Genomic DNA, 114,395 nt, shown 5'->3' with positions numbered 1-114,395 from the left:
GCGGCCTCCGTGATGAACGGGACCGCACTCTTGGTGGCCTCGAGCAAGCCTTCCTCGACAGCCGCCAATCCGGCCTGGACATCGGCTTCCAGAGCCTGGTCCCGCACGCTCAGCCCGAACGGCCCGACGACGGTCACGAGGGGTCTCCTGTCTGCTGGTGTCTACTGGCGATTACGCGGTTTGTCGATAGGTCTCTGCCATCACTCAAGTCAGCGTATCCGGTCACGTTTCGATCACCGATAGCCCCCACGTCCCGCGGGCTCGAATGGACTCGCCCGGGAGGCCCCCGCAGGCCAGGCGGTATCGGATCACGCCCGATATGGTTTTGATCAGCTCATATGAGCGGACATGGAGCGAGTTTCCGGGAACCGGGGATTCATGTCCCGGACCGGGGCTCCTGTCTGACCGACGGGCCCGCCCGGCCCCCTCTCCACGTGACGACGATCACGCGTTTCCTTCGCCCTTCCCCCGCGACGCGTCGGACGCAAGGCGAAGCGACTCCCCTCCGCTCCCGTTCTCCCCCCATTGCCGGTGCTTTAACAATGAGTTGGGACTAATGCCCGATTCGCCGCTCTTGTGAACGCTGGTGAGTTGGCTCACTCCCCATGGAGATCCGGTTCGAGCTCACCGTTCACCGATTCTCCGCACCCCTCAAGCAAGTTGAAGCTTTGCACCCACAAAGGATCAAGCACCCCATAGGCCACAGACCAAGGTCAATAGGGGTGATCTGTGAATCCGGTACTTGTTTCGGACATGTGCTCTCGCATACGTTCCCGGCCTGTCGGGCGGAACGCCGAATCCTGCCGCCGCCCGCACACCCATCGATAACGCTCGGCAGGAGCGGGGGAACCAGGTAAATCGCCGAAACGGAATTTCCGGACGTCTTGGATAGGCAAGACGTTTCGGACAGGCCGTACGGCTTGGGGTAAAGCCGCGACCGTCAGGACGCGACCGGGCAGCTCCCGCCCGAACCCGACAGCTCACCTCGCAGGCGCCGGAGAGGAAATTCGACATGCCCGCTGCCGCTCAGCCGCGCCGCAACCGTTTCATCCGCACGCTCGCCGTCGCCGCCACCGGCGCGGCCGTGCTCGCTCTCCCCGTCCTCGGGGCGACCACCGCCTCCGCGGCGACCCCGGCCGTCTCCACGGCCACCAGCCTCGGCTACGCCAACAACCTCGACGGCTGGATCCGCGCCTCCCTCCAGGTCATGGGGCAGCACGGCATCCCGGGGACGTACAACGGCATCTACCGCAACGTCATCCGCGAGTCCTCCGGCAACCCCAACGCCATCAACCTCTGGGACTCCAACGCGGCCGCGGGCATCCCGTCCAAGGGACTGCTCCAGGTCATCGACCCGACCTTCCGCGCCTACCACGTCAACGGCACGTCGTGGGACTCGTACGACCCGGTCGCGAACATCACCGCCGCCTGCAACTACGCGGCCGCGCGCTACGGCTCGATCGACAACGTGTTCGGCGCGTACTGACCATCCCGCCGACCGGTCAGCGGTGTCGGCCGCCGGTGCCAGCCACCGGTGTCGGCCGCCGGTGCCCGACAACCGGTCGCCGGTCGCCGGTAGCTGGCCGCCGGAAGCCGGTGACCAGTAACCGGCCGCCAGTAGCCGGTAGCGGTTACGGAAACAGACGTTCGAGGACGACGGCCACGCCGTCGTCCTCGTTCGACGTCGTCACCTCGTCGGCGACCGCCTTGAGCTCCGGATGCGCGTTGGCCATGGCGATGCCCCGGGCCGCCCAGTCAAACATCGGAATGTCGTTGGGCATGTCCCCGAAGGCGACGGTGTCCTCGGGCCGCAGTCCCAGGTGCTCGGCCGCCAGGGCCAGACCCGTCGCCTTGGTGATCCCGCAGGGCTGGAGTTCGACCGTGCCCGGTCCCGACATGGTGACCGTGGCCAGCGAGCCGACCACCGAGCGGGCCGTCGACGCCAACTCGTCGTCGGACAGCGTCGGATGGCGCAGCAGCACCTTGCTGATCGGCTCGCACCACAGGTCGTCGCGCCGGCCCACGCGCAGGGCGGGCAGCGTCGGGTGCGGCATCCGGTAGCCCGGCTCGATGAGCGTCAGCCCGTCGACACCGTCCTGGTCGACGGCCGCGTACAACTGCCCGACCTCCGCCTCGATCTTGCCGAGCGCGGTCTCGGCCAGTTCCCGGTCCAGGGTGACCGACCAGAGCAGACGGTCCGCGCCGGCGTCGTACAACTGCGCGCCCTGCCCGCACACCGCGAGCCCCCTGCTGTGCAGCCGGTCGAGCAGCGGGCGCACCCGGGGCGCGGGCCGTCCCGTCACCACCAGGTGGCGTGCGCCGGCGGCCGCCACCCGCGCGAGCGCGTCGAGCGACCGGTCGGAGAAGGTGTCGTCGCCGCGGAGCAGCGTCCCGTCCAGGTCGGTGGCGATGAGGGAGTACGCGGTGCGCGCGGCATATGCGGTGGGTGCGGCCATGATCAGAGAATACGGATCCCAGGCCCCCCGGGTTCGACGCGAACCGGCCGACGTCCAAGTCCTGTCCGGTTCTGCCAACTCCCCTTGTGCGCCTGGCGCACGCCTGGCTGCCGACCGACTCAATGAAACGGCTTTCTGGCACATCGTCGGGTAGCGGACGGTTAAAGGCCTCTGCACCGGTTGGCAACAACATGGGACGCTACCTACCGCGATGCCCAGGCGGACCGGTACCGTCCAGGTTTCCAGGGGGACTTGATCGGGGGGTCAGGTTGAGCAGTGGGCGTATTCGTGTGCTGAGGCCGCAGGACCTCGGCGAGGGGGAGCGGGAGCGGTGGCGCGCGCTGCGTGCCGAGTCGACGCTGCCGCGAAACCCCTTCATGGAACCGGAGTTCACCGACGCCGTGGGCCAGGTACGGCCACGCTCGCGGGTGGCGGTGGTCTACGAGGGGCGTGAGCCGGTCGGCTTCCTGCCCCACGAGCGGGGCCGGCTCGGACAGGGCCAGGCCCTCGCGTACGGCGTCTCGGACGTGCAGGGCGCGGTGCTGGCCCCGGGTCTGGGGCTGAACGCCGACGAACTGATGCGGGCGTGTGGGCTGTCGAGCTTCGCCTTCGACAACCTGGAGGCGGAGCAGGCGCTGTTCGTCCCGCAGGCGGCCGAGGAGTACGCGTCCTATGTCATCGACGTCGAAAAGGGTTACGAGACCTATGAGTCCGTGCTGCGCGCCCAGTCGCCGAAGTTCCTGAAGACGACGCTGGCCAAGGAGCGCAGGCTCGGCCGCCAGGTCGGGGAGGTGCGGTTCGTGTTCGACGAGCGCGATCCGGCCGCGCTGCGCACGCTCATGGCGTGGAAGTCCGCGCAGTACCGCAGGACCGGTCGCCGGGACCGGTTCGCACAGGAGTGGATCACCCGGCTCGTGGACGCGCTCTCCGAGACCCGCGCGCCGGAGTGCTCCGGCACGCTCTCCGTCCTCTACGCCGGTGACCAACCGATCGCCGCCCACTTCGGACTGCGGTCGTCGACCGTCCTTGCCTGCTGGTTCCCCGCGTACGAACCGGAGTTGGCGAAGTTCTCGCCGGGCCTGGTGCTGCATCTGCGGATGGCCGAGTCGGCCGCCGCCGAGGGCATCGGCCTGCTCGACCTGGGGCGGGGCGCGGCCGAGTACAAGGACTCGCTGAAGACCGGGGAGCTCCCCGTGTACGAGGGGGCGTGGTCGCGTCCGGGGGTGGGCTCCGCGCTCTACTGGCTCAGCCGTGAGCCGTCCCGCCGGGCGCATCACTTCGTGCGCAGCCGGCCGAGGCTCGCCGCGGCGGCCGCACGGACCTTGAAGGGCGCGGGCCGACTGCGCCGACCGTGACGGGCGGCACCGACCGGCCGGCGCGACGGGCCTGACGGACGCGACGGGCCTGACGGACGTGACGGGCGTGACGGACGTGAGACAAGGGGGGTTCATGTACCGCGCTGTACGTGCACAGCAGGAGATACAGAGGTTCCTGGACATCGAGCCGGTGCAGGTCGCCGAGCTGGAGCTGGACCACGGGGGTGTCCTCAGACCGGGGCCGGGAAGTCCGCCCGTCACGCACGGCGAGGTGTTCGTGCTGGTCAGAAGGGGCGGGCGGCCGATCGGGACGCTGCTCGGGTCGGTGCCGCAGGGCGCGGACCCGAAGACCGTCCTCATGGACCTGGCCACGCGCGAGCAGGCTCCCGGGCCGCCTTCGGCGGGGCCCACGGAAGGGGCTGCCCCGACCGCCACGACTGCCCAGCCCGCCACCGTCCCCTTCACCAGCGTCGTCGTCGCCACCCGTGAGCGCGCGGAGAAGCTCGCGCACGCCCTCGACTCGCTGCTCGCCCAGGATCATCCGGACTTCGAGATCGTCGTCGTCGACAACGCGCCCGTGACGAACGCGACCCGGGACCTGGTCGAACGCAAGTACGCCGAGCGCGTGCGGTACGTCACCGAACCGGCGCCCGGTCTCGCCGTCGCGCACAACAAGGGCGTCGAGACGGCCCACGGCGAGGTGATCGCGTTCACCGACGACGATGTCGTGGCGGACCCGCGCTGGCTCACGGAACTCACCGCACCCTTCACCGCCGACCCGGGCCTCGGCTGCGCCACCGGCCTGATCCTGCCGGCCCGGCTGCGGACCCCCGCCCAGGTCCTCCTGGAGAGCCACGGCGGCTTCGCCAAGGGCTTCACGGCCCGCATGTACGACCCACAGGACCCGCCCGCCGACGAACCGCTGTTCCCGTTCACCGCGGGCCGCTTCGGCTCCGGCGCCAACATGGCCTTCCGTACGGAGGTGCTGCGGGCGGCCGGTGGCTTCGACCCGGCGACCGGGGCGGGGACGCTCGCGCGGGGCGGCGACGACCTCTACGGGTTCGTCCGGGTCCTCGCCGGGGGCCACCGGCTCCACTACACCCCGCTGGCCCTGGTCTGGCACCACCACCGGGAGACCTGGCGGGACCTGGAGACCCAGGCGTACGGCTACGGCGCCGGCCTCACCGCCTACCTCACGGCGATCCTCGTCAACCGGCCCGGCCTGCTGCCCGCGTTCCTGGCCCGGCTGCCCCGGGGGCTCGCCCACGCGCGGACGCTGACGGCGAGCCGGGAGGCGGAGCCCGCGGCGGACGGCGCGCCCGGCGGTCACGACGCCCGGACCCATGCCTGGCCCGCCCGGCTCTCCCGGCTCCAGCGGCGCGGCATGCTCTACGGGCCGGTGGGCTATCTGCGGGCCCGGCGCGCGCTGCGAGGTGCTGCGCGATGACGGCGTCCGCACACAGAGCCGGCGGAAACAGCGACGGCAACGGCGGCAACGGCGGCAACGGCGGCAACGGCGGCAACGGGAGTATCCCGGTGTTTCTGTATCACGCGGTGATGGAGGAACCGCCGGGCTGGATCGCCGAGTTCACCGTCAGCCCCAAGCAGTTCGGCGAGCACCTGGACGCCGTCGTGGACAGCGGCCGCACGCCCGTCACGATCAGCGCGCTCGCCGACCACCTCGCGGGGCGGGCGCCGCTGCCGCCCCGGCCGGTGCTGCTCACCTTCGACGACGGCTTCGCCGATCTGCCCGGTCCGACCGCCGAGGCGCTGGCCGGTCGCGGACTGTCCGCGACCGCCTACCTCACCACCGGAGCGATCACCCGTGGCGGACGCAGCCTGCTGCCGCCCGCGCCGATGATGACGCTGGAGCAGGCGGCGCAACTCGAGCGGTACGGCATGGAGATCGGCAGCCACACCGTCACCCACGCCCAGCTGGACACCCTCGCCCCACAGGCGCTCGCGCACGAACTGCGGGTGTCCCGCTCGGTGTTGGAGGACGCCCTCGGCCACCAGGTCCGTCATCTCGCCTATCCGCACGGCTACAGCAGCGGGCGGGTACGGCGCACGGCGGCGGCCGCGGGCTACGAGACGGCCACCGCCGTACGGCACGCGCTCAGTTCGGACCGCGACGAGCACTACCGCATCGCCCGGCTCATCGTGCGCCGCGGTCACACCGTCGCCGATGTCCGGGGCTGGCTGGCGGGATCCGGCGCCCGTGTCGCCCCGTACCGCGACGGGCCGAAGACGGTCGGCTGGCGCTGGTACCGCCGCGCCCGCGCCGCCGTGCGGGGGCCGGTGTTCGCAGGTTGAGCCGAGTTCGACGATTTTGGTGTGAAAAGAAGAGAAAATTCCTATAGTTGACTTGAGGGAGGGGGGCCTCGACGTGCAACACCATGTGCCCGTACCGAGCACCGAGAGCAGCGAGCTGCCCACCCCTGACCTCTCCACCGGACCGGGCAGCCCCGGTAGACCGGGGAGCCCGGGCGGTCCGAGTAGCCCTGGCAGTCCGGGCGGTCCGAGTAGTCCGGGTAGTCCGGGCCCGACCACCGGCGGTGACCGCGGACCCTGGCGGATCCCACGCCGCCGACCGGACGCCGGCCTGCTGACGCTGCTGCTCGCCGCCGGACTGTGGGTGTACGCACTGCCCCGCATCGGCTTCCGCGAGATGGGCGACTACGGCCTGCTGGACCGGCTGCCGGTCGCCTACTACCTGTCGTTGCTGGTCCTCACCGCGGGCTTCGTCCTCAGTCTGCGGCGTGCGGGCACCGCACCCTGGTGGCCGGCCGCGCACTGCGCCGCGCTGCTCCTCGCGCTGAAGGCGCCGCCGGCGGTGCTGTACGACGCGGTGCGCTACCCGTGGGCCTCCAAGCACGACGCCATCGTCAACACACTGCTCGCCAACGGTGAGCTGCGACCGGGTGCGGCACTGTCGGGCAACATGTCCGCGTACGACCAGTGGCCGGGCTTCTTCACCCTCAACGCGGGCCTGGTGCGCGCCTTCGGCGCGGAGAACGCCGCCGTGTACGCCAACTGGGCGCCGATCGTCGTCGGCCTGCTCATGATGCCGGTGCTGGTCCTGATCTACCGCACCTTCTGCGAGGACTGGCGGCTGATCTGGACCGCCGTGTGGATCTTCCAGCTCGCCAACTGGGTGGGCCAGGACTACTTCGCCCCGCAGGCGCTCGCGTACCTGCTGCACCTGACGGTCCTCGCGGTGGTGCTGCGGCACTTCGTGCGGCCCGGGTCCGCCGGACGGCTGCGCGACCGCACCTTCCTCGACCCGGTGGCCGCGCCCGTCCCGCCACCGACGGGACGGAGACAGCGCGCGGTGTGCGTGGTGATCCTGGCTCCGCTGATCGCCGCCATCAACGCCACACACCAGCTCACCCCGGTGATGCTCACCATCTGTCTGGTCGCGCTCAGCCTCACCCGCCGCTACCGCAACTACGGGCTGCTGGTCGTCGCCGCGCTGCTGATGCTCACCTGGGACCTGACCATGGGGCGTCCGCTGTTCGTCGAGACGCTCTCCACCATCAGGAAGTCGATCGGCGAACTGACGGAGAACTCCCGCGCGGGCTACGCGGGGCAGCTCACCGGGCCCGGGCCGGAACTCGCGGGCACCGCCAACGTGGCGATGGTGCTCGCGGTCGCCGTCCTCGCCGGGACCGCCGTCGTACTGCGGCGCCGGCTGACCCGCAGCGCGTTGCCCCTGCTGCTGGTGTCCGTCGCCCCGGTACCGCTGTTCGCCGTCAACGACTACGGCGGCGAGATGCTCTTCCGTGTCTATCTGTTCGCCCTGCCCGGCGCGGCCTTCTTCGCCGCCGCCGCGCTGGTGCCGGCCGTCGCGGGGACCCACCGCAGCAGGGCGAAGGCACTGCGGCGCAGGACGGCGTCCATCGCCCTGCCGGTCGTCCTGCTGGTGCTGCTGGCCGGCTTCCTGCCGTCGTACTACGGCAAGGAGAAGATGTTCTACACGCCGCCGGACGAGACCGCCCTGGTCACCAGGGCCCTCGACAACGCTCCCGACGGCTCGCTGATCCTCGCCACCAGCGGCTCCTTCCCGCAGGCACTGCACCGCTACGACCGTCTCGAACACTGGTTCTTCGCCGAACAGGCGCTGCCCGAGAACGAGAAGATGCTGAAGGATCCGGCCGGCTATCTCGCGGACGGGATCCCACCGGGCGCGAAGGCGTACGTCGTCCTCACTCGCACCCAGGACATCTACACCGCCGGCGAGGGCCTGCTGCCGCCCGGTGGCTTCGAGACCCTGCGTTCGAAGCTGTCCGCCTCGCCCCTCTTCCGGACCGTCGAGAGCCATCCGTACGGCGTCGTCCTGGAGTACCGCCCGGCCACCCGATGAATGACCACAAGGTGATCGAAGTGACGACCACAGGCTCCGAGGACATCGACGACATCGACAACGAGAACACCTCCGACAGGGGCCACGGAGACCTCGGCCGCGGCGAACCGGGCCACGGGGGCCTCCGCCACGGGGAGCCGGGTCGCTGGGACCTCGGCCACGGAGAACTGGGCCAGGGGCAACTGGGCCACGGGGACGGGGGCCACGGGGAACTGGGCACGGGGGGCGTGGATGTGGGCGCCGGGGACATGGGCGTGGGGGGTGTGGGCGCCGGGATCACGGGCGAGGCCGAAAGGGCCGAGGGCAGCAGGTTCACCTCGACGCACCTGAGAGTCCTCGTCGCGGCCTCGGGCTGGTCGGCGCTGGCCGCCACCGCCGTACCCGGCCCCTCTCCGCTGCGCTGGATCCCGGTGCTGCTGTTCGTCCTGTTCGGTCCTGGCTGCGCGGCGCTGTATCCGCAGCCAGGTCGCCTGGCCTCCGGCGCCAGGCTGGAGGCGGTCGCGCTCGCCGCGCCCATCAGCCTCTCGCTCTGCGTGCTCACCGCCACCTCGCTGTTCCTGGTGAAGGCCTTCTCGATGACCGCCTTCCTGGTCTCGCTCGCCTGCTTCACCACGGTCACCGCGGCCCTGCCGGGGCTACCGCTGCCCGCCGCTCGGCGCGGCGCGGTCGAGCGCGCCAAGGTCAGGCGCAGGCCTTCCGGCGGCAGTGACACATGACGGGGCGGCATCGGCTACGCGGACCACGCAAGCCGACCGAACCGGACGGGGTGAGGGGCGTGGAGAACCACACGGGGGACGGGTTGAGGGACGACTTGGGGGACGGCTTGGGGAACGGGTTGAGGGACGGGCTAGGCGACGGGTTAGGGGATGGCTTGGGCCACAGCTCGGGGGACGGTCCGGGGAACGGTCCGGAGAGCTCCCCGGCAGGCGACCCGGCAGGCGACCCGACGAGCGGCCCGAGGAACGCGCCAGGCACCCCGAGGAAATCGTCGGCGGACGCACCGCCGCGCGCCCCGAGAAGCGCGAGGCGCACCTGCACCGCTGTCGCGATGGTGGCGGTGGCCGCGCTGCTCGCCGGGCTCGGCATCTGGGCCGGCCGCTCCGAGGACCCGGATTCCGCGGCGGACGCCCTGCCCGACAACGCGGCCTCGGGTGAGCTGCCGAGCGGACCCTGCGCCCCCACCGACACGCTGGTCCCGCCCTGCGGCGCCTGGTGGGGCGCCGCCGTCCCGTACGCCGAGGACGGCTCGCTCAAGGACGCCGTGCACGGCTTCGAGAAGAGGATCGGCCGCAAGCTGGACCTCGTCTACAACTACCACGACATGTCGGGCACCCGGCTGGACGGGGAACTGCTCACCCCCGACGAACAGGAACTCGGCAAGGACCGGCTGCTCATGCTGGCCTGGGAGTCCACGGTCTGGACCGAGCCGCATCACGAGAACTGGACGGAGACCCAGCTCGGCTGGAAGAACATCGCCTCCGGCAAGCTCGACGAGGAGATCCTCGATCCGCAGATCCGGCGTATCAAGGCCTACGGCAAACGCGTCTTCCTCTCCTTCGACCAGGAGACCGACGCCCGCATCAAGGAAGGCGCGGGCACCCCGGCGGAGTTCGTCGCCGCGTACCGCCATGTCCGTGACCGGTTCCGCGCACTGGGTGCCGACAACGTGGTGTGGGTGTGGACCGTCTCCGGCTACCTCGGCGGCGCGGCCGACATGAAGGCGCTCTACCCCGGTGACGAGTACGTCGACTGGATCGCCATGGACCAGTACAACTACTACCAGTGCCACGGCACCACGGACTGGAAGGACTTCCTGCACAGTCAGCGGCCCAGCTACGAGTGGCTGCGCGAGAACATCAGCGACGAAAAGCCGGTGATGCTGGCGGAGTTCGCCACCGCACCGGACGCCGACGCCCCGCAACGCCAGCGCGACTGGTACACCCAGATCCCCGCCGCCGTGAAGAAGCTCCCGGAGGTGAAGGCGCTGGTGCACTGGAACCGGCCGACCTCCGAGAAACCCGCGTGCGACCTGACCGTCAACGAGGGTCCGGGCCTCGAGGGCTACCGGGAGGCGGGTAGGAACGGCTACTTCCACCAGCCCGTGCCGCCCCGCTGACCGCGCCGCGCGGCGGTCCGGCCCCCGCCCGGCCACGGGTGACGAGCGGCAGGAACGCGGCGGCTAGGACGAGCACGACGAACAGGGGCACGGCCGCCGGCGCGAGCTCCTGCCGCCACACCCAGCCGCCCACCGCGACGAGATACAGGACGCCCCAGCGCCCCGGCCACGTCAACCACCGGTCCGCGCCGCCGAGCAGCAGCCACACAGGCACGAGGCCCAGCAGCTGGGCGGCCGGCGGTGCCCAGCGCAGCAGCGGTTCGGGCCCGTCGAGCCGCATCCCCTCCGCGAGGAAACCGGCCGCCTTCGCGTACCACGCCCCACCGACCGGCGACGGCTCCCGGCCGAAGGCGAAAGGTACGGCGTACAGGGCGAGCAGCACCGAACCCAGCGCCGCCCCCGGCAGCAGCGCGCCACGCGCCGCGCGCAGTGTCACCGCGCCGACGAACACCACGAGCAGCAGGCCGCCCGCGACGAGCGCCGTGAGCGGCAGCGCCGCCAGCAGCTGACGTCCGGTCAGTACGTGCCCGGACGGGCCGTCGAGCCACGGCAGCTCGTTCAGCGCGGTCGTCCAGAAGGCCGCGGTGGCCACGCCGAGCAGGCCCCACAGTCCGCCCGCGACCCACCTCTCCCGGCCCCCGGCCTGAGCGGACCGGCCCCTCGCGACCTCACGAGCCGACTCGTCCCGCCCGCCGGTCCCCCCGGCCCCCTCGGCCCCCTCGGCTCCCTTACTTCTCCTGCCGACGTCGGACCGGCGCGGGGGCCGCTTTATCAGCGCCAGCGTGTCCGCCTGCAGCGCCTCGCGTTCGTATCCGGGGCGTCCTATGAACAGGGTGACCGTGTCCTCGTCGATGCCGTCGCGTTCGTACGCCGCCCGGCGCGCCCAGTTCGTGCCGTATCCGGCGGTGGCGTTCAGCCGTGCCCAATGGGTGCCGTAGGCCGGGGCGGTGGAGGAACGGCCGACGGGCGGACGGTCGTTGCGGCGCAGCGCGGACCGCAGGCCGACGGCGGAGACGGCGGCGATCAGCGTCATGCTGATCAGCACCGCCCAGCCCGCGCCGGCGATCCCGGCCGGGGCGAACAGCAGGGCGGCGCTGCCCAGCACCATCGTGCACATGGCGCCTTGGAGCGCGGCGAGCACCCCGGTGCGGCCCTGCACCCGCAGCACCCCGATGTACAGCTCGACCACGACCCGGGGCAGCGCCCCGGCGGCCAGCAGCCGCAGCACGGTGGTGCCGTGCTCGGCGTAGTCCTCGTGGAACGGCAGCAGGATCTGCGGGGCGAACACCACCAGGACCAGCACCACCGGCACCAGCAGCAGCGTCATCCGGCGCAGCGCCCCGCGCACACCCTCGGCGAGCTGGCGCGGATCGTGCGAGGCGTGCGCGGTGAGGGAGGAGGCCATGTTGATGGCCATGAACTCCATCGTGCCGCCGACGGTGTACGCGACGTAGAAGTAGCCGTTCTCCGCCGCGCTGAACCGGACCGCGACCATCACCGGCAGCAGGTTGATCATCGCCAGGCTGAACAGCGCGCCCAGCGAGTCCCCGGCCAGGAAGCGGCCCATCTCACGCAGTTGGGGAGGCTCCAGGTCGCGGTCGGCGGCGGCCTGGCGCGGGATCAGCCGACGGAAGATCAGCCAGCCCAGCGGCAGCGTCGAGAACGCGATCGCGACGGCCCAGGACACGAAGATCCCGAGCGCCGGCAGCGCGGTCGCGCACACGGCCAGCAGGATCAGCTTGCCGACGGAGAACACCGCGTTTCCGACGGGCACCCAGCCCGACCTGCGCAGACCGGTGAGCACCCCGTCCTGGAGCGTGAGCAGCGCCCACGCCACGCACGCGATGACGAACGCCGTTCCCGCGGCGGCCGTGCCGAGCGGCGCGTACGTCGCCCCCCACAAGTCCAGGGTGAGCAGGAAGACGAAGGCGGCGACGGCGACGACCACCGAGCTGGCCGCGTACGCCCGCCACACCAGCGAGCCCGTGGCCCGCCCCGCGCGCGGCACGAAGCGGACAACGGCCCCGATCATCGTCGTCGCCGTGATGCTGGCGAGCAGCCGCATCGCCGCGATCGCGGCCGAACCCTGGCCGACGGCCTCCTCCGAGTAGTAGCGCGCGGCCACCAGCCAGAAGCCCAGGCCCAGCACGGCGGAGACGCCCGTGCTGAGCATCAGGAAGTAGGCGTTCTTGAACAGGGATCCGGAACCGCGAGTGTCGTCGGCCGGTGCCGTGCCCGCCGCCTCCTTGCCGACGGGCGGCGCCGAGGGTTCGGGTACCTGGATCTCGGCCTGCGTCTCAGCCACGGGTCGGCTCCAGCCCTCCCGGAGCCTCGGCCGGCCGTACGCCGGACTCCTGGAGCACCTCGACGACCTGTCGGGCCCGCAGCGGGTCCACGGGCAACGCGTGCCGGGCGAACCAGCGGGCCCCGGCGGGATCGGGCGACGGGTCGGTGAAGGCGGCACCCGCGTAGTCGTCCAGAGGCGGGTCATAGAGGTAGCCGACGACGATGCCCCGCCGCGCGAGCGCCGCCCTCGCGGCGTCCCGGTCGGCGACGAACAGGGGGACGCGGAAAAGGGGTTGGACCCGGTCGGCGCGGGCCGCGCCGGGCCGCGCCCACGGTGTGGACAGGAGCAGCTCCGTGCCTGCCCGGCAGGCCGCCAGCGTCTCGTCCAGCTGGTCGAGCCTGCGGCCGATGCGGCCCGCTCTCAGCGGCCCCGAACGCAGCCGGTAGTCGTGCATGTCGACGCGGACCCAGGAGTCGTGCGCGGTGAGGTCCGGCGCCGCGGCGACGGCGCGGGCCAGCTCGGCCGGCCGCAGCGGCATCCGGATCTCCTCCCGCTCCATCAGCCCGAGCAGCCGCATCGTGGCCCAGGCGGCCCGCCGCAGCCGCAGCCCCCGCACGGTCGCCTCCGCGTACGGCCGGACGGTGTAGGCGAGTTCCGCCGTGAGCCGTCCCGGCAGCAGCAGGTCCTCGCAGGTCTTCGCCAGGGCCTCGCGCAGTCCCGGGTCGGCGCAGGCCAGGAAGCCGCCGGCCTTGGCACCGACATGCTTGGAAAGGCTGAAGACGGAGGCGTCCCCCCAGGCCCCGACCGGTCTGCCCCCCACTTCGCTGCCGATGGCGTGCGCCCCGTCCTCGAACAACGGGATGCCCAGCGCGTCGCACTTCTCCCGCAGGCGCGGTGTGTCGTCCGGGTTGCCGTACAGATTCGTCGTGAGGACGCCGGAGAGCGAGCCCCACACCTCGTCGGGCACGGCATCGACGTCGATCGACGCGTCCAGCGGGTTCAACGGCGCCTGCACGGGCCGCAGTCCCGCCGCGAGCAGCACAAAGAAGATCACGTCGTCGTTGACCGGCGACATCAGTACCCGTCCGCCGGGCGGGCACCAGTGGCGCAAGGCCACGTACAGCCCGAATCTGCACGACGGTACGTACACGCATTCCCGGCCGAGTCTGTCGCGCATGGTCGCTTCCAGCCGTTTCGGCCGTGAGCCACGCCGCGCCGACCCGAGGCCGGCCTCCCCAATGGCCATCCGCCCCCCAGTTGTGCCAGGGGAAGGCCCCCTCCCCGAGGCCTTCCAGCACCCGCCCAGAGTCTCCCGTTTCGCACCGCTCCGTCAAGATTGCGGACCGGCCGGTGGACGACTTCGGGTGAGCAACCGGAAGCGGAGAGCTGCCGGCCGACGGGCCTCGCCGGCCCGGCCCCCGTGTCACTTCCACGACGTCGGCCGTAACGTGTGGCGCGGCTCGGCGCACCCGCGCGACACCCGTTCGAGGTCCGGCGAGCCCGACATGGCGAGCACCAAAGAGCGCACGAAAGAGAGGCAGTACCCGATGCCCCCCTTCGACCTTCCCGAGGGCGACCCCTTCGGTCCGCACAACCTCCCGTACGGCGTCTTCTCCCTCCCCGGCTCCTCGGAGCGGACCGTCGGCGTCCGGCTCGGCGACCATGTCCTCGACGCGGGCGCGGCGGCCCGCGCGCTCGGCTCGCCGCACGCCGGCCTCCTCGCCTCGCCGACGCTCGACCCGCTGCTGGCTGCGGGTCGCACGACCTGGTCGCAGGTGCGCCGCGCCCTGACGGAGTGGGTGACCGACCCCGCCCACCGGCCCACCGTCGAGCCGCTCTTCCATCCCCTCTCCGGCGTGACCCTGCACCTTCCCTTCCAGGTCGCCGACTACGTCGACTTCTACTCGTCCGAGCACCACGCCCGGAACGCGGGAGCGATCTTCCGTCCGGACGCCGGTGACGTCCTCCTGCCCAACTGGAAGCACCTGCCGATCGGCTATCACGGCCGGGCCGGCACGGTCGTGGTCTCCGGCACGGACGTCGTCCGCCCGTCCGGCCAGCGCAAGGCTCCCGACGAGCCGGCGCCCGTCTTCGGCCCTTCCGTGCGGCTCGACATCGAGGCCGAGGTCGGCTTCGTGGTCGGCGTGCCCTCGCGGCAGGGCAGCCCGGTCGCGCTGGCCGACTTCCGCGAGCACGTCTTCGGTCTGTGCCTGCTCAACGACTGGTCCGCCCGCGACCTCCAGGCCTGGGAGTACGTCCCTCTCGGCCCGTTCCTCGCCAAGTCGTTCGCCACGTCGGTGTCCGCGTGGATCACCCCGCTGGAGGCCCTGGAGAACGCACGGGTGACGCCCCCGGAGCGGACCCATCCCCTCCTCCCCTACCTGGACGACGCGGCCGCCGAGCCCGGCGGCTACGACCTGCGGATCTCCGTCGCGCTCAATGGTCAGGTGATCTCCGATCCGCCCTTCTCCACCATGTACTGGACGGCCGCCCAGCAACTCGCCCACCTCACGGTCAACGGCGCCTCCCTGCGCACGGGCGACCTGTACGGCTCGGGCACGGTGAGCGGCCCCCACCCGCACGAGCGCGGCTCCCTGCTGGAACTGACCTGGAACGGCCGTGACCCGCTGGAACTCCCCGACGGCAAGCGCACGTTCCTGGAGGACGGCGACGTGGTGACCCTGTCCGCCTGGGCTCCCGGCCCCGACGGCACCCGAGTGGGCCTGGGAGAGGTGAGCGGACAGGTGACCGCCGGGTGAGACGACCGGAGGCTGGTCAGGCGCCGGGCGCGGCCATGGTGTCGGGCCCTGTGTCGGGCGCGGGCACGGTGCCGGGGGCGGGCACGGTGCCGGTGACCGACCCGGTGGTGGGGTGGCTGACCGTGGCGAGGCCGTCGCGTCGGGGCGGACGGGGCTGAATCGGGTCCTCGTCGTGGGCTGACTCCCGGAGGAACCGCCGTCATACTGGCGGCGGGCACGGTCCTCGTGCCGAGCCCGCCGCCCATGGCAGGCCGCGCGCACGCGGGTACGGCGTACGCACCCCGCGCGCACGTGGCCCACGCCCCCTTCCCGACCAGGATCCGGAGCCCATGGCATGACTCTCTGCCTGCTCCTGCTGAGCGTCGTCGCCCTGTCCGCCGCGGTGCCGGCTCCGCGCGCACTCACCCGGTCCGCCTGGCCCGAGCGGGAGCCGGTGATCGGGCTGTTGGTGTGGCAGTGCCTGGTCGCCACGGTCCTGCTGTGCTGCCTGACCGCCCTGACCCTGGGCGCCGCCGCCGTGTTCCACACCGTGCGCGCCCGGGTCTTCGCCCCCGCACCGCCCGGGGTCTCCGAGGCGTACGACCTCTCCGCCGCCCCCTTGTGGGCCGCCGCCCTGACCTTGCTGCTGGCCTGCGGAGCCGCCTGGACCACCGCGATGCTGGCCCGCGAACTCGTCGAGGCGCGCCGGCGCCGCGGCCGGGCCAGGGCCCACCTGCGTGAACGCGCCCCCGACCTGCCCGCGGGCCTGCCGTCCGGGCGGGGCCCGCTGCTGGTGCTGGAGGACGAGTACCCGGACGCCTGGTGGATGCCGGGCAACCCACCCCAGTTGATCGTGACGACCGGCGCCCTGCACCGCCTCACCTCCCACCAGCTGGACGCCGTCCTCACCCATGAGCGTGGCCATGCCCGCGCCCACCACGACTGGCTGCTCCACCTGTCGACCGCCCTTGCCACCGGCTTCCCCCGCATTCCGCTCTTCTCCCACTTCTGCGACCAGACCCACCGCCTGGTCGAACTCGCCGCCGACGACACGGCGTCGCGCCGCTGCGGTCACCTGACCACGGCGCTGGCCCTGATCGAGCTGAACCAGCACCGGGGCGTCCTGTCCTGCGCGTCGAGCAACCGTCTCCTCGGCGAGCGGGTCGACCGCCTGCTCCAGCCGCCCCCGCGCCTGCTCCGCAGACAGCGGGCGCTGACGACGACGGTGGCCACGCTGGTGCCGCTGCTGCCCCTGCTGATCACCTTCGCCCCGGGACTGACGGCGTTGTCCTGACCACGTCGGCCTGATGGCGTCACCCGACGCCTTGTCCTGACCGCGTCGGCCTGACCACACTGCCCCGACGGCGTTGTCCCGACCTGGCAGATCTTGTGTAAGACGGTCCTGTTTCCCCAGGTCAACGCATTCCCTGACGCCCCCGCAGGTGGCGCAACACTCCGGCAACACCGCTTTTCCTACTGGCTCGCTATGGTTCGAAACATGCCACCCACCGACCGCATCCGAGACCACGCCGGCCAGGGCGCGACCACCGTCGCCGCCCACCGTGCGCGGCGTCGGCTGCGCGCGGACCAGGCCCGGCAGCTCGCGGACCTCCTGCGCCGCCAGCTGCTCACCGACGGCTTTCCGGACGGCACGCTCCCCCACGAGTCGACCCTCGCGGCCGACTACCGCGCCTCCCGCAACACCGTCCGCCAGGCTCTCGACCTGCTCCGGGCGGAGGGACTGGTGGAGCGCCTGCCGGGCGTCGGCACGGTCGTCGTGGCGCAGAAGTACCCGCACGGCCTGGACCGTCTGATGGGCCTCGCGGAGACCCTGCACGAGCACGGCCACGTCACCAACGAGGTCCGCACGATGGGCCCCGTCGCCGCGCCCGCCCCGGTGGCCGACCGCCTCCACGTCCCGCCCGGCACCGACGTGCTCTACATCGAACGCCTGCGCCGTCTGGGTGGCCTCCCCCTCTCTCTCGACCTCACCTACATCCCGCTCGACATCGGCACCGCCCTGCTCGGCGCCGACCTGGAGAACACCGACGTGTTCCGGCTCCTGGAGGCCGTCACCGGGCAGCGACTCGGCCACGCCGAGATCACTCTCGAGGCGGTGACCGCGGACGCCCACTCCGCCGCCGTACTGGAGGCGCCGCGTGGCGCTGCCGTCCTCATGCTCGAACGCCTCACCCACCTCGCCGACGGCCGCCCGGTGGACCTGGAGTTCATCCGCTTCCGCGGAGACCGCATCTCGATGAGCGGCCTGCTGCACCGCTCCCTCTGATCTCTCCCACCGACCTCTCCCGCCGGCATCGCTTCCGCCCCCTTCTCCGCCCTCATGCCCGCGCTCTCCTGCTCGTCCTCTTCTCCGCTCTCTTCTCCGCCCTCAACCCTTCATCGCTCGGCACGGCCTCATCGGTTCATCGCCGAGCGGGATTTCTCAGAATTTCTCGGGACTTTTCTGGAGACAGCCATGACCCTGGCACCCCAGCGGGCCGACGTGCCCGTGACCATCGACGAGTCGAAGTGCATCGACGGCTGCACGCTCTGTGTGGACATGTGCCCGCTGGACTCCCTCGCCATCGACGAGAGCAACGGCAAGGCCTACATGCACGTCGACGAGTGCTGGTACTGCGGCCCGTGCGCGGCTCGCTGTCCCACCGGTGCCGTCACGGTCAACATGCCCTACCTGCTCCGGTGAAAGGCCCGAACCTCCATGAAACCCCAAGCGACAGCCGCGTCCGCCGCCCTTCTCCTGCTCCCCCTCACCGGATGCGGCAGCGCCGAGGCCGGCAGCGGCTCCACGGTCACCGTCACCGTCGGCTACCAGTCCAAGACCATCAACACCGTCACGGCCGGCACCCTCCTGCGCTCACTCGGCTACTTCGAGAAGGAGCTGAACGCCCTCGGCGACGGCACGACCTACAAGGTGGACTGGCAGGACTACGCCACCGGCGCCCCCATCACCGCGCAGATGACCGCCGGGAAGATCGACATCGGCTCGATGGGCGACTTCCCGCTCCTCATCAACGCGGCCCGCGGCAAACAGCTCGGCAAGCCCACCCACCTGGTCTCGGTCACCGGCTACAACCTCCGCGGCGGCCTCAACACCATCGTCACGGCACCCGACTCCAAGCTCGCCTCCATCGAGGACCTCAAGGGCAAGAAGGTCTCCACCAGCATCGGTTCCGCCGCCGACGGCACCCTCGTACGGGCCTTGCAGCGCGCCGGCATCGACCCGGCCAAGGGCATCGAGAAGCTCAACCAGCAGCCTGCGGTCGGGGCGTCGGCCCTCTCCGCGGGCAGTGCCGACGCGCTCTCGCAGTTCGTCGCCTGGCCCGGCCTGCTCACCTACCAGGGCAAAGCGAAGGCCCTGTACGACGGCGCCCAGCTGGACCTGCCGACCTTCCACGGCGTCACCGCCCGCGAGGACTTCGCGAAGAAGCGCCCGGCCGTGCTGGAGGCGTTCCTGAAAGCGCAGTCGGAAGCCACCGGCTACCTCGACACGCACCCGGTGGCCGCCGCCGAGAAGGTCGCCGAGGCCACCGGCCTGCCCGCCGAGGTCGTCTACCTCTACAACGGCGCCCACGGCATCTCCACCTTCGACCCGGCCGTCAAGCCGCAGCTCGTCGCCGCGCTCAAGGAGGACGTCTCGATCCTGAAGGCGGCCAAGCTGACCGGAGACGTCGACGTGGACTCCTTCGTCGACGACCAGTACGTGAAGAAGGCGCTCGGCCCGTCCTACGCGAAGCAGCTCGCCGCCGCCCCCGCACCGGCCGCGAGCGAGGTCTGGCCGAAGGGCGCCACGGAGACCCGTACCTTCAAGACGCCCGCCGAGCTGCTGGCCTACGTCGCGCAGCACAAGGACGGCATCCGCGCCGCCTACGTCCCCGACGCCACCACGGGCACCCTGTGGTTCGCCGACCGGGCCGTCTGGGTGGCCGACGGCACGACGCTTGTGCCGTTCGTCGCCCCGGCGACCGCGCAGGCCTACGTCGACGCCCACGGCGGCGCCCGCGTCGTCACGTACGCCGACGCGCTGGGGCGGGCATCGTGACCCGCTATGCGCTGCGGGTGGCCTCGGTGGGGGCCGCCCTCGGCCTGTGGCAGCTGCTCACCAGCCTGGACATCGACCTGTGGTTGCGTTTCTCGCAGTTCCCCACGGTCGCCGACGTGGCCCGCGCCTTCGCCGACCGCCTGGCCGGCGACGACTACTGGACCGACCTCACCGACAGCCTCACCCGCATCGTCACCGGGTTCCTTCTGGCCGCCGTCCTGGGTGTGGCCACGGGCGTGCTCGTGGCGCGCTCGCGTCTCGCCGAGGACCTGCTCGGACCGATCCTCGAAGTCGTCCGCCCGATTCCGGCGATCGCCCTGGTGCCCGTCGCGATCCTGCTCTTCCCCTCCAACGAGCAGGGCATCGTCTTCATCACCTTCACCGCCGCCTTCTTCCCGGTCCTGGTCTCCACCCGGCACGCCGTCCGCGCGCTGCCACCCGGCTGGGAGGAGGCGGTCCGCACGATGGGCGGTGGCCGGTGGCGGGTCCTCGGCTCGGTCGTCCTGCCCGGGGCTCTGCCGGGCATCTTCGGCGGCCTGTCGGTCGGCATCGGGGTGTCGTGGATCTGTGTGATCTCCGCCGAGATGATCTCCGGTCAGTACGGCGTCGGCTACCGCACCTGGCAGGACTACACGGTCGTCGACTACCCGGGGGTGTTCGTCGGCATGGTCACGATCGGCGTGCTCGGCTGGGCCACCTCCACGGCCGTGGAACTCCTCGGCCGCCGCCTCACCCGCTGGCTGCCCCGCACGTCGTACGTCCCCACCGGCCGGGCCCGGCCCAGGAGTCCCCGACCGGCCGCTCCGGCACCGGCCGCCTCGGCCGCCGTCCCCACCGGACCCGAACCCGAGGAGGCCCGCGATGAGCACCTCGTCTGAGACCCGCCAGACCACCCGTACGGACACCGACGGCGCGACCACCGACCCGACCACCACCACCGCGACCGGTACGGCCGTACGCGGTACCCGGCTCACCCTCCGCGCGGCCACCCTCGGCCGCCCCGACGCCGCCGCCCTGGCCGATGTCGACCTGGACGTCCCGCCGGGGGAGATCCTCACCGTCGTCGGCCCCTCGGGCTGCGGCAAGTCGACGCTGCTGCGCACGCTGGCCGGACTGCTGCCCGCGCTGACCGGATCCGTCGAGCAGGACGGTCGGCCGATCGGCGGGCCGGCGGCGGACCGCGCGCTGGTCTTCCAGGAGGACGCGCTGCTCCCGTGGCGCAGCCTGCTGGCCAACGTCGAACTGCCCCTCGCCATCCAGGGCGCACCGCGCTCGGAGCGCAGGAGGCAGGCCGCGGCCTGGCTCGAGCGGGTCGGACTCGCCGACCGCGCCCGGCAGCTGCCGCACCGGGTCTCCGGCGGACAGCGCCAGCGGGCGCAACTGGCCCGGGCGCTTGCCGCGGGCCCGCGCGCCGTCCTCATGGACGAACCCTTCGGCGCCCTCGACGCCCAGACCCGCGCCGGCATGCAGGACCTGCTGGTGGAGGTGCTGCACGGCACGGGCGCGACCGTCGTCTTCGTCACCCACGACGTGGACGAGGCCCTGCTCCTCGGCGACCGCGTGGCCCTCCTCGGCGCGGGCCGCCTCCTCGCCGTACGGGACGTGCCGCGTCCACGCGACCGCGCCGCCCGTGACGACCCCGCGCGCGTGGCCCTGCGACGCGATGTCCTGACCTCACTGAGCACCTGAAAGGCACCCCGGTGGACACCCTCCAGATCCCCGCGCTCGGCGATGCCGAGGAGCTGACCTGCGACGTCCTCGTCATCGGTGGCGGTACCGCCGGCACCATGGCGGCCCTGACCGCCGCCGAGCACGGCGCGGACGTCCTGCTCCTGGAGAAGGCCCATGTCCGGCACTCCGGGGCCCTCGCGATGGGCATGGACGGCGTCAACAACGCGGTCATCCCCGGCCGCGCCGAGCCCGACGACTACGTCGCCGAGATCACCCGCGCCAATGACGGCATCGTCGACCAGTCCACCGTCCGCCAGACCGCCACCCGGGGCTTCGCCATGGTGCAGCGCCTGGAGTCGTACGGCGTGAAGTTCGAGAAGGACGAGCACGGCGACTACGCGGTCCGCCAGGTCCATCGTTCCGGCTCCTATGTGCTGCCCATGCCGGAGGGCAAGGACGTCAAGAAGGTGCTGTACCGGCAGCTGCGGCGGCGCGAGATGCGGGAGCGGATCCGCATCGAGAACCGGGTGATGCCGGTGCGCGTGCTGACCTCTCCCGAGGACGGGCGCGCCATCGGGGCGGTCGGCTTCAACACCCGCACGGGGCAGTTCGTCACCGTCCGCGCGGGCGGGGTCGTCCTCGCGACCGGTGCCTGCGGCCGCCTCGGCCTGCCCGCCTCCGGCTACCTGTACGGCACCTACGAGAACCCCACCAACGCGGGCGACGGCTACGCCATGGCCTACCACGCGGGCGCCGAACTGACCGGCATCGAGTGCTTCCAGATCAACCCGCTGATCAAGGACTACAACGGTCCGGCCTGCGCCTACGTCGCCAACCCCTTCGGCGGCTACCAGGTCAACCGGCACGGCGAACGCTTCGTCGACTCCGACTACTGGTCGGGCCAGATGATGGCCGAGTTCGCGGCGGAGGTCGCCAGCGACCGGGGCCCGGTGTACCTGAAGCTGAGCCACCTCCCCGAGGAGTCGATCTCGGCCCTGGAATCGATCCTGCACTCCACCGAGCGTCCGACCCGGGGCACCTTCCACTCGGGACGCGGTCACGACTACCGCACCCACGACATCGAGATGCACATCTCGGAAATCGGCCTGTGCGGCGGTCATTCGGCCTCGGGCGTACGGGTCGACGAGCACGCCCGCACGACCGTCCCCCGCCTGTACGCCGCCGGTGACCTGGCCTGCGTCCCGCACAACTACATGATCGGCGCGTTCGTCTTCGGCGACCTGGCCGGCTCGGACGCGGCCCGGTACAAGGCCTACGACGGTGAGCTTCCCGCCGACCAGCTGCGTGAGGCGCACGAGTTGATCTACCGCCCGTTGCGCAACCCGGAGGGCCCGCCGCAGCCCCAGGTCGAGTACAAGCTGCGCCGTTTCGTGAACGACTACGTGGCCCCGCCGAAGTCGGGCGCGCGGCTGTCGCTGGCCCTGGAGTCCTTCGAGCGGATGCGCGACGACATCGCCGAGATGGGCGCCCGCACCCCGCACGAGCTGATGCGGTGCGCCGAGGTGTCCTTCATCCGTGACTGCGCGGAGATGGCCGCGCGCGCCTCCCTGGCCCGTACCGAGTCCCGCTGGGGCCTCTACCACGACCGCCTCGACCACCCTCGCCGCGACGACGACTCCTGGTTCCATCACCTCGATCTGCACAAGTCCCCCTCTGGTGCGATGGAGTTCACGGCCCGTCCCGTGGCTCCCTATCTGGTTCCGGTCGACGAGTTCGCTCCCGTCGGCGGCCCCTCCCGGCCGCTCGGCGAAGTCCACCCCGAGGACGTGGCCACGGCCGGTTCACGGGACGTGGCACCCGTCGCCGCCGGGGCCGAGGCAGCCGCCCCGCAGGTCACGGACGGCTCGGCGCCTCCGACGCCCGAACACGCCCTCGATCGGTCCTCCCCCCAGTCGGCTGTTCGTCTTCTCGAACTCGTCGCCCTCGCCGAGGACGAACCCGAACTCGACTCGCTGCTGCCCTACTTGACCGACGCGGCGGCCGCTGTCCGGCGCGAGGCCGTCGCCGTCCTCACCGAGACGGTGCCGTCGGGCACCGGTCCGGCTCTCGCCGAGGCGCTGCGCGACCCCTCCGCGGAGGTGCGTGCCGTCGCGGCGGCCTCACTGCGCGAACTCGTCGAGACCCTGCCGGCGGAACCGGCCCTGCGCGACGGCCTCGCCGCCGCCCTGGCCGAGCCTGACCCCGTCGTCCGCGCCGCGGCCCTGGACGTGCTGCGCGCCCTGCGCCTCGGTGACGCCGCCCTGTTCGCCGGCTCTCTCACCGACGCCGACATCGCCGTCCGTATCGAGGCCGTCCGTGCCCTGGTCTCCGTCGACGCCGCCGAGGAGCTGGCCCGCGCGGCGACCGCCGACCCGTCCCGCGAGGTCCGTGTCACGATCGCCAAGTCCCTGGCCACGGTCGCGGCCGGACGCCTGAGCGAACCCTCATCGTCCGACACCGACCCCAGCACCACCCCCACCCCCCACGCCGGCTCCGGCTCCGGCTCCGGCTCCGATGCGGGTGTCGCCGGCGAGCACGACGCCGTCCACGCGGCCCTCGTCGGGCTCGTCGACGATCCCGATGCCCTGGTGCGTGCCGCCGCCTACGGGGCCTTGGGCACCACCGGCTGCCCGGTGCCACTCGCCGCGCGGGCCGTGACCGCCCTGGCCGACCCCGCCTGGCAGGTCCGCGCCGGCGCCGCCACCGCGCTGTCGGTGGCCCACCCCGACACCGCCCTGCCCGTCCTCGCCAAGACCCTGGCCGACCCGAACGCCGACGTCCGCAAGGCCGCCGTCCTGGCCCTGACCCGACACCGAGCCTCGGAAGCCGCCCGCGCGGCCCTCGCCACGGCGACGACGGACTCCGACGCGGACGTCAGGGCGTACGCGACGCGCGCTCTATGACCAGCTCACGCGCCGCTTCCGTGCCGCCCCCGGCCGACTTCCAGGGGCGCCCTCGCCCAGCCCCCGGCGCCCTAGTGAATCCAGTCCCCTACATCCAGTCCTCGGGCTCCGGCTCCTGGTCCATCTCGGGCCAGTAGTCCGCACCACCCGGATCCGTGGCGGCACCCCGAGCGGTGGCAGGAGCCGGGCTCTCGGCGGGCCCCGAAGCGGCGGTGCCCGGCGCCCCGCCCAGTGCGGCCAGCACCGCGATCACGCCCTCCCCGTACGTCACCAGCTTCTTCTCGCCGACCCCGCTGATGCCGCCGAGCTGCTGCGCCGAGGTCGGCCAGGCCGTGGCGATCTCCCGGAGCGTGGCGTCGTGGAAGATGACGTACGCCGGGACGCCCTGCTCACGGGCCTGCTCGGCACGCCAGGCCCGCAGGGCCTCGAAGGCCGGCACCAGTTCCTCCGGCAGCTCGGCCACGGCGGCCTTGGACTTGCTCCTGCCGGAGGAGGAAGAGCCCGACGCCTTCGACGTCGCCGACTTCTTCGGCTCCTTGCGCAACGGCACGTCCCGCTCGCGGCGGAGCACCGACCCGCTGGCCTCCGTCAGCACCAGCGTGCCGTACTCGCCCTCGACCGCGAGCAGCCCCTGCGCCAGCAACTGCCGCACGACGCCCCGCCATTCACCCTCGGAGAGGTCCTCTCCGATGCCGAACACCGACAGCTGGTCATGGTCGAACTGGATCACCTTGGCCGAGCGCTTGCCCGTCAGGATGTCGACGATCTGCACCGCGCCGAACTTCTGCCCGCGCTCCCGCTGGAGCCGCACCACGGTCGACAGCACCTTCTGGGCCGCGACGGTGCCGTCCCAGGTCTCCGGGGGTGTGAGGCAGGTGTCACAGTTGCCGCAGCCCGCCGGCTCCGGTTCCTGGCCGAAGTAGGCGAGGAGCTGTCCGCGGCGGCACTGGACGGTCTCGCACAGCCCCAGCATCGAGTCCAGGTGCGCGGCGGCCCGCCGACGGAAGGCCTCGTCACCCTCACCGGACTGGATCAGCTTGCGCTGCTGTATGACGTCGTTGAGGCCGTACGCCATCCATGCGGTGGAGGGCAGTCCGTCACGGCCGCCACGCCCCGTCTCCTGGTAGTAGCCCTCGATCGACTTGGGCAGGTCGAGGTGGGCGACGAATCGTACGTCCGGCTTGTCGATGCCCATGCCGAAGGCGATGGTCGCGCACACGACCAGGCCGTCCTCCCGCAGGAACCGGGACTGGTGCGCCGCGCGCGTGCCCGCGTCCAGACCCGCGTGGTAGGGCACCGCCTCGACGCCGTTGCGGGAGAGGAACTCGGCCGTCTTCTCGACGGAGTTGCGCGAGAGGCAGTACACGATGCCCGCGTCGCCCGCGTGCTCCTCGCGCAGGAAGCTCAGCAGCTGCTTCTTCGGGTCGGCCTTCGGCACGATCCGGTACTGGATGTTGGGCCGGTCGAAGCTCGCCACGAAGTGCCGGGCCGACGGCATGTTCAGCCGCTGGGTGATCTCCTCGTGCGTCGCGCGGGTGGCCGTCGCCGTGAGGGCGAGCCGCGGGACGTCCGGCCAGCGCTCGCCGAGCAGCGAGAGGGACAGGTAATCGGGGCGGAAGTCGTGGCCCCACTGGGAGACACAGTGCGCCTCGTCGATCGCGAAGACCGCGATCTTGCCGCGGGAAAGGAGGTTCAGGGTGGAGTCCAGGCGCAGTCGCTCCGGCGCCAGGTAGAGCAGGTCCAGCTCGCCGGCCAGGAACTCCGCCTCGACCACACGCCGCTCGTCGAAGTCCTGCGTGGAGTTCATGAACCCGGCGTTCACGCCGAGGGCACGCAGCGCGTCCACCTGGTCCTGCATCAGCGCGATCAGCGGCGAGACGACAATGCCTGTACCCGGTCTGACCAGGGCAGGGATCTGGTAGCACAGCGATTTTCCACCGCCGGTGGGCATGAGGACGACCGCGTCCCCGCCGGCCACCACGTGCTCGATGACCGCTTCCTGCTCGCCGCGGAAGGCGTCGTATCCGAAGACCCGGTGCAGCGTGGCCAGTGCCTCGCTGTCGGTCCGCTCCGGTGTCCCGGTGATCGCTGTCATCGCGCTGATCCCACCCGTCCCGCCCATCGTCTGGTCCCCCGTACGTCGTCTCTCGACCACTGCCTCCACGATAGGGGTCCGGACTGACAGCGCCGGAGTTATCCACAGGTTCGGTGCGGTGACTCCGGGTGACTGGCGGAGGAAGATCCCCGAACTCGATCGCCTGTACGACGCCGGCGGGCCCGGTCCCCACCTGGGGAACCGGGCCCGCCGTCAAGCCACACGCAGGCGGCTCACCTGCTCGGAGCGGCTCAGCGAACGAAGACTCCCGCCTGGTTCGCCAGGTCCAGGAAGTACTGCGGCGCCACGCCGAGCACCAGCGTGACCGCCACGCCGACCGCGATCGCCGTCATCGTCAGCGGTGACGGAACGGCGACGGTCGGGCCCTCGGGCTTCGGCTCGCTGAAGAACATCAGCACGATCACGCGGATGTAGAAGAACGCCGCGATCGCCGACGAGATCACGCCGACCACGACCAGCGGGGCCGCGCCGCCCTCCGCCGCCGCCTTGAACACGGCGAACTTACCTGCGAACCCGGAGGTCAGCGGGATACCGGCGAAGGCCAGCAGGAACACCGCGAACACGGCCGCCACCAGGGGTGACCTGCGCCCGAGCCCGGCCCACTTGGACAGGTGGGTCGCCTCGCCACCGGCGTCGCGCACGAGGGTGACCACCGCGAACGCGCCGATCGTCACGAACGAGTACGCCGCCAGGTAGAAGAGAACCGACGAGACGCCGTCCGGAGTGGTCGCGATGACACCCGCGAGGATGAATCCGGCGTGCGCGATGGACGAGTACGCCAGCAGCCGCTTGATGTCGGTCTGTGTGATCGCGACGATCGCGCCGCCCAGCATGGTGACGATCGCGACGCCCCACATGACCGGCCGCCAGTCCCAGCGCAGGCCGGGCAGGACGACATAGAGGAGACGCAGCAGCGCGCCGAAGGCGGCCACCTTGGTCGCCGCGGCCATGAAGCCGGTGACCGGGGTCGGCGCGCCCTGGTAGACGTCGGGCGTCCACATGTGGAACGGCACCGCGCCCACCTTGAACAGCAGCCCCATGACGATCATCGCGGCGCCGACGAGGAGCAGCGCGTCGTTGCCCATGGTGTCGGCGAGCGCCGGGTTCACGTTCTGGACGGTGCCGTCGACGACCTGCGCGATCGTGCCGTACGACACCGAGCCCGCGTACCCGTACAGCAGGGCGATGCCGAAGAGGGTGAACGCGGAGGCGAACGCGCCGAGGAGGAAGTACTTGACCGCGGCCTCCTGCGACATGAGCCGCTTGCGGCGGGCCAGTGCGCACAGGAGGTACAGCGGCAGCGAGAAGACCTCCAGGGCGATGAACAGGGTCAGCAGGTCGTTGGCCGAGGGGAAGACCAGCATGCCGGCGACCGCGAACAGCAGCAGCGGGAAGACCTCGGTCGTCGTGAACCCGGCCTTGACGGCGGCCTGTTCACTGTCGCTGCCGGGCACGGAGGCGGCCTGGGCGGCGAAGGAGTCGACCCGGTTGCCGTGCACCTCGGGGTCGAGGCGCCGTTCGGCGAACGTGAACAGGCCGACGAGGGAGGCCAGCAGGATCGTGCCCTGAAGGAAGAGGGCCGGTCCGTCGACCGCGATCGCGCCCATGGCCGCGATGCGTGCCTTCGTGGTGCCGTATCCGCCCTCCGCCAGCGCGACCACCGCGGCGAAGGCGGCGACCAGCGCCACGACGGATACGAACAACTGTGCGTAGTAGCGGTGCTTGCGCGGCACGAAGGCCTCGACCAGCACTCCGATGATCGCCGCGCCCAGGACGATCAAGGTGGGCGACAATTGCCCGTACTCGATCTTCGGCGTGTCGATCTTCGAGATCGGTTCGGCCGCGGTTGCCGCCGTTGTCCACAGGCTGTGGACGGCTGATGCGCTCACTTGGCCGCCTCCACCTCGGGCTGGGGGTCCTTCTTGTGTACGTCGGACAAGGTCTGCTTGACCGCCGGATTCACGATGTCCGTGACGGGCTTCGGGTAGACGCCCAGGAAGATCAACAACACGATCAGCGGGGCGACCACCACGAGCTCACGCGCGCGCAGGTCGGGCATCTCCGAGACCTCGGGCTTCACCGGCCCCGTCATCGTCCGCTGGTACAGGACGAGTGTGTAGAGCGCGGCGAGGACGATGCCGAAGGTGGCGATGATGCCGATCGCCGGGTAGCGCGCGAACGTGCCGACCAGGACCAGGAACTCACTCACGAAGGGCGCGAGTCCCGGTAGCGAGAGCGTCGCCAGACCGCCGATCAGGAAGGTGCCGGCGAGCACCGGGGCGACCTTCTGCACCCCGCCGTAGTCGGCGATGAGCCGCGAGCCGCGCCGGGAGATCAGGAAGCCCGCGACCAGCATCAGGGCGGCTGTCGAGATGCCGTGGTTGACCATGTACAGCGTCGCCCCGGACTGACCCTGGCTGGTCATCGCGAAGATGCCCAGGATGATGAACCCGAAGTGCGAGATCGACGCGTACGCCACCAGCCGCTTGATGTCCCGCTGGCCCACGGCCAGCAGCGCCCCGTAGATGATGCTGATCACCGCGAGGACGAGGATGGCGGGCGTCGCCCACTTGCTCGCCTCCGGGAACAGCTGGAGGCAGAACCGGAGCATCGCGAAGGTGCCGACCTTGTCGACGACCGCCGTGATGAGCACGGCGACCGGGGTGGTCGCCTCACCCATGGCGTTGGGCAGCCAGGTGTGCAGCGGCCACAGGGGGGCCTTCACGGCGAAGGCGAAGAAGAAGCCCAGGAACAGCCAGCGTTCGGTGTTCGTCGCCATGTCGAGCGTTCCGTTGGCGCGGGCCTCGGCGATCTCCGTGAGCGAGAAGTTCCCGGCGACCACATAGAGGCCGATCACCGCGGCCAGCATGATCAGACCGCCGACCAGGTTGTACAGGAGGAACTTCACGGCCGCGTACGACCGTTGCGTGGACGCCACCTCCTCGCCGTGCTCGTGGGCCCGGTCCCCGAAGCCGCCGATGAGGAAGTACATCGGGATCAGCATGGCTTCGAAGAAGATGTAGAAGAGGAAGACGTCGGTCGCCTCGAAGGAGATGATCACCATCGCCTCGACGGCCAGGATCAGGGCGAAGAAGCCCTGCGTCGGCCGCCAGCGCTTGTTGCCCGTCTCCAGCGGGTCGGCGTCGTGCCAGCCCGCGAGAATGATGAACGGGATCAGCAGCGCGGTGAGCGCGACGAGCGCGACCCCGATGCCGTCCACGCCCAGCTCGTACCTGACCCCGAAGTCCTTGATCCAGGAGTGGGATTCGGTGAGCTGGTAGCGGCCGCCGTCCGGGTCGAAGCGGACCAGGACGACGATCGCCAGGGCGAGTGTCGCCAGAGAGAACACCAGGGCCAGCGATTTGGCGGCGTTGCGCCGGGCAGCCGGTACGGCGGCCGTGACGACCGCCCCGATCGCCGGGAGCGCCGCCGTCGCTGTCAGCAGAGGAAAGGACATCGGTATCAGACCGCCCTCATCAGCAGGGTCGCGGCGATGAGGACCGCCGCACCGCCGAACATCGAGACCGCGTACGACCGCGCGAAGCCGTTCTGGAGCCGGCGCAGGCGCCCGGAGAGGCCGCCGACCGAGGCCGCCGTGCCGTTGACGACTCCGTCGACCAGGGTGTGGTCGACGTAGACCAGGGAGCGCGTGAGGTGCTCGCCGCCGCGGACCAGGACGACGTGGTTGAAGTCGTCCTGGAGGAGGTCGCGCCGCGCGGCCCGGGTGAGCAGCGACCCGCGCGGGGCGACGACCGGGACGGGGCGGCGGCCGTACTGGGCATAGGCGATCGCCACGCCGATGACGAGGACCACCATGGTCGCGAGGGTGACCGTCAGGGCGCTGACCGGGGAGTCGCCGTGGCTGTGGCCCGTGACAGGCTCCAGCCAGTGCAGGAAGCGGTCGCCGATGCTGAAGAACCCACCGGCGAAGACCGATCCGAACGCCAGCACGATCATCGGGATCGTCATGGACTTCGGGGACTCGTGCGGGTGCGGCTCGTGGCCGTCCGCGTCGGGCTGCCAGCGCTTCTCGCCGAAGAACGTCATCAGCATCACGCGCGTCATGTAGTACGCGGTGATGGCCGCGCCGAGCAGGGCGCAGCCGCCGAGGATCCAGCCCTCGGTGCCGCCCTTGGCGAACGCCGCCTCGATGATCTTGTCCTTGGAGAAGAAGCCGGACAGGCCCGGGAAGCCGATGATCGCGAGGTAGCCGAGTCCGAAGGTGACGAAGGTGATCGGCATGTACGTGCGCAGGCCGCCGTACTTGCGCATGTCGACCTCGTCGTTCATGCCGTGCATGACGGAGCCCGCGCCGAGGAACAGCCCGGCCTTGAAGAAGCCGTGCGTCACCAGGTGCATGATCGCGAAGACATAGCCGATGGGGCCGAGGCCCGCGGCCAGCACCATGTAGCCGATCTGCGACATGGTCGAGCCGGCCAGCGCCTTCTTGATGTCGTCCTTCGCGCAACCGACGATCGCACCGAACAGCAGCGTGACGGCACCGACGACGGTGACGACCAGCTGCGCGTCGGGGGCGCCGTTGAAGATGGCCGCCGAGCGGACGATCAGGTACACACCCGCCGTCACCATCGTCGCCGCGTGGATGAGGGCCGAGACCGGGGTCGGGCCCTCCATCGCATCCCCGAGCCAGGACTGGAGCGGCACCTGGGCGGACTTGCCGCAGGCGGCGAGCAGCAGCATCAGGGCGATGGCGGTCAGCTTGCCCTCGCTCGCGTCACCCGCGACGCCGGGCTCGCCCTCCGCCCCCAGCAGCGGGCCGAAGGCGAAGGTCCCGAAGGTGGTGAACATCAGCATGATGGCGATCGACAGGCCGATGTCGCCGACGCGGTTGACCAGGAAGGCCTTCTTCGCGGCGGTGGCGGCACTGGGCTTGTGCTGCCAGAAGCCGATGAGCAGGTAGGACGCGAGCCCGACGCCCTCCCAGCCGACGTACAGCAGCAGGTAGTTGTCGGCAAGGACGAGCAGCAGCATCGCCGCCAGGAACAGGTTCAGATAGCCGAAGAAGCGGCGGCGCCGCTCGTCGTGCTCCATGTACCCGATCGAGTACAGGTGGATCAGCGAGCCGACGCCCGTGATCAGCAGCACGAACGTCATCGACAGCTGGTCGAGGCGGAAGGCGACGTCCGCCTGGAAGCCCTCGACCGGGATCCAGCTGAACAGGTGCTGCGTCAGCGTCCGGTCCTCGGCGTCCTTGCTCAGCAGGGCGCTGAAGAGGATGACACCGAACACGAAGGAGGCGGACGACAGGAGCGTGCCGATCCAATGGCCGACGGCGTCGAGCCGGCGGCCGCCGACCAGAAGGACGGCCGCTCCGAGCAGGGGCGCCGCGATCAGCAGCGCAATCAGGTTCTCCACGATTCTTCCGACCCCTTACAGCTTCATCAGGCTGGCGTCGTCGACCGAGGCCGAGTGGCGGGAACGGAACAGCGACACGATGATCGCGAGTCCGACCACGACCTCCGCGGCGGCGACGACCATCGTGAAGAAGGCGATGATCTGGCCGTCGAGATTGCCGTGCATCCGGGAGAAGGTGACGAACGCGAGGTTGCAGGCGTTGAGCATGAGCTCGATACACATGAAGACGACGATCGCGTTGCGCCTGATCAGCACGCCCGTCGCACCGATCGTGAACAACAGGGCCGCGAGATAGAGGTAGTTGACGGGGTTCACTTCGACGCCTCCTCCGTCCGCTTCAGGTGTGGCGGCTCGATCGCGGCCCGCTCAAGGCGCTCCTCGGCGCGCTGCTCCAGGGCCTTGAGGTCGTTCAGCGCCTCGGCGGACACGTCCCGGATCTGACCGCGGTCGCGCAGCGTCTTGCTGACCGTGAGCTCCGAGGGGGTGCCGTCGGGCAGCAGACCCTGGATGTCCACGCCGTTGTGCCGCGCGTACACACCGGGCGCGGGAAGCGGCGGTACGTGCTTGCCCTCACGGACACGCTCTTCGGCCAGCTCCCGCTGGGTCTTGGCCCGCTCGGTGCGCTCGCGGTGGGTGAGCACCATGGCCCCGACCGTGGCCGTGATGAGCAGGGCGCCGGTGATTTCGAAGGCGAAGACGTACTTGGTGAAGATGAGGGCGGCGAGGCCCTCCACATTGCCGTTCGCGTTCGCCTCGGCGAGGCCGTTGAACTCCGTCAGGGAGGCGTTGCCGATGCCGGCGATCAGCAGGATGCCGAAGCCGAGGCCACTGACGAGGGCCAGCCAGCGCTGCCCCTTGATGGTCTCCTTCAGCGAGTCCGCCGCGGTGACGCCGACGAGCATCACCACGAACAGGAACAGCATCATGATCGCGCCGGTGTAGACGACGATCTGCACGATGCCGAGGAAGTAGGCGCCGTTGGCGAGGTAGAACACCGCCAGGACGATCATGGTGCCGGCGAGGCAGAGCGCGCTGTGCACGGCCTTCTTCATGAAGACGGTGCACAGGGCGCCGATCACCGCGACGGTGCCGAGCACCCAGAACTGGAAGGCCTCGCCGGTCGAGGTGGAGTAGGCGGCGAGTTGTGCGCTCATCGGCCGACCACCTCCTGCGACGTCGGCTCGTCCGTGCCGGACGTGGCGGCGGCCTCCTGCGGGGCCTCGCCCTTGGAGACGGCCGGCTGCTGTTCCGTGCCGGGCGCCGCCTCCGTCACCAGACCCCGGTAGTAGTCCTGTTCGTCCGTACCCGGGTAGATCGCGTGGGGCGAGTCGACCATGCCCTCCTCGAGGCCGGCGAGCAGTTGTTCCTTGGTGTAGATCAGGTTGGCGCGGCTGGAGTCGGCGAGCTCGAACTCGTTGGTCATCGTCAACGCGCGCGTGGGGCATGCCTCGATGCACAGGCCGCACAGGATGCAGCGGGCGTAGTTGATCTGGTAGACCCGCCCGTACCGCTCGCCCGGGGAGTAGCGCTCCTCGTCGGTGTTGTCCGCGCCCTCGACATAGATGGCGTCGGCGGGGCAGGCCCAGGCGCACAGCTCGCAGCCGACGCACTTCTCCAGGCCGTCCGGATGGCGGTTGAGCTGGTGCCGTCCGTGGAACCGGGGAGCTGTGGTCTTCTGTTCCTCCGGGTACTGCTCGGTCAGCCGCTTCTTGAACATGGCCTTGAAGGTCACGGCGAAGCCGGCCACGGGGTTCTGGAAGCCAGGCGTCGTCTGCCCGGCCTCCTTGGGCTCCTCAGCCATCGGACGTCTCCTTTCCATCCAGCGATCCGTCACTCACAGTGTCCACTCCACCACTGACAATGAGCTCTCGCTCCTGGTGGGGGCGGCGTCGGGGCACCGGCGGCAACTCCTGCCCCGGCAGTGGTGGTACGGGGAATCCGCCCGCCATCGGGTCGAAGCCGGCAGGCTCGGCGGGGGCCTGTGTCTCCTTGCCCGCGTTGCGGAACATGTCCGCGATGAAGGACAGCAGCAACAGGGTCAGGACGCCGCCGCAGACGTAGAGAGCGATCTCGGAGAAGTCGTAGTTCTCGTTGCGCAGGGTCCGTACGGTCGCGACGAGCATCAGCCACGTCACCGAGACGGGGATCAGGACCTTCCAGCCGAGCTTCATCAGCTGGTCGTAGCGGACACGGGGAAGCGTGCCGCGCAGCCAGATGAAGAAGAACAACAGCAGCTGCACCTTGACGACGAACCAGAGCATCGGCCACCAGCCGTGGTTCGCGCCCTCCCAGAAGGTGCTGATCGGCCAGGGAGCCCGCCAGCCGCCGAGGAAGAGCGTGGTCGCCACCGCGGAGACCGTCACCATGTTCACGTACTCGGCGAGCATGAACAGCGCGAACTTGATCGACGAGTACTCGGTGTTGAAGCCGCCGACCAGGTCGCCCTCGGACTCCGGCATGTCGAAGGGGGCGCGGTTGGTCTCGCCGACCATCGTGACGATGTAGAGGATGAAGGAGACCGGCAGCAGCAGGATGTACCAGCGGTCCTGCTGCTGCTCGACGATCGTCGACGTCGACATGGACCCCGAGTAGAGGAACACCGAGGCGAACGCGGCGCCCATCGCGATCTCGTAGGAGATCATCTGCGCGCAGGACCGCAGTCCGCCCAGCAGCGGGTAGGTGGAGCCGGAACTCCAGCCCGCCAGCACGATCCCGTAGATGCCGATCGAGGCGACCGCGAGGATGTAGAGCATCGCGATCGGCAGGTCGGTCAGCTGCATCGTGGTGCGCTGGCCGAAGATCGAGACCTCGTTGCCGGCCGGACCGAAGGGGATCACCGCGATCGCCATGAAGGCCGGGATGGCCGCGATGATCGGCGCGAGGATGTACACCGCCGTGTCCGCGCGCTTGACGATGAGGTCTTCCTTCAGCATCAGCTTGATGCCGTCGGCGAGGGACTGGAGCATGCCCCAGGGGCCGTGCCGGTTGGGTCCGACGCGCAGCTGCATCCAGGCGACGACCTTGCGCTCCCAGACGATGGAGAACAGCACGGTCACCATCAGGAAGGCGAAGCAGAAGACGGCCTTGACGACGACCAGCCACCAGGGGTCGCGGCCGAACATCGACAGGTCTTCAGCGGCGAGGTACGGGATCATGCCTCCACCTCCTCGGGGGCGTCGGCGAGGAGCGTCGCCGGGCCGATGCGGACAAGGGCGCCGGGGGTCGCCCCGGAGTCGGAGGCGACGCCTGCGCCCGTGGAGTTCAGCGGGAGCCAGACCACCCGATCGGGCATCTGCGTGATCAGCAGCGGGAGTTCGACCGACCCCGCGGGCCCGGTCACGGCGAGGACGTCGCCGTCCTTGACGCCCACTTCGGCGGCCGTGGCGGGCGACACACGCGCGCGTGCGGCGTGCCGCGTCCCGGCGAGCGCCTCGTCCCCCTGCTGGAGGACACCCTGGTCGAGCAGCAGGCGGTGTCCGGCGAGGACGGCCTCCCCCGCGGCGGGGCGCGGCAGCTGGGCGGCGGTCTCCAGGGACTCGGAGGCCCGAGGCCCGTCCCACGCGCCGAGCCGGTCGAGCTCCGCACGCGCGGTGCGCAGATCCGGCAGGCCGAGGTGGACGTCCATGGCGTCGGCGAGCATCTGGAGCACGCGCGCGTCGGCGGGCGCCGGTCGGCGTGTCATCTGGTCGGGCTTCAGTGCCGCCTCGAAGAAACGGACCCGGCCTTCCCAGTTCAGGAAGGCGCCGGCCTTCTCGGCGACCGCGGCCACCGGGAGGACGACATCGGCGTGCTCGGTGACCTCGCCGGGCCGCAGCTCCAGCGACACGACGAAGCCCGCCTCGGCAAGTGCCGCACGCGCGCGTGCCGGGTCGGGCAGGTCCGCGATCTCGACGCCCGCGACGAGCAGCGCCTGAAGTTCGCCGGACGCGGCGGCCTCGATGATCTGTCCGGTGTCCCGGCCGAAGCGGTGCGGAAGGTCGGCGAGGCCCCAGGCCGCGGCGACCTCCTCACGCGCGCGTGGGTCGGTGGCCGGACGGCCGCCCGGAAGCAGCGACGGCAGGGCGCCCGCCTCGATCGCGCCTCGCTCGCCCGCCCGGCGTGGGATCCACACCAGTCGGGCGCCGGTCGCCGCGGCGGCCCGTACGGCGGCGGTGAGGCCGCCGGCCACTCCGGCCAGCCGCTCGCCGACGACGATCACCGCGCCTTCGGCCCGCAGCGCCTCGGCCGCCTTGCCGCCCGCGTCCTCCAGGCCGACGCCGCCCGCGAGCGCGTCCAGCCATTCGGTCTCGGTGCCCGGGGCGGCCGACAGCAGCGTGCCGCCAGCCTTCTCCAGGCCCCGGGTGACGTGTGTGGCCAGCGAGAACACCCGCTGCCCGTGCTTGCGCCAGGCCTTGCGCAGCCTCAGGAAGACGCCGGGCGCCTCCTCCTCCGACTCGAACCCGACCAGCAGGACAGCGGGCGCCTTCTCCAGGAAGGTGTACGTGACGCCCGTACCGTCGAGGTCACGGCCCCGGCCGGCGATGTGGGCGGCCAGGAAGTCGGCCTCCTCGCTGCTGTGCACGCGCGCGCGGAAGTCGATGTCGTTGGTGTCGAGCGCCACGCGCGTGAACTTGCTGTACGCGTAGGCGTCCTCGATGGTGAGGCGGCCGCCGGTCAGGACCCCGGTCCTGCCACGCGACGCCAGCAGGCCCTGGGCCGCGATCTGCAACGCCTCCGGCCAGGAAGCCGGTACGAGGTCTCCCTCGGCGTCGCGCACCAGAGGCGTTTCGAGCCGGTCCCGCTGCTGGGGGTACCGGAACGCGAACCGCCCCTTGTCGCAGATCCACTCCTCGTTGACCTCGGGGTCGTTGGCGGCCAGGCGCCGCATGACCTTGCCACGCCGGTGGTCGGTGCGCGTGGCGCAGCCGCCGGAGCAGTGCTCGCAGACCGACGGTGAGGAGACCAGGTCGAAGGGCCGGGAGCGGAATCGGTACGCCGCCGAGGTCAGCGCGCCGACCGGGCAGATCTGGATGGTGTTGCCGGAGAAGTACGACTCGAAGGGGTCGCCCTCGCCGGTGCCGACCTGCTGGAGCGCGCCCCGCTCGATCAGCTCGATCATCGGGTCGCCCGCCACCTGGTTGGAGAACCGGGTGCAGCGCGCGCACAGCACGCATCGCTCACGGTCGAGCAGCACCTGTGTGGAGATCGGCAGGGGCTTCTCGTACGTCCGTTTCCTGCCCTCGAAGCGGGACTCGGCCTGGCCGTGCGACACGGCCTGGTTCTGGAGAGGGCACTCGCCGCCCTTGTCGCAGACCGGGCAGTCCAGCGGGTGGTTGATGAGGAGCAGCTCCATCACACCGTGCTGTGCCTTCTCGGCCACCGGCGAGCTGAGCTGGGTCTTCACCACCATGCCGTCGGTACACGTGATCGTGCAGGACGCCATCGGCTTGCGCTGGCCCTCGACCTCGACGATGCACTGCCGGCACGCGCCGACGGGATCGAGGAGGGGATGGTCGCAGAAGCGCGGGATCTCGATGCCGAGTTGCTCGGCGGCCCGGATGACCAGGGTGCCCTTGGGCACGCTGATCTCGGCGCCGTCGATCGTCAGCGTCACGAGATCTTCCGGCGGGACCGCCGCCTCGCCGCCTCCGGAGGGAGCGCTGGTGGTCACCGTCATGCGTTCACCTCCGTGTGCTTGTCGGCCCAGACCGTCGACTTGGCCGGGTCGAAGGGGCAGCCGCGGCCCGTGATGTGCTGCTCGTATTCCTCGCGGAAGTACTTGAGCGAGGAGAAGATCGGCGAGGCTGCGCCGTCGCCGAGGGCGCAGAAGGACTTGCCGTTGATGTTGTCGGCGATGTCGTTGAGCTTGTCGAGGTCGGTGAGGGCTCCCTTGCCGGCCTCGATGTCCCGCAGCAGCTGCACGAGCCAGTACGTTCCTTCACGGCACGGGGTGCACTTGCCGCAGGACTCGTGGGCGTAGAACTCGGTCCACCGGGTGACGGCCCGCACGACGCAGGTCGTCTCGTCGAAACACTGGAGAGCTTTGGTGCCGAGCATGGAACCCGCGGCACCCACTCCTTCGTAGTCAAGAGGGACGTCGAGGTGCTCCTCGGTGAACATCGGCGTCGAGGAGCCGCCCGGTGTCCAGAACTTGAGCCGGTGCCCGGGTCGCATGCCGCCGCTCATCTCGAGGAGCTGGCGGAGCGTGATGCCGAGCGGGGCCTCGTACTGGCCGGGGCCGGCGACATGGCCGCTGAGCGAGTAGAGCGTGAAGCCCGGGGACTTCTCGCTCCCCATCGACCTGAACCATTCTTTGCCGTTCTGCAGAATCGCGGGAACTGACGCGATCGATTCGACGTTATTCACCACAGTCGGGCACGCATAGAGGCCCGCGACAGCAGGGAAAGGAGGGCGCAGCCGCGGTTGACCACGGCGGCCTTCGAGCGAGTCGAGCAGCGCGGTCTCCTCACCGCAGATGTACGCGCCGGCGCCGGCGTGCACGGTGAGTTCGAGGTCGAGTCCGCTGCCCAGGATGTTCTCGCCGAGGTAGCCCGCCGCGTAGGCCTCGCGCACGGCCTCGTGCAACCGCCGCAGAACGGGAACGACTTCGCCCCGCAGATAGATGAAGGCATGAGACGACCTGATGGCATAACACGCGATCACAATGCCCTCGATGAGGCTATGCGGGTTCGCGAAGAGGAGCGGGATGTCCTTGCAGGTCCCGGGCTCCGATTCGTCGGCGTTGACAACTAGATAGTGCGGCTTTCCATCACCCTGCGGAATGAACTGCCATTTCATTCCCGTCGGGAATCCCGCGCCGCCCCGCCCTCGCAGACCGGAGTCCTTGACGTACGCGATCAGGTCGTCCGGTGACATGGCGAGCGCCTTGCGGAGGCCCTCGTACCCTTCGTGCCTTCGGTAGACATCCAGACTCCAGGACCGGTCCTCGTCCCAGAAGGCCGACAGCACGGGTGCGAGCAGCTTCTCGGGGCTGCTGCCTTTCAACTCGGGTGCCAAGGTCATCACTCCCCCTCCTCGGCGGTAGGCCCTGCCGGGTGAGCCGGGTCGGATGCCGACGTGTCCTGTGGCGCGTCGTGCGAACTCCGGTGCTCCGCGGGCGACGGCTCGTGCTCCGCCCGGTCCTGCGGTTCGTCGTGCGGCCCGCCGTCCCGCGGGTGGACCACACGCGCGGGTGCGGTCTCTCCCCTTGCCAGGCGAAGACCCACCAGCGACGCCGGTCCCGCGCTGCCGCTCGCCTCGACGGCCCCGTCCCGCTCGTCGGGGAAGCCCGCCAGGATCCGGGCGGTCTCCTTGAAGGTGCACAGTGGCGCACCGCGCGTCGGCGAGACGGTGTGACCGATCCGCAGGTCGTCCACCAGGCGCTTCGCGCTCTGCACGGTCTGGTTGTCGAAGAACTCCCAGTTGACCATCACGACCGGCGCGAAGTCACAGGCCGCGTTGCACTCGATGTGCTCCAGGGTGATCTTGCCGTCGTCGGTGGTCTCGCCGTTGCCGATGCCCAGGTGCTCCTGGAGCTGTTCGAAGATCGCGTCGCCGCCCATCACCGCGCACAGCGTGTTGGTGCAGACGCCCACCTGGTAGTCGCCGCTGGGGCGGCGCCGGTACATCGTGTAGAAGGTGGCGACCGCGGTGACCTCGGCCGTGGTCAGTTTCAGCACGTCCGCGCAGAACTGCATCCCGGTGCGCGTGACGTGTCCCTCCTCCGACTGCACGAGATGCAGCAACGGCAGGAGCGCGGACCTGGAGTCGGGATAGCGGGCGATGATCTCGCGCGCATCCGCCTCCAGCCGGGCCCGGACGTCGTCCGGGTAGGCGGGCGCGGGCAGTTCGGGCATACCCAGGCTGACGCCCCGCTCGGAAGAAGAGGTGGTCACCGGTCGACGCCTCCCATAACGGGGTCGATGGAGGCGACGGCGACGATGACGTCGGCGACCTGGCCGCCCTCGCACATCGCTGCCATGGCCTGAAGGTTGGTGAAGGACGGGTCCCGGAAGTGGACCCGGTACGGGCGGGTGCCTCCGTCGGAGACGGCGTGCACCCCTAGTTCGCCCTTGGGTGACTCGACGGCCGCGTACGCCTGTCCCGGCGGGACGCGGAAGCCCTCGGTCACCAGCTTGAAGTGGTGGATCAGGGCCTCCATGGAGGTGCCCATGATCTTCTTGATGTGGTCCAGGGAGTTGCCCAGACCGTCGGGGCCCAGGGCGAGCTGGGCGGGCCAGGCGATCTTCCGGTCGGCGACCATGACGGGGCCGGGCTGGAGCCGGTCCAGGCACTGCTCGACGATCCGGAGCGACTGGCGCATCTCCTCCAGGCGGACCAGGAAGCGGCCGTAGGAGTCGCAGGAGTCCGCGGTCGGGACATCGAAGTCGTATGTCTCGTAGTCGCAGTACGGCTGCGCCTTGCGCAGGTCGTGCGGGAGGCCGGTGGACCGCAGGATCGGGCCGGTGGCGCCGAGGGCCATGCAGCCGGCCAGGTCGAGATATCCGACGTCCTGCATACGGGCCTTGAAGATGGGGTTCCCGGTGGCGAGCTTGTCGTACTCGGGGAGGTTCTTCTTCATCTTCTTCACGAACTCGCGGATCTGGTCCACCGCGCCGGGCGGCAGGTCCTGGGCGAGTCCGCCGGGGCGGATGTACGCGTGGTTCATCCGCAGGCCCGTGATGAGCTCGTAGATGTCGAGAATCATTTCACGATCACGGAATCCGTAGATCATGATCGTGGTGGCACCGAGCTCCATGCCACCGGTGGCGATGCACACCAGGTGGGAGGACATCCGGTTCAGCTCCATCAGGAGCACCCGGATGATCTTGGCTCGCTCGGTGATCTGGTCCTCGATACCGAGGAGCTTCTCGACGGCGAGACAGTAGGCGGTCTCGTTGAAGAAGGACGTCAGGTAGTCCATGCGCGTCACGAACGTGGTGCCCTGGGTCCACGTGCGGTACTCGAGGTTCTTCTCGATACCGGTGTGGAGGTAGCCGATGCCGCAGCGGGCCTCGGTGACCGTCTCGCCCTCGATCTCCAGGATCAGGCGGAGCACCCCGTGAGTGGAGGGGTGCTGGGGACCCATGTTGACGATGATGCGCTCGTCGTCGGCGCGGTTCGCGGACTGGACGACCTCGTCCCAGTCGCCACCGGTGACCGTGTATACGGTGCCCTCGGTGGTCTCACGGGCGGATGCTGACTGCGTGCTCATGAGTACGACCTCCGCTGGTCCGGAGCCGGGATCTGGGCGCCCTTGTACTCGACGGGGATGCCGCCGAGGGGGTAGTCCTTGCGCTGCGGGTGGCCCTGCCAGTCGTCCGGCATCATGATCCGCGTCAGGGCCGGGTGACCGTCGAAGACGATCCCGAAGAAGTCGTAGGTCTCGCGTTCGTGCCAGTCGTTCGTGGGATACACGGAGACCAGCGACGGGATGTGCGGGTCCTCGTCCGGGGCGCTGACCTCCAGGCGGATCAACCGGTTGTGGGTGATCGAGCGCAGGTGGTAGACGGCGTGCAGCTCGCGCCCCTTGTCGTTCGGGTAGTGCACTGCGCTGACCCCGGTACAGAGCTCGAAGCGCAGGGCCGGGTCGTCGCGCAGGGTGCGGGCCACACGGAGCAGGTGCTCGCGCTCGATGTGGAACGTGAGCTCGTCGCGGTCGACGACCGTCTTCTCGATCGCGTTGGCGGGGAGCAGACCCTGCTCCTCCAGTGCGCCCTCGAGTTCGTCGGCGACCTCGTCGAACCAGCCGCCGTAGGGCCGGGTCGCCGCTCCCGGAAGCCGGACGGAGCGGACCAGGCCGCCGTATCCGGAGGTGTCGCCGCCGTTGTTGGCGCCGAACATGCCGCGCTGGACGCGGACCTCCTCGCCGCCCTGGCCGCGCTGACCTGGCAGGTTGGAGGCGGAAAGATCCTTCTCGGGGTTCACCCCGTTCGAGGGGCCGTTCGCGCCGTGGGTGCCGTTTGCGTCGCTCACCGCAGCAGCCCCTTCATCTCGATCATGGGCAGGGCCTTGAGCGCCGCTTCCTCCGCCTCGCGGGCCGCCTCCTCGGCGTTCACGCCGAGCTTGCTGTTCTGGATCTTGTGGTGGAGCTTGAGGATCGCGTCCATCAGCATCTCGGGGCGCGGCGGGCAACCCGGGAGGTAGATGTCGACCGGCACGATGTGGTCGACGCCCTGGACGATCGCGTAGTTGTTGAACATGCCGCCGGAGGAGGCGCACACGCCCATGGAGATGACCCACTTGGGGTTCGGCATCTGGTCGTAGACCTGCCGGAGCACCGGCGCCATCTTCTGGCTCACCCGGCCCGCGACGATCATCAGGTCCGCCTGGCGGGGCGAACCCCGGAAGACCTCCATACCGAAGCGCGCCAGGTCGTAGCGGCCGGCGCCGGTGGTCATCATCTCGATGGCGCAGCAGGCGAGGCCGAACGTGGCGGGGAAGACGGACGCCTTGCGCACCCAGCCCGCGGCCTGCTCGACGGTGGTCAGCAGGAATCCGCTCGGCAGCTTTTCTTCGAGTCCCATGGCTAAAGGCCCCTCAGTCCCATTCCAGGCCGCCGCGCCGCCATACGTACGCGTACGCGACGAAGACGGTGAGCACGAAGAGCAACATCTCCACGAGCCCGAAAACACCCAGGGCGTCGAAGGTGACGGCCCAGGGGTAGAGGAAGACGATCTCGATGTCGAAGACGATGAAGAGCATCGCCGTCAGGTAGTACTTGATGGGGAAGCGCCCGCCGCCGGCCGGCGTGGGGGTCGGCTCGATACCGCACTCGTAGGCCTCGAGCTTGGCGCGGTTGTACCGCTTCGGCCCGATCAGCGTGGCCATGACCACGGAGAAGATCGCAAAGCCTGCCCCGAGGGCTCCCAGTACGAGGATGGGCGCATACGCGTTCACCGCTCCTCGCTCCTCTCAGTCGGCACTGACTGCTGGCGATGACGTCGGACTCTGCGGCCCCAGGCACCCGAACCCCGCCCGTCCCGGCGAAGATCGCGAACATGTGAAGCAGGTCACAAGCCCAACTGCCTCGCATCTTATGCCCGCCGCTCTGTGATCTGCGACACGGGGTATTACACAAGCTTTGTGATCTCCACCACCTGACGAAGGATCATGAAGTCATATCGACGGTGATCTTCATACGTGAAGCGTCAGAGTGATCACAAGAAGTGACATTTGCGCTCGTCACCACAGGAATCGCGGGTCGTCTCCATATCAAGAGGCTTCCCTTGCATGCAAATTGGTGGTGGACGCAGGGCCCTGATAGAGGCGCGCATTCACACATCAGGGGGAGGCGGGGCCGGGGTGTGGACGTGTGTACGCGTTCACAAGTGGAGGCGGCCGTGCCGGACGCGCGAGACGCGGCCGCTGCGGTAACCGTTCCGTGACCTCCGCCACATCCGTGAGGGGCACCTAAGAACCGGGCTTGGCCAACGGTCTCAACCGGTGGTAGGTGGCGGGCAATCCGGGCGTAACGACGAAAGTCCATGATCACAGGCTTGATCACCTGCGTCCGCAATGTCCGTTACGGCGTCAATAAGGAACCCGGGCCAGGGAATTTGGGGCGCCCATTGAACAACTGTGGCGCAGCACACGTTTCTTGAAGGTATGGAGGAGCCCCTGATACCGGTTGTACCCATGTCCCACACCGCTCACATACGCAGCCACCGGAAACCCCGCCGCAGCGCGTCGACGATCGCGATGCGGGCCGGAGTCGCCAGTGGTGTCCTCGGCACGCTGGCCGTCGCCACAGCAGCTGGCTCGGCCAACGCCGCCGAGCCGGTGACGCAGACGCTCGAACTGCCCGTCCTCACGGGCGACCTGGCCGCCCAGGTCGCGCAGTCCGCTCAGGCCACGCAGCAGGCCGCGGCGAACTACCAGCTTCAGGCAGAGCGCGACGCGGCCGCCACCGCAGCCGCCAAGGAGGCCAAGAAGGACCTCGCCGACGCCAAGGCCGAGGCGAAGAAGAAGTCCGAGGCCGCCCGCAAGGCCGCCGCCGAGCGGGCCACGCGCGCCGCCGAGCGGACCACGCTCAGCACGACGTCGAGCAGCAGCAGCTCCGACAGCACGAGCAGCTCCACGGCGACGGGTTCGGCCGCGGCCGTCATCGCCTTCGTGAAGGCACAGATCGGCGACGCCTACGTCTCCGGCGGCACCGGCCCGAACTCCTGGGACTGCTCGGGTCTCATGCAGACCGCCTTCAAGCAGGTCGGCGTCGACCTGCCGCGCGTCTCGCAGGACCAGTCGACCTTCGGCACCCAGGTGTCGCTGGACAACCTGCTGCCGGGCGACATCCTCTACTGGGGCGGCGCGGGCAGCGCGTACCACGTGGCGGTGTACGTCGGCGACGGCATGTTCGTCGGCGCGCAGAACCCGTCCACCGGTGTGGCCGAGAAGCCGATGTCGTACGACCCGCCGACCGGCGCGGTACGGGTGCTCTGACACCCACGGGTGCCCCTCTGAGGGCACCTCACGCACGCAAGGGCCGCAGCCGCTCGGGGGCAGCGGCCCTTCGGGCACTGCCGACGCGCGCGGCCGATACGAGCGGCTCCGCGCGGCGCGGCCGCTCTCCTTGAGGCGCGCGCGGGCCCAGCAGCCGCTTCGAGGACGCGCGTAGAGGCCCCCAGCCGCCTCCGGTTGCCTCCAGGAGGCCTGGGGGCGTCACCCCGTTCCGGGGCCGCGCACGGGCGCGCCGGCCGGTCTCGTGGGCACGCCCGCCACCCTCCGCGCCTCCGGCAGGGCCGGGATGGCGCCGCATCGGGCATGTTGTCCCGACATGTCGGACACACCGTCAATCCCGGCTCCGGGTCGACCCGGTCCGGCCAGGCCCGGTCCGGTCGGGCTGTCGCCGTGGCTGCGGGTGCGGGTGAAGGTGCGGCTATGGCTGTGGCTGTGCCTGTTCGACGTGTGCGAGGAACTCGATCGAGTCGTGAGCGGATCCGGGCCGGCGCGGGACTCGGTCGGGAGCAGCTCCGGATCGGATGCCCGACAGGAGCCGAAAGGGCGGCGCACCGTCACGGGCGGCCGGGCGAGGGCAGGCCGGTGGGCGGCCCGCCGACGTGGCGGCCAGAGGGCGGCATGCCGAACCGGCCGACCGGCGGGCGGGAGGCCGACGTGGCGGGCCGGCGGGAAGAAGGCTTCGCGCCGGGCCGCCGGTGCTCCGCTTCCGGAGGGGCGCCGCCGTGGTCAGGCCTTCGGGGCCACCTTGCTCAGGCCGTTGATGATGCGGTCCATCGCGTCGCCGCCCGTGGGGTCCGTCAGGTTGGCGAGCATCTTCAGCGTGAACTTCATCAGCAAGGGGTGGGTCAGACCGCGCTGGGTCGCGATCTTCATGACCTTCGGGTTGCCGATGAGCTTCACGAAGGCACGGCCCAGCGAGTAGTAGCCGCCGTAGGTGTCCGCGAGGACCTGCGGGTAGCGCTGAAGGGCCAGTTCGCGCTGGGCGGGGGTGGCGCGGGCGTGAGCCTGCACGATGACGTCGGCGACGATCTGACCCGACTCCATGGCGTAGGCGATGCCCTCGCCGTTGAAGGGGTTCACCAGGCCACCGGCGTCGCCGACCAGCAGCAGGCCCTTGGTGTAGTGGGGCTTGCGGTTGAAGGCCATGGGCAGGGCGGCGCCGCGGATCGGGCCGGTCATGTTTTCGGGGGTGTAACCCCAGTCCTCCGGCATGGACGCGCACCAGGCCTTGAGCACCTCGCGCCAGTCGAGCTCCTTGAAGGAATTGGAGGTGTTCAGCACACCCAGGCCGACGTTCGACGTCCCGTCGCCCATGCCGAAGATCCAGCCGTAGCCGGGCAGCAGACGGTCCTCGCCCGGCCCCCGGCGGTCCCACAGCTCCAGCCAGGACTCCAGGTAGTCGTCCTCGTGGCGCGGGGAGGTGAAGTAGGTGCGGACCGCGACGCCCATCGGGCGGTCCTCGCGGCGGTGCAGGCCCATCGCCAGCGAGAGCCGGCTGGAGTTTCCGTCGGCGGCCACCACGAGCGGGGCGCGGAAGGTGACTTCGCGCTTCTCCTCACCCAGCTTGGCGTGCACGCCGACGATGTGGCCGGTGCGGTCGTCGACGATCGGGGCGCCGACGTTGCAGCGCTCGTAGAGGCGGGCACCCGCCTTCTGGGCCTGGCGGGCGAGCTGCTCGTCGAAGTCGTCGCGCTTGCGGACGAGTCCGTAGTCGGGGAAGGAGGCGAGATCCGGCCAGTCCAGCTGGAGGCGGACCCCGCCGCCGATGATGCGCAGGCCCTTGTTGCGCAGCCAGCCGGCCTCCTCGGAGATGTCGATGCCCATGGCCACGAGCTGCTTGGTGGCTCGCGGGGTGAGGCCGTCGCCGCACACCTTCTCGCGCGGGAACTCGGTCTTCTCCAGGAGGAGTACGTCGAGTCCGGCCTTGGCGAGGTAGTACGCGGTCGTGGAGCCGCTCGGCCCCGCGCCGACGACGATCACATCGGCGGTACTTTCGGAGAGGAGCTCGTTCACGGCGGTCACGGCGGGATCTCCCCAAGTTCGGAATCTTCGTGCCGACCGGCACTGGACATGGGCAGTCTATTCAGCAGAATTGATCACCCGGCTGAAGGGCTGCCCCGTGAACCGAGCTCTCCCCGTAGTACGGCTGCGTGTCCCCACGGACGAGGACGCGGTCGCCTGGCACCGGGTCTTCGACGACCCGGACGTGATGGAGTTCCACGGCGGCAGATCCGCGGAACTGTCCGCCTACGAGGAGCTCACCGCTCGCCAGCGGCGGCACGACGCCGAGCACGGCTTCTGTCTCTGGACGATGCTGGACCGGGAGGACCGCGTCATCGGGTTCACGGGTGCCCAGCCGTGGCCGCAGCAGTGGGGCCCCAAGGGTGAGATCGAGATCGGGTGGCGGCTCGGGCGGGAGCACTGGGGGCAGGGGTATGCGACGACGGCCGCGCAGATGACGTTGGAGCGGGTGCGGGCGGCCGGGGTGCCGGGGGTGGTGGCCATGGTCGACGCGCGCAACGCGCGGTCCATCGCCGTCACCGAGCGGCTGGGCATGCGGCTCGCGGAGGTCTTCACGACGCCGGAGCCGAAGCGGGAGGGACGCTGCTACCGCCTCGCCTGGTGACCTCCGCCACCCGACCGGGAACGTGACTCTCCGTAGTCGTTGGCTACAGAAAGACACTCAACCCTTCCGGACGACACCCCCGTGCGGTTACCCTTCCAGTACCGCTGGGGGTGACATTTGTGCTCATACCACCCAAGACGCCCGACGTGTGTGTGCCGAGATTCGTCGGCCTGATGGCCGTGGACGCGCGCGAGGCGGCCGCGGCGCAAGGTGTGCTGCTGGCCGCACCGGACCGGCCCGAGTTCCACCGCGCGGTCGTGGACTACGTCGTACGGCAGTACCCGCCACCCGGTGTCGAGGTGCCGCGCGGCGCCGTTGTCACCGTGTGGTTCGAGTTCGGCGAAGGAGAGGGCGGCGGAGGCGCGGGCGTGCGCGAGCCCCGGGTGCCCAGACCGGGCGGGGGCGGGCTGCAGCGCGAGCTGGACCGTCCCGGACTTCCCTTCGAGGCGATCACCGGATAGCACCGTCGCGGCCGTGCCGTGCCGAGCCTTGCCGAGCCGAGCCGAGCTTTGCCGGAGGCCCGGGCCCCATGAAGCCCGAGCCCGTGAGGCCCGAGCCCGTGAGGCCCGAGCCCGTGAGGCCCGAGCGTCTTGAAGCCCGAGCGTCTTGAAGCCCGAGCGCCCGGAGGCCCCGTGCAGCCCGAGCCGTGGCTGCGATCCGTGCCTCAGGCTTCCTTGAAGCCTCGGTGCAGGGTCACGACGCCGCCCGTCAGGTTGCGCCAGGCGACCTTCGACCAGCCGGCCTTGCGCAGGTGCTCGGCGAGGGCTGGCTGGTCCGGCCAGGCGCGGATGGACTCGGCGAGGTAGACGTAGGCGTCCGGGTTGGAGGACATCGCGCGGGCGACCGGGGGCAGCGCGCGCATCAGGTACTCGGTGTAGACGGTCCGGAACGGCGCCCAGGTCGGGTGCGAGAACTCGCAGATCACGACGCGTCCGCCGGGCCGGGTCACCCGGTACATCTCGCGCAGGGCCGCGTCGAAGTCCTGCACGTTGCGCAGGCCGAAGGAGATGGTGACGGCGTCGAAGACGTCGTCCTTGAAGGGCAGTCGCGTGGCGTCCCCGGCGGTGAACGGCAGCCAGGTGTGGTTCCTCTTCCCGACCTGGAGCATGCCGAGGGAGAAGTCGCACGGGACGACATAGGCGCCGGTCCGCGCGAAGGGGAGAGAGGACGTCGCCGTACCTGCGGCGAGGTCCAGGACCTTCTGGGCGGGGCGGGCGTCGACCGCCTTCGCGACCTCCTTGCGCCACCTCCGGTCCTGGCCGAGCGACAGGACGTCGTTGGTCAGGTCGTACCGTTCCGCCACGCGGTCGAACATCGAGGCGACTTCGTGGGGCTGCTTGTTCAGGGAAGCACGGGTCACCCGCCCATTGTGGCAGCCCCCTCCTCACCGGCTCACGGCAGGAGCCTCGGCTTCTTCCGTGCCGCGACGTCCTCGACCCACCCGCAGAGCAGCACGAACAGGGCGATCAGCAACCAGCCCACGCCGAACATGAACCACTGGCTCTCCAGCGGCAGGTACTTCTCGAACGCGGGGACGTTCCAGAACCGGTCGATCAGCGGCACGGCCAGGATCAGGGCTATCTCGTGCCAGAGGTAGATCGTCACCGCGCGCGCGTTGAAGACGGTGACGATCCGGTTCGTACGCCGGAAGCGGGTGAGCCAGGCGAAGTCGATCCCGAAGTGCGCCTTCGCCCACATCAGCAGCATGACGAAGCCCGCCGACCAGAACGCCTGCGCGAGGGGGTCCTCGTCGAGGTCGTAGGTGCCGAACTCGGCCTGGTGCGTGAGGGCGTACCAGCCGCCGAACCCGATCGCCGCGAGCGACATCACGACCACCAGGGCCGGCTTCATGCGCTGGAGGACGCCGTCGCGGTGCGCGAAGCCGAGCATCCAGCAGAAGAGGTACGTCGACAGGTCCCACATCGCGGTGCCGACGCGGTTGTCCGGGCCCGCCCAGACGAAGGTGAGCGCCAGGATCGGCCCGAGGGAGAGCGCCAGCACGGGGACCGGAGCCAGCCGGAAGAGCCGAAGGAGCAGCGGGGAGAGCAGGACGAACCAGAGATACGTCCGCAGGTACCAGAGGATCTCCCAGGCCTGCTCGCCCCAGGCGTTGCCCGGCGGGTCGCCCAGCGGCACGACCCAGTAGACGATCTCCCAGCCCGGCATCCAGTCGTGGATCAGCATCGCCAGGACGACGAAGACGCCCCAGAACCAGAAGGGGGGAAGAAGCCGGCGGAAGCGGCTCTTCACCACCTTCAGCGCCGGACGCTCCAGGGATTTCGCCATCAGGGTGCCGGCCAGGCCGAACATGATCCCCATGGAGGGGAAGACCATGCCCGCCCAGGCCCAGCCGAAGGTGTGATAGGCGACGACACGAATGAGGGCGAGGGCGCGGAGCGTGTCGAAGTAGCGGTCGCGTTGGGGAGCAGCGGGCTTGGACGGGGGCGGGGGCTCCTGCGTCCCCTCACCGGTGACGGTGACGGTGCCGGTGCCGGTCGTCGTCGACGCCTCGGGCTCCCGAGCGGGATCCGGGCCCAGGTCCGCGTTCGGGTCCGCGCTCGGGTCCGCGCTCGGGTCCGCGTCCACCGCCGGCAGGGGAGCCGTCTCCTCGACGGCGACACCCTGCCCGTACTCCGCGTTCTGCGCGTACTCCGCGTTCTGCCCGTACTCCTGCGGGTAGGGCTGCTGCGGATACGGCTGCTGTGGATACGGCTGCCGGCCGTACTGCTGTGGGTTGGGCTGCTGTGGATACGGCTGCTGCCCGTACCCGTCGTACCCGTACGGGTACCACGACGGCTGCCCGTACTCGTGGCCGTACTGCTGCCCCGGCCCGTGCCCTTGCCCGTACCCCTGCCCCTGCCCCTGCCCCTGCCCTTGGCCCTGGCCGAAGCCCTGCTGCTCCCAGCTCATCAGCTCACCCCGGCCGGGGTGCCGACCTCGCCGGTGCGCTTCAGCTTCTGCCAGCGCAGGCGGCCGCCGGTGAGGGCGGTGATGCAGGAGTGGATGAGAACGAGGTACATCATCTGGCGGTAGGCCAGTTGCTGGAGCGGCATCATCAGCAGGTACCGGTACTTCTCCCGGTCCAGGCGGAACGCGTAGGCCGCGCAGCCCAGTTGGACACCGAGGACCGCCAGCCAGGCCAGCAGGGCCGCCTGGAAGTCGACGAAGATCATCGAATAGATCGTGAACACGTCGATGAGCGGGGCGAAGACCGGCGTGATGATCTGGAAGAGGACCACGAGCGGCATGCCCACCCGGCCGAAGCGACCCGAAGGGCCCTTGTCCGTCAGGGACTTGCGGTGCTTCCAGAGCGCCTGCATGGTGCCGTAGGACCAGCGGTAGCGCTGGGACCACAGCTGCTTCAGCGAGCCGGGCGCCTCCGTCCAGGCCTTGGCGTGCTCCTGGTAGACGACCTGCCAGCCGCCGCGGTGCATCGCGATGGTGATGTCGGTGTCCTCGGCGAGGGTGTCCTCGCTCATGCCGCCGACCTCGAGCACGGCCTCGCGGCGGAACGCGCCGATCGCGCCGGGGATGGTCGGCATGCACCGCAGCAGGTCGTACATGCGGCGGTCGAGGTTGAAGCCCATCACGTACTCGATGTGCTGCCAGGCGCCGATGATCGTGTCGCGGTTGCCGACCTTGGCGTTGCCGGCGACCGCGCCGACGTTCGGGTCGGCGAAGGGCTGCACCAGATGGAACACGGCGTCCGGCTCGAAGACCGTGTCGCCGTCCATCATCACGACGATGTCGTAACTGGCGCTGCGGACACCGTTGTTGAGAGCGGCGGGCTTGCCCGCGTTCTCCTGCCGGATGACACGGACGTTCGTCATGCCGAGGGCCCTGGCCGCCTCGCGCGAGATCTCGGACGTGTTGTCGTCCGAACCGTCGTCCACGATGATGATCTCGATCGGATGGGTGCTCTTCGCCAGCGACTTCAGGGTGTTGGCGATGCACTCCTTCTCGTTGTACGCCGGGACGATCACACTGACCGGCCGGGTGACGGTCGGCCCCCAGCTGAAGCGGCGCTTGTTGCGCTTTCTGTAGTGCCGGCGGGCCAGGATCAGCATCATCCCGAACCGGCCCATGACCGCCACGCCGACGACCATCAGCCCCACCGACAGTGTCGGGACGGTCCACTCGGCGAGGGTGACCGCCGCGATGAGGGCCTTGCCCTCGTAGAGCGTCACGCCGGTGGCCTCGCGGTGGGCCGCCTGGAGCCGGTTGATGGTCTGGCCGGTCCCACCGGTGCCACCGTTCGCGCCGGTGCCGCCTTCGCCGTTGGGCACGTTGCCGGGCTGCTCGCCGGTGGTCCCCTCGGTTCCGGTCGCTCCCTCGGTTCCCGCCGTCCCCTCGGTCGCCGTCGCCGCGCCGGCGCCGGCCGCACCCGCGGCCTGCTGCCGACCCGTGCCGGAGGCCTGCCGGGCCGCGGTGTTCTGCTCCTGCATCACACCGCTGATGGTGGTGAAGGTGTAGCCCGCGGCCTTCATCTTCTTGATGTACGTCGGCAGCGCCTTGATCGTCTGCGAGCGCTCGCCACCCGCGTCGTGGAAGAGCACCGACGCGCCCTTGCCGTCCTCCGGCGTGGCCCACTTGATGATCTTCGAGACGCCCGGCTTCTTCCAGTCGTCACTGTCCGTGTCGACGAAGACGCTGGTGTAGCCGTCCTCGCCCAGCTTCTCGTAGATGGGCCAGCTGTAGTTGTCGATGGCGTCCGTCTCGGAGGAGTACGGGGCGCGGAAGAGCGTCGTCGTGATGCCGGCCGCGCCCGCCAGCGCGAGCTGGGTCTGCTCCATCTCACGGTCGACGCGGGCGTCGGACTGGTAGGAGAGATCGACGTGGGTGAACGTGTGGATACCCACCTCGTTGCCCTCCTCGACCATGTCCTTCACGATGCTCGGGTAGCGCGAGACCATCGAACCGACCAGGAAGAACGTGCCGGGCACGTCGTACTCCTGGAGGATCTTCAGCACCTGGGGCGTCCAGGTCGGGTTCGGCCCGTCGTCGAAGGTCAGCGCGATCGTCTTGTCCGGCACCGAGAGGGTGGTGGCCTGGCCGCCCTGGAAGGTCAGGATCGGTCCGCCGTCGAGGACCTTGTCGGGCACCTTGCCGGCGCTGGCCCCGGTACGCACGCGCTGGTCCCCGCCGACCTCGGCGCGCAGATAGCCGTCGAGGAGCATCACGCTGGTCAGCGCGAGCAGAAGCAGCAGGGCGAGGATGACACGCGGTTTCTGCAGCGCCGCGGCCCTGCCCGCCGCCCGCGACATGCGGGTCGGGGCACGGCGGCGGCCGCGAGAGGAAGTGGTCGTCATGGGAGTGGCTGAACTCCGGTCAGTTGGCGGCCGCGGAGGCGGTCGCGGTCGGGGCGGAGCTCGGCGGCTCGCCGGTGGCGACGCCCGTGGGCGGAGTGCCGGTGGGCATCGCGGGCGGGGTGCCGGTTCCGCCCTGCGGCTGGGCGCCGCCGGGGCCGGAGTTCTGGGCGCCGCGCGGGCCTCCATTGCCGAACGGCAGCAGGGAGGACGGGGCCAGGGAGGTACCCCAGCCCATGAAGGCGGCGCCGAGGACGACGGCGTACGCAAGACAGCCGACCCCCATGAGGAGGCCGATCCGGCGCAGCAGCTTGGACCTGCGGCCGGAGTTGTCAACGAACACGGGCCCCTCGGCGGAGGCGTCGTCACGTTTGCGGCTGCGACGGCTGCCGCGAGCAGCGGCACGGCTTTCGATGGCAGGCTCGGATTGCATTCCACGGATATTAGAGAGCCTTTATGTGGCACAAACTCTGTGCCGCTTGTGAGACACCCATGAGAAACGGGTGAACCTGTCTCTTCCCTGAGAGATCCCCGAATCTCCTGCGCGGCACCTGCCCGTCATGGGAGGGTTGATTATCCCTTTTGGGCGGGTGAATGTCACCTTTTGCGCGATTATCTTCATGAACTGTCTGCGTGTCCACCGTTCCCGCGCGCTCCGCCCACTTGTGAGACATTTCCATTTGGGAAACGCGCTTTGTTTCCATGCTGAGACAGAAATCACGAGAGCGGGTGCATACGCAATGAGGAGTTTCCTGATGCCGATGGCCGGGGTCACCTGCCTGTTTGCCCTGGCCGTTACAGGATGCTCCGCGGGGTCCGACAGCACGTCGGACGCGGCATCACCCGCGGAGAGCGAACAGGCGAACAGTCCCTCACCATCGCCCAGCGCCACATCGTCGAGTACCGGCACCTCCTACGCGCCCTACGTGAGCGCGGTGGAGGCCAATGACAACGACTCGGCCGGCTCGCCGACGTCGTACAACCTGGCATTCGTCATCTCGAGCGGCAGTGGCTGTACACCGAAATGGAACGGTACGGACGCCATCGACGACTCCGCCGTGAAGTCCCGTATCTCGGCGCTGACCGAGTCGGGCGCCACGGCACGCGTGTCCTTCGGCGGCGAATCCGGCAAGGAGTTGGCGGCCACCTGTGACAGCGTGTCCGAACTCGCGGAGGCGTACGGCGAGGCACTCGACGCGGCCGGCTCCACCCAGGCCGACTTCGACATCGAGGGCGACGAACTGACCGACTCCGACTCGGTCGCCCTGCGCTCCCAGGCGATCGCGGCTCTCCAGGAGGAGCGCCCGGACCTCGAAGTGTCCTTCACCCTCCCGGTGATGCCCTCCGGGCTGGACGCCGACAGCCTGGCGCTGCTGGCGTCCGCGAACAAGTACGACGTCCAGGTCTCCACCGTCAACCTCATGACGATGAACTACGGCGAGTCGTACGCCGGTGACATGGGCGGGTACGCGATCACGTCGGCGACGGCCGCACAGGGACAGCTCAAGGAGGCGTTCGGAACGACGGACGCCGCCGCGTGGAAGGGGATGGCGCTCACCTCGATGATCGGCACCAACGACGTCGACAACGAGACGTTCTCGCTCTCGGACGCGGCACAGGTGCGGACGTTCGCCGAGGAGAAGGGCATCTCCTGGGTGTCCATGTGGTCGACGTTCCGCGACCAGCAGTGCGAGGACGGCTCCGCCACGGACGACGCGTTGAACAACTGCAGTGGGGTCGAGCAGAGCGCGGGAGCGTTCGCGGAGGCGTTCACGGGCTGAGAGACCGGGGGTTCCCCGCTCAGCGCCGTCGGTACACCAGGCGGCCCTCGATCACCGTGGCCACGCAGGTCGCGGCGCCCCGGTCGGCCAGGGCCGCCTCGTCGGGCACGTCGAAGACGGCGAAGCGGGCGGCTGAGCCGCGTTCCCGGGGCGGGGCGAACTCCACCGGCAGGCCGCAGGCGTACGGATCCAGCGAGGGGACCCCGCCGGGGCGCGACGCGGGCCGGCCCACGACCGCCAGGCCGGAGCGGGCCACGGCGTCCCGCACCGCGCGCCGGCGCAGTTCCTCGCAGGCCACCGCGACCGTGCCGTGGGCCAGCATGCGCTGCACCCCGCGCCGGGCGCTGGCGCCCCAGCGGGCGTCGTCCGGGGCCAGGGCCGCGAGCGCGTCCCCGGTCAGCGGCTCGGTGCCCAGCTCGTCGGCCTCGCGCGGGTCGGGGTGGTAGGCCCCCTCCAGCAACTCCGTGCCGTGCGGGTTGACGAGACCGGGCGTCAGGATGCCGGGCCACCGGCGCACCCGCGCCGACGGATACGCGGCGACGAGCTGCTCCAGCGGACCGGCCTCGGCGATCCCGGCTCCCTCGACGGCCAGGGCGCGGCCCCGGGAGTCGGCGTGAATCGTCAGCAAGAGGGCCCTAGTTGGAAGCGAGGAGCTTCAGTTCGGGGTGCGCGGTACCGCCGGCGATCGCGGTCGACGAGATGTGGGACATGACCCGCTCGTCCACCGGGTCGTTCGCCGGGTCGTCGTGCACCAGGAGGTGCTCGTAGGTCGTCGCGCGTTGGGCCGGGACACGGCCCGCCTTCCGGATCAGGTCGATGATCTCGAGGCGGTTGGAGCGGTGCTTGGCGCCGGCCGAGGAGACGACGTTCTCCTCCAGCATGATCGAGCCGAGGTCGTCGGCGCCATAGTGCAGGGAGAGTTGGCCGACCTCCTTGCCCGTCGTCAGCCACGAGCCCTGGATGTGCCGGATGTTGTCGAAGAACAGCCGGGCGATCGCGATCATCCGCAGGTACTCGAAGAGGGTCGTCTGGGTGCGGCCCTTCAGGTGGTTGTTCTCGGGCTGGTACGTGTACGGGATGAAGGCCCGGAAGCCGCCCGTCCGGTCCTGCACGTCACGGATCATCCGCAGGTGCTCGATGCGCTCGGCGTTGGTCTCGCCGGTGCCCATCAGCATGGTGGACGTCGACTCGACGCCCAGCCCGTGCGCGGTCTCCATGATCTCCAGCCAGCGCTCGCCGGACTCCTTGAGCGGAGCGATGGCCTTGCGCGGACGGGCGGGGAGCAGCTCGGCGCCGGCGCCGGCGAAGGAGTCGAGGCCGGCGGCGTGGATACGGGTGATGGCCTCCTCGACCGACACCTTCGAGATCCGCGCCATGTGCTCGACCTCGGACGCTCCCAGCGAGTGGATCACCAGCTGCGGGAACGCCTCCTTGATGGCCGCGAAGTGCTTCTCGTAGTACTCCACCCCGTAGTCCGGGTGGTGCCCGCCCTGGAACATGATCTGCGTGCCGCCGAGCTCGACGGTCTCGGCGCACCGCCGCAGGATGTCGTCGAGGTCGCGCGTCCAGCCCTTGGCGGTGTCCTTGGGGGCCGCGTAGAAGGCACAGAACTTGCACGCCGTCACGCAGACGTTCGTGTAGTTGATGTTCCGCTCGATGATGTACGTGGCGATGTGCTCGGTACCCGCGTACATCCGGCGGCGTACGGCGTCGGCGGCGGCGCCGAGCGCGTGCAGGGGGGCGTCACGGTAGAGGTCGAGAGCCTCTTCCGGGGTGATCCGCCCGCCGTCCGCGGCACGGTCGAGCACAGACTGGAGGTCGGCCTTCTCGGGCACCGGAGCGTCCCTTTCGTCAAGGGTTGTGGGCGGACCGAACCAGCCTACGCCAGCGCTCCCGGCACCCGGACGTCAGGCCGCGTACCCACCGATCACCAGCCCCACGAAAGTCCCGACGAGCATGAACGGCCCGAAGGCGATCATCGTCTTGCGGCCGGCCCGTCCCACGAGGGCGAGCGCACCGCCGTACAGCGCTCCGAGCAGGAACGCGGCGAACGTGCCCAGCATGACCGTCGCCCAGCCGTACCAGCCGAGGACGGCGCCCATCGACAGCGCCAGCTTCACGTCGCCGTACGCCATGCCGCCGGGGTTGACGAGATGCAGCGCGAGATATCCGGCGCCGAGGGCGAGCGCGCCCAGCAGGGCCGTCGTCCAGTCACCGGCGTGCTCGGGCAGCAGCGCGGCCGGGCCCAGCAGGACGAGGGCGGCGGCCGCGAGCGGCAGAGTGAGCGGATCGGGCAGCCGCCGCACCCGCAGGTCGACGGCGGCCAGCAGCACCCCGACCGGCGCGAGCAGCAGCCAGACGCCGAGTTCGGGCCGGAGACCGGTCGCTGCGGCGAGCGCGGCACACACGACGGCGGTGAGCAGGGGAAGACGGACGGTCCCGGGCGCGTAGGTGGCGGCAGAGGCAGCGGGAGCGGAGGAGGCGGAGGGCTCGGAGGAGGAGGCGGGGGCCGAGGAGGAAGCGGGGGCGGAGGAGGAGGCGGGATTCCCATCCGCCGTGAACTCCGGCTCCGGCACCAACTCCGGCGCCCTCTCCGGCTCTGGCTCCGGCACCGACTCCCTCTCCGGCTCCGCCGACTCCGGCTCCGGCTCCGGCTCCGGCAGCCGCTCGGCGCACTGCTCGCACCTGGCCCGCCCGAGCCACCCCCGGATCGGGTGGCCGCCGGGGCAGGTCGCCCGCCAGCCGCCGTCCCGTTCCTCCCACGGTACGGAGAACCGGTGGACGGCCCGTGGCAGCAGCGCACCCGCGACGGCGCCCCAGAGGGCGGCGACGGTCATCAGCGCCAGGTCGCTGGGAGGTGTGGTCATCGGCAGAGATCCTAGGGACCCTGAGGCGGCCTCATGAAGAGCGCGCGGCTCGGCTCTTGCCCTTGCCCTTCTTGCGCAGTCTCCTCAGCCGGGCCCGCTCCTCCGCGCGGCGCGCCGCGGTCACCGTGCCGCGTCGGCGGTACCAGAGCCCGCCGAGCAGGGCGGCCGTGGCCGCGTAGGAGAGGAACGCGCTGCCCGTGCCCGGGATGTACGCGCACATCGTGGCGCCCGAGCGGCAGTTGCGGCCGGGCAGGGCGCCGAGGACGTACATCAGCGCGCCGAAGGCCACCGTCCAGCAGACCGCTCCCCCCGTCGCGAGCCCGAGCCGCGCCGGGCCCGTACGGCCTCGGTCCCGGTCCCGGTTCCGTTCCGGGGAGGAGAACCATGTGCCACCGACCCAGCCGGCCACCGACAGCAGCCCGAGCACCGCGCCGGCCGTCCATCCGCCGCCGGGCAGATCCACCAGCGCCGGTGCCGTGAGGCGCACGAACCATCTCCACAGGCCCATGACGAACAGCAGGACGGCGAGGAGGCCCGCGAGAAAGAGGACGCCGGCGGCGACGCCCCAGCCGGCCCGGGATCGGAACCGGCCCCGGAACCAGGTCACTGGGCGAGCGAACCGGGTCACTGGGCGAGCGAACCGGGTCACTGGGCGACCTTCGACATGCGGGCCACCGGGTTGCCCTCCGCCGCGCTGTCCGAGGCGTACGTCAGGTCGTCGCCGGTCGGGGTGAGCCGGATCGTGTGGGGCGTGGGATTGCAGCCGCTGTGGTTGCTCTTCGACCCGACCGAGGTGGCGACGACCTCCTTCGCTGTCACCTGTTTCAGCGTCAGGACGTCGAGACAGCTGCCGCCGAGCACATCGGTCTGCCGCAGCTCCCCCAACTTGTCGCCCACGTCCGCCTGTTGGACCGTCACCCGGAAGGTGCCCATCGGCAGCGTGCCGCCGAGGCCGCTGCCCTCGCCCTCCCAGGTGCCGACATAGCGGGCCGGGAGCGCGGTGGGCGCCTGCGAGGCGGCCGGACCGGAACTCGTACCGCCCGGCGGTGTCGAGGAACCGAGCGTGGGTGCCGAGGAACCGGCCGGCGGCGCCGAGGAGTAGGCGTCGCTGCCGGAGGCGTCGTTGTGGTCGTCGTCGCCGGGCAGCAGGTCGAACAGGAACACCGACCCGACAGTGACCGCCGCCATCGCCCCCGCGAACGCCAGTGCGACGGTGCAGCTCAGCCGCCGCCCGCGCCCGCCCTCCCCGGGAGTCGCGGTGGCGGCGACGGTGACGGAGACCTTGCCCGGCCGGTCCGCGCCGGTGGCCGCCGGCGCGACGTCCCTCGGCTCGGGAACGAGACGCGGCTGGTCGGCAGGCGTGACGGCACCCCCGCCCATCACCGGCGGCGGCCCGAACTCGCCCAACGACAACGCAGGCGACACCGTCGGCTTCCCCGAGGTCACCGCCGGGCTGCTGAACCCCACCGGTCCGGACGCGACCGGTTCCACCCCGGCCCCCGTCCCCTCCAGGTTCAGCAGCTGTACGGCGCTGCGCCCCAGTTGCTCCACCAGCGCACCCGGCAGCCATCCGCCCGCCACCAGCCGGGCCGCGCCCTCGGGGGCGAGCCGCCGGGCCACCTCGGCGGGGGCCGGCCGGGCGGTCGGGTCCTTGGACAGACAGGCCTCGACCACCGCCCGGAGTTCGCCCCGCAGCCCGCTGTCCGGCTCGCCCAGCTCGGGCTGTTCGTGGACGACCTTGTAGAGGAGGGCGGCCGACGAGTCCCCGGGGAACGGGGGCCGTCCGGTCGCCGCGTACGCCAGTACCGCGCCGAGGGAGAAGACGTCGGCCGCGCCGGACGCCACCTTGCCGAGGATCTGCTCGGGGGCCATGTAGCCGGGCGAGCCGACCGAGACTCCGGTCGAGGTGAGCGACGCCGTGCCGTCGGTGGCCCGGGCGATGCCGAAGTCGATGAGCAACGGGCCGTCCACCGTCAGCAGGACGTTGGACGGCTTCACGTCCCGGTGCACCAGGCCCAGTTCGTGCACGGCTCCCAGCGCCTCCGCGAGGCCGGCGCCCAGCACCCGTACGGAGTGCTCGGGCAGCGGACCGCCGCCGGAGGCGACCGCCGCGGCCAGGGACGGGCCGGCCGCGAAGCCCGTGGCGACCCAGGGCACCGGCGCCTCCGGGTCGGCGTCCAGGACCGGCGCGGTCCACGCGCCGCCGACCCGCCGCGCGGCATCGACCTCGCGCCGGAAGCGGGCGCGGAACTCCTCGTCGAGCGCGAGGTGCGGGTGCACGATCTTGACGGCTACCGTGCGGCCGCCGGCGCTGCGGCCCAGATAGACGCGGCCCATCCCGCCGGCGCCGAGGCGGCCGAGCAGCCGGTAGGGACCCACGGTCGTGGGTTCGTCGGCTCCGAGCTGCTGCATGGGACGTCCACCTCTCCCCCGAAAGGCGCCCCCGCGGGGCCCCGTAGGACTCGGCAGCAGCGTAGTGCCGCGGCTACGGCCGGAGCAGCTCGACCTTCACGTCCGCCGGGAAGCCCGTGGTCGGGCCGACCCGGCGGGCGAACTCGGTCACGGCCTCCAGCTGGGGCGCGCCGAAGCGGAAGTCGAGGGTGGTGAAGTACTGCTCGAGCACCCGCTCGTCGAACTCCTCCCAGCGGGCCGCCTGCTCGGCGACCTTGCCGACCTCGTCGAGGGAGAGGTTGCGGGACTCGATGAAGGCCTCGTGGACCTGACGGGTGATGACCGGCTCGCGCTCCAGGTACTCCCGGCGGGCCGCCCACACCGCGAAGACGAACGGCAGGCCGGTCCACTCCTTCCAGAGCGCCCCGAGGTCGTGCACCTCCAGGCCGAACTTCGGTCCGTCCAGCAGGTTGGCCCGCAGCGCCGCGTCCCCGATGAGTACGGCCGCCTCGGCGTCCTGCATCATCAGGCTGAGGTCGGGCGGGCAGGTGTAGTAGTCCGGCCGGACGCCGAAACGGTCCGCCAGCAGCAGCTGGGCGAGGCGCACGGAGGTGCGGGAGGTCGAGCCGAGCGCGACCCTGGCACCGTCCAGCTCGTCCAGCGGGACCTGGGAGACGATCACGCAGGACATCACCGGGCCGTCGCAGCCGACGGCGATGTCGGGGAAGGCGACCAGGTCGTCGGCGTTCTTGAGGAACTCGACGAGGGTGATGGGCCCGATGTCGAGGTCGCCCGACACCAGTCGCTCGCTGAGCTTCTCCGGGGTGTCCTTCGTCAGCTCGAAGTCGAGGAGGGTGCCGGTTCTCGCGAGCCCCCAGTAGAGGGGCAGGCAGTTGAGGAACTGGATGTGGCCGACGCGCGGCCGGGTGCGAGAATTGTCCACATCGCGAGGCTAGACCCCATCGGATAGCGTGGGCACTCCACCCCCTCGGTCAACCTCTTCCGGGGATCTTCAAACATCCGGGTGACGTGATCTTGACCTCTATTGCTTTCGGCTGCCTGCATGCTAGGCTCGCCGCAAGTTGCAGTTTGGTTTCCCTTGCAGTACAGAGCCTGCGGAGCATGTAACCGCGGGCTCTCGTCGTTTTCAGACGTATGCAGTTGTGCGGCACTTGCTTTCACGCTTGCAGGGTTCTGGAGCAGGGCAACCCTTTGGGCCCAAGGAGGGCTTATGGCTACCGGAACCGTGAAGTGGTTCAACGCCGAAAAGGGCTTTGGCTTCATCGCCCAAGAAGGCGGCGGCCCCGACGTCTTCGTCCACTACTCCGCGATCAACGCGCAGGGTTTCCGCTCGCTCGAGGAGAACCAGCAGGTCTCCTTCGACGTGACGCAGGGCCCGAAGGGTCCCCAGGCGGAGAACGTCACCCCCGTCTGATTTTCAGAACCCTGAGATCGCAAGTCTGAGAGCAGTACCCAAGGAGCCCTGTGCCGGTCGGCACGGGGCTCCTGCCTTTGCCCGCCGGCCGTCACCCGGCGGCCCCCCGCAGCACCTCCTCCCGTCGGCCCCTCCGGCCGGCTCACACGTGCTGCATCACCAGGACGAACGTCGTGCCCGGCGCCAGCGCCTCGTACGAGTGCGGCACATCCCCGCGGTAGGTCATGTAGTCCCCCGGTTCCAGTTCCACCGTCTCCCCGTCCGGCCCCGCCTTCACCCGCCCCGTGCTCACCACCAGATGCTCGACCGTGCCCGGAATGTGCGGCTCCGAGGTCCGCGCCGCGCCGGGCTCGGCCCGCAGGTGGTAGATGTCCCGCCGCGCGCCCGGCGGGCTGGCCGACAGCAGAGTGGCCACGTAGGGCGCCTGCTCCGAGGCGACCGTGGGCCCCTCCCCCGCCCGGATCACCCGGACCGCCGACGCCGGCGGCTCGACGAGCGCGGCGAACGGCACGCCCAGAGCCACGCCCAGAGCCCAGATCGTCTCCATGCTCGGATTGCCGCTCGCCGCCTCCAGCTGCGACAGCGTGGACTTCGCGATACCGGCCCGTTTGGCCAGCTCGGAGAGGGAGAGCCCGGCACGGGTGCGTTCGCGGCGCAGGGAGGCGGCGATCCAGTCGAGGGGGAGGCGGGGCGGGGGCGCGGCTTCGGGCATGTCGTTCGCTCCATCGGTACGGGCGTTCGCCTTGACGAACAGTGGCCGGTCTGTTCATTGTAGAAAACATGCGTTCGCCACAACGAACATCAGCTCCTTCGACACCGGCTCCGGCTCCGGCTCCGGCTCCGGCTCCGGCTACGCCGCCGGGGAGAACGACACGGCCCCTGGTCCGCGACAGTTCGCTCGTCTGGCTGGCCGGTGGCGTGGTGGGGGTGTCCTTCGGCGCGATCGCCGTGGCGGGCGGGCTGCCGGTCTGGGTGCCGGTGGTGATGTCCGTGGTGGTGTACGCCGGCTCCGCCCAGTTCAGCGCGGTCGGTGTGCTGCTCGCCGGGGGCGGTCCGCTCGCCGCCGCCGCGACCGGGCTCCTCCTCAACACCCGCAACGCCGCGTTCAGCCTCGCGGTCGCCGACCTCCTCGGCCCCGGCCGAGCGACCCGGCTCCTCGGCGCGCACCTGGTGACTGACGAAACGGTCGCCTTCGCGCTCGCCCAGCCGGATCCCGCCCGCCGCCGCGCCGCGTTCTGGATCTCCGGGATCGGCCTGTTCGCCGCGTGGAACACGGGCGTGCTGGCCGGTGCCTTCGCCGGAAGCGCCCTGGGCGACACGGCGGACTACGGCCTGGACGCGGCGTTCCCCGCCGTCCTCGTCGCCCTGGTCCTGCCCGCCCTCCGTGAGAACGCCCGCCTGCGGCGGCCGGCGGCACTCGGCGTCGTCCTGGCCCTGGCGGCCACGCCCTTCGTACCGGCCGGGGTGCCCGTGCTGCTGGCACTGGCCGGGCTGGGGCTGTACGGGTACGGCCGTAAGGCGGCCGCCTGATGAACGCGACGGTCGCCCTGATCCTGATGCTGGCGGTGGGCACCTACGCCCTCCGGCTGGTGGGCCCCGCGCTGCACGGACGGGTGGAGCTCCCCGCCCGGGTCCAGGAGCTGCTGTCCGCCGGGGCGGTGGTCCTGCTGGTCGCGCTGCTGGCGACGGGCGCGCTGACCGAGGGCGGCGGCTTCGCCGGGTGGGCACGGCCGGCCGGGGTGCTGGCCGGCGGAGCCCTGGCGACGGGGGTTCCCCCACTCGGGCGCGGCCGGAAGTGGGGAAAGGGGGCACCCTTCGCGGTGGTGGTGCTGGGGGCGGCGACGGTGACGGGAGTGCTGCGTGCGATGGGTGTGGCGTAGAACCGCCCCCACCGTCAGTGCCGGCCCCTAGGCTCCCCGCCCATGACCGCCACCCCGGACGCCAACTCCACCCCGCCGGACGCCACCCCCGCCACCCCGCCGGACGCCGGCTTCACCCCGCCGGACACCACCTCCACCACCCCGCCGGGCGTCGGCTCCATCTCGCCGGACCCCACCACCCCGGACCCCGCCGCCGCCACTCCCCGCTTCGTCGCCGCCACCCGGGCCTTCTACGACGTCATCGCCGAGGACTACGCCGAGCGCTTCCGTGACGAGCTGGCGGCGAAGCCGCTGGAGCGGGCCTTGCTCGGCGCGTATGCCGAGTTGGTCGGCGACGGTGGCCGGGTGGCCGATCTGGGGTGTGGTCCCGGCCGGGTGACGGGGTTTCTCGCCGCGCTCGGGCTCGACATCTGCGGGCTCGACCTGTCGGAGTCGATGCTGGCGGTCGCGCGGCGCGAGAACCCGACGATCCGGTTCGAGCGGGGCTCGATGCTGGAGCTGGACTTCGCCGACGGGAGTCTCGCGGGGGTCGTCTCCTTCTACTCCTCCATCCACACCCCTGTGGAGAACCTTCCGGCCCTTTTCACCGAGTTCCACCGCGTGCTCGCCCCCGGCGGTCATCTCCTCCTCGCCTTCCAGGTCGGCGACGAACCGCGTCACTTCGACCGGCCGTGGGGCCACCCGGTCGCCCTCGACTTCGAAAGGCGCCGCCCGGAGCGGATGGCCGCGCTGCTGACGGCGGCCGGATTCGCGGTGCTGTGGCGCACGGTGCGGGAGCCGGTCCTCGGCGAGTCGACCTCGCACGCCTTCCTGATCGCCCGCAGGCCGAGCGCGCCGGACTCCTGAGCTTTGGGCATGGGGTGACGAAAGACGGGTACCGGAGTGGTCAGCGAGGTTTGGGAAACTGTTGGGTATGGACATCGATCGCAGGAACAACGTCACAGTCACCGGTAACCCGCAGGGGCCGACGGTGGTCCTGGCGCACGGATTCGGCTGTGATCAGAACATGTGGCGCCTCACCGTGCCCGCCCTGGCCGAGAAGTACCGGGTGGTGATGTTCGACTACGTGGGGTCGGGCCGCTCGGATCTGTCCGCGTTCTCGGAGGCCCGCTACTCCTCCCTCGACGGTTACGCGCGGGACGTGGTGGAGGTGTGCGAGGCGCTCGATCTGCGCGACGCGGTGTTCGTGGGGCACTCGGTCAGCGCGATGATCGGCGTGCTGGCCGCCGACCTGGCTCCGAAGCGCATCGGGGCGCTGGTGATGGTCGCGCCGTCGCCGCGTTACATCGACGACGAGGACTACCGGGGCGGGTTCAGCGCGCCGGACATCGACGAACTGCTGACGTCACTGGAGTCGAACTACCTGGGCTGGTCGGCGGCGATGGCCCCGGTGATCATGGGGAACCCGGAGCGGCCCGAGCTCGGCGACGAGCTGAAGAACAGCTTCTGCGCCACCGACCCGGACATGGCGCGGGTCTTCGCCCGGACCACGTTCCTGTCGGACTCGCGAGACGACCTGAAGAGCGTGCGGGTGCCGACGCTGGTGCTGGAGTGCACCCACGACGCCATCGCGCCCCGGGAGGTCGGCGCCTTCGTCCACCGGTCGATCCCCGGCTCGACGCTGATCACTCTCGACGCCGTCGGACACTGCCCGCACCTGTCCGCGCCCGAGGCCACCAACGAGGCGATCACCGGCTTCCTGGCCGGGCTGCGGTGATGTGCCGGACCGGCCGGCAACCGGACCCGGCCGATACCGACCCCGACACCGATGCCGACCCCGGCCCCGATGGCAATGCACATGCCGACGACGGGCAGACCTCGGACGCGGCGTTCGCCGCACTGCTGGAGGACAGCGCCGAAGACCTGTACGAGAGCGCGCCGTGCGGATACCTGTCCATGCTGATGGACGGCACCATCGCGAAGATCAACACCACGCTGCTGGACTGGCTCGGCCTCGATCGGCAGGCGGTGGTGGGCCGGATGCGGTTCACCGACCTGCTGACCGTCGGCGGCAAGCTGTACCACGAGACCCATTTCGCGCCGCTGCTGCGCATGCAGGGCAAGATCGGCGGCATCGCGCTCGAGATGAAGCAGGCCGACGGCGCCCGGATGCCGGTGCTGGTCTCCTCCGTGGTCAAGTACGGCGGTGGCGGCGATCCGCTGCTGATCCGCACCACCGTCTTCGACGCCCGGGACCGCCGCGCCTACGAGGAGGAACTCCTGCGCGGCCGGAAGGCGGCCGAAGAGGCGCGCCGGCAGGCGGAGGCCGACCGCGCCAGGTTGCAGGAGGCCCTCGCGGTGCTCCAGCAGTCGCTGCTGCCCGCCGCCCTGCCGCCGGTGCCCGGGATGGAGACGGCCGCCCACTACTACACAGCCTCCCCCGACCGGCTCGGCGGCGACTTCTACGACGTCTTCGCGGTCGACGGCAAACGCTTCGCGTTCTTCCTCGGCGACGTGTGCGGCAAGGGCCCCCAGGCCGCCGCCGTCACCTCGCTGACCCGCTACACCCTGCGGGCCGCGGCTCTGCACGACTCCGACCCGGTCGCGGCCCTGTCGACCCTCAACAAGGTGTTGCACGAGCGGTACTCCGCCGACGGTGATCCGCGCTACTGCACCGCCGTCTTCGGGGTTCTCGAACCCGACCCCGCGACCGGGCAGGTCGTGGTCCGTATCGCCTCGGGCGGCCATCCGCCGGTCCTGGTCCTGCGTGCCGACGGCACGGCCGACTTCCTGCCCACGCCGGGCGGTCTTCTCGTCGGCGTCCTGCCCGACGCGCGCTTCGTCGCCGCCACCACGGTCCTCGCCCCCGGCGACACCCTTCTGCTCTACACCGACGGACTCACCGAGGCCCGTACCGGCGAGGACCGGGACACCCTGTACGGGGACGAGTCCCTGCGCGCCTTCGCCGCCGAGCACGCCGGCCGGCCCCCGCAGGCCGTCGTCCAGGCCCTGACCGAACTGCTGGACGAGTTCGGCGACGGCCTCGACGACGACACCGCCCTGCTCGCGCTCGGCGTCCCCGCCCCCGATGCCGACTCCGATCCCGACTCCGCCCCCGACCCCGACCCGGCGACGAAGAGCACCCGATGAGCCCGCTGAAGATCACCACCCGAGACACGGCGACCGGTCCCGTCCTGGCGATCCTCGGCGACCTCGACTACGCCCACGCCGACGAACTGCGTGACCTGCTCACCACGCTGACCCTCCAGCCGGGCCAGCGCCTCGTCCTGGACCTGGCAGCCATGGACTTCTGCGACTCCAGCGGCATCACCGCGCTGATCGCGGCCCACCACCACGCCCAAGCCGCGCACGCGGACATCGCGCTGGCCGCCGTTCCCGCCAACACCCTGCGCGTCCTGCGCATCGTCGGTCTGGACCAGATCTTCCCCCTCCACCCCGACAGCGAGAGCGCCGCCCGGAACTCACGGCAGAGTCACTGAACGACCACCGCACTGTTGAACACGTTCAAAAAACCTGACAAGGTCTGGGCATGAGATGGCGTCCAGGACGTGTGGCCCTCGCGTCGGCCGTGACGTCGGCGGCCGCGCTGAGCGCGTGCACCGCCGGCCTGGCCGGGCCCGCCCAGTACTACGGCGGCACCGGTCTGCACGACGCCACGGTGGCCGAGGCGTCGGGGACCTGGCGAAGCCTCGAGCAGACACAACTGACGCTGCGGCCCGACGGAACGGCCACGCTCCGCCTGCTCGACGGCCAGGACTTCGACTTCGACGACGCCTGGCGCGTGACCGGCGCGGGGACGTGGAAACTCACCGACGACCCCGACGGCCAGGAGATCCGCCTCTCCCTGACGAGCCGGACGGCGGCCGGGACACGCGTCACCACCCCCGCGCCCACCGCGTCGCCCGTCGCGCCCTCGACGTACACCTGGCGGTTCTACGTCGACCGCGACGCGCACGAGAAGCTGGTGCTGTTCTTCTTCTACGGCGATCCCGACGCCGGCCACACCTACCTGATGACACGCGCCGCCACTCGATGAGCCGTTCGGCCCGTTCGGGCCGGGACCCGGGCCTCCTTGCAGGGCCCCGGCACAATGGGGCCATGATCGAGGTACCGCAGGCCTTCGTGAGCACCACCGTCCAGCGGGAGGGAGAGCGCGGGGCGGGCTGGGTCAAGGGACTCCCCGCGCTGGTGGCCGAGTTGCTCGACCGCTGGGACTGCGCGCCCGACGGTGACATCGTGCACGGCGGCGTCGGGATCGTCGTCCCCGTGCTGCGACGGCCCGACCGGACCCCCGCCGTCATCAAGGTGTCCTTCCCGCACCCGGGCAACGTCCACGAGCCCGACGCCTTCGCCGCCTGGAGCGGAGCGGGCGCCGTACGGCTGTACGAGCGGGACGACGCGCGCTTCGCGATGCTGCTGGAGCGGGTACGGACGTCGTCGCTCGCCGAGGTCGAGGACACCGAGGAGGTCGCCGTCGTCGCCGGGCACATCAGCCGCCGCCTCGCCGTCCCCGCGCCGGAGAACCTGCCCCGGCTGAGCGACATGGCCGACGGGTGGAAGCGGCAACTGCTGCTCGACCAGGCGGAGTTCGCCCAGGCCCTGTCCGCCCGTACCGTCGACGCGGCCCTGGACACCGTACGAGAACTCGGGCGCAGCCAGCCCGAGCTGCTCGTCCACGGTGACCTGCACGCCCGTAACATCCTGCGCGCCGAACGGGAGCCGTGGCTCGCCGTCGATCCCAAGGGGTGGGCCGGGGATCCCGCGTACGACGGCGGCACCCTGCTCAAGCCGCTGATCTTCGGGCATGTCGTGCGGCACGGCCGGGGAAGCGACTCGGACCTGCGCCGGGTCGCCCACCGCATCCTCGACCACTTCGCGGAGGCCGCCGGACTGGACCGCGAACGCACCCGCCGCTGGGCGCAGTTCCACCTCGTCCAGACCGCCTTCCACGGGCGGCACCACGGGTTCCCGGTCGCCCGCGAGGGGCCGCGCCTCGACCTCGTCACCGAGTTCGTGGACCGGCTCGCGGAGACCCTCACCCCGTATCGGCACCCTTCACATCCCTAGAGTCCCCCGGCGAGGTCGAGGGCCGCGATGTAGCCGAAGGTCATCGCGGGCCCGATCGTCGAACCCGCGCCGGCGTAGCTGTGCCCCATGACCGCGGCGCTCGCGTTCCCGGCGGCGTACAGGCCGGGGATCGTCGATCCGTCGGCGCGCAGCACGCGGGCCCGGGTGTCCGTGCGCAGGCCGCCCTTGGTGCCGAGGTCGCCGGGGACGATCCGGAAGGCGTAGTACGGCGGCAGCCACAGGGGCGCGAGGCAGGAGTTGGGGAGGACCGAGGGGTCCGTGTAGTAGTGGTCGTAGGCGCTGTCGCCGCGCTGGAAGTCGGTGTCCTTGCCCCTGAGGGCGAGGGAGTTGAAGCGGTCGACGGTGGAGCGGAGCGCGGCGGCCGGGACGCCGATCGAGGCGGCGAGGGCGTCGAGGGTCCAGGCCTTGCGCGCGGCTCCCGAGGTGTACCAGTCGTCGGGGAGCACGAAGGTCGGGGCGACGTCCTTGAAGAGGTACCGGTTGCGGTAGTTCTGGTCGACGACCAGCCATGCCGGGATGTCGGGGGCGGTGGGGTCGAGGTCGTACATGGTGTGCACGACGTCGCTGTAGGGGCCGGCCTCGTTGACGAAGCGGGCTCCGGCCTGGTTCACCAACAGACCGCCGGGAAGGGTGCGTTCGGCGAGACAGAAGTAGGGCTCGCCGGGGAGCGGGATCGCGGGTCCCCACCAGGCGTCGTCCATCAGCGCCAGCGCCCCGCCCGCGCGTTGACCGGCGCGTATCCCGTCTCCCGTGTTCTCCTTCGCCCCGACCGTCCACGCGGTCCCGATCGGCTGCCGCTGGTACTGCGCCCGCATCGCCGCGTTGTGCTCGAACCCGCCCGAGCCGACGACGACACCCCGCCGGGCCCGCACGAGTCCCGGCACTCCGTCGCGCGTGACGACGGCCCCCTTCACCACTCCCCCCTCGACGTACAGGTCGGTGAGCGGGGTGTTCAGCCACACCGGCACCTGGGCGGCGAGCAGGCCGGCCCGCAGACCTGCGGCCAGCGACTGTCCCATGGTGAGCGGCTTCTGCCCGAGCAGCGCCGCCTTCGTCCCGCGCGCCAGACACTCAGTGGCGACGGCCGCCCCCTTGACGCTCACGGCGGCCAGCGCGAGCCATTTGTAGTCCGCGCTGAACACGACCATGCCCGCCGGTACCGCCATGTACGGCGGGTTGAGGCGGGCGAGTTCGGCGCCGAGGAGGTTGCCGTCCAATTGGCCGGGCTCGACGGAGCGGCCGCCGGGCAGCCCGCCCGGCAGACCCGGGTAGTAGTCGCTGTACCCCTCCATCCAGCGGAAGCGCAGCGGGCTGTTGGCCATGACGAAGGAGAGCATCGCGGGTCCGTGCGCGAGGAAGGCGGCCTGGCGGTCGGCGGGGACGTCCGCCCCGACCACGGCCGATAGATAGGCGGCCGCCTTCGCGGGCGTGTCCGGGACCCCCGCGGACAGGATGACGGAGTTGTTGGGGATCCAGATCCCGGCACCCGACCGGGCGGCGGACCCGCCGAACGTCGGCGCCTTCTCCACCACGACACAGCTGAGCCCGCGCTTCGCGGCCGTCAGCGCGGCGGTCATCCCGGCGGCGCCGGAGCCGATGACGACGACGTCGTAGGTACCGAGGACGGGAAGGTCGGCGGCGGCCGCCTCCCGCCCGACGGCGGCCAGCGCCAGGCCGGCACCGGCGGATGCGGAGGCGCCGAGCACGGCTCTCCGGGAGGGAAGGCCGACATGTCTCGCAGGGTCCGCGCTCGTGGTGGTCATGGCCACTCCAGCCAGCTGGGAACGATGGGAACGAATGGATGGATTCGGGTGCGGAGCCCGGAATGTCGCGCAGGGTTCTTGTGAAGTCAAGGGCCGTGCGGTGGCCGAAACTTCTCCCTCTGGCTCACCTCCGGCTCATCGCGGGTTCACCTCCGGCCGCGGAGCGGCAGCTCGGCCCAGACCGTCTTGCCGACGTCCCGCTCCGCGACACCCCACGTGCGGGCCAGCACCCAGACGAGGATCAGCCCCCGGCCGCCCTCCTCCTCCGGATCCGTGACGATCCGCAGTCGCCGGTCCGCGCGGGCGTCGCTCACCTCGACACGCAGCGTGTCCTCCGGGAGCAGTCGGAGCCGCAGCTCGAAGTCCCGGCCCGGGACCCGTCCGTGCGTGACGGCGTTGGCCGCGAGCTCCGCGACCACCTGCTGCGCGGTGTGGTTGGCGTCGCTGCCGTGCGGATGCCCCCAGGCGGTGAGCTGGTGACCCGTGAGGCGACGGGCCAGCCGGGCGCCGCGCGGCGTCGCGCTGAGGCGCAGGGTCAGTTCACCGAGCGAGGCGTCACCGGCGTCGGTCCCGGTGGCGATCCGGGTGGAGATCTGGGTGGAGATTTCGGAGTTCACCTGACTGAGCGTGGTCGGTTGTCCCTACCCTGACCAGGAGCGGCTCGGCGACTGTGAGTAGTTGTACGGCTGCGGTGGGGCAGGCGTACGGGTCGTCGGCCGTGACCACGGAGGCGGGAGGGTGGTGGCGTACGTGACGGAGGACCGCAGGCCGGAGACACCGGCGGAGGCCGACGGGACGACAGGGCTGTTCACGGCCCTGGGCAAGATGCTGAAGCTGTTGCGGGAGCGCAAGGGGCTCACGCAGAAGGAGTTCGGTGAGCTGGTCGGGTACGGGCCGGACGCGATCTCCGCGATGGAGCGGGGCGTGCGGACGATCCGGCCGGAGGTGCTGGAGAAGGCGGATGAACTGCTGGACGCCGGGGGCCTGTTCAAGGAGGCGATCCCCGAGGTCCGGGAGGCGATGAGTCGGGTGCGGACGCGGCATCCGGAGTGGTACCGGAGTTACGCGGCACTGGAGGCGGAGGCCGTTGAGCTGCACTTCTATGCCAACCAGGGGGTGCCTGGCTTGTTGCAGACCGGGGACTACGCGTGGGCGATGTTCTCCCGCAGACGGCCGCTGCTCGACGAGGAGACGATCGAAAAGCGCGTGGCCGACCGGCTATCACGCCAACAGGTCCTGGATCGCTGGCCTTCGCCAACCGTCAGCTACGTACTCGAAGAGGTTGTGTTGGATCGGCCCATCGGCGGGCGGGTCGTCCGGGAGGAACAGCTGAAGCAGTTGCTGCGCCTAGGAGACCGGCGGAATGTGGAGATCCAGGTGATGCCGACCAGGATCGAGAACCACCCCAACATGGGCGGCGCATTCAACTTGTTGACACCCAAGAAGCACCCGCAGGTGGCATACACGGAAGTGCAGGGATATCCCCGCTTGATCACCGACCTCCAAGAGGTACGGACGATCGCGGACCGCTATGGAATCATGCGGGCAATTGCTCTCTCGCCCGAGGATTCGCGGGCGTTGATCGAGATGAAGCTGGAGGAGCTATGAACAGCGAGAACCTCACCTGGTTCAAGTCCAGCTACAGCGACGGCGAGGGCGGCGAATGCGTCGAAGTCGCTTACGTCTGGCGCAAGTCGACGTACAGCAGTGGCGAAGGCGGCGAGTGTCTCGAAGTCGCCGTCTGCCCTCGGACCATCCACGTCCGTGACTCCAAGAACCCCGACGGTCCCCACCTCTCCCTCGCCACCGGCGCCTGGGCCGAGTTCCTCGCCCACGCCGTGAAGCCGTGAAGTAGTCGCGTCAGCGCAGCACCGCCCCCAGCAGGTCGGACCCCAGTGCCGTCAGCGCGGGCAGGTCGAGCGTGTAGCGGACGTAGCGGCCGTCCCGCCGGGCCGTGAGCAGGCCCGCGCGGCGCAGTACGGCGAGGTGGCGGGAGACCTCCGGGGGTGTGAGGTCCCATGCGTAGGCCAGCTCGCGGTTGGTCTGCGGGCTGCGGGCCAGGGTGCGCAGCAGCCGTAGCCGTACCGGATGGGCGAGCGCCTCCAGCCGCAGGGTGACCGTCTCCAGCGACACCTGCTCCGGCTCCGGCTCCGCCGCACCCGGCTCGGCCACCGGGTACTGCACCACCGGGTGCCACCCGGGCGCGTGGACGGCCACGAGGTGCGGGCGGCCGAAGACGCTGGGGATGAAGGTGACCCCGGTGCCGTGGGCGGTGGTCGCCTTGTCCTGGAGCTTGTCCACGATGATGCAGTCGCCGTCCGGTGCCAGGGTGACCGCGTCGGAGACCGACGCGAGGGCCGCCCCGATGCCCTGGCGCTTCAGCAGGTCGTTCTTCACGCGCAGGTCGGTGGCGAGTCGCACGGCGACGCCCGCCCAGGTGGCGTCGAAGAAGGCCTCGGCGCACTGTTCGAGGGTGTCGCGCACCCGCGCCCGTACCGCGGCCGGGTCCGCGAGAAGCCTTTCCGCGAAGGCCTCTTGCAGTGCCCCACGGGACTGGGCCAGGTCCAGGGCCCGCTCGCGGGCACTCGCGTCGGTGAGCGGCGACCGCGTACCGAAGTGGACCCGGTTGCTGCCGCAGGTGGTGACGAGTGCGGCGGTCACATACCTCTCGTCGTCGATCCGGTCGACGTCGTCCAGTTCCTCGGCGAGGGTCGGGCGGGGCCGGGCGGGGATCAGGAAGTCCGCCTGTGAGGACCGCCAGAGGAACTCCGCCTCCCGCAACCGCTCGGCCAGCTCGGGCCGCAGCCCGGTCCAGACGTCCCCGGCCCAGTCGGCGAGCTGCGGATGGTGCCCGGGTTCGGCCAGCACGTGCAGCATCGCGGTCAGCTCGGCCAGCGGGGAGGCGGCGAACCGCAGTCGCTCCAACGGCAGGCCGCTGATGTCGATCCTCAACGTCATCCCTCATCATCACCGACCGGCCGGCCGACGACGGCGTCGGTTGACGGTCTCCGTCAACCGACGTGCCCGGCCCGGCGGTCGAACCCACCGTTGCCGCCATGGCAATCACCAGCACCGCGAAGATCCGGCCCCGCGCCCTCGTCCGGGCCTCCGGAGGGCCCCGCTATGCCGTCGCCCTGGCCGTGGACGCGCTCGGCACCGGCCTGCTGCGACCCTTTCTGCTGCTCTACGGGGTGACGGTGCTGAGGCTGGCCGCGCCGGTCACCGGTATCGCGATGACGGCCGGCATCGTCGTGGGCCTGGTGTGCATGCCCGCGGTGGGCCGCTGGCTGGACCGGGGCGCACGCAGCACCGTCGTGGCGGCGTCGATGCTGGTACGGGTACTGGGGGTGGCGCTGCTGCTTGCCACCCCGGCGGGGCACGCCTGGCCGTTCGCGACGGCGGCGCTCTTCCTCGGCATCGGCAACCAGGCCTGGCCGGCCGCCCACGCCGCCCTCGTGGCCACGGTCGCCCACGGCCGGGAACGCGACACCGCTCTCGCGGCGGGCCGTGCCCTGCGCAACGCGGGCCTGGGCACGGGCGCGCTGATCGCCACCGCGTGCCTGGCCGGCGGTACCACGGCTCTGCAGGCGCTGGCCGCCGTCACCGGAGTCGCCTATCTCGCGGCGGCGGCCCTGGCGTGGTCGGTCCACCTGCGCGCGGATCCGGCCACGGGCCCGGACGAGGACGGAGCCGCCGACGCAGCTCCCGCTCCCGTCCCCCGGATGCGCGCGCTGCTGGCCGCCAACGTGGTCTACGTGTTCTGCCTCAACGTGCCGGAGATCGCGCTCCCCCTGGTCCTGGTGACCCAGTTGCACGCGTCCCCGGTGTGGTCGGCGGCCATCTTCGTGGCCAACACGGTGCTGGTGGTCACCTTGCAGGTTCCGGTCACGGTCCTGATGTCCCGTTACTCGCGGCGGAGCGTGCTGGCTCTCGCCGGCGTGGTCCTCACCGTGTCCTACCTGGGCTTTCTCGCGGCCACCGCACTGGGGCACGGCTGGGGTGCCCCGGCGGTCGCCGCCGTGTCCGTGGTCTGCACCCTCGGCGAGATCATCTACGCCGGCAGCGCCACCGCGCTCGTCACCGTCCTCGCCCCGGCCCACGCCCTGGGCCGCACGCTCGCCCGCTTCGAGCTCTCCACGGGCTTCGGCCTGGCCGTCTCCCCGGCGGTCATCACCGCTCTCGCACCCCACGGTCCGGCCGCGCTCTGGGGCGGTCTCGCCGGTGCGACGCTCCTGTCCGCCGCCGCCGTCGCCACCGAGAAGGATCAGACAACGCAGCCCAAGGACTCCGGGGCCGGGCCCAGCGGATCCTCCGCCAGCACCGCCGGAGCGCTCAGCGCCGCCTCGTACGCCGTCCGTTCGAACACGAACGGCCCGATCGGCAGCTCGCCCCACTCCTCCCGCTCCGGGTAGTGGAAGCCGGACCAGGTGACCGTCGCGGACGTCACGGCGACGCGGGCCATGAGGGGCCAGCACTGCCAGATGCCACAGGGACAGCCGAGGAGCGGGGTCCGGTCGGCCGTACGCAGAAACGGGTTATCGGTGAAGTCGAGAACGCCCAGCCCGCCGTGCTGCCCCCAGATCACCTCGGCCGACTCCCGCTCCTGATCCTCGAACTGCCCCAGGAGCTCCGGCCGCCACAGCTCCCGCGTCGCCCAGGCGGTCAGCGCCCGCAGATCGACCCCGTCGACGCGCACACCCCAGACCGGGGCGGCGGGACGATCGTCCCAGGGACAGTGGAAGAACTCGATGCCGTTCACCCGCCGCATACTCCCGGGCCGGGGGCCCCTCCCGCGAACTCTTAAGAGGGGGTGAACAGGGCCTGGAGGGTTCGGGTGGCTGTTTCGCGCAGCCAGGCGTGGGCGGGGTCGTTGTCGTGGCGCTGGTGCCAGAGCAGGTAGAGGGGTACTTCGGGCAGGTCGAGCGGCAGCGGCAGTGTGGTCAGGCCGAGTTGGTGGCGGGCGGAGCGGGTGGCCGCGTCGGGGAGGGTGACCACGAGGTCGGTTTCGCGGGCGAGTTGGAGTGCGGTGGCTGTGGTGGGGGCGGAGGCGATGACGCGGCGCTCGTGGCCGAGTGCGGTCAGTGCGTCGTCGATCCGGTCGTGGAGGCGTCCGCGCCGGGAGACGGTGAGGTGATCGGCCGCCGCGTACCTCTCGGCGGTCACGGGCTGTTCGGTGAGGGAGTGGCCCGGGCGGACCGCGAGGACGAGCAGGTCGCGGCCGATGAGGCGGTGGCGGACGTCGGGCAGGGACGGCGGGCCGGCACTGGAGGCGAGGTCGACCTCGCCGCGGCGCAGCTCGGGGGTGTCGTCACCGGGCTCGGCGGTCAGCCGCAGCTGCACCCCGGGGGCCTGGCGGTGCACCGCGGCGATCAGGGCGGTCCCGCAGGTGGTGGCGAGGGCGTCGTGCCAGCGGACGGTGAACACCCGCTCCAGAGTCGCCAGGTCGAGTTCCGTCTGAGCGGACAGCAGGTGGTGGGCCTGCTGCACCAGGGCGTGGACCTGGGTGCGCATGGCCAGGGCGCGGGTGGTGGGAGTCATGTGGCGTCCGGTGCGGACCAGGATCTGGTCACCGGTTGCTTTGCGGATACGGCTCAGGGAGCGGCTCATCGCCGGGGAGGTGACGTGGAGGCGGGCCGCGGCACCCTGGACGCTTCCTTCCTCCAGGAGCGCGTCCAGGGCGGTGAGCAGGTTCAGATCCAGTTGCATGGCAGTAACTGTACAAGTGAAAACCATGCACTTGTTGTTAACAGTCGCGGCTTCTACCTTCGAGATGCGGGGCGGAACACAGCTTCCGGAAACACCCCCGCTTCTACCGAATCCAGGGAGTGCGCCATGACCACAGCCATGCCTTTCGACCTCGACGCCACGCTCCTGTCCGCGGTGACCGCCGCGGTGGAGGACGCCGGAGCCACCCTGCGGCAGCGCTACACGACCCATGCCCGGGGCGTGAGCCTGGAGGAGGTCGTCGGCGAGATCCACGCGAACGACGACGCGGTCCTCGCCGTGATGCGCGAGCCACTGCTGCGGGCGAGGCCGGGGTCGCAGTGGGCGGAGGACGAGCTGGCCGGCGGGGCACTCCCGACCGGCGAGTGGTGGGTCGTCGACCCGGCCGAGGGCAACATCAACCACGTCCACGGCATGCCGGACTGGGGCGTCACCGCCACCCTGGTGCGCGACAACCATCCGGTCCTCACGGTCGTCCACCTCCCGCTGACCGGCGACACCTACACCGCCACCGCCGGCGGCGGCGCCCACCTCAACGGCCGTGCCCTGACCGTGTCGGCGAAGGACGATCTGGGTGCCGCGCTGATCGGCACCGGTCAGGCCCGGCCCGGCGAGAGCACCGACACCTTCCGCCGCATCGGCGCGTCGGTCACCGCCATGCTCACCGCCGGTCTCGTCGTGCGCGTGTCCGTCCCGGCCACGCTGCAGCTCATCCACGTCGCCGCCGGACGCATGGACGCCTTCTGGCAGTTCTCCGACGTCCGCTCCGGCCTCGTCGCCGGCGCCCTGCTGGTCACCGAGGCCGGAGGCACCGTCACCGACCTGGACGGCAAGCCCTGGAACGCGGCCAGCCCCGACTTCCTGGCCGCAGCCCCCCACATCCACACCGCCGCGCTCGACGTCCTCACCTCGATCTGACCCCCCGGCCCGAACCCCCCTGGCCCTCCCACCCCAGACCGCAAGGAACCCCCTATGACCAGCATCGGCATCCTGGGCGCCGGCCGCGTCGGCACCAACCTCGCCCGCACCCTCGACGCGGCGGGACACCACGTCACCCTCGGCCACCGCAGACACGGCGACGAGGGGGGCACGCCGCCCGCGGACGGCACCGCGATCCGCTACGCCGATCACTCCACCACCGCCCGCACCGCGGACATCGTCATCAACGCCACCCCCGGCGACACCGCCCTGGAGCGGCTCACCGCCCTGCGGGCCGAACTCGCCGGCAAGATCCTCATCGATGTCTCCAACGCCACCCACGACGCCGACGACGGCATGCCCGGGGACCTGTGCCACCCGGGCAGCAGCCTCGCCGAACAGCTCCAGGCCGCCCTGCCCGACACCCACGTCGTCAAGACCCTCAACACCATGCTGTTCACGGTCATGACCGCCCCCGGGGAACTGACCGTCCCGCCCACCGCCTACCTCTCCGGAAACGACGAGCAGGCCAAGAAGACCGTCACCACCCTCCTGGGGGACCTGGGCTGGCAGACCGACTGGATCGAAGACCTCGGCGACATCACCACCGCCCGCGCGACAGAAGCCATGATCCTCGTCGTCCCCCACGTCCTGCGCCGCCACGGCTTCACCCCCTTCGCCGTCTCCCTCGCCCGCTGACCCCGCCCCGCTGGGAAAGACGTGCCCCGGCCGCCTCCGCGCGGCCACAACCGAGGGTCGCCGATGGATCGTCGCCGAGACCGGCGTGGAGGGCCCCGGCGAACACAACCCGTCCCTGCGCAACCTGGTCGGGCCGGCTTCGAGCCGACGTACGACCGGGCCGACTGGCTGTGGCTCGCGTAGACCGAAGTCACGGTCCGTAGCGCACCGGAGGACCCAGTCCTTGGCGCACCGGAGGAACAGCCCGGACGGCCGCACACCGCATGTCATCCACGCAGGGCGAGCCCCGTCACAGGCTCCGACTGCTGACCCGTGCCCGAGACGATCCACAGACCAGGACGGCCATGACCACGCTCTCCACAGCCCGAACCACCTCACCGCAACGGCCCCACCGGGCCCGTTGGACCATCCCTGCCCGGCTGCGCAAGAGCATCCTGGTCACCCATGTCGTCTCGGCGGGAGCCTGGATCGGCATCGATGTCCTCTCCGTCGTCCTGGTGGCGATCGGCTGGGTACGCGCGGGCGCCGACCGCACCGCCGTATACCGCGCACTCGCGGACTTCTTCGTCGTCCCCCTCCTGCTGTCGGCCCTCATAGCAGGAACGACCTGCCTGATCACCGGCGTCCTGCTGGGTTTGGCGACCAAGTGGGGACTCGTACGCTTCTGGTGGGTCGCTGTGAAGCTGGTCCTCAACGTCGTCGCCTGCGCGATGATGCTGGCCTTCCTGGGCCCCATCACCGAACTCGCCACGGGCGAGCAGCCGTTGCAGGACATCTGGTTCGTCTCGTTCCTCGGAGCCACCGCCCTGGCGCTCCTGAGCTTCGCCACCGGGCTCTCGGTCTTCAAACCATGGGGCCGAGTCCGCAAGTCCCAGCCCCATGAGATGTGAGGTCCTAGTGCTGGTACAGCCCCTCCACCTGGTCGGCGAAGTCCGCCAGGACCGCCTCGCGGCGGAGTTTCATCGAGGGGGTGAGGTGGCCGGCGTGCTCCGAGAAGTCGGTCGGGAGGATGGCGAAGCGGCGGATCGACTCGGGGCGGGAGACCAGCTTGTTGGCCTCGTCGATCGCTCGCTGGAGCACGGCGTGCAGGTCCGGGTCGTCCATCAGCAGCTCCACCGGGACCGGGTGCTTGCCGTTCATCTGGCGCCAGTGGGTGAGGCCGTCCGGGTCGAGGGTGAGGAGGGCGGAGACGTAGGGGCGGCCGTCGCCGAGGACCATGGCCTGGGAGACCAGGGGGTGGGAGCGCAGCCAGTTCTCCAGGGGCGCGGGGGCTACGCTCTTGCCGCCCGCCGTGATGATCATTTCCTTCTTGCGGCCGGTGATCGTCAGATAGCCCTCGTCGTCCAGTTCGCCGATGTCACCGGTGGGCAGCCAGCCGTCGGGGGCGGCGGGCACCACTCCCCCGGCCGCCGGGTCCCAGTAGCCCCGCAGGACGTGTTCGCCGGCGATCAGGATCTCGCCGTCCGCCGCTATGCGGATCTTCGTCCCCGGCAGGGGCCAGCCGACCGTGCCCAGGCGGGGCTTGAGCGGCGGGGTGACCGTGGACGCTCCGGTCGTCTCCGTCAGGCCGTAGCCCTCGTAGATCTCGATGCCCGCGCCGAGGTAGAAGGCGGAGAGACGTCGGCCGAGGGGCGAGCCGCCGCAGATGGCGTGCCGGACGCGGCCGCCCATGGCGTTGCGGATGCGGCGGTAGACGAGCGGGTCGTACAGGGCGCGGGCCGCGCGGAGGGTGGCCGCGGGGCCGGATCCCCTGCCGGTCTTCTGGGTCTCGATCGCCTCGCCGTAGCGGCGGGCCACGCCGACCGCCCGGTCGAAGGAGGACAGCTTGCCGCCGGCCTCGGCCTTCGCACGGGCGGTGTTGAAGATCTTCTCCAGCATGTACGGGATGGCCAGCAGACAGGTGGGTCTGAAGGCCGCCAGGTCTGGGAGGAGTTCGTCGGCCTTCAGGCTCGGGGCGTGGCCGAGGCGGACCCGGGCGCGGACGCAGGCGATGGCGACCATGCGGCCGAAGACGTGGGACATGGGGAGGAAGAGGAGGACGGAGAGGTCCTCGCCGCTCGACTTGAAGACCGGGTAGAGCAGTTCGATCGCGTTGTCGACCTCGGCGAAGAAGTTGCCGTGGGTGAGCGCGCAGCCCTTGGGGCGGCCCGTGGTTCCGGAGGTGTAGATGAGGGTGGCGAGGGTGTCGGGGACCAGCATCCCCCGGCGGATCTCGACCTCGGCGTCCGGTACGTGCTCGCCCGCCTCGATCAGCCGGTCCACATGCCCCTTCTCCATCACCCACAGGTGGTGCAGATCGGGCAGCCGGTCGAGTTCGGGGCCGAGGGCGGCCGCCTGGGCGGCACTCTCGGTGACCAGGGCGACCGCGCCGGAGTCGTGGAGGATCCAGCGGGTCTGGAAGACGGAGGAGGTCGGGTAGATGGGAACGGTGACCAGGCCGGCCGCCCAGGCCGCGAAGTCGAGCAGCGTCCACTCGTAGGTGGTGCGGGCCATGATGGCGAGCCGGTCGCCGGGCACGAGACCCTCGGCGATCAGCCCTTTGGCCACCGCGTGGACCTGGGCGGCGAAGCGTTCGGCCGTGATGTCCGTCCACTCGCCGTCCTGGCCCTTGCGGCTGAGCACCACCGTCTCGGGGACGGCGGCCGCGTTGTCGTAGGGCAGGTCGGCGAGCGACCCGTACGTCACCGGGCGGGCGAGCGCCGGTACGGACGCCTCCCTGACCACGCCGTCCAGTCGTCGTGTCTCGGGTTCCACCAGGGTGGGGGGAGCGTCGGGGTCGGCGTAGGCCGAGCCTTCGGCTGGATACGGGGTGGACACGGGCGACTCCCTGGGCGTGCAGCGACGAAACTGCTTGCTGCATGACGTACGTGCCTCAACTACCGAGGCGTTCAACCGGGATGCCCCTAAGAAAGGGGTTACCGCCAGTTAGGTAGGGGATCGTACGGCGCTCACGTGTGGGGCTTGTGCGCGTTTCGGGATGTTCCGGGGCTGGGGATGTGCAGTGTCGGGGGTTATGTGAGGAATCTTCACGTTCGTTCCAGAATCGCGGTGACCCCCTGTCCGCCCGCCGCGCAGATCGAGATCAACCCCCTTGCGGGGCCCTCCCGTTCGGCGAGCAGCTTGGCCAGCGTCGCCACGATGCGGGCGCCGGTCGCCGCGAAGGGGTGACCGGTGGCGAGGGAGGAGCCGGCCACGTTCAGCCGGTCGCGGTCCACCGGCGCCAGCCCCTGCTTCTCCCAGGCCGCGAGCGTCGCCAGCACCTGGGAGGCGAAGGCCTCGTGGACCTCGAACAGGTCGAAGTCCTCGATGCCCAGACCGGTCCGCTCCAGCATGCGCGGGACAGCGTACGCGGGCGCCATCAGCAACCCGTCCTCGCCGCCCGCGACATCGCCGCGTACGAAGTCCACGGCCGCCGTCTCGTACGCCGTCAGGTAGGCGAGCGGCTCCAGGCCCCGCGCCTCGGCCCACTCCTCGGAGGCGAGGAGCACCACCGCCGCGCCGTCCGTCAGCGGCGTCGAATTGCCCGCCGTCATGGTCGGGTTCGGCCCGTCGGCGCCGAACACCGGCTTCAGCGCGGCCAGTTTCTCGACCGTGGAGTCCGGCCGCAGGTTGTGGTCGCGGGTCTGGCCCTGGAAGGGGACCACCAGGTCGCCGAAGAAGCCGCGTTCGTAGGCTGCCGCGAGCCGCTGGTGGCTGGTGGCCGCCAGTTCGTCCTGGGCCTCGCGCTCGATGCCCCAGGCGCGGGCGGTGACCGCCGCGTGCTCACCCATGGAGAGACCGGTGCGCGGTTCGGCGTTGCGCGGGATCTCCGGGATCAGATGGGCGGGGCGGATCTGCGCGAGGGCCTTGAGGCGGTCGCCCGTCGACTTCGCCCGGCGGGCCTCGAGGAGGATCCGGCGCAGCCGGTCGTTGACGCCGAGCGGGGCGTCGCTGGCGGTGTCGGCGCCGCCGGCGATCGCGGACTCGGTCTGGCCGAGGGCGATCTTGTTGGCGGCGGCGATCACCGCCTGGAGGCCGGTGCCGCAGGCCTGCTGGATGTCGTAGGCGGGGGTGCGGGCGTCGAGCTTCGAGCCGAGGACGGTCTCCCGGGCGAGGTTGAAGTCGCGGCTGTGCTTGAGCACGGCCCCGGCGACCAACTCGCCGACGACGCCGGGCACATCGAGCGCGTAGCGGTTCGCCAGACCGTTCACGGCGGCCGTCAGCATCTCCTGGTTGGAGGCGGTGGCGTAGGGGCCGTCGGAGCGGGCGAAGGGAATGCGGGTGCCGCCGACGATCGCGACGCGGCGGATCCGCGGCAGTTCCGGCCGGGGCTCGGGCACGCCGCTCTCCGCGACCTTCAGGTGGCTCACCCGCCGGCTCGCCCGTGACGGTTCCGAGGTACTCATCTCGACCTGCTCCTCACCCGTGACCTAGACTTACCCACGGTAACCTTACTCCAGAGTAAGCACCCGGTACGAGGTGTGCGCCGAGCCCGTGGGAGATCATCATGGCCGACCGCTATCTGAGCTTCACCGCCACGGCCCCCGGCCGGTTCCTCACCGCGCGGCTCGGGCTCCCACAGCCGGCCGCGCTCAGCCGCTGGACGGCCGAACGTCCGTCCCTGGACGGCCACTTGCTGCACCTCACGGCCGGCGGACCGTCCGGGCTCGACCTCGCGCCGGTCCTGGCCCGCACCGGACTGCCCACGACCGCGAAAGCCCTGGTCTCCGGTGCCGGCTCCGGCACCGGATCCAGTGCCGGAGCCACCGACCCCGCCACCGCCCACGCCCACGCCCCCGCCGCCGTCGCCGCCGTCGTCCTGGACGCGACCGGGGTCCGGGACGTCGACGCGCTCGCCGAGGTGCACGCGGCCCTGCACCCGGTCGTACGGTCGGTCGCCGCGAGCGGGCGGGTCGTCGTGCTGGGCGCACCCCTGGACGCCCGGGACCACCACCAGGCGGCCGTACAGCAGGCCCTGGAGGGCTTCGTCCGGTCCCTCGGCAAGGAGATCGGACGGGGCAGGACCGTCAACCTCGTCCGGCTGACCGACGCGTCCGCCGCCGAGTCCACGCTGCGCTTCCTGCTCTCCCCCAAGTCGGCGTACGTCAGCGGCCAGGTGATCGGGGTCGCGGCCGAGGGGCCCGACGGCCCTGTCGACTGGGATCTCCCGCTCACCGGACGCACCGCGCTCGTCACCGGCGCCGCCCGCGGCATCGGCGAGGCCGTCGCAGAGACACTGGCCCGGTACGGCGCCCATGTCGTCGTCCTGGACGTGCCGCAGGCCGCGGAGGACGCCCGCCGGGTCGCCGCGCGGCTGGGCGGCAGCGCCCTCACGCTCGACATCACGGCCGCCGACGCGGGCGAGCGGATCGCCGCCGAGCTGCCCGACGGGCTGGACGTGCTGATCCACAACGCGGGGATCACCCGGGACCGGCGGCTGGTCAACATGCCCGCCGAGCGCTGGAGTTCGGTACTCGACGTCAATCTGGCCAGCGTGCTGCGCACCACGGACGCGCTGCTCGCCAAGGGCGCCCTGCGGCAGGGCGGGCGGATCGTGGCCACCGCCTCCATCGCCGGACTCGCGGGCAACGCGGGGCAGACGAACTACGGCGCGAGCAAGGCGGGCGTCGCCGGTCTGGTCCGGTCCCTCGCGCCGCGCGCGCTCGCCGAGCACGGGGTCACGGTGAACGCGGTGGCGCCGGGCTTCATCGAGACGAGGATGACGGCCGCGGTGCCGTTGTTCATCCGCGAGGCGGGGCGCCGGATGAACTCCCTCGCGCAGGGGGGCCTGCCGGTCGACGTGGCCGAGACGACCGCCTGGCTCGCCCATCCGGCGTCCGGCTCGGTGAACGGGCAGGTCGTGCGCGTGTGCGGCCAGAGTCTGCTGGGGGCGTAGTGACCGGCGTGGTGACCAACCTGTCCGGGCCTCCGTCGCTCGGCCCCCTGCTCGCCCTCGGCGCGCTGCGCTCGCCGTTCAAGCGACCCCGGCCGGGCGTCGCGTTCCCCGGCACCGGCGACCGGCTCGTCCTGCCCGACCTGCGGGTGGACCTGGCCCGGCTGGCGGCCTACGAGCGGGTGTGCGGCTTCCCGACCGGCGAGGACTCCCTGCCGCTCACCTATCCCCACGTCCTCGGCTTCCCGCTGGCCATGCGGATCATGAGCGGCCGCGGCTTCCCGCTGCCGCTGCTCGGCCTCGTCCACACGTCGATCGAGATCACCCGCCACACCGCTCTCGCGGCCACCTCCAGCCACGAACTCGCCGTGCACGTCGAGCGGTTGGCCGCGCACCGGCGCGGGACCGAGGCGGTCGTCGTCACGGAGCTGCGGGACGGCGGCGCGGTCGTGTGGGAGTCGACGAGCACGTATCTGGCCCGGCACCGCACCGAGGCCGCGCCCGCTCCACGGGAACCGGAGCCCGACCCGCTCGCCGTGCTCGACGAGTGGCGGCTCGCCGCCGACGTCGGACGCCGCTACGGCGCCGCGTCGGGCGACCGCAACCCCATCCACCTCCACCCGCTCACCGCCCGCCTCTTCGGCTTCCCCCGGGCCATCGCGCACGGCATGTGGACCGTGGCCCGCTGCCTCGCCGCACACGGCACCCCCCAGGCCGTACGGGTACGCGCGGAGTTCCGGGCACCGGTCCTGCTACCGGGAACGGTGACCTTCGCGGCGGACGGCGAACGGTTCGAGCTGCGCGGGCCGGGAGAGTCGGGACGGGTTCATGTGAGCGGCCGGGTGAACCCGCTCACGCCGTGACCGGCCCCGGGTGAAACGGGGTCGGGTGGCCGGGCTCGGGTGGCCTGGCCGGGCCCGGATGACCAGGCTCGGACGACCGGCCCCGGATGACCAAACCCGGATGACCAAGCCCGGGTGGCCGGCGCGTCGGCAGGGCGCCGGTTGCCCGGTCCGTCGTGGCGTGCTTCCGGCGGGTCGCCCGGTGGTCCTGCGCGATCGGCCCCCGAAACTGCCCTTGAGGTCCTTACCCCGGCCGCGTTCCGTCGAGCACAGTGGTGGGTTCAGATGGCTCTGTCGCTGAAGGGAGCGTCCATGCGCGCGCAGGACCAGGAGAAAGACCTGGGTGGCAACCGCCGGTCCAAGGCCGGGAGGGGCTCCGCCCGGTCGTCGCTCCCAGGGCCGGCGGCGGGACTGCTCGCCCTCCAGCGCTCGGCGGGCAACGCGGCGGTGACGCGTGCCATCGAGGAACAGCGGCACGAGCACGGCCCCGGCTGCGGCCACGCGGACCGGTCGGTCCAGCGGGATGCGGAGACCGCCGACGCACAACAGGACGCGGTGCAGCGCCGGGCGTCGCTGGCCGAGGTGACCGGATCCGGCGGCAGCGGTCTGGACCCGCGCATCCAGGCCAAGGCCGAGCAGGCGTACGGAATGTCGCTCGGCCACGTGCGCGTGCACAACGACGCGACCGCCCAGCGCGCGAGCGCCGACTTCCAGGCCCACGCGCTGACCGTCGGCCACCACATCGTGCTCGGCTCGTCCCAGGTGGACGACGAGACGATGTTCCACGAACTCGACCACGTCCGGCAGCAGTCGCAGGGCCCGGTGGCGGGCACCGACAACGGCTCGGGTGTGAAGGTGTCCAACCCGGGCGACGCCTTCGAGCGTCAGTCGGCCGCCAACGGCCGTCTGGTCGCGCAGGGTTCGGCCCCCGACCTCTCGCTGCCCGGCTCGGCGGGCCACGGGGCTCCGGTGCAGCGGGCGGCGGCCGGCGAGCGGCAGAGCGTGCAGCGGATGCCCAAGGAGGCGACCAAGTCCAGGGCCGGCAGGGGCGGCAAGAAGGCGACCGTGGCGCAGGCGATCACCAGGGCGCTCGTGCAGAACCACGGCTGGAAGGAGTACGGCGGGCAGCAGAACAAGACCGTGCACTTCCCGATCGCCTCCGACAACGCCCCCGATCACGCGAAGAGCGAGGGGCTCAAGGGCGCCGCGCTGAGCGCGATGTACCACGGCACCGGCAACATCCGGAAGGAACGCTCCTTCTCGGCGGAACGCCCGGAGCAGGCCCTTCGCTGGATCTCCACCGTCACCTTCAACTACCTCAACGACCTGCGCAAGCAGCCCGAGGAAGTACAGGCGGGCGTGAGCGCCGTCCAGCAGGAGGGGCCGGAGGGCGCCGCCACGCGGTACCAGCTGTACATCTCGTCGAACAAGGACGGCGCCAACAAGGCACTCTCCGACCTGTACGAAGGCAAGGCCAGCGCCGCGGAGTTCCTCACCGCGATCCTGAAGGCCGGCGAGCCGAACCTCTCCAGCCGCACGGCGCTCGAACAACGGCACGCCCAGAAGCTGTCCTCACGTCTGCTGGAGAGCGGGCAGGGCAGGGAGGCGTACAGCACGGTTCTCCAGGCTCTCGGTGGCTCGGTGAGCGTGCCCGCGAAGCGGGAGGACGCCGCTACGGACGGCCTGCACGCCGAGCGCCGCATCGTGGAGAGCGCGCCGGCGGGCAGCGTCTCCGCGATCGCCGGGGTCAAGCGGCCCTGCATGGTCTGCTACATGGAACTCTTCGTCGGCGACGACTCCAAGCGTCCCGGCCCCTACTGGCCGAGCAAGGCCTCCAACATCGGGGAATCCGACTACACCATCGCGAACGCCGACATGCTCGCGCTGCGCATCCACACGGCGGCGGAGAAGGGCGGCGGCACGCACGTCAGCCTCCGGGTGGACTGCGAGGGCCAGGAGCGGGTGGACACCGGCTACGGCTCCGAATCCGACTCCTCGGCCTCGGACAGCGAGCAGGCCCCGGCGCTGATACCGGCGGATGCGATGGACCTGAGCTGAGGCGACACCCGAGGGCCTGACCGCGAAGGGCCCGACCGCGAGGCCCTCAGGCCTCCGGTGGGGTCCAGGGCCGGCCGTCCATGAGGTTTCCCAGGCCGGCCCAGGCGAAGTTCATCAGGGTCGCCGCCGCCTGCCGGGCGGTGGTGCCGTCGGCGGTGTTGGCCCAGGCGGCGAGGGACTCGGCGGCGCCGACCAACGCCTCGGCGAGTCCGGCGACCTCCCGTTCGGCCAGGTCGGGGTCCATGGGGGTCCCCCCGCACGAGCGAAGCCGAGGGTGGGGGAGGGCCTCCCGGGCCGCGACCACGATCAGGTGCGTGACGAACGCGACGATCTCCTCGCGCATCGCCGTGACCTCGGCGGCGAAGGGCTCGCCGTGCGTGCGGGCCTGAAGATGCAGCACGGACCAGGCGTGCGGATGCTCGGCGGTGTGCGCGAAGAACGCCCGCAGACCGTCCCAGAGTTGGCGGTCGGCGGGCAGGTCGGTGCGGACGCCGGTGCGCACCGCCGCGACGAGCGCTGTGGCCTCGCGCCGGATGCAGGCGGTGAAGAGGTCTTCCTTGGAGTTCAGGTACAGGTACACCAACGGCTTGGACACGCCCGCGAGTTCGGCGATCTCGTCCATGGACGCGGCCATGTACCCCCGGCGGCCGAAGGTCTCCACGGCGGCGTCCAGCATCTGCTGCTCACGGACCGCACGCGGCATCCGCTTGGTCTTCACGGTCCCCATGGACACAGCGTAGTTGGGCCCGCTCGGGTCCGGCCCGGCCCGCCCCGCCGTGTGACGCGACTACGAGGTCTGCGCCTGGCCCTGCGGCTGCGTCGCCTCGTCGATCGAGGCGTCCTCCTGGGACTTGTTGGCCTCCAGGTTGGCCTTCATACGGTCCACCCGCTCCACGACGTGCACCGAGGCACGGTCGCGCTCCTTGCGCAGCACCACGAAACTGATCGGCGCGGAGATCACCAGCGACAGCAGCAGGATCCACATGATGTTGGAGTCGCCGAGACCGCGGGGCACGACGCCCGAGTAGACGAGACCCCAGACGACCACGAGGCAGCCGGCGAAGACACCGAGGCGCATCAGTGTGTAGCGGAGCATGTCAATCCACTCTTCCGATTCCAAAAGGGGCCGTCATCCAGTGAAGCACGCCGGGGTGCCGATCTTGCATCGGGGTGCGAACGGTCGGAGCGGTCGCGCCGGTCACGTCAGGGGCAGCAGCATGATGATGTCGTCGCGGTCGTCACCCGGCGCGACCCTGATGGCGCCGGGCACCCGGCCGACCTCCTTGTAGCCGCAGGAGCCGTAGAAGTGCTCCAGGCCGAGGCCGCCCCGGCAGGTGAGCCGGATCGCGTCGATGCCGTCGAAGGCGCGGGCCTCCTCGGCGGCGGCCGCCAGCAGGTCGCGGCCGTAGCCCTTGCCCTGGTGCCGGGGGTGCACCATCACCGTGTAGAGCATCACCCAGTGGGTCTGGAGCCGGTGGGTGTTGAAGCTGAAGAAGGCCGTCGCCGCCACCTCGCCGGCCGCGTCGTGTCCGACGAGCAGCCGGGTACGGCCCTCGACCATCTGGACGAGGTGGCGGACCAGCTCCGGCCGGATCGTCTCGCGCTCCACCGGCGCCACGAAGCCGACGGCTCCGCCCGTGTTGGAGACATCCGTCCACAGGTCGAGGATGCCGTCACGCAGGGCGGGGGTGACGGCGGGATCGAGAGTGAAAGTAAGGGCCACGGAAGGATGCTAATCCTTACGCGGCCCTGACTTCCATGTCCCTGCTCCTACCGCCTCAGACCCGCATCGGCTGCGGCGACTCGCGGAGCGCCGGGTCGGGGCCGTCGTACTCGCGGATGATCTCGTACCGGGTGTTGCGCTCCATCGGGCGGAAGCCGGCGTCCCGGATGAGGTCCAGCAGGTCGTCGCGGGTCAGCTTGTTCGGGGTGCCGTAGTTGTCGGCGTCGTGCGTGATCTTGTACTCGACGACCGAGCCGTCCATGTCGTCGGCGCCGTGCTGGAGCGCGAGCTGCGCGGTCTGGACGCCGTGCATGACCCAGAAGACCTTGACGTGCGGGACGTTGTCGAAGAGCAGCCGGGAGACCGCGAAGGTCTTCAGGGCCTCCGCGCCGGTCGCCATCTGGGTGCGGGCCTGGAGCCGGTTGCGGACCTTGCCGTCCTGCATGTCCACGAAGTCGTGCTGGTAGCGCAGGGGGATGAAGACCTGGAAGCCGTTCGTCTCGTCCTGGAGCTCACGCAGGCGCAGGACGTGGTCGACGCGGTGGCGGGGCTCCTCGATGTGGCCGTACAGCATGGTGCACGGGGTCTTGAGCCCCTTCTCGTGCGCCAGCCGGTGGATACGCGACCAGTCCTCCCAGTGGGTGCGGTGGTCGACGATGTGCTGCCGGACCTCCCAGTCGAAGATCTCGGCGCCGCCGCCGGTCAGCGACTCCAGACCGGCGTCGATCAGCTCGTCGAGGATCTCGGAGGCCGACAGCCCGCTGATCGTCTCGAAGTGGTGGATCTCCGTCGCCGTGAACGCCTTCAGGGAGACGTCCGGGAGCGCGGCCTTCAACTCCCGCAGCGAGCGCGGGTAGTAGCGCCACGGCAGGTTCGGGTGCAGGCCGTTGACGATGTGCAGCTCGGTGAGGTTCTCGCCCTCCATCGCCTTGGCGAGCTTCACCGCCTCCTCGATGCGCATCGTGTACGCGTCCTTCTCGCCCGGCTTGCGCTGGAAGGAGCAGTAGGCGCAGGAGGCCGTGCACACGTTCGTCATGTTGAGGTGCCGGTTGACGTTGAAGTGCACGACGTCGCCGTTCTTGCGGGTCCGCACCTCGTGCGCCAGTCCGCCCAGCCACGCCAGGTCGTCCGACTCGTACAGCGCGATGCCGTCCTCACGGGTCAGCCGCTCACCGGCCCTGACCTTCTGCTCCAGCTCGCGCTTGAGTCCGACATCCATGCCCACACCTCTCTACGACTTCCTACTGCCTGCTACGACGTCCTGCGAGGCACCACCGACCACCAACCGTACGGCTACACCTCTTCGGGAAGCTCCCCGACCCGGTTCTCCCACTTGGTGGAGAGCACGATGGTGGTACGGGTCCGGGACACGCCCTTGGTCCCGCTGAGCCGCCGGATGATCCGCTCAAGACCGTCCACGTCGTTCGCCCGCACCTTGAGCATGAACGAGTCGTCGCCGGCGATGAACCAGCAGTCCTCGATCTCGCTGAGGTCCTTCATCCGGTTCGCCACGTCCTCGTGGTCGGCGGCGTCGGAGAGGGAGATGCCGATGAGGGCGGTGACGCCGAGGCCGAGCTGGGCGGCGTTCACCGTGGCGCGGTAGCCGGTGATGACCCCGGCCGCCTCCAGCCGGTTGATGCGGTCGGTGACGCTGGGTCCCGACAGACCGACGAGGCGTCCCAGCTCCGCGTAGGAGGCCCGGCCGTTCTCCCTCAGGGCCTGGATGAGCTGCCTGTCCACCGCGTCCATGCGATCGAAGCCTTCCGATAAGGAGAGATGAGGAGTGTGGGGGGGAGTTCCTGAAGCGGATGTTTCTGAAGCGGGTTTCCCGAAGCGGGTGTTCCCGCGGCGGTGGTGCGTGCCGTCCGCGCCGTCCGCGTCCGACGCTCAGGCGGGAGGACGGGAGCCGCCGCCGATCTCGCCCTTCCAGCGGCGGTACAGCCCGTGCCCGACGCCCGCCGCGTCGAGGACCCGCCCGGCGACGAAGTCCACCAGGTCCTGGATGTGGGTGGCGCCCGCGTAGAAGGCCGGGGAGGCCGGCACGACGCTCGCGCCCGCCTCGTCCAGGGCGACCAGATGACGCAGGGTCTGCCCGTTCAGCGGGGTCTCCCGGACGGCCACGACCAGCGGGCGCCGCTCCTTGAGCGTCACGCTCGCCGCCCGCTGGAGGAGGTCCTTGGAGAGCCCGAGGGCGACCCCGGCCACACAGGCGGTGGAGGCGGGCACGATCAGCATGCCCTTCGTGGCGTACGAACCGGAGGAGGGCCCGGCGGCCAGGTCCCCGGCCGCCCAGTACCGCACCCGGTCGCCCTCGCGTTCGAGGTCCACGTCGAAGGTGCCCGGCTTTCCGTCGGCCCCACGCGCGAGCCATTCCCGCAGGTCGTCGTGCCAGTGCGCGTCCCGGAAGGAGATCCCCGTCTCGTCGAGCAGGGTGAGCCGCGAGGCCCGGCTGACCACCAGGTCGACGCTCTCTCCCGCGGCGAGCAGCGCCCGCAGCACAGCGGCGGCATAGGGCGTACCGGACGCCCCGGACACCCCCACGATCCAAGGCACGCGCTGCGTTTCTCCTGCGTTCACACCTTGAGCGTACCGGTGGGCGGAGAGGTCTTCAGGACCGGTCGGCCCTGGAGCCCGCGTGCCCCCTTCGCTCCCCGCGCCCGCGCGTTCACCCGGACGGAGTACATGGACCGATCACGCGGACCGACCGGCCCTAGACCGTGAGCCCCCGCACCAGCAGGTCGATCAGCGCGCACCCGAACAGGCTGATGCCGATGAACCCGTTGGTCGAGAAGAACGCCCTGTTCAGGCGGGTCAGGTCGTGCGGCCGCACGATCGTGTGCTCGTAGACGAAGGCACCCGCGACGATCACCAGGCCGAGCCAGAAGAAGGCACCGGCGTCGGTGGTCAGGGCGTACCAGACGAACAGGGCCGTCGTGATCGCGTGGCAGACCCGCGCGCCCCAGACCGCCGCCGGGATGCCGAAGCGGGCCGGGACCGACATGACGCCGACCTCGCGGTCCGTCTCGACGTCCTGGCAGGCGTAGATCAGGTCGAAGCCGCCGATCCAGATGCCCACCGCCAGGCCCAGGATCACCGCGTCCCAGGACCACTCGCCGGTGATCGCCAGCCAGCCGCCGATCGGGCCCATCGCCTGCGCCAGGCCGAGGATGGCCTGCGGGAAGTTCGTGAAGCGTTTGCCGTACGGGTACACGACCATCGGGATCACCGCGATGGGGGCCAGGGCCAGGCAGAGCGGGTTCAGCAGCGCCGCCGCGCCCAGGAAGATCACCAGGGCGATCAGGGCGCCGGTCCAGGCGTGCCGCACCGACATCGCGCCCGTCACCAGCTCGCGGTGCGCCGTGCGGGGGTTACGGGCGTCGATTTCGCGGTCGATGATCCGGTTGACCGCCATGGCGAAGGTGCGCAGCCCCACCATGCAGACGGTGACCAGCAGCAGCTTGCCCCAGTGGATGTTCTCGTCGGTCCGGAACATCGCCGTCAGCGCGGCGATGTAGGCGAAGGGCAGCGCGAAGACCGAGTGCTCGATCATCACCAGCCGCAGGAAGGCCTTGGTGCGTCCTGGCTGCGGCAGCGCCGCGGAAGCGGAACTCACAGTCCGTACTCCTTCCAGCGGCGGTCGACCTTCGCCGCCGTATCCGGGTCGGACAGCACCATCTCCGGCCAGCCGCCGTCCCGCGTGTACCCCTCCTCGGGCCACTTCCGGGTCGCGTCGATGCCGGCCTTGCCGCCCCAGAACTGCTGGTAGGAGGCGTGGTCGAGATGGTCGACCGGTCCTTCGACGACGGACAGGTCGCGGGCGTAGTCGGTGTTGCCGAGTGCCCGCCAGGCGACCTCGTGCAGGTCGTGGACGTCGCAGTCCGCGTCGACGACCACGATCAGCTTGGTCAGGGACATCATGTGGGCGCCCCAGACCGCGTGCATGACCTTCTGCGCGTGCTTGGGGTACTTCTTGTCGATCGAGACGATCGCGCAGTTGTGGAAGCCGCCGGCCTCGGGCAGGTGGTAGTCCACGATGTCCGGGACGATGATCTTCAGCAGCGGGAGGAAGAAGCGTTCCGTGGCGCGGCCCAGCGGGCCGTCCTCCGTCGGCGGCCGGCCGACCACGATCGACTGGAGCAGCGGCCGCTTGCGCATCGTCACGCAGTCGATCTTCAGGGCGGGGAACGGCTCCTGCGGGGTGTAGAAGCCGGTGTGGTCGCCGAACGGGCCCTCCGGCAGCATCTCGCCCGGCTCCAGCCAGCCCTCGATCACGACCTCCGCCTGCGCCGGCACCTGGAGCGGGACCGTCTTGCAGTCGACCATCTCGATCCGCTTGCCCGCGATGAAGCCGGCGAAGAGGTACTCGTCGATGTCGCCGGGGAGCGGGGCGGTGGAGGCGTACGTCACGGCGGGCGGGCAGCCGAAGGCGATCGCGACGGGGAGCTTCTCGCCCTTGCGGGCCGCGACCTGGTAGTGGTTGCGGCTGTCCTTGTGGATCTGCCAGTGCATGCCGATGGTGCGCTTGTCGTGGCGCTGGAGGCGGTACAGGCCGAGGTTGCGGATCCCGCTCTCCGGGTCCTTGGTGTGCGTCAGGCCCAGGTTGAAGAAGGAGCCGCCGTCCTGCGGCCAGGTGAAGAGGGCGGGGAGGGCGTCGAGGTCGACGTCGTCGCCGTGCAGGACGACCTCCTGGACGGGTGCGTCCTGGGGCTTCACCTTCTTCGGCGGGACGTGCGTCATCGCGCCGAGCTTGCCGAACGCCTCGCGCACGCCCACGAACCCGTGCGGCAGCTCGGGCCGCAGCAGTCCGCCGATCTTCTCGCTGATCTCGGCGTACGACTTGAGGCCTAGGGCCTTCAGGAGCCGTCGGTCGGTGCCGAACACGTTCATCGCGAGGGGCATGCTCGACCCCTTCACGTTCTCGAAGAGGAGCGCGGGGCCACCGGACTTCTGGACCCGGTCGACGATCTCCCCGACCTCCAGATACGGATCGACCTCAGCCTTGACGCGCTTGAGGTCGCCTTCGCGTTCCAGTGCCCTGAGCAGGGAACGAAGATCGTCGTAAGCCATGTGTCCCAGTATCGCCGAGGCCCGTCCGGCGCCGACGCGCGCCCCGTACTACGCCCCCCGCACCACGGCGGATCCGGCCCGCCCGCGAGGGAACGTTTTCCGCCACCCGCTACCCTGGCCCGGTCACCGGGGCCGTTCCGCGCCCCCGTCGCCGTCTCCTGGGGGAACCCGCCACCATGCTCAGGTATCTGCCGTTCCTGCTGGTACTGGCGCTGTGGATCTACGCCTTCATCGACTGCCTCAACACCCCCGAGGAGGAGGTGCGGGGGCTGCCGAAGGTGGTCTGGGTCATCATCATCCTGCTCTTCGGCGAGGTGCTCGTCGGTCCGGTCGCGTGGCTGGTGGCAGGCAAGGCGCGCCGCGCGCCCGTGGGCGGTGGCACGCCGGCCGGGTCGCCCCGCGGCCGGCGGGCCGAGTGGGTCGCGCCCGACGACAACCCCGAGTTCCTCAAGTCCCTCAAGGAGAACAAGGGAGAGGACAAGAAGGACGACGAGGCTCTCCTCAAGGACTGGGAGGCCGACCTGCGCCGCCGCGAGGACGAGCTGAAGCGCCGCGAGTCCGGTGAGGACCCCCAGCCTCCGCAGAGCTGAGACACGCCGACGGCGCCCTGCGGTCTCGGTGAGACGCGGGCGCCGGGGCATGCACGCAGGGGCCGCCGGAGCGGGCGGCCCCGGGGCGGGGACGGATCCTAGGCCGCGTCGTGTTCGACGGACCTGGGCGAACACTGGGGACCGTGCTGCCAGTAGCAGCCGATCTGGACGAGGCCGTAGCGGTAGTCCGAGCCGGTGCCTGCGATGGGCCGGGCGTCCCGGCCGAGCGTGCGCAGGATGTCCCGGGCGTTGCCCTTGCAGTGGCCGGAGGTCAGGCACAGTGCGGCGGAGCCGGTGACGAAGGGCGCGGCCATGCTCGTACCGGAGAGGTGGCCGTAGTCCTCGCCCAGCGGCGTGGCGCGGGTGGGGAGAGTGGAGAGGATGTCGGCACCCGGGGCCGCGATGTCCACCCACGACGCTCCGTGGTTGGAGAAGGGCGCCCGCTGGTCGAACACGGTGGTGGCGGCGACGCTGATCGCCTCCGGGTAGGCGGCCGGGTAGTTCAGCGCGGTCGTACCGGCGTTGCCCGCGGAGGCCACCACGGCGACGCCCGCCTGGGTGGCCAGCCGGACGGCCTGGTGCACCAGCGGGCTGTCCACCGAGGTGCCCAGACTCAGGTTGGCGACCCGGATGTTCTTCGCCTTCGCGTTCTGGGCGACCCAGTTCAGGCCCGCGATGAGGTCGGAGAAGAGCCCTGAGCCGCTGTCACCCAGGACCTTGACGTTCCACAGCCGGGTGCCGGGGGCGGTGCCCTCCGCGCCGATGCCGTTGTTGAGCGCCTGGATGATTCCCGCGACGTGCGTCCCGTGGCCGTGGAGGTCGCTCGCGCCGGGCGAGGTGCTGAAGTTGGCGTTCCCCGCCACCCGCAGGTCCGGGTGACCGGCGTCCACACCGGTGTCCAGCACCGCCACCCCGACCCGGGCGGCCGCGGGCACCCGGAATCCGTGCTCGGAGCCCGCCACGGCGCCGATCCGGAACAGGCCCCACTGCCCGGCGAGCAGCGGGTCGCCCTGGTACGCGACACCGCCCCCGTCCGGCTTGCCCGTCCGCTGTCGCGGCGCCTGGAGCGAGGAACCGGCGATCGGTTCGGGCAGGGACACCAGCTGGTCGGGTTCGACCGAGGCGACCTGCGGGTCGGCGCGGATGGCCTCGATCTGGTCCGCGGTCGCCTCCAGGGCGTAGCCCTTGAGGGCCGCCCCGTCCACGGTGGCGTCGAAGACGTGGCGCAGCCGGCTCCCGCCGTCCGACGCCTGTCCCTTCGCCTGCTCCTCGGCGACCTTGCCCGGGTCGGTGACCGTGTCCTTCAACTGCACGATCCACCGCTCCGCCGGAGCGGGTTCGGCGGCCTGCGCGGAGCCGGGCACGACCGCGGCGGCCGCGAGGGCCGACAGCGCGGCACAGGCGACCAAACCATTACGGATCCGGATCTTTCCGAGTCTTCGCACCAAATCCTCCACACCCTGCACACCCTGCACACCGAAGATCGACAAGGTAGGACAATAGGAGCGGCCCCATGGTGCCTGGAGACGACTCACTCGGGACCGGTCGGACCGATCATGAAATCACCTGATCGGACGCGTCGGGCCGGTGCTGGAGGGCCTGCGCCGGGAGGACGATACGGCGGGCCCGCGCGGGCGGCGCTCACGGCCCGCGGGGAGGCGCTGACGGCCCGCACCCACGCGATGCCGGAGGGCGCGGGCGCCCTCCACGGCTACTGCGCCCGCGTCACCGCAGCCGGGACGACGACAGGATCGACAGCAGGTGGGCCGGGACCATCACCCAGGTGATCGCGGCGATGGCCGCCAGCGCCCAGCGGGTGGGCCCGACACCGCCGGTCGCCGCGTCCAGGGCGGCCACGGCCAGCAGGACCAGGGAGGCCTCGATACCGTTGGTGACCCGGTGGATCTTGAAGGCGGCGGCGAGCCGACGCAGCGAGGCGACGCCCTGGGAGCGGGGCGCGGTGGCCTCGTCGTCGGCGACGGCGAGGCCGCGCCGGGCCCGGGCCACGTCCACCAGGTCGGTCGAGGCCTTCAGCAGCACCACACCGAGCGCGGTCGCCAGCCCCAGCGACACCCAGCCGTTGAAGCCCGCCCAGCCGCCGAGTCCGGACTCGGCGGCCCGGAAGCCGAAGCCGATCATGAGTGCCGCGTCAGCCAGATACGCGCCGAGCCGGTCGACGTAGATGCCGGTCGCGCTGTTCTGTCCCTTCCAGCGGGCGACCTCGCCGTCCACGCAGTCGAAGAGCAGGAACAACTGCATCAGGAGCGCGGCGAGCACGGCCCCCGCGAGACCGGGGACGAGCAGCGCGGCACCGGACAGCACCCCGCACACCACCATCGTCCAGGTCAGCTGGTCCGGGGTGACCCGGGTGCGCACCAACTGGCGGGTGAACCGCAGCGAGACGCGCCGCATGTAGAGGCGCCCCGCCCAGTGCTCGCCGTTGCGGCTGGCGAGCTTGGCCTGCGGCTGGCAGACCTCCCGCAGCTCCTCCAGAACAGGAGCAGCAACCATGAACTTTCCTTCCGCCCGGGGCTCAACTGCCGCGCCTGCGGCGGTGATCGGCACAGGTTACTTGACCCGCTCCCGGACATTTCCCGGGGGATCTCGGCATGGTCGGCTGTGCTGTCGGGACCCGCTCGGCGGCCCGGACCAGGTCATCTCACGCCCGCTCACCACCCGGACCACCAGCCGGTTCGCCGGCCGGTGCGCCATCGCCTCACCACACGATCGCGTGAGCGCCCGCGTCGGCACGGCTCCCTCCGGGAACGGATCGGGGTGAAGGCACGCAGCCTGTCGAGGAGTCGAGGAGGACCTGATGGTCCGGATGGATCAGGCGACGGCGCGGTCGTGGCTCGCCACCGCTGTCGAGGAGGCGCGGGCCGGTCTCGCCGAGGGCGGCATCCCGATCGGGGCCGCGCTCTACGGCCCGGACGGCACCCTGCTGGGCCGCGGCCACAACCGGCGCGTCCAGGACGACGACCCCTCCACGCACGCGGAGACGGCCGCCTTCCGCGCCGCGGGACGGCAGCGCTCGTACCGCGGCACGACGATGGTGACCACCCTGTCCCCCTGCTGGTACTGCTCCGGACTGGTCCGCCAGTTCGGCATCTCCCGGGTGCTCGTCGGCGAGGCGAGCACCTTCCACGGCGGCCACGACTGGCTGGCGGAGCACGGCGTCGAGATCGTGCTCCTGGACGACTCCGAGTGCGTCGCCCTGATGCGTGACTTCATCGCGAAGAACCCGGCTCTCTGGAACGAGGACATCGGTGAGTGACTCCCCTGCCGCCCGCACCGCCGCCACCTCCACCTCCTCCAACACCTCCCGCATCCCGACCATCGACCTCGGGCCGTGGCTCTCCGGCGACGCCGACGCCCGCGCCGCGATCGCCCGTACCGTCGACGACGCCCTGCGGACCGCCGGGTTCCTGCTGGTCACCGGGCACGGGGTCGACCCCGCCCTGCGCGACCGCATCCGGAAGGCCGCCCGGACGTTCTTCGTGCTGCCCGCCGACGTCAAACAGGCCTACCGCGCGAAGGTCGGGGGCCGCGGCTGGCTGGGGCCGGGCGCGGAGGCCAACGGGTACTCGGAGGGGACACAGACCCCGCCGGACCTGAAGGAGTCCCTGACCTTCGCGACGCACGAGCCCTTCGACGACCCGGTGGTCAACGCGGAGTGGTACGCCCCGAACGTGTGGCCCGCCGAGGTGCCGGAACTCCGGGGGCCGTGCGAGGAGTACCTGACCCGGATGGGTGAACTGGAGAAGCGGCTGCTCTCCCTGCTCGGAGAGGCCCTCGGTCTCGAACCGGACTTCTTCTCCCGGCACATGGATCACCCGACCTACGGTTTCAACATCAACTGGTACCCGGGGACGGAGGTCGTCGGGGAGCCGCAGCCGGGCCAGTTCCGGATCGGCCCGCACACCGACTTCGGCACCGTCACCATCCTCGACCGGCAGGCCGGCAAGGGCGGGCTCCAGGTCTGGACGGACGAGGGCGGCTGGGAGGACGCGCCCTTCGACCCGGACGCCTTCACCATCAACATCGGTGACCTGATGGCCCGCTGGACCGGTGACCGCTGGCGCTCGGGCAGGCACCGCGTACTGCCGCCCCCGGCCGACGCGCCCGCCGAGGAGCTGATGTCCCTCGTCTACTTCGGCGAGTGCGCCCCGGGGACGCTCGTGGAGTCCGTTCCGGCGCCCGTCGGCCGGGTGGCGTACGAGGCGGTGGACTCTCATGTCTATCTGCGGGAGAAACTCGACTCGATCACGGTGGAATGACGTCCTCATTCCGCTCACGTCCGGAAGTTTCGTGACCCAACGGACACCACACGATCTGGCACTTACCAACTCCCTCTCCTTACCCTTGCGTTGGGAACCGAGCCCTGGGGGAGGTGCGCGGTGCACAGACGGTTGTACGGGCGTGGCGCGCTGTTCGACGTCGAGCCCGTCGGTCTCGTACCGCGACTCGTGGGGATCCGTCCGTACGAGCTCCACGCGGAGAAGCCCGAACACCCCGCGGGACCGCCCCTGCTGGTGCTGGCGGGCGGCCGGGGTCTGGGCAAGAGCGCGGTGCTCGCCGAGTTGTGGGACGCCTACACGGAGCACACCCGCAGGGGCGAGGCCCGCAGACGTACCCCGGTCGCGTTGATCGACTGCGAGGACGAGCAGTTCGCGCGGCCACCGCACGAGGAGAGCCCTGAGTCCTGGTCGCCGGTCTGGCAGGCGCTGCTGGTCGTCGCCGAGCAGTTGACGGAACCGGTGCGGGCGGCCGGGCAGCTCACCTTTCCGCGCCTGACGGCCGGGCTGGTGGCGGTCCGGGCCAGCGACTGGAGCGGCCGGACCGACTCCGACCGCATCCGGCGGGAGCTGGTGCGGATCCTGCTGCTGAACGAGCGCGCCTCCCGGTTCAGCCTGGCCGGGCGGTGGGCGGCCAAGGTCGCGTCGAAGGTGATCGCGGCGGCGAGCGGCGGGGGCCCGTTCGTCGCGGCGACCGTCGAGGCCACCCTGGAGGCCCTCTCCGAGGGCGTCACGCACCGCAAGGAGCAGAAGCCGGCCACCTGGTACCGCTCCTATCCGAACGCGGGCGGCAACGCCAAGCGGGGGCTGCTGCTGCTCGCCGGGAACTTCCGGGCCGGCGGCACCTCGCGCGAACACGCCGAACGCTGGCTGGTGCGGGCGCTGCTCGCCGACCTGGCCGAGGCCTACTCGGGGCTCGGTTCGCATCTGACCCGGCTGGGCCGGCCGCTCGTGCTGCTGGACAACGCGCGCGGCGGCCCGGGCCCCGGGCTGCTGGACGCCGTCCTGCGGGACCGGGCGGACGGGGTCGCCGACCAGGTGGTGTGGGTGGCGACGGTACGCGGCGCGAGCCATCCGGCGCTCGGCGACGCCGTACGCCGTGAACTGCCGGAGGTGGCCCGGGCCACGGACTGGGAGCCGGGCAGTTCGCCCTCCTCGCGGGCACTGCTCGTACCGCTGCCGCCGCTGTCCCCCGACGACACCCTGCACATGGTCGGCGCGGTCTGCGACGACACCGAGCCGCCGCCCCGATTCCCGCACGCCACGCACCGGCTGACGGGTGGAAACCCGCTCGGGATCGTGCTGCTCGCGACCGCCGCTCGGCAACACCCCGACCTGGCGGTCTCGTTGGGGCGGCTGCTCACCGCGAAGGTCAGGCTGGAGGAGGGGCAGGCCGACGACGGCAGGCCCGCCTACGCCGAGTTGCTGGCCCGTCTGGTCCCGGCCGACCGGCTGGACGAGCTGACGGTCCTCGCGGCCGCTCACGACCACGGCTCCGCCGTGGTCCTCGCCGATGCCCGGCTCCCCGACGACTTCGGTTCCTCGGGCGTCCGGTCGCTGCGGGCGCGGCTCGCCGCGGAGGGGCTGCCGGCCGCGCCGGGCCACTTCGTCGGCGACCCCTTCACCCGCACCCTGCTGCTGCTCCGGCTGCACCACCGGCCCGCCGACCACGCCAAGTGGCGCGAGGTGCACGAGACCCTGATCCGGCACTACACCCATGCCGACGGCCGGGACCCGGACGACCAGGACCCCGCCCACGCCCGGTACCGGCTCTACCACGAGCTGGCGCTCGGCGACACGGCCGGCGCGGTGGCCTACCTGCGCGACACGTTCGCCTCCTTACGCACCCGCACCTGGCTGGACACCCTGCGGTTCCTGGCCTCCGCGCCCTACTTCCACGCGCACGACGCGGCAGGCCGCGACTTCGACGGCCAGGACGACCGCCGGTCGGCGATCGCGCTGGGCCGCACGGACGCCGGCCAGGAGCCGCCGGAGGGCGTGAACGCCGCCCTCCACCTGCGGATACGACGGCTGCTGCACGCCGTCTGGCAGGTGACCGACCCGCTGGTGCTGCCGGACCCGAAGGTGTGCGGGCGGCTGGAGTTCGAGCTGCTCCAGCTGTCCGACCAACGGCCCGCCGGGGGCGCGCTGCTGTTCGCGACCTCCCAGACCTGGCCCCGGGACGCCCTCGCGGGCCGCCCGCTGCGCACCCCGGCCGAGGACGAGGACGAGGACGGAGCCGGCGACGGACACGGACCGGACGACGGGGACGGGGTGGCGTGATGGCCGACGGGGACGGGGTGGCGTGATGGCCGACGGAGTCAGAAGCCCGCTGGTGCGGTGGCTGCGGGAGATCTGGGAGATCCGCCTCTACCGCTATCTGGCACTGTTGGTCACGGCCGCCGCGCTGACCGGGCTGGTCTTCGCCGTGCGGGCGGTCACCGACGAGGACCGGTCCTGCGCGCCCGGGGTGGCCCGTCCGGCCGGCAGCGACGAGTGCGTGGGCGTCGCCACGGGCGCCTACGACTTCGGGCATCCCCAACTGCGGGACGCGGTGCGGGCGATCGACCGGGAGAACGACCGGCTCAAGAAAGGCAGTTACGTCACGGTCGCACTGATGCTGCCGTACACCGCCTCCACCCCCTCGACCCTCAGCGACATCCAGCACGAGGTGCAGGGCGCCTACCTGGCGCAGTGGCAGGCCAACCACACCTCCAACGGCCAGGCTCCGGCGATCCGCCTGGCGCTCGCCAACCCGGGTGCCACCAGCGACCACTGGGAGACGATGGTCGACCGGCTGGAGCGGATGGCGAAGGGCGCCGACCGGCTGCGCGCGGTCGCCGGGGTGGGGCAGAGCACCGACAACAACAAGAAGGCCGTGGCGGAACTGACCCGGCGGGGCATCCCGGTGGTCGGCGCCTCCATCACCGCCGACAACCTCGCCAACGGGCAGAACGGCAAGGACCCCTTCCCCGGCCTGGCCCGGGTCTCCCCCACCAACACGGACGAGGCACGCGCCCTGGCCTCGTTCGCCAAGGTCGACGCCGGCCGGGCCCTGCTGGTGTACGACAAGCCGGGCGACCCGTACACGCGGACGCTCCAGACGTCGTTCGCCGCGCTGCTGAAGGGTTCGCCCTACGAGCCGCAGCCGTTCACCCCGCCCGCCGACCGCACCCAGGAGGGGACGACGGCGAACACCTTCCGGCAGATCACCCACCTCGTGTGCGACACCTCCGCGGAGACCGACACGATCCTGTTCGCGGGCCGGCACACGCAGTTGCGGCAGTTCGTCAACGCGCTCGGCACGCGCGGCTGCCAGAACCGGAAGTTCACGGTGCTGACGGGCGACGAGGGCTCGTACCTGTCCGGCGACAAGAAGCTGGACCGCACGGCACTCACCCACAACCTCTCCGTCCGCTACACCTCGCTGGCCCACCCGGACGCCTGGGTGAACGCCCCCGTGACCCTGCGGGGCGGTTCGGCGGCGGACGCGAAGGTCCTCACCGACCTCCTCGCCCGCAGCTCCCGCGAGCCGGTCGGCCCGATCGGTGACATCGCACTGGAGGACGGCCAGCTGATCATCGGTTTCGACGCGATGACGCTGGCCGTGCACGGCATCCGCGAAGCCACGCCCGACGGCGCGACCGTCCCGCCCCTCGCGGACGTCGGCCTCCAGTGGCCGCAGGTCAAGGGCTCGCTGCGGGTGAGCGGGGCGAGCGGCTGGATCTGCCTGGACGTACACGGCAATCCGTACGACAAGGCCGTCCCGATCGTGGAACTCCACCCCGACGGCGGCTCCCGCTTCGTCCGCATCGCCTGGCCGGAGGGCAAGCCTCCGACCACGGAGTGCCTGCCACCGTCCTAGCGGCTCAGGAGCCTGCCAGGATTTCGATCAGCCGTTTGAATCCGGCGCGCCGGCCGGGTTCGGTGCCGGACCGTGTTCCGCACGGTCACGGGCGCTCGCCCGCCTTGTCGACGACGGCGCGGCGCTGGACGGCAGTGTCGCCGAGCACTGTCCCCTTCTTCAGTCCCCGGTAGTCCCGGGTGAGGATCGCCCGCTGCCCGAGAAGTTCGGCCGTCTTCTTGTCGAAGGTCCACTCGAAGCGGATGGGCAGCTGGCTGTCCGTACGCGTGATCCCGACGCCGTGCCGCCCTCGGGCATCGACCGAGTCCTCGATCACCCTCACGCCGGGGACGCGGGCGATCGCCCGGTAGAGCGCGGCGCTCTGCGCCGGCGGCATGATCGAGTCACTCAGCAGTTTGACGGCCAGCTGCAGCACGGCCTGGTGCTTGTCGTAGGTCCCGTACAGCGTGGTCCCGACCCAGGCGGCCTCGTAGAGCCGAACGGATGATGCGACCAAATAGTCGTACATCGCGTCCGGGTCGGCGGGCAGGGACTTCAGGAACCGGTGGCTGAAGGTGTTGCCGTAGATCTCCTGTCCCGGCTGCCCGGCCGAACGGAGCAGCTCGCTGCCGTCCCTCCCGTTGCGCACCATGGTCTGGCGGCTGCCGTCCACGGAGACCCAGACCTCTGTGTGGTGCAGGGGCACGAAGACCAGCTTCTTGTCCAGCCCGGTCTCGAAGAAGGACTTCTCGGTGTCGACGTAGACGAACTGGTCGTCGCGCATCCTGCCGTACCCCTGCTGGTGCTCGGCCGCCAGCGCGACGTCCTCCAGCAGAGCCGCCGCCGACGTGACGCGCGGCCCCGCGTCGGCGCCGCCCGACGACGGCAGCACGGTGAACGTGACGGCTGCGACGGTCGCCACGGCGGCCGCCGCGAGCGCGGGTCGCACCCACCGCTTCCGCGGTTTCGCAACGGCTTCGCCGGTGTGCCGGATCTCGGTCATCAGATGCTCCTTGAGGAGTCGGTGACGGCCCGGCGGAAGGTCCAGTTCCGGCAGCTGGTTCATCGGTTCCCCTCCCTGATGGGCCTGACCGCCGAGGTGCGGTCTTCACCTCTCATCTGTCCGCGCACGGCGGGCGGTTCCCTGTATTTCGCGAGCTTTGCCCGCGCCCGCGAGAGCCGTGATCGCACGGTGCCCACGGGCACCCCCAGCGCTTCGGCCGCCGCTTCGTACCCGAGGCCCGACCACACGCACAGCGCCAGCACCTCACGCTCGGCGCGCCGCAGCCTCGCCAGCGCGGTGCGCACGGCGGCCAGTTGCACGGCGTCGTCCACCCGGTCCGCCACCTCGTCGGCGAAGTCCCGCACCGTCTCCTCGCGCGGCAGCCGCGCCACCGCGGCGGCGTGTCTTCGGGCCGCGCGGCGGACGTTGCGGGTGACGTTGGTGGCGATGCCGAGCAGCCAGGGGCGCGGGGAGCCGCCGTCCTCGTCCAGCCGCTCGCGCAGCCGCCAGGCGTCCAGGAAGGTCAGCGAGACGATCTCCTCGGCGACCGTCCATTCCCCCGTGAGCCGGTAGGCGTGGTTGTAGACGGAGCGGGCGTAGGCGTCGAAAAGCTCACCGAAGGCGTCGTGGTCCCCCGCGCGGATGCGTTTCCTCAAGATGCCCAGATGCGTATCCACACCCCTCTACCTGTCCGTACGCCGAAGGCCGGTTCCTGTGACGTGGGTCACGGGAACCGGCCTTGGTCGGTGCGGGGTTCAGACGCCCGCGTACGAGTGCTTTCCGGAGACGAAGATGTTGACGCCGTAGTAGTTGAACAGCCAGCAGCCGAACGCGAGCAGGGCCAGGTAGGCGGCCTTGCGGCCCTTCCAGCCGGCCGTGGCGCGAGCGTGCAGGTAGCAGGCGTAGGCGACCCAGGTGATGAACGACCAGGTCTCCTTGGGGTCCCAGCCCCAGTAGCGGCCCCAGGCGTCGCCCGCCCAGATGGCGCCCGCGATGATCGTGAACGTCCACAGCGGGAAGACGGCCGCGTTGACGCGGTAGGCGAACTTGTCGAGCGAGGCCGAGGCGGGCAGCCGGTCCAGGACCGAGTTGGCGAACCTGCCGGGCTTGCCGCCGGTCGCCAGCTTGTTCTCGTAGGAGTCCTTGAACAGGTACAGGACCGTGGCGACCGCGCCGACGTAGAACACCGCGCCGCAGAAGATCGCGGTGGAGACGTGGATGTACAGCCAGTACGAGTGCAGCGCCGGGACCAGCTGGTCGCTCGCCGTGTAGAGCACGGTGACCGCGAGGCCCAGGTCCAGCAGGACCGAGGTGATCAGGAACAGGCCGAGCCAGCGCACGTTCTTCTTCAGCGCCAGCAGCCCGAGGTACACGCCGACGGCCACCGTGGAGAAGGTGATGTTGAACTCGTACATGTTGCCCCACGGCGCCCGCTCCACCGAGGCCGCGCGGGCGATCACGCCGCCCAGCTCGACCAGGAACGCGAGCACTGTGAGGGAGATGGCGATCCGGCCGTACATGTCGCCCTGCTCGTCACCGCCGTGCGCGCCGGGCCCGTCGGGCACATCGCGCGCGCCGGCCGCGGAGCGCACGACGACCTGCGGCCGCTCCAGGACGGCCGTGCCGCCCTTCTTCTCGGCGACGACGGCCGGGCCCTTGGCCGCGGGGGTGGCGGTGAGCGCGGCGGCGGTACGGCCGACCTTGCTGCGACTGCCGAGGAGCCATTCGGCGATGTACGCGAAGAAGGCCAGGGTGTAGACGGCCATCGCGGAGTAGATCAGCGTGTTGCTGATGCTCGCGAGGTTCTCGTTGGTGGCGGCGGCAAGCTCCGTGGTGGCGGCGAGAGTCACTTCTCAGCCCCTTCGGCAGGTACGACTTCGGGTTCGGGGGATGCGGAGGATGCGGACGGCCCGGGAGTGTCGGGGTCCGGGGTCGAGGGAGCCTGGTCGTACAGGATCCCGGCGAGGTCGCCGAGTTCCTCGGGCACCTTGGCCGACTCGCTGCGGCCGAGCCCGGCCATCTCGACGACCGTCACCCCGTCGTCCCCCTTCACCGCGCGCACCCACACCCGGCGGCGCTGGAGGAACAGGGAACCGGCGAGACCGAAGATCGCGGCGATGGCCCCGCCCAGCGCCCAGCCGCTCGCGGGCTGCTGGGTGACCTGGAAGTTCGCCCACTCCTTGGTGCCCTCGTAGGTCACCGAGCCGGCGCCGTTCGGGAGGGTCATGGTCTCGCCGGGCTTGAGGTTGTCCCGCAGCTGGAGCTTCTTGGAGTCCTTGAAGCCCTTCATATGGGCCGTGTCGAGCTGGTACACGCTCTGCGGGATGCCCGAGTTGACGCCGAGGTCGCCGTGGTACGGCGTCAGGTTCAGCATCGGGTTGCGCAGCGCCGGGAACGCCGAGGCCGCCTCGCTGCCCGGCGTGTACGTCGGCAGGAGGGTGGCCCTGATGCCGAGCTGTTCGCTGACACCCTGGGCGTTCTTGTAGCCGTCGTAGACCTTGATCACGCCGGAGGAGGTGACGTTGGAGTCCAACGGCAGCAGCGGTACGGCGTCGTGGTAGACGACGTTGCCCTTGCCGTCGCGGACGGTCACGACGGGGGCGTAGCCGTGGGCGGTGAGGTAGACCTTGGAGTCACCGATCTCCAGCGGGTGGTTGACCTTGACGAGGGTCTTCCGGTCCTTGCCGTAGGCGCCCACGCTGTAGGTGATGGCGCCCTGGTAGGTGCGCGGGGTGCCCTTGTTGGGGCCGCTCTCCTCGTACGTGCCGGTGAACTTGTCCAGGACGAAGCTGAACGGCGTCAGGTCGCCGGTGTCGAAGAGGGTGCCGGACTTGAAGTCGTCGTAGGAGATGAGGGTGTTGGAGAAGCCGTCGCCCTCGACGACCAGTTTGTTGCCCTCGGTCTTGAAGAGCTGGCCCCAGGCGAAGGCGGTCAGCATCACGATCAGCGCGATGTGGAAGGCGAGGTTGCCGACCTCGCGGAGGTAGCCCTTCTCGGCGGCGACGGCGTCGCCGGCCAGATGGGCGCGGAAGCGGCGCCTCTTGAGGAGGGCGAGCGCGGCCTCGCGGACCTGCTCCGGCTCGGCGTCCGTACGCCACGTCGTGTACGCGGGCAGCCGGGTCAGACGCTTGGGCGCGCCCGGCGGGCGGCTGCGCAGCTGGCCCACGAACTGCCAGGTGCGCGGCACGATACAGCCGATGAGAGAGACGAACAGCAGGATGTAGATCGCGGAGAACCACACCGAGCTGTAGACGTGGAAGAGGCCCAGCCTCTCGTAGACCGGCGCGAGAACGGTGTGCCGCTGCTCGAAGTCGGCGACCTTCGTCGCGTCGTTCCCGGTCTGCGGGATCAGCGAGCCGGGGATAGCACCGAGTGCCAGCAGCAGGAGCAGGAGCAGCGCGACCCGCATGGAGGTGAGCTGACGCCAGTACCAGCGGGCCCAGCCGACCACGCCCAGACCGGGCACGGAGGAGAGCGACTCCACGGGCGCGGTGGACAGCTGGGAGCCGGCGGCGCCGAGATCCTGCTCGTCGGAGGCGGCCGGGGTCTCGCCCGGGGCGGAGCCGACGGTGCTCTTGCTCATGAATCAGATCCCTACGGTGAAGCCGGCGGACCAGGACTGGATGTCCTGCACGAGGCGGTCCCACGCACCGGTCAGCAGCAGCAGACCGGTCACGATCATCATCGTGCCGCCGATCCGCATCACCCAGACGTAGTGACGCTTGACCCAGCCGAAGGCGCCGAGCGCCTTACGGAAGGCGACCGCCGCGAGAACGAAGGGCACGCCGAGGCCGAGGCAGTAGGCGACGGTCAGTATGGCACCGCGGCCCGCGCTCCCCTGCTGGGAGGAGAGGGCGATCACGGAGGCGAGGGTGGGCCCGATGCAGGGGGTCCAGCCGATGCCGAACAGGGCGCCGAGCAGCGGGGCGCCGGCCAGTCCGGCGACGGGCCGCTTGTGGAAACGGAACTCCCGTTGGGTCATCCAGGGCATCAGGCCCATGAAGAAGACGCCCATGAGGATCATGAGCACGCCCAGCACCTTGGACAGAACGCTCTGGCTCGCCTGGAGGTTCTCGCCGAAGTAGCCGAACAGGGCGCCGCTGGAGACGAACACGGCGGTGAAGCCGAGGACGAAGAGGGAGGCACCGGCGACCATCCGCCCGCGGCGGGCCTCGGCCAGGTCGGTGCCGGCGACCCCGGTCACGTACGAGAGATAGCCGGGGACGAGCGGCAGGACGCAGGGCGAGAAGAAGGAGACGAGACCGCCGAGCAGCGCGATGGGCAGGGCGACGAGCAGGGCGCCGTTGAGCACCGTGTCGTTGTAGCCCGTCGCGGCGAGCGTGGTGACTGCGCTCACGTCACTTCTCCGCGAGGACCGAGGAGATCATCTTGCGCAGCTTCTCCTCGCTGAGCGCGGCCAGTGACCGGGCGGCGATCTTGCCGTCCCGGTCGATGACGAGCGTGGAGGGGATGGCCTGCGGGTTGAGGGTGCCCTTCTTGAAGCGAAGCATCAGCTTGCCCGTCGGGTCGTACAGGCTGGGGTAGCCGATGCCGTACTGCTTGTCGAAGGCCACGGCGTTGGCAGCCTTGGTGTCCCGGGTGTTGATGCCGACGAACTGCACACCGTCGGCCTGGAGGTCCTGGTAGACCTTCTGGAAGCCGGGGGCCTCGGCGCGGCACGGGGAGCACCAGGAGCCCCACACGTTGAGGACGACGACCTTGCCCTTGTAGGCGGCGACGTCGAGTTGCTTGCCGTCGATCGTCTTGCCGGACAGGTCGGGGACCGCGACACGGTCCCCCTTCTTCGCGGTGGAGATGCCGTCCTTGCCCATCACGAAGTTGGTGTCACCGCCTCCTCCGGCGGTTCCTCCGGAGGTGCAGGCGGACAGCAGCAGTGCGGCGACGGCTCCGCCGGCGGCCGCGGTCAGGGCGGCACGGCGCGAACGGTTCCGGCTGGTCGAGCACAGGGGGGCGCGGCTGGCGGCACTCATGTGAAAAGTTTCGCATGCCCGTTCTGGGGATCTTGCGCACCCCCCTTGCGGGGAGAAAACCCCATTTCAGGCAGCGTCGGCAGCGGTACCCGCCGAGGTCGAGGCAGCGGTGGACGCGGACGGGGCGCTCGCGCCCAGGAACGTCTTCCAGCCCCCGGCGGGCTGCTGCCCGACATCGAGGGTGCGCAGCTTCTCCAGGATCTCCGGCTTCTGGACGTCGATCCAGTCCACGAACTGCCGGAAGGAGACCAGCCGTACGTCGGCGCCCTTCTCCTTCTCGCGTGCGATGTGCTTGAAGGCCTCCTCGACGGCGTCCATGTAGATGCCGCCGTTCCACTGCTCGAAGTGGTTACCGACGAAGAAGGGCGCGCGGTTCGTCTCGAATGCCCGCTTGAATCCTTGTATGTACGCCTGCGAGGACTGCTGCCGCCAGCCCGGGTAGTTGTGGCTGGGCGCCTTGGTCGAGTTGACCGACTGGTTGGCGAGCATGTTGTAGTCCATCGAGAGGACCTCGAAACCGCGGCCGGGGAAAGGTATCTGCTGCAACGGCAGATCCCAGAGCCCGTCCTTCTTCTGCGGCCACACCTGACGCCCGCCCGGCGAGGAGGCGTCGTAGCGCCAGCCGAGGGCGCGGGCGGTGGGCAGCAGATTGTCCTGGCCGAGCAGACAGGGCGTCCGGCCGCCGACGAGTTCCTTGTCGTAGTCGAAGGGCAGCGCGGGCAGGTCGCTCCAGCCGGTGTTGGTCCGCCACTCCTTCACGAACGACTTCGCCTGGTCTATCTCGCTGCGCCACTGCTTGGACGTCCAGTTGCCGACGGTCCCGCTCCCGGAGCAGAAGTGCCCGTTGAAGTGGGTGCCTATCTCGTGCCCCTCGAGCCAGGCGCGGCGGACGCCGTCGAGCGTCATCCTGACGTGCTCGTCGGTGAGGTAGCCGATGTCGGAGGCGCCGCGCGGGTTGTTCGGCGGGTCGTAGAGCCGCTTCTTCGACTCGGGCAGCAGATAGAGCCCGGAGAGGAAGAAGGTCATGCTCGCGCCGTGCTCCTTGGCGAGGTCGAGGAAGCGCGTGAAGAGCCCGTTGCCGACCTCGCCGGCTCCGTCCCAGGAGAAGACGACGAACTGCGGCGGTTCCTCGCCGGGCTGGAGCGGCACGGGCTTGGCCGGCTGGTGGAGCTGCTTGCCGGTGAAGGAGGTGGAGCCGTCGCCGATGGGGCGGGCGGTGACCTTCGGGCTGGGGCTGCCGGAGGGCTTGCCGGAGCCACTGGAACCGCCGGGGGTGCTCGGCCCGTCCGAGTTCGTGAGGCTCCCGCAGCCCACGAGCCCGGCAGCGGCGGCGGCCCCGGCGCCGAGTCCGAGTGCTCCCCTTCGGGTGATGGCGCGCATGGCAACCCCGTTCGTCACATTTTCCGATGGTCACCCATTCAGAGGACGCGACGAACGAGGAGGTTCCGCCGATAGTTCCGGATTCCGTAACAGAGGGGCTTGTTTCAGCCACAGCAGCCCAACAGCCGAGCGCGTGTGCCGGAGGACTCGGACGGCGGACCCGGAGGCCGGACCCGGTGGCCGGACCCGGAGGGCGGACCCGGCCGGGCGGTGGGCCTACGCCCCGGCCGGACCCGGAGGGGCGGATCCGGCCGGGCGGTGGGCCTACGCCCCGAAGGCCTTGCCCTTCCCCTGCACCGGCTTGGCGCCGGCCCGGAGATGGGCGGGCACCAGGTCGATGGCGGGCTCGCTGTAGCCGACGGAGACGATCCGGTCGCCCTGGTACGTGAACGTCGTGAGCGAGGCGAGCGTGCACTGCCGCTTGCGCGGGTCGTGCCACAGCCGCCGCCGCTCGACGTAGGACCGCACGATCCAGATCGGCAGCTGGTGGCTGACGAGCACCGCCTCACGCCCGCGGGCCGCGTCCTTCGCCGCGTCCAGCGCACCCATCATCCGGACGACCTGGTCGACGTACGGCTCGCCCCAGGACGGCCTGAACGGGTTGACGAGGTGCTTCCAGTTCTCGGGCCGACGCAGCGCCCCGTCCCCGACCCCGAAGGTCTTGCCCTGGAAGACGTTCTCCGCCTCCAGGAGCCGCTCGTCGGTGGCCAGGTCGAGCCCGTGCGCCTTGGCGATCGGCGTAGCCGTCTCCTGCGCCCGCTCCAGCGGGGAGGCCACGACGTGGGTGACGTCGCGGGAGGCGAGGTGCTCGGCGACCCGGTCGGCCATCCGCCGGCCCAGCTCGGAGAGGTGGTAGCCGTCGAGACGGCCGTAGAGCACCCCGTCGGGGTTGTCGACCTCACCGTGCCGCATGAGGTGGACGACGGTGAGGTCCTTGTTGCCCGAGGTGTTCTCCAGAGCGTCTTCGAGGGCGTCCTCGAAGGCCTTCTCGGGCGTGTTCTCGGGGGCGTTTTCCGGGGTGGTCATGCCGCTGTGGCCTCCGCAGCCGCTCGGGCCGCCGCCGGGAGGGCGTCGGCGATTCTCTGGACGGCCTGGTCGTCGTGGGCCGTGGACACGAACCAGGACTCGAAGGACGACGGCGGCAGGTACACGCCGTTCGCCAGCAGGGAGTGGAAGAAGGCGGTGTAGCGGAAGGACTCCTGCGCCTTGGCGTCGTCATAGTCACGGACCGGCCGGTCCGTGAAGAAGACGGAGAACATGTTGGAGGCGCTCTGGAGCGTGTGCGCGACACCCTCCTTGGCCAGCGCCTCCGACACCAGGGACTGGATCCGGGTGGAGACGTCGTCGATCCTGGCGTAGGCGGCGTCGTCGAGGAGCCGTAGCTGGGCGAGCCCGGCGGCGGTCGCCACGGGGTTCCCGGAGAGGGTGCCCGCCTGGTAGACGGGCCCGGCGGGGGCGAGGTGCGCCATGATGTCCGCCCGCCCGCCGAAGGCCGCGGCGGGGAAGCCACCGCCCATGACCTTCCCGAAGGTCATCAGGTCGGGCCGCACGCCGTCGATCCCGTACCAACCGGCCCGGCTGGTCCGGAACCCGGTCATGACCTCGTCGGAGATGAAGAGCGCGCCGTTGTTCTGGCAGGCGTCCTTGAGCCCCTGGTTGAAGCCGGGAAGGGGCGGCACGACCCCCATGTTGCCCGGCGAGGCCTCGGTGATCACACAGGCGATCTCGCCGGGGTGCCGGTGGAAGGCCTCCTGCACGGCCTCGAGGTCGTTGTAGGGCAGGACGATGGTGTCGCCGGCCTGCGCGCCGGTGACGCCGGGGGTGTCGGGCAGCGCGAAGGTCGCGACCCCCGAGCCGGCCGCCGCGAGAAGCGAGTCGACGTGCCCGTGGTAGCAGCCGGCGAACTTGATCACCTTGGTGCGCCGGGTGAACCCGCGGGCCAGCCGGATCGCCGACATGGTGGCCTCGGTGCCGCTGGAGACGAGCCGTACCTCCTCCAGGGGCTCGATGCGGGCGACCATCTCCTCGGCGAGCGCGACCTCGCCCTCACCGGGCGTACCGAAGGAGGTACCGCGCGAGACGGCCTCCTGCACGGCGGCGATCACCTCGGGATGCGCGTGCCCGAGGATCATGGGCCCCCAGGAACAGACCAGGTCGACGTACTCCCGGCCGTCGGCGTCCGTCAGGTACGGGCCGGTGCCGGACACCATGAACCGGGGCGTGCCGCCCACGGCGCGGAACGCGCGCACCGGCGAGTTCACACCCCCCGGCGTGACGGCGGACGCACGGTCGAACAGCGCCTGCGATACAGGCGCATCGTATGAATAGGGCAGTTCGCTCATGACCTGCGACTTCTCCGACCTTCTCCGACTTGCTGGACTCCGGTTGTCAGTGACCTCCCAGGGTAGGCCAGCGACGGTCGGGGCCGGCGGGGCCGTCATCCGCTTCACCATCTGCGAAACTGAGTCGGAACGGGCCTGATAGACGTAGCTCACACAGACCGTGTGTCCAGTGGCTGCGAAGATCCTGCGGACAGGTGTTTCAACGCACGTTTCGGCGGGCGGCCGTGGGGGAGGTCACTGACACGATGATCGGGTTGCGCGGCGGGGGCCACGCGTCCTAGAAAAGCAGTCGGGTGGAGATATGCATCGCGGTGGTGGACTGGGCGAGGGGACTGACGACCTGGGTCCTCGACGTGCCCGGCGGGGAAGGCACCGGCGCGACGCTGAGGAAGCCAACGAAGCACGTCAGACGCAGGCACAAGGTGTACCGAGTGAGCCCGAGCGGATCGACCGGATCGATCAGATCGACCGAATCGACCAGATCGAGCGGCTGGACCAGGTCGAGCGGTTCGAGCAGGTCGATCGGCGAGTCGACCAGCGGATCGATCCCCTCCGGGCCGCGAGCAGGAATGGTGGTCGGGTGGGGGTGACGTACAAGTACTTCGGCGCGCCCGACGGCGCGACCGCGGCCCGCGTCCCGATCTCGATGCGCCCCGAGGAACTCGGCGGCGACGAGCTCGGCATGAACGGCATGTTCACCAAGATCAAGCCGGAGACGATGGCCGCGATGGTGCTGACCGGCATCGAAGGCGTCCCCCTCAGCAAGGTGCCCCCGCTGGAACTGGTCGTCCTCCATCCCGACTACGCCGTGGTGAAGCTCCCCATGACGGTCGTGGACCCGCTGCGGGACATAGGCGAGGAAGCGGTGGGCGCGGCGGCCTTCATCTGGTCGACGGTCCCGGACCGGGGCGGCCCCCGGGACGCGTTCAACGTGTACCAGCTGCTCCACGAGTGGCAGGACTTCAGCCACCGCCTGCACGAGGCGGGGCATCAGCCGTACTGCTTGGTGTGGCCGTGAGCTGAGATCTCCACGGTGGCGGGCGAGGTCCTCGGACCTCGCCCTTTTCGTTTTCCGGCCCCCCTTTCCCGGCGCCCTCGAAGCGACGGGAACTCCCGCTGTGGGTCCGGTCGTTCGGGTTCACGGAACGTGTCGACCGCCACGGGGACGGGGCTGGTCTTCGAGCGACCCCGCATGGTGAATGATGATCCGACAGTCACTCACGGCGGTTCATCCGGTGGTGGGACGCGAGTCCAGGACGGAGCCAGGCAGCATGACCTCTCCCCTCAGCGGCAGCAGCGACGCCGGTAGCGGCGGGACCGGCAGCCCCTTCTTGAAGATAGACACGAGCAAGCCCCACCCCGCCCGGATGTACGACTACTTCCTCGGCGGGAAGGACAACTACGAGGTCGACCGGGACGCCGCCGAGCAGTTCATCAAGGTGGCACCCGAGGTGCGGGACGGGGTCCGCGCCAACCGGCACTTCATGCACCGCGCCGTCCGGCACGTCGTCGCTGAGGGCGGTGTCCGGCAGATCCTCGACATCGGTACCGGCCTGCCCACCGAGCCCAACGTGCACCAGATCGCGCACTCCATCGCCCCCGAGACCCGGGTCGCGTACGTCGACAACGATCCGATCGTCAGCACCCACTCGATGGCCCTCATGGCCGACGCCGACACCGGCACCGACGGCCACACCTCGGTCGTCCTGGCCGACCTGAGGGATCCGCGTGCCGTCCTCGACCACCCCGAGGTCCGCAAGATCATCGACTTCGACGAGCCCGTGGCGCTGCTGCTGGTGGCCGTCGTGCACTTCCTCGCCGACGCGGACGACCCGGACGCCGTCGTCGCGACACTCCGCGACGCACTGCCCACCGGTTCCTACCTCGTGCTGTCGCACGCCACGGGCGACGTCCACGAGGACCGGCGCGAGGACGCGGCCTCCGTCTACAACAAGGCCAGCGCCTCCCTGAACCTGCGCCCCCACGCCCGCGTCCTGGACCTCTTCGGCGACTTCACCCTCCTCGACCCGGGCCTGGTCCCGGTCCCGGACTGGCGCCCCGAAGAGCCCCCGAAGCACAACGCCCCACCGATCGGCATCTACGGCGGAGTGGCCCGCAAGAACCACTGACCCACGGGCGTGGAACGGCGGAACGGCCGGTCAGCGTAGGGCGGTTGTCTGGAGGAGGTGGTGGGCCTCCTGGTGGGCCGGGGTTTCGGTTTGTCGGGCGACTTGGCGGAAGGTGTCCTGGGCGGGGCGGGCCGGCCAGTCCTGGGGGAGGTGGCGGGACGGGAGCCGGGGGTCCGTGCGGATCGTCCAGAGCCATTCGCTGACGAGGCGCAGGCGGGTGCCGATCGGGTCCTCGCCCGGTCCCGCGTTCAGGTGGGCCGTCCAGCGCTTGTCGAAGGAGACATAGCGGGCGGCGACGCTCTCCAGGTCCCAGGTGTCGCGGATCATGAGGCCGATGTCGGTGGCCTCGTCGGCGGAGGCGTGGAAGATCTTGACGTGGGCGGTGAGGCCGAGTTCGGCGACGACGGGGGCTACGTCGACCCTCCCCGGCGCGATCCACAGCCCGCTGTACAGCGCGCCGAACCCGGACCAGGCGAGCCGTGAGCGCAGGTCGTGGCGCTCGCGCTGGCGGGACTCGGGGAGCGAGAAGCCGAGCAGCGTCCAGTCGCCGTCCCAGTCGTCGTTGACCGCGCCCTCGCGCCAGATGCGGGTGCGGCCGTCCCGCAGTACACGGGTCGCCTGCTCGGTGAGGCCGAAGTACATCTTGCGGCCCTCCCGCTGCCGCCGCAGCAGGCCCCGGCTGACCATGCGGGTCAGTGTGGACCGTACGGCCTGTTCACCGACGCCGACCCGGCCGAGTACGTCGATGATGCTGCCTGAGTAGACGCACAGGTCGCCCTCTTCCAGGACGTGGTTGCCGAAGAAGGCGAGCATGAGCGACTGCGGGCGCAGCTGCGGGGTGCCGCCGTCCGAGGTGTCCGGCACCTCGTGTGGCATGTCGTGCTGCATGGTGTCCGGGATGTCGTCGTCCTCCACGGGGGAAAGGGTACGACCGCCCGCCGGACGGTGCGGCGGGCGGTCGTGGGGGGCTAGCGGCGGTCGGCCGGGTGGGCGAGGTCGTACGGGCGCAGGTAGGGCGTGGGGCGGTACGCGACGTAGCGGGTGGGGGTCGTCGGATCGGCCGCCGTGGCACGGGAGTTGAGGGCGGCCGGATCGGTGCCCCGCCAGTGCCCGGTGGTGAGGCGGTCCTCCAGGGTGTGCAGGGCGGCGAGCTGCTCGGCGGGGCTGAAGGTGCAGTGGCCCGCGTTGTCGACGTACGCCTGCCGCAGCAGGGCCGAGGACCCGGCGGCGGTCACGGCCCGGTGCAGGGCGTTCTCGGTCTGGACCGGGACGAGGGCGTCACCGATGGTGTGGACGGAGAGCTGCGGCTTGGTGAGCTTCCCGGTGAAGGAGCTGGTACCGCTCATCCATGCCACCGCTGCCGGGTCGGCGGCGATGCGCGGGGCCCGGTTCAGGGTGGCCAGGTCGGCCGTCAGGGACAGTCCGGCCTTCCGGTACAGCTCGGTGACCTCCTTGCGGACGGAGGACCGGCCGAGCAGCTTCGCGTAGTCGACGCCGGTGTTCCAGGACATGTTGCCGCCGGCCCGCACTTCGGCCTCCTGCCGCCGGTTGAAGGCGGCGATCTTCAGCAGCCCCTTGACGGCGTCGTACTGGTTGGCCTGCTGCGCGTCCCAGTCGGTCGCGGCGGGCCGGGGCTGCGTCGGCTGGTTCCAGACCGGGATGTTGTGCAGGGCGGCGGCGAGGGCGATCCGGGCCCGGCCGACGGCTGTCGTCTGCGCCGAGTCGACCGCGGCCGTCAGGGTGTTCGCCGCCTCGGTGGCGGCCGTCTGGTCCGCGAGGTCCACCAGCGGGACGTCGGAGCCGGGCGCGAGGAGGGTCTTGACGGCGAAGGCCGGGTCGAGGGTGTTGTTCCAGTTGGCGACACCGCCCTGGACCAGGCCGCACAGCGCGACGGAGCCGTCGATGCGGTCCGGATGGCGTTCGGCGATGGCCGTGGTGACGAGCCCGCCGTAGGACCGCCCCCAGGCGATCGTCCGGCCG

102 protein-coding genes and 1 riboswitch (2 of these 103 only partly in view) are annotated in these 114,395 nt (G+C 70.9%); of the genes, 44 read left to right on the top strand and 58 right to left on the bottom strand.

Features of this window, described 5'->3' with window-relative positions; translation table 11 throughout:
* Positions 1–137: the start of a polyprenyl synthetase family protein gene (locus tag ACFVYS_RS07500; protein WP_389499752.1), read on the bottom strand. The gene continues 874 nt to the left of window position 1, outside the view; 137 of the gene's 1,011 nt are visible here — the first part of the coding sequence; its start codon is at positions 135–137; the stop codon falls past the left edge of the window.
* A gap of 644 nt (positions 138–781) precedes the next feature.
* A riboswitch (cyclic di-AMP (ydaO/yuaA leader) is annotated at positions 782–1,009 on the top strand.
* A gap of 3 nt (positions 1,010–1,012) precedes the next feature.
* Here ACFVYS_RS07500 and ACFVYS_RS07495 point away from each other — a divergent pair.
* The gene (locus tag ACFVYS_RS07495) at positions 1,013–1,486 is read left to right on the top strand and encodes a transglycosylase SLT domain-containing protein (protein WP_020130168.1); all 474 of its coding nucleotides are present in this window, start codon (positions 1,013–1,015) and stop codon (positions 1,484–1,486) included.
* A gap of 145 nt (positions 1,487–1,631) precedes the next feature.
* Here the strand turns inward: ACFVYS_RS07495 and ACFVYS_RS07490 are convergent, their stop codons facing one another.
* Positions 1,632–2,456 (bottom strand): HAD family hydrolase, encoded by an 825-nt coding sequence (locus tag ACFVYS_RS07490; RefSeq protein ID WP_389499750.1) that lies wholly within the window; start codon positions 2,454–2,456, stop codon positions 1,632–1,634.
* A gap of 290 nt (positions 2,457–2,746) precedes the next feature.
* Here ACFVYS_RS07490 and ACFVYS_RS07485 point away from each other — a divergent pair, with 290 nt between their 5' ends.
* From ACFVYS_RS07485 to ACFVYS_RS07460, 6 genes are all read left to right on the top strand, one after another.
* Positions 2,747–3,811, top strand: a complete 1,065-nt coding sequence (locus ACFVYS_RS07485; RefSeq protein WP_389499748.1) for a GNAT family N-acetyltransferase — start codon at positions 2,747–2,749, stop codon at positions 3,809–3,811.
* 94 nt (positions 3,812–3,905) lie between these two features.
* Positions 3,906–5,219 carry a glycosyltransferase gene (locus ACFVYS_RS07480; RefSeq protein WP_389499747.1) on the top strand — a complete coding sequence of 438 codons (1,314 nt, stop codon included), beginning with the start codon at positions 3,906–3,908 and terminating at the stop codon, positions 5,217–5,219.
* Positions 5,220–5,329: 110 nt separating this feature from the next.
* Entirely contained in the window at positions 5,330–6,085 is a 756-nt protein-coding gene (locus ACFVYS_RS07475; protein ID WP_389499927.1) for a polysaccharide deacetylase family protein, read from the top strand.
* Between the two features lie 85 nt (positions 6,086–6,170).
* Entirely contained in the window at positions 6,171–8,135 is a 1,965-nt protein-coding gene (locus ACFVYS_RS07470) for a hypothetical protein (protein WP_389499925.1), read from the top strand.
* A gap of 20 nt (positions 8,136–8,155) precedes the next feature.
* Complete coding sequence (locus ACFVYS_RS07465) at positions 8,156–8,851, top strand: hypothetical protein (protein WP_389499745.1); 696 nt, start codon at positions 8,156–8,158, stop codon at positions 8,849–8,851.
* A gap of 332 nt (positions 8,852–9,183) precedes the next feature.
* Entirely contained in the window at positions 9,184–10,251 is a 1,068-nt protein-coding gene (locus ACFVYS_RS07460) for a glycoside hydrolase family 26 protein (protein WP_389499743.1), read from the top strand.
* Here ACFVYS_RS07460 and ACFVYS_RS07455 read toward each other — a convergent pair.
* Both ACFVYS_RS07455 and ACFVYS_RS07450 read right to left on the bottom strand, forming a co-directional pair.
* A complete protein-coding gene (locus tag ACFVYS_RS07455) occupies positions 10,172–12,556 on the bottom strand; it encodes a lipopolysaccharide biosynthesis protein (RefSeq protein ID WP_389499741.1) in 2,385 nt (794 codons plus the stop codon). The two genes, ACFVYS_RS07460 and ACFVYS_RS07455, sit on opposite strands and share 80 nt — an antisense overlap.
* Positions 12,549–13,784, bottom strand: coding sequence for a DegT/DnrJ/EryC1/StrS family aminotransferase (locus ACFVYS_RS07450; RefSeq protein ID WP_389499740.1), 1,236 nt, complete (start codon positions 13,782–13,784; stop codon positions 12,549–12,551). Before ACFVYS_RS07450 ends, ACFVYS_RS07455 begins: the two co-directional genes overlap by 8 nt.
* A gap of 301 nt (positions 13,785–14,085) precedes the next feature.
* Between ACFVYS_RS07450 and fahA the strand changes: the two genes are divergently transcribed.
* From fahA to ACFVYS_RS07410, 8 genes are all read left to right on the top strand, one after another.
* Entirely contained in the window at positions 14,086–15,297 is a 1,212-nt protein-coding gene (fahA, locus tag ACFVYS_RS07445; RefSeq protein WP_389499923.1) for a fumarylacetoacetase, read from the top strand.
* Positions 15,298–15,631: 334 nt separating this feature from the next.
* The gene (locus tag ACFVYS_RS07440; protein WP_389499738.1) at positions 15,632–16,570 is read left to right on the top strand and encodes a M56 family metallopeptidase; all 939 of its coding nucleotides are present in this window, start codon (positions 15,632–15,634) and stop codon (positions 16,568–16,570) included.
* Positions 16,571–16,774: 204 nt separating this feature from the next.
* Positions 16,775–17,563, top strand: coding sequence for a GntR family transcriptional regulator (locus ACFVYS_RS07435; RefSeq protein ID WP_389499737.1), 789 nt, complete (start codon positions 16,775–16,777; stop codon positions 17,561–17,563).
* A 189-nt stretch (positions 17,564–17,752) separates the two neighbouring features.
* Complete coding sequence (locus ACFVYS_RS07430) at positions 17,753–17,980, top strand: ferredoxin family protein (RefSeq protein ID WP_020130156.1); 228 nt, start codon at positions 17,753–17,755, stop codon at positions 17,978–17,980.
* A gap of 15 nt (positions 17,981–17,995) precedes the next feature.
* Positions 17,996–19,336 (top strand): ABC transporter substrate-binding protein, encoded by a 1,341-nt coding sequence (locus tag ACFVYS_RS07425; protein WP_389499735.1) that lies wholly within the window; start codon positions 17,996–17,998, stop codon positions 19,334–19,336.
* Positions 19,333–20,214: an ABC transporter permease gene (locus ACFVYS_RS07420; protein WP_389499733.1), complete on the top strand. Its 882-nt coding sequence runs from the start codon at positions 19,333–19,335 to the stop codon at positions 20,212–20,214. Before ACFVYS_RS07425 ends, ACFVYS_RS07420 begins: the two co-directional genes overlap by 4 nt.
* Complete coding sequence (locus ACFVYS_RS07415) at positions 20,198–21,025, top strand: ABC transporter ATP-binding protein (RefSeq protein ID WP_389499731.1); 828 nt, start codon at positions 20,198–20,200, stop codon at positions 21,023–21,025. Before ACFVYS_RS07420 ends, ACFVYS_RS07415 begins: the two co-directional genes overlap by 17 nt.
* 11 nt (positions 21,026–21,036) lie before the next feature.
* Complete coding sequence (locus ACFVYS_RS07410; protein WP_389499729.1) at positions 21,037–23,910, top strand: fumarate reductase/succinate dehydrogenase flavoprotein subunit; 2,874 nt, start codon at positions 21,037–21,039, stop codon at positions 23,908–23,910.
* Positions 23,911–23,998: 88 nt separating this feature from the next.
* Here the strand turns inward: ACFVYS_RS07410 and recQ are convergent, their stop codons facing one another.
* The 15 genes from recQ to ACFVYS_RS07335 form a co-directional block, all read right to left on the bottom strand.
* Positions 23,999–26,032, bottom strand: a complete 2,034-nt coding sequence (recQ, locus tag ACFVYS_RS07405) for a DNA helicase RecQ (RefSeq protein ID WP_389499921.1) — start codon at positions 26,030–26,032, stop codon at positions 23,999–24,001.
* A 224-nt stretch (positions 26,033–26,256) separates the two neighbouring features.
* Positions 26,257–27,915, bottom strand: a complete 1,659-nt coding sequence (gene nuoN / locus ACFVYS_RS07400) for an NADH-quinone oxidoreductase subunit NuoN (protein ID WP_389499727.1) — start codon at positions 27,913–27,915, stop codon at positions 26,257–26,259.
* Positions 27,912–29,483, bottom strand: a complete 1,572-nt coding sequence (locus ACFVYS_RS07395) for an NADH-quinone oxidoreductase subunit M (protein ID WP_389499725.1) — start codon at positions 29,481–29,483, stop codon at positions 27,912–27,914. The genes nuoN and ACFVYS_RS07395 overlap by 4 nt, the downstream gene beginning before the upstream one ends.
* A 5-nt stretch (positions 29,484–29,488) precedes the next feature.
* Positions 29,489–31,402 carry an NADH-quinone oxidoreductase subunit L gene (nuoL, locus tag ACFVYS_RS07390; protein WP_389499723.1) on the bottom strand — a complete coding sequence of 638 codons (1,914 nt, stop codon included), beginning with the start codon at positions 31,400–31,402 and terminating at the stop codon, positions 29,489–29,491.
* 15 nt (positions 31,403–31,417) lie between these two features.
* Positions 31,418–31,717: an NADH-quinone oxidoreductase subunit NuoK gene (gene nuoK / locus ACFVYS_RS07385; protein ID WP_020130147.1), complete on the bottom strand. Its 300-nt coding sequence runs from the start codon at positions 31,715–31,717 to the stop codon at positions 31,418–31,420.
* Positions 31,714–32,556 (bottom strand): NADH-quinone oxidoreductase subunit J, encoded by an 843-nt coding sequence (locus ACFVYS_RS07380; RefSeq protein ID WP_054238705.1) that lies wholly within the window; start codon positions 32,554–32,556, stop codon positions 31,714–31,716. Before ACFVYS_RS07380 ends, nuoK begins: the two co-directional genes overlap by 4 nt.
* Positions 32,553–33,203, bottom strand: a complete 651-nt coding sequence (nuoI, locus tag ACFVYS_RS07375) for an NADH-quinone oxidoreductase subunit NuoI (RefSeq protein ID WP_389499721.1) — start codon at positions 33,201–33,203, stop codon at positions 32,553–32,555. The genes ACFVYS_RS07380 and nuoI overlap by 4 nt, the downstream gene beginning before the upstream one ends.
* Complete coding sequence (nuoH, locus tag ACFVYS_RS07370) at positions 33,196–34,557, bottom strand: NADH-quinone oxidoreductase subunit NuoH (RefSeq protein ID WP_389499719.1); 1,362 nt, start codon at positions 34,555–34,557, stop codon at positions 33,196–33,198. The genes nuoI and nuoH overlap by 8 nt, the downstream gene beginning before the upstream one ends.
* Positions 34,554–37,058: an NADH-quinone oxidoreductase subunit G gene (locus ACFVYS_RS07365; RefSeq protein WP_389499717.1), complete on the bottom strand. Its 2,505-nt coding sequence runs from the start codon at positions 37,056–37,058 to the stop codon at positions 34,554–34,556. Before ACFVYS_RS07365 ends, nuoH begins: the two co-directional genes overlap by 4 nt.
* On the bottom strand, positions 37,055–38,407 hold the full coding sequence (gene nuoF, locus ACFVYS_RS07360; RefSeq protein WP_389499715.1) for an NADH-quinone oxidoreductase subunit NuoF: 1,353 nt from the start codon (positions 38,405–38,407) through the stop codon (positions 37,055–37,057). Before nuoF ends, ACFVYS_RS07365 begins: the two co-directional genes overlap by 4 nt.
* Positions 38,404–39,276, bottom strand: coding sequence for an NADH-quinone oxidoreductase subunit NuoE (gene nuoE / locus ACFVYS_RS07355; protein ID WP_389499713.1), 873 nt, complete (start codon positions 39,274–39,276; stop codon positions 38,404–38,406). The genes nuoF and nuoE overlap by 4 nt, the downstream gene beginning before the upstream one ends.
* Positions 39,273–40,595, bottom strand: coding sequence for an NADH-quinone oxidoreductase subunit D (locus tag ACFVYS_RS07350; RefSeq protein WP_389499711.1), 1,323 nt, complete (start codon positions 40,593–40,595; stop codon positions 39,273–39,275). Before ACFVYS_RS07350 ends, nuoE begins: the two co-directional genes overlap by 4 nt.
* On the bottom strand, positions 40,592–41,356 hold the full coding sequence (locus ACFVYS_RS07345) for an NADH-quinone oxidoreductase subunit C (protein ID WP_389499709.1): 765 nt from the start codon (positions 41,354–41,356) through the stop codon (positions 40,592–40,594). Before ACFVYS_RS07345 ends, ACFVYS_RS07350 begins: the two co-directional genes overlap by 4 nt.
* The gene (locus ACFVYS_RS07340) at positions 41,353–41,907 is read right to left on the bottom strand and encodes an NADH-quinone oxidoreductase subunit B family protein (protein ID WP_057602796.1); all 555 of its coding nucleotides are present in this window, start codon (positions 41,905–41,907) and stop codon (positions 41,353–41,355) included. The genes ACFVYS_RS07345 and ACFVYS_RS07340 overlap by 4 nt, the downstream gene beginning before the upstream one ends.
* Before the next feature lie 13 nt (positions 41,908–41,920).
* Complete coding sequence (locus tag ACFVYS_RS07335) at positions 41,921–42,280, bottom strand: NADH-quinone oxidoreductase subunit A (protein ID WP_007383963.1); 360 nt, start codon at positions 42,278–42,280, stop codon at positions 41,921–41,923.
* 738 nt (positions 42,281–43,018) lie between these two features.
* Between ACFVYS_RS07335 and ACFVYS_RS07330 the strand changes: the two genes are divergently transcribed.
* Positions 43,019–43,822 carry a C40 family peptidase gene (locus ACFVYS_RS07330; RefSeq protein ID WP_389499707.1) on the top strand — a complete coding sequence of 268 codons (804 nt, stop codon included), beginning with the start codon at positions 43,019–43,021 and terminating at the stop codon, positions 43,820–43,822.
* A gap of 744 nt (positions 43,823–44,566) precedes the next feature.
* Here the strand turns inward: ACFVYS_RS07330 and ACFVYS_RS07325 are convergent.
* Positions 44,567–45,853, bottom strand: a complete 1,287-nt coding sequence (locus ACFVYS_RS07325) for a geranylgeranyl reductase family protein (RefSeq protein ID WP_314223512.1) — start codon at positions 45,851–45,853, stop codon at positions 44,567–44,569.
* A gap of 106 nt (positions 45,854–45,959) precedes the next feature.
* Here ACFVYS_RS07325 and ACFVYS_RS07320 point away from each other — a divergent pair, with 106 nt between their 5' ends.
* Entirely contained in the window at positions 45,960–46,466 is a 507-nt protein-coding gene (locus ACFVYS_RS07320; RefSeq protein ID WP_389499705.1) for a GNAT family N-acetyltransferase, read from the top strand.
* A gap of 119 nt (positions 46,467–46,585) precedes the next feature.
* A complete protein-coding gene (locus ACFVYS_RS07315; RefSeq protein ID WP_389499703.1) occupies positions 46,586–46,927 on the top strand; it encodes a PASTA domain-containing protein in 342 nt (113 codons plus the stop codon).
* Between the two features lie 203 nt (positions 46,928–47,130).
* On the opposite strand, the gene ACFVYS_RS07310 is transcribed toward ACFVYS_RS07315, so the two are convergent.
* From ACFVYS_RS07310 to ACFVYS_RS07295, 4 genes are read right to left on the bottom strand one after another with little or no spacing between them, the layout of a single operon-like run.
* Positions 47,131–47,826, bottom strand: a complete 696-nt coding sequence (locus ACFVYS_RS07310; RefSeq protein WP_389499701.1) for a demethylmenaquinone methyltransferase — start codon at positions 47,824–47,826, stop codon at positions 47,131–47,133.
* A gap of 32 nt (positions 47,827–47,858) precedes the next feature.
* Positions 47,859–49,376 (bottom strand): acyltransferase, encoded by a 1,518-nt coding sequence (locus ACFVYS_RS07305; protein ID WP_389499699.1) that lies wholly within the window; start codon positions 49,374–49,376, stop codon positions 47,859–47,861.
* The gene (locus ACFVYS_RS07300) at positions 49,376–51,775 is read right to left on the bottom strand and encodes a bifunctional polysaccharide deacetylase/glycosyltransferase family 2 protein (RefSeq protein WP_389499697.1); all 2,400 of its coding nucleotides are present in this window, start codon (positions 51,773–51,775) and stop codon (positions 49,376–49,378) included. The genes ACFVYS_RS07305 and ACFVYS_RS07300 overlap by 1 nt, the downstream gene beginning before the upstream one ends.
* 19 nt (positions 51,776–51,794) lie before the next feature.
* A complete protein-coding gene (locus tag ACFVYS_RS07295) occupies positions 51,795–52,205 on the bottom strand; it encodes a hypothetical protein (RefSeq protein ID WP_389499695.1) in 411 nt (136 codons plus the stop codon).
* A 307-nt stretch (positions 52,206–52,512) separates the two neighbouring features.
* Between ACFVYS_RS07295 and ACFVYS_RS07290 the strand changes: the two genes are divergently transcribed.
* Positions 52,513–53,553, top strand: a complete 1,041-nt coding sequence (locus ACFVYS_RS07290; protein ID WP_389499693.1) for a chitinase — start codon at positions 52,513–52,515, stop codon at positions 53,551–53,553.
* A 19-nt stretch (positions 53,554–53,572) separates the two neighbouring features.
* On the opposite strand, the gene ACFVYS_RS07285 is transcribed toward ACFVYS_RS07290, so the two are convergent.
* The 6 genes from ACFVYS_RS07285 to ACFVYS_RS07260 all read right to left on the bottom strand — a co-directional run bounded on the left by ACFVYS_RS07285 (position 53,573) and on the right by ACFVYS_RS07260 (position 59,754).
* Entirely contained in the window at positions 53,573–54,181 is a 609-nt protein-coding gene (locus ACFVYS_RS07285; protein WP_389499691.1) for a hypothetical protein, read from the bottom strand.
* Positions 54,182–54,188: 7 nt separating this feature from the next.
* Positions 54,189–55,388: a cyclic dehypoxanthinyl futalosine synthase gene (mqnC, locus tag ACFVYS_RS07280; RefSeq protein ID WP_389499689.1), complete on the bottom strand. Its 1,200-nt coding sequence runs from the start codon at positions 55,386–55,388 to the stop codon at positions 54,189–54,191.
* A gap of 72 nt (positions 55,389–55,460) precedes the next feature.
* Positions 55,461–56,420 (bottom strand): prepilin peptidase, encoded by a 960-nt coding sequence (locus tag ACFVYS_RS07275; protein WP_389499687.1) that lies wholly within the window; start codon positions 56,418–56,420, stop codon positions 55,461–55,463.
* A gap of 31 nt (positions 56,421–56,451) precedes the next feature.
* Positions 56,452–57,027 (bottom strand): hypothetical protein, encoded by a 576-nt coding sequence (locus ACFVYS_RS07270; protein ID WP_389499685.1) that lies wholly within the window; start codon positions 57,025–57,027, stop codon positions 56,452–56,454.
* Between the two features lie 38 nt (positions 57,028–57,065).
* Complete coding sequence (locus ACFVYS_RS07265) at positions 57,066–58,832, bottom strand: serine/threonine-protein kinase (RefSeq protein ID WP_389499683.1); 1,767 nt, start codon at positions 58,830–58,832, stop codon at positions 57,066–57,068.
* A gap of 73 nt (positions 58,833–58,905) precedes the next feature.
* Positions 58,906–59,754 (bottom strand): menaquinone biosynthetic enzyme MqnA/MqnD family protein, encoded by an 849-nt coding sequence (locus ACFVYS_RS07260; protein ID WP_389499681.1) that lies wholly within the window; start codon positions 59,752–59,754, stop codon positions 58,906–58,908.
* Positions 59,755–60,042: 288 nt separating this feature from the next.
* On the opposite strand from ACFVYS_RS07260, the gene ACFVYS_RS07255 reads away from it, so the two are divergent.
* Positions 60,043–60,246, top strand: coding sequence for a cold-shock protein (locus tag ACFVYS_RS07255; RefSeq protein WP_003974443.1), 204 nt, complete (start codon positions 60,043–60,045; stop codon positions 60,244–60,246).
* A gap of 142 nt (positions 60,247–60,388) precedes the next feature.
* On the opposite strand, the gene ACFVYS_RS07250 is transcribed toward ACFVYS_RS07255, so the two are convergent.
* Positions 60,389–60,958, bottom strand: coding sequence for a helix-turn-helix domain-containing protein (locus ACFVYS_RS07250; RefSeq protein WP_389499680.1), 570 nt, complete (start codon positions 60,956–60,958; stop codon positions 60,389–60,391).
* Between the two features lie 68 nt (positions 60,959–61,026).
* Here ACFVYS_RS07250 and ACFVYS_RS07245 point away from each other — a divergent pair, with 68 nt between their 5' ends.
* The 8 genes from ACFVYS_RS07245 (at position 61,027) to ACFVYS_RS07210 (ending at position 67,154) form a co-directional block, all read left to right on the top strand.
* Positions 61,027–61,776, top strand: coding sequence for an AzlC family ABC transporter permease (locus ACFVYS_RS07245; protein ID WP_389499678.1), 750 nt, complete (start codon positions 61,027–61,029; stop codon positions 61,774–61,776).
* On the top strand, positions 61,776–62,126 hold the full coding sequence (locus tag ACFVYS_RS07240; RefSeq protein WP_389499677.1) for an AzlD domain-containing protein: 351 nt from the start codon (positions 61,776–61,778) through the stop codon (positions 62,124–62,126). The genes ACFVYS_RS07245 and ACFVYS_RS07240 overlap by 1 nt, the downstream gene beginning before the upstream one ends.
* A 42-nt stretch (positions 62,127–62,168) precedes the next feature.
* Positions 62,169–62,972, top strand: coding sequence for a class I SAM-dependent DNA methyltransferase (locus ACFVYS_RS07235; protein ID WP_389499675.1), 804 nt, complete (start codon positions 62,169–62,171; stop codon positions 62,970–62,972).
* Positions 62,973–63,039: 67 nt separating this feature from the next.
* Positions 63,040–63,843, top strand: coding sequence for an alpha/beta fold hydrolase (locus ACFVYS_RS07230; protein ID WP_389499673.1), 804 nt, complete (start codon positions 63,040–63,042; stop codon positions 63,841–63,843).
* Positions 63,843–65,216: a PP2C family protein-serine/threonine phosphatase gene (locus ACFVYS_RS07225; protein ID WP_389499671.1), complete on the top strand. Its 1,374-nt coding sequence runs from the start codon at positions 63,843–63,845 to the stop codon at positions 65,214–65,216. The genes ACFVYS_RS07230 and ACFVYS_RS07225 overlap by 1 nt, the downstream gene beginning before the upstream one ends.
* Positions 65,213–65,566, top strand: a complete 354-nt coding sequence (locus tag ACFVYS_RS07220; protein ID WP_389499669.1) for an STAS domain-containing protein — start codon at positions 65,213–65,215, stop codon at positions 65,564–65,566. The genes ACFVYS_RS07225 and ACFVYS_RS07220 overlap by 4 nt, the downstream gene beginning before the upstream one ends.
* Positions 65,567–65,616: 50 nt before the next feature.
* Positions 65,617–66,123 (top strand): hypothetical protein, encoded by a 507-nt coding sequence (locus ACFVYS_RS07215; RefSeq protein ID WP_389499667.1) that lies wholly within the window; start codon positions 65,617–65,619, stop codon positions 66,121–66,123.
* Between the two features lie 62 nt (positions 66,124–66,185).
* Entirely contained in the window at positions 66,186–67,154 is a 969-nt protein-coding gene (locus ACFVYS_RS07210; RefSeq protein WP_389499665.1) for an aminoglycoside phosphotransferase family protein, read from the top strand.
* Here ACFVYS_RS07210 and kstD read toward each other — a convergent pair.
* Positions 67,151–68,938, bottom strand: a complete 1,788-nt coding sequence (gene kstD, locus ACFVYS_RS07205) for a 3-oxosteroid 1-dehydrogenase (protein WP_389499663.1) — start codon at positions 68,936–68,938, stop codon at positions 67,151–67,153. The two genes, ACFVYS_RS07210 and kstD, sit on opposite strands and share 4 nt — an antisense overlap.
* 146 nt (positions 68,939–69,084) lie before the next feature.
* Positions 69,085–69,531, bottom strand: a complete 447-nt coding sequence (locus ACFVYS_RS07200) for an ATP-binding protein (protein WP_389499919.1) — start codon at positions 69,529–69,531, stop codon at positions 69,085–69,087.
* Positions 69,532–69,676: 145 nt separating this feature from the next.
* On the opposite strand from ACFVYS_RS07200, the gene ACFVYS_RS07195 reads away from it, so the two are divergent.
* Entirely contained in the window at positions 69,677–70,546 is an 870-nt protein-coding gene (locus tag ACFVYS_RS07195) for a helix-turn-helix domain-containing protein (protein WP_389499662.1), read from the top strand.
* Positions 70,543–70,788, top strand: a complete 246-nt coding sequence (locus ACFVYS_RS07190) for a DUF397 domain-containing protein (RefSeq protein ID WP_389499660.1) — start codon at positions 70,543–70,545, stop codon at positions 70,786–70,788. The genes ACFVYS_RS07195 and ACFVYS_RS07190 overlap by 4 nt, the downstream gene beginning before the upstream one ends.
* Before the next feature lie 10 nt (positions 70,789–70,798).
* On the opposite strand, the gene ACFVYS_RS07185 is transcribed toward ACFVYS_RS07190, so the two are convergent.
* Positions 70,799–71,896 carry a DUF5937 family protein gene (locus ACFVYS_RS07185; protein WP_389499659.1) on the bottom strand — a complete coding sequence of 366 codons (1,098 nt, stop codon included), beginning with the start codon at positions 71,894–71,896 and terminating at the stop codon, positions 70,799–70,801.
* Positions 71,897–71,994: 98 nt separating this feature from the next.
* On the opposite strand from ACFVYS_RS07185, the gene ACFVYS_RS07180 reads away from it, so the two are divergent.
* Positions 71,995–73,350 carry an MFS transporter gene (locus ACFVYS_RS07180; protein ID WP_389499658.1) on the top strand — a complete coding sequence of 452 codons (1,356 nt, stop codon included), beginning with the start codon at positions 71,995–71,997 and terminating at the stop codon, positions 73,348–73,350.
* Between the two features lie 388 nt (positions 73,351–73,738).
* Here the strand turns inward: ACFVYS_RS07180 and ACFVYS_RS07175 are convergent, their stop codons facing one another.
* Complete coding sequence (locus ACFVYS_RS07175; RefSeq protein ID WP_389499656.1) at positions 73,739–74,644, bottom strand: LysR family transcriptional regulator; 906 nt, start codon at positions 74,642–74,644, stop codon at positions 73,739–73,741.
* Positions 74,645–74,770: 126 nt separating this feature from the next.
* Here ACFVYS_RS07175 and ACFVYS_RS07170 point away from each other — a divergent pair, with 126 nt between their 5' ends.
* The 3 genes from ACFVYS_RS07170 to ACFVYS_RS07160 all read left to right on the top strand — a co-directional run bounded on the left by ACFVYS_RS07170 (position 74,771) and on the right by ACFVYS_RS07160 (position 77,169).
* Entirely contained in the window at positions 74,771–75,580 is an 810-nt protein-coding gene (locus tag ACFVYS_RS07170; protein ID WP_389499654.1) for an inositol monophosphatase family protein, read from the top strand.
* A 54-nt stretch (positions 75,581–75,634) separates the two neighbouring features.
* Positions 75,635–76,279: an NADPH-dependent F420 reductase gene (locus ACFVYS_RS07165; protein WP_389499652.1), complete on the top strand. Its 645-nt coding sequence runs from the start codon at positions 75,635–75,637 to the stop codon at positions 76,277–76,279.
* 344 nt (positions 76,280–76,623) lie between these two features.
* The gene (locus ACFVYS_RS07160; protein WP_389499650.1) at positions 76,624–77,169 is read left to right on the top strand and encodes a hypothetical protein; all 546 of its coding nucleotides are present in this window, start codon (positions 76,624–76,626) and stop codon (positions 77,167–77,169) included.
* A 4-nt stretch (positions 77,170–77,173) separates the two neighbouring features.
* Here ACFVYS_RS07160 and ACFVYS_RS07155 read toward each other — a convergent pair whose 3' ends face one another.
* Positions 77,174–79,096 carry an AMP-dependent synthetase/ligase gene (locus ACFVYS_RS07155; RefSeq protein WP_389499648.1) on the bottom strand — a complete coding sequence of 641 codons (1,923 nt, stop codon included), beginning with the start codon at positions 79,094–79,096 and terminating at the stop codon, positions 77,174–77,176.
* A gap of 209 nt (positions 79,097–79,305) precedes the next feature.
* The gene (locus ACFVYS_RS07150; protein WP_389499646.1) at positions 79,306–80,664 is read right to left on the bottom strand and encodes an acetyl-CoA C-acetyltransferase; all 1,359 of its coding nucleotides are present in this window, start codon (positions 80,662–80,664) and stop codon (positions 79,306–79,308) included.
* A 101-nt stretch (positions 80,665–80,765) separates the two neighbouring features.
* On the opposite strand from ACFVYS_RS07150, the gene ACFVYS_RS07145 reads away from it, so the two are divergent.
* The 3 genes from ACFVYS_RS07145 to ACFVYS_RS07135 all read left to right on the top strand — a co-directional run bounded on the left by ACFVYS_RS07145 (position 80,766) and on the right by ACFVYS_RS07135 (position 85,051).
* Positions 80,766–82,154, top strand: a complete 1,389-nt coding sequence (locus ACFVYS_RS07145) for a 3-oxoacyl-ACP reductase (protein ID WP_389499644.1) — start codon at positions 80,766–80,768, stop codon at positions 82,152–82,154.
* Positions 82,154–83,014, top strand: a complete 861-nt coding sequence (locus tag ACFVYS_RS07140; RefSeq protein WP_389499642.1) for a MaoC family dehydratase — start codon at positions 82,154–82,156, stop codon at positions 83,012–83,014. Before ACFVYS_RS07145 ends, ACFVYS_RS07140 begins: the two co-directional genes overlap by 1 nt.
* 291 nt (positions 83,015–83,305) lie before the next feature.
* Positions 83,306–85,051, top strand: a complete 1,746-nt coding sequence (locus tag ACFVYS_RS07135) for a DUF4157 domain-containing protein (RefSeq protein ID WP_389499640.1) — start codon at positions 83,306–83,308, stop codon at positions 85,049–85,051.
* Between the two features lie 46 nt (positions 85,052–85,097).
* Here ACFVYS_RS07135 and ACFVYS_RS07130 read toward each other — a convergent pair whose 3' ends face one another.
* The 8 genes from ACFVYS_RS07130 to ACFVYS_RS07095 all read right to left on the bottom strand — a co-directional run bounded on the left by ACFVYS_RS07130 (position 85,098) and on the right by ACFVYS_RS07095 (position 91,841).
* Entirely contained in the window at positions 85,098–85,778 is a 681-nt protein-coding gene (locus tag ACFVYS_RS07130; RefSeq protein WP_389499638.1) for a TetR/AcrR family transcriptional regulator, read from the bottom strand.
* A 60-nt stretch (positions 85,779–85,838) separates the two neighbouring features.
* On the bottom strand, positions 85,839–86,147 hold the full coding sequence (locus ACFVYS_RS07125) for a DUF4229 domain-containing protein (RefSeq protein WP_389499636.1): 309 nt from the start codon (positions 86,145–86,147) through the stop codon (positions 85,839–85,841).
* A gap of 102 nt (positions 86,148–86,249) precedes the next feature.
* Entirely contained in the window at positions 86,250–86,774 is a 525-nt protein-coding gene (locus ACFVYS_RS07120) for a GNAT family N-acetyltransferase (protein ID WP_389499634.1), read from the bottom strand.
* A gap of 55 nt (positions 86,775–86,829) precedes the next feature.
* Positions 86,830–87,993, bottom strand: coding sequence for an aminofutalosine synthase MqnE (gene mqnE / locus ACFVYS_RS07115; protein ID WP_389499632.1), 1,164 nt, complete (start codon positions 87,991–87,993; stop codon positions 86,830–86,832).
* A gap of 74 nt (positions 87,994–88,067) precedes the next feature.
* Positions 88,068–88,523, bottom strand: a complete 456-nt coding sequence (locus ACFVYS_RS07110) for an Lrp/AsnC family transcriptional regulator (protein WP_054238669.1) — start codon at positions 88,521–88,523, stop codon at positions 88,068–88,070.
* 138 nt (positions 88,524–88,661) lie between these two features.
* On the bottom strand, positions 88,662–89,327 hold the full coding sequence (locus tag ACFVYS_RS07105; RefSeq protein WP_389499917.1) for a UbiX family flavin prenyltransferase: 666 nt from the start codon (positions 89,325–89,327) through the stop codon (positions 88,662–88,664).
* Between the two features lie 157 nt (positions 89,328–89,484).
* Entirely contained in the window at positions 89,485–90,387 is a 903-nt protein-coding gene (gene mqnP, locus ACFVYS_RS07100; protein WP_389499630.1) for a menaquinone biosynthesis prenyltransferase MqnP, read from the bottom strand.
* Positions 90,384–91,841 carry a menaquinone biosynthesis decarboxylase gene (locus ACFVYS_RS07095; protein ID WP_054238666.1) on the bottom strand — a complete coding sequence of 486 codons (1,458 nt, stop codon included), beginning with the start codon at positions 91,839–91,841 and terminating at the stop codon, positions 90,384–90,386. The genes mqnP and ACFVYS_RS07095 overlap by 4 nt, the downstream gene beginning before the upstream one ends.
* Before the next feature lie 176 nt (positions 91,842–92,017).
* Here ACFVYS_RS07095 and ACFVYS_RS07090 point away from each other — a divergent pair, with 176 nt between their 5' ends.
* The gene (locus ACFVYS_RS07090; protein ID WP_389499628.1) at positions 92,018–92,431 is read left to right on the top strand and encodes a PLDc N-terminal domain-containing protein; all 414 of its coding nucleotides are present in this window, start codon (positions 92,018–92,020) and stop codon (positions 92,429–92,431) included.
* A gap of 98 nt (positions 92,432–92,529) precedes the next feature.
* On the opposite strand, the gene ACFVYS_RS07085 is transcribed toward ACFVYS_RS07090, so the two are convergent.
* Together ACFVYS_RS07085 and ACFVYS_RS07080 are read right to left on the bottom strand one after the other, a co-directional pair.
* The gene (locus ACFVYS_RS07085; protein ID WP_389499626.1) at positions 92,530–93,921 is read right to left on the bottom strand and encodes a S8 family peptidase; all 1,392 of its coding nucleotides are present in this window, start codon (positions 93,919–93,921) and stop codon (positions 92,530–92,532) included.
* Positions 93,922–94,156: 235 nt separating this feature from the next.
* Positions 94,157–94,942 (bottom strand): CDP-alcohol phosphatidyltransferase family protein, encoded by a 786-nt coding sequence (locus ACFVYS_RS07080; RefSeq protein ID WP_020130090.1) that lies wholly within the window; start codon positions 94,940–94,942, stop codon positions 94,157–94,159.
* Between the two features lie 304 nt (positions 94,943–95,246).
* Here ACFVYS_RS07080 and ACFVYS_RS07075 point away from each other — a divergent pair, with 304 nt between their 5' ends.
* The 4 genes from ACFVYS_RS07075 (at position 95,247) to ACFVYS_RS07060 (ending at position 100,591) form a co-directional block, all read left to right on the top strand.
* Complete coding sequence (locus tag ACFVYS_RS07075) at positions 95,247–95,705, top strand: nucleoside deaminase (RefSeq protein ID WP_389499624.1); 459 nt, start codon at positions 95,247–95,249, stop codon at positions 95,703–95,705.
* The gene (locus ACFVYS_RS07070; RefSeq protein ID WP_389499622.1) at positions 95,698–96,708 is read left to right on the top strand and encodes an isopenicillin N synthase family dioxygenase; all 1,011 of its coding nucleotides are present in this window, start codon (positions 95,698–95,700) and stop codon (positions 96,706–96,708) included. Before ACFVYS_RS07075 ends, ACFVYS_RS07070 begins: the two co-directional genes overlap by 8 nt.
* 120 nt (positions 96,709–96,828) lie before the next feature.
* Positions 96,829–99,009, top strand: coding sequence for a hypothetical protein (locus tag ACFVYS_RS07065; RefSeq protein WP_389499620.1), 2,181 nt, complete (start codon positions 96,829–96,831; stop codon positions 99,007–99,009).
* A 25-nt stretch (positions 99,010–99,034) separates the two neighbouring features.
* A complete protein-coding gene (locus ACFVYS_RS07060; protein ID WP_389499618.1) occupies positions 99,035–100,591 on the top strand; it encodes a hypothetical protein in 1,557 nt (518 codons plus the stop codon).
* An 85-nt stretch (positions 100,592–100,676) separates the two neighbouring features.
* On the opposite strand, the gene ACFVYS_RS07055 is transcribed toward ACFVYS_RS07060, so the two are convergent.
* From ACFVYS_RS07055 to hemL, 9 genes are all read right to left on the bottom strand, one after another.
* Entirely contained in the window at positions 100,677–101,636 is a 960-nt protein-coding gene (locus ACFVYS_RS07055) for a CU044_5270 family protein (RefSeq protein ID WP_389499616.1), read from the bottom strand.
* Positions 101,633–102,229, bottom strand: coding sequence for an RNA polymerase sigma factor (locus ACFVYS_RS07050; RefSeq protein ID WP_389499915.1), 597 nt, complete (start codon positions 102,227–102,229; stop codon positions 101,633–101,635). The genes ACFVYS_RS07055 and ACFVYS_RS07050 overlap by 4 nt, the downstream gene beginning before the upstream one ends.
* 99 nt (positions 102,230–102,328) lie before the next feature.
* Entirely contained in the window at positions 102,329–103,423 is a 1,095-nt protein-coding gene (gene ccsB / locus ACFVYS_RS07045) for a c-type cytochrome biogenesis protein CcsB (protein WP_389499614.1), read from the bottom strand.
* The gene (locus tag ACFVYS_RS07040; RefSeq protein WP_389499612.1) at positions 103,420–105,156 is read right to left on the bottom strand and encodes a cytochrome c biogenesis protein ResB; all 1,737 of its coding nucleotides are present in this window, start codon (positions 105,154–105,156) and stop codon (positions 103,420–103,422) included. Before ACFVYS_RS07040 ends, ccsB begins: the two co-directional genes overlap by 4 nt.
* 3 nt (positions 105,157–105,159) lie before the next feature.
* The gene (locus ACFVYS_RS07035) at positions 105,160–105,930 is read right to left on the bottom strand and encodes a cytochrome c biogenesis CcdA family protein (RefSeq protein ID WP_389499610.1); all 771 of its coding nucleotides are present in this window, start codon (positions 105,928–105,930) and stop codon (positions 105,160–105,162) included.
* A gap of 1 nt (position 105,931) precedes the next feature.
* Complete coding sequence (locus ACFVYS_RS07030; protein WP_389499608.1) at positions 105,932–106,564, bottom strand: TlpA family protein disulfide reductase; 633 nt, start codon at positions 106,562–106,564, stop codon at positions 105,932–105,934.
* 66 nt (positions 106,565–106,630) lie between these two features.
* Positions 106,631–107,944, bottom strand: a complete 1,314-nt coding sequence (locus tag ACFVYS_RS07025; RefSeq protein ID WP_389499913.1) for a hypothetical protein — start codon at positions 107,942–107,944, stop codon at positions 106,631–106,633.
* A 264-nt stretch (positions 107,945–108,208) separates the two neighbouring features.
* The gene (locus tag ACFVYS_RS07020) at positions 108,209–108,856 is read right to left on the bottom strand and encodes a histidine phosphatase family protein (RefSeq protein WP_389499911.1); all 648 of its coding nucleotides are present in this window, start codon (positions 108,854–108,856) and stop codon (positions 108,209–108,211) included.
* A gap of 110 nt (positions 108,857–108,966) precedes the next feature.
* Complete coding sequence (hemL, locus tag ACFVYS_RS07015) at positions 108,967–110,286, bottom strand: glutamate-1-semialdehyde 2,1-aminomutase (RefSeq protein ID WP_362567925.1); 1,320 nt, start codon at positions 110,284–110,286, stop codon at positions 108,967–108,969.
* A gap of 580 nt (positions 110,287–110,866) precedes the next feature.
* On the opposite strand from hemL, the gene ACFVYS_RS07010 reads away from it, so the two are divergent.
* Both ACFVYS_RS07010 and ACFVYS_RS07005 read left to right on the top strand, forming a co-directional pair.
* Positions 110,867–111,304, top strand: coding sequence for a hypothetical protein (locus ACFVYS_RS07010; protein WP_020130078.1), 438 nt, complete (start codon positions 110,867–110,869; stop codon positions 111,302–111,304).
* Between the two features lie 253 nt (positions 111,305–111,557).
* Complete coding sequence (locus ACFVYS_RS07005; protein ID WP_389499606.1) at positions 111,558–112,415, top strand: SAM-dependent methyltransferase; 858 nt, start codon at positions 111,558–111,560, stop codon at positions 112,413–112,415.
* Between the two features lie 30 nt (positions 112,416–112,445).
* Here the strand turns inward: ACFVYS_RS07005 and ACFVYS_RS07000 are convergent, their stop codons facing one another.
* Both ACFVYS_RS07000 and ACFVYS_RS06995 read right to left on the bottom strand, forming a co-directional pair.
* Positions 112,446–113,330 (bottom strand): PaaX family transcriptional regulator C-terminal domain-containing protein, encoded by an 885-nt coding sequence (locus tag ACFVYS_RS07000; RefSeq protein ID WP_389499604.1) that lies wholly within the window; start codon positions 113,328–113,330, stop codon positions 112,446–112,448.
* A gap of 53 nt (positions 113,331–113,383) precedes the next feature.
* Positions 113,384–114,395, bottom strand: the 3' portion of a protein-coding gene (locus ACFVYS_RS06995; protein WP_389499603.1) for an alpha/beta hydrolase family protein. The gene runs 392 nt beyond the window's last position; 1,012 of the gene's 1,404 nt are visible here — the last part of the coding sequence; its start codon lies beyond the right edge, outside the window — the gene reads right to left on this strand; the stop codon is at positions 113,384–113,386.

This window comes from Streptomyces sp. NPDC058295 (assembly GCF_042880655.1).
Lineage (GTDB): Bacteria > Actinomycetota > Actinomycetes > Streptomycetales > Streptomycetaceae > Streptomyces > Streptomyces coriariae.
The sequence above is the reverse complement of the archived record's forward strand: the minus strand, read 5'-3'. Positions and strand labels throughout refer to the sequence as shown.

Bases quoted from the DNA above. Each gene is read 5' to 3' on its own strand.
- ACFVYS_RS07380 (WP_054238705.1), bottom strand. From the start codon at position 32,556: ATGAGCGCACAACTCGCCGCCTACTCCACCTCGACCGGCGAGGCCTTC.
- ACFVYS_RS07495 (WP_020130168.1), top strand. From the start codon at position 1,013: ATGCCCGCTGCCGCTCAGCCGCGCCGCAACCGTTTCATCCGCACGCTC.
- ACFVYS_RS07275 (WP_389499687.1), bottom strand. From the start codon at position 56,420: ATGACCACACCTCCCAGCGACCTGGCGCTGATGACCGTCGCCGCCCTC.
- ACFVYS_RS07160 (WP_389499650.1), top strand. From the start codon at position 76,624: ATGACCACGCTCTCCACAGCCCGAACCACCTCACCGCAACGGCCCCAC.
- ACFVYS_RS07490 (WP_389499750.1), bottom strand. From the start codon at position 2,456: ATGGCCGCACCCACCGCATATGCCGCGCGCACCGCGTACTCCCTCATC.
- nuoH (WP_389499719.1), bottom strand. From the start codon at position 34,557: ATGATCCCGTACCTCGCCGCTGAAGACCTGTCGATGTTCGGCCGCGAC.
- ACFVYS_RS07030 (WP_389499608.1), bottom strand. From the start codon at position 106,564: ATGAGTGCCGCCAGCCGCGCCCCCCTGTGCTCGACCAGCCGGAACCGT.
- nuoI (WP_389499721.1), bottom strand. From the start codon at position 33,203: ATGGCTGAGGAGCCCAAGGAGGCCGGGCAGACGACGCCTGGCTTCCAG.
- ACFVYS_RS07135 (WP_389499640.1), top strand. From the start codon at position 83,306: ATGCGCGCGCAGGACCAGGAGAAAGACCTGGGTGGCAACCGCCGGTCC.
- ACFVYS_RS07040 (WP_389499612.1), bottom strand. From the start codon at position 105,156: ATGAGCAAGAGCACCGTCGGCTCCGCCCCGGGCGAGACCCCGGCCGCC.
- ACFVYS_RS07165 (WP_389499652.1), top strand. From the start codon at position 75,635: ATGACCAGCATCGGCATCCTGGGCGCCGGCCGCGTCGGCACCAACCTC.
- ACFVYS_RS07025 (WP_389499913.1), bottom strand. From the start codon at position 107,944: ATGCGCGCCATCACCCGAAGGGGAGCACTCGGACTCGGCGCCGGGGCC.
- ACFVYS_RS07330 (WP_389499707.1), top strand. From the start codon at position 43,019: ATGTCCCACACCGCTCACATACGCAGCCACCGGAAACCCCGCCGCAGC.
- ACFVYS_RS07230 (WP_389499673.1), top strand. From the start codon at position 63,040: ATGGACATCGATCGCAGGAACAACGTCACAGTCACCGGTAACCCGCAG.
- ACFVYS_RS07220 (WP_389499669.1), top strand. From the start codon at position 65,213: ATGAGCCCGCTGAAGATCACCACCCGAGACACGGCGACCGGTCCCGTC.
- ACFVYS_RS07250 (WP_389499680.1), bottom strand. From the start codon at position 60,958: ATGCCCGAAGCCGCGCCCCCGCCCCGCCTCCCCCTCGACTGGATCGCC.
- ACFVYS_RS07430 (WP_020130156.1), top strand. From the start codon at position 17,753: ATGACCCTGGCACCCCAGCGGGCCGACGTGCCCGTGACCATCGACGAG.
- ACFVYS_RS07225 (WP_389499671.1), top strand. From the start codon at position 63,843: ATGTGCCGGACCGGCCGGCAACCGGACCCGGCCGATACCGACCCCGAC.
- ACFVYS_RS07240 (WP_389499677.1), top strand. From the start codon at position 61,776: ATGAACGCGACGGTCGCCCTGATCCTGATGCTGGCGGTGGGCACCTAC.
- ACFVYS_RS07350 (WP_389499711.1), bottom strand. From the start codon at position 40,595: ATGAGCACGCAGTCAGCATCCGCCCGTGAGACCACCGAGGGCACCGTA.
- ACFVYS_RS07425 (WP_389499735.1), top strand. From the start codon at position 17,996: ATGAAACCCCAAGCGACAGCCGCGTCCGCCGCCCTTCTCCTGCTCCCC.
- ACFVYS_RS07130 (WP_389499638.1), bottom strand. From the start codon at position 85,778: ATGGGGACCGTGAAGACCAAGCGGATGCCGCGTGCGGTCCGTGAGCAG.
- ACFVYS_RS07435 (WP_389499737.1), top strand. From the start codon at position 16,775: ATGCCACCCACCGACCGCATCCGAGACCACGCCGGCCAGGGCGCGACC.
- ACFVYS_RS07145 (WP_389499644.1), top strand. From the start codon at position 80,766: ATGGCCGACCGCTATCTGAGCTTCACCGCCACGGCCCCCGGCCGGTTC.
- recQ (WP_389499921.1), bottom strand. From the start codon at position 26,032: ATGGGCGGGACGGGTGGGATCAGCGCGATGACAGCGATCACCGGGACA.
- ACFVYS_RS07090 (WP_389499628.1), top strand. From the start codon at position 92,018: ATGCTCAGGTATCTGCCGTTCCTGCTGGTACTGGCGCTGTGGATCTAC.
- ACFVYS_RS07340 (WP_057602796.1), bottom strand. From the start codon at position 41,907: ATGGGACTCGAAGAAAAGCTGCCGAGCGGATTCCTGCTGACCACCGTC.
- kstD (WP_389499663.1), bottom strand. From the start codon at position 68,938: ATGACCACCACGAGCGCGGACCCTGCGAGACATGTCGGCCTTCCCTCC.
- ACFVYS_RS07055 (WP_389499616.1), bottom strand. From the start codon at position 101,636: ATGAACCAGCTGCCGGAACTGGACCTTCCGCCGGGCCGTCACCGACTC.
- hemL (WP_362567925.1), bottom strand. From the start codon at position 110,286: ATGAGCGAACTGCCCTATTCATACGATGCGCCTGTATCGCAGGCGCTG.
- ACFVYS_RS07305 (WP_389499699.1), bottom strand. From the start codon at position 49,376: ATGAGCTGGGAGCAGCAGGGCTTCGGCCAGGGCCAAGGGCAGGGGCAG.
- mqnE (WP_389499632.1), bottom strand. From the start codon at position 87,993: ATGGATGTCGGACTCAAGCGCGAGCTGGAGCAGAAGGTCAGGGCCGGT.
- ACFVYS_RS07005 (WP_389499606.1), top strand. From the start codon at position 111,558: ATGACCTCTCCCCTCAGCGGCAGCAGCGACGCCGGTAGCGGCGGGACC.
- ACFVYS_RS07185 (WP_389499659.1), bottom strand. From the start codon at position 71,896: ATGACGTTGAGGATCGACATCAGCGGCCTGCCGTTGGAGCGACTGCGG.
- ACFVYS_RS07210 (WP_389499665.1), top strand. From the start codon at position 66,186: ATGATCGAGGTACCGCAGGCCTTCGTGAGCACCACCGTCCAGCGGGAG.
- ACFVYS_RS07475 (WP_389499927.1), top strand. From the start codon at position 5,330: ATGGAGGAACCGCCGGGCTGGATCGCCGAGTTCACCGTCAGCCCCAAG.
- ACFVYS_RS07180 (WP_389499658.1), top strand. From the start codon at position 71,995: ATGGCAATCACCAGCACCGCGAAGATCCGGCCCCGCGCCCTCGTCCGG.
- ACFVYS_RS07095 (WP_054238666.1), bottom strand. From the start codon at position 91,841: ATGGCTTACGACGATCTTCGTTCCCTGCTCAGGGCACTGGAACGCGAA.
- ACFVYS_RS07300 (WP_389499697.1), bottom strand. From the start codon at position 51,775: ATGACGACCACTTCCTCTCGCGGCCGCCGCCGTGCCCCGACCCGCATG.
- ACFVYS_RS07110 (WP_054238669.1), bottom strand. From the start codon at position 88,523: ATGGACGCGGTGGACAGGCAGCTCATCCAGGCCCTGAGGGAGAACGGC.
- ACFVYS_RS07255 (WP_003974443.1), top strand. From the start codon at position 60,043: ATGGCTACCGGAACCGTGAAGTGGTTCAACGCCGAAAAGGGCTTTGGC.
- ACFVYS_RS07020 (WP_389499911.1), bottom strand. From the start codon at position 108,856: ATGCGGCACGGTGAGGTCGACAACCCCGACGGGGTGCTCTACGGCCGT.
- ACFVYS_RS07450 (WP_389499740.1), bottom strand. From the start codon at position 13,784: ATGGCCATTGGGGAGGCCGGCCTCGGGTCGGCGCGGCGTGGCTCACGG.
- ACFVYS_RS07075 (WP_389499624.1), top strand. From the start codon at position 95,247: ATGGTCCGGATGGATCAGGCGACGGCGCGGTCGTGGCTCGCCACCGCT.
- ACFVYS_RS07395 (WP_389499725.1), bottom strand. From the start codon at position 29,483: ATGTCCTTTCCTCTGCTGACAGCGACGGCGGCGCTCCCGGCGATCGGG.
- ACFVYS_RS07265 (WP_389499683.1), bottom strand. From the start codon at position 58,832: ATGCAGCAGCTCGGAGCCGACGAACCCACGACCGTGGGTCCCTACCGG.
- ACFVYS_RS07415 (WP_389499731.1), top strand. From the start codon at position 20,198: ATGAGCACCTCGTCTGAGACCCGCCAGACCACCCGTACGGACACCGAC.
- ACFVYS_RS07150 (WP_389499646.1), bottom strand. From the start codon at position 80,664: ATGAGTACCTCGGAACCGTCACGGGCGAGCCGGCGGGTGAGCCACCTG.
- ACFVYS_RS07170 (WP_389499654.1), top strand. From the start codon at position 74,771: ATGACCACAGCCATGCCTTTCGACCTCGACGCCACGCTCCTGTCCGCG.
- ACFVYS_RS07125 (WP_389499636.1), bottom strand. From the start codon at position 86,147: ATGCTCCGCTACACACTGATGCGCCTCGGTGTCTTCGCCGGCTGCCTC.
- ACFVYS_RS07365 (WP_389499717.1), bottom strand. From the start codon at position 37,058: ATGACGGTGACCACCAGCGCTCCCTCCGGAGGCGGCGAGGCGGCGGTC.
- ACFVYS_RS07480 (WP_389499747.1), top strand. From the start codon at position 3,906: ATGTACCGCGCTGTACGTGCACAGCAGGAGATACAGAGGTTCCTGGAC.
- ACFVYS_RS07190 (WP_389499660.1), top strand. From the start codon at position 70,543: ATGAACAGCGAGAACCTCACCTGGTTCAAGTCCAGCTACAGCGACGGC.
- ACFVYS_RS07440 (WP_389499738.1), top strand. From the start codon at position 15,632: ATGACTCTCTGCCTGCTCCTGCTGAGCGTCGTCGCCCTGTCCGCCGCG.
- ACFVYS_RS07215 (WP_389499667.1), top strand. From the start codon at position 65,617: ATGAGATGGCGTCCAGGACGTGTGGCCCTCGCGTCGGCCGTGACGTCG.
- ACFVYS_RS07080 (WP_020130090.1), bottom strand. From the start codon at position 94,942: ATGGTTGCTGCTCCTGTTCTGGAGGAGCTGCGGGAGGTCTGCCAGCCG.
- ACFVYS_RS07235 (WP_389499675.1), top strand. From the start codon at position 62,169: ATGACCGCCACCCCGGACGCCAACTCCACCCCGCCGGACGCCACCCCC.
- ACFVYS_RS07460 (WP_389499743.1), top strand. From the start codon at position 9,184: ATGGTGGCGGTGGCCGCGCTGCTCGCCGGGCTCGGCATCTGGGCCGGC.
- ACFVYS_RS07245 (WP_389499678.1), top strand. From the start codon at position 61,027: ATGCGTTCGCCACAACGAACATCAGCTCCTTCGACACCGGCTCCGGCT.
- ACFVYS_RS07295 (WP_389499695.1), bottom strand. From the start codon at position 52,205: ATGCAATCCGAGCCTGCCATCGAAAGCCGTGCCGCTGCTCGCGGCAGC.
- ACFVYS_RS07060 (WP_389499618.1), top strand. From the start codon at position 99,035: ATGGCCGACGGAGTCAGAAGCCCGCTGGTGCGGTGGCTGCGGGAGATC.
- fahA (WP_389499923.1), top strand. From the start codon at position 14,086: ATGCCCCCCTTCGACCTTCCCGAGGGCGACCCCTTCGGTCCGCACAAC.
- ACFVYS_RS07290 (WP_389499693.1), top strand. From the start codon at position 52,513: ATGAGGAGTTTCCTGATGCCGATGGCCGGGGTCACCTGCCTGTTTGCC.
- ACFVYS_RS07175 (WP_389499656.1), bottom strand. From the start codon at position 74,644: ATGCAACTGGATCTGAACCTGCTCACCGCCCTGGACGCGCTCCTGGAG.